This is a genomic window from Parasphingopyxis sp. CP4, assembly GCF_013378055.1.
Taxonomy (GTDB): domain Bacteria; phylum Pseudomonadota; class Alphaproteobacteria; order Sphingomonadales; family Sphingomonadaceae; genus Parasphingopyxis.
In genome coordinates this window covers 850,562-965,904 of the sequence record NZ_CP051130.1, presented here as the reverse complement: position 1 = coordinate 965,904, position 115,343 = coordinate 850,562, and the positions used below count along the sequence as shown (strand labels likewise).

Genomic DNA, 115,343 nt, shown 5'->3' with positions numbered 1-115,343 from the left:
GCCGGCAATTTCCGCCGCTACAGCTTCTTCGGCTGCATCTTCGGGGCCTTCTTCCTCATCGATCAAGGCCACGCCGACAACTTTCTCGCCCTTCGCAACATCAAGCAGCGTCACACCGGCCGTACTGCGGCCCATCACGCGGACATCGCTGACATTCATCCGGATCAGTTTGCCCTGATCGGTGATCAGCATCGCCTGGCTGTCATTGCTGGCGGGGAAGCTTGCGACCACCCGTCCGTTTCGCTTGATATTGTCGATATTCACAACGCCCTGTCCGCCGCGCTTGGTAAGGCGATACTCATAAGCGCTCGATCGCTTGCCATAGCCGTTCGAACACACGGTCAGGATAAACTGTTCCGCAGCAATCATCTTGGACATGGTTTCAGGCGCGAGCTCAGGCTCGTTGTCATTATCCTTCCACGGTGCCGCCTTCAGATAGGCGTCGCGTTCCTCGATATCTGTGCCGGTCGCACCCATCACGGACAGCGAGATCACTTCGTCATCATCCTTGAGCGTCACGCCGCGAACGCCGGTTGCCGTCCGACTGGCAAAGGCGCGCACATCGGTGGCCGAGAACCGTATCGCCTTGCCGTTGCGCGTTGCGAGCAGGACATCATCGCTTTCCTGTAACAGTGCGACCCCGATCAGTTTGTCGTCACTATCCTCGGCAAAGCGCATGGCGATCTTGCCGTTGGACGGGATATTCTCAAACGCATCCATCGAATTGCGTCGGACGCTGCCTTTTGCCGTGGCAAACATGACGTGCAGCTTTTCCCATTCCGCTTCGTCTTCGGGCAGGGGCAGGACAGTGCGGATATATTCGTCTTCGGACAGCGGTAGCAGGTTCTGCATCGGCCGACCTTTAGTTTGCGGACTGCCTTCAGGCAGTTTCCACACCTTCATCCGATAGACCTGACCCTTGTTTGAGAAGAATAGCACGGGCGTGTGGGTCGAAGTCACAAATAGGCGCGTGACAACATCCTCTTCCTTGGTCGCCATGCCGGCGCGGCCTTTGCCGCCACGTCGCTGAGCGCGGAATGTCGCCAATGGGGTGCGCTTGATATAGCCCGAATGGGTCACCGTAACGACCATCTCTTCGCGCGCGATCAGGTCTTCGTCTTCGATATCGAAATCACCCGCGGTGATCTCTGACACCCGCGGTGTCGCATATTGCTCGCTGACCTCATCGAACTCGGCGCGCATGACAGCATATAGTTTTGCGCGATCGCCAAGAATGTCGAGGAGCTCGGTGATTTTCTCCGCCAATTCTTTCAGCTCTGCACCGATCTCATCGCGACCAAGTGCGGTCAGGCGGTGCAGGCGGAGTTCAAGGATTGCCCGAACCTGCGCTTCGGATAGCTGGTACGTATCGCCTTCAATCGCGGATTCGACCGCTTCGACCAGCTGGATATAGGATTTGATCTCCGCGATTGGCCATTCGCGCGCCAGCAATGCTGCGCGGGCCTCGGCGGGGTTCGCTGAACCGCGAATGATCCGAACAACTTCATCCAGATTGGTCACGGCGACGACCAGACCGAGCAACAGATGCGCGCGCTCGCGTGCCTTGAACAGTTCGAACTTGGCCCGGCGTGTGATTACTTCTTCGCGGAACTGAATGAACGCCTGGATGATATCGACAAGCTTCAGCGTTTCGGGACGTCCGCCGCGGATCGCGAGCATATTGGCCGGGAAGCTGGATTGCGCTGGCGTGTGGCGCCAAAGCTGGTTCAGCGTTACATCCGGAGTTGCATTCTTCTTGAGCTCAATGACGACGCGGACACCGTCTCGGTTGGATTCATCCCGGATATCGGAAACGCCTTCAATCCGATCCTCCTTTGCGGCATCGGCAATTTTCTCGACCAATCCTGACTTGCCAACCTGGAAGGGTATCGATGTCAGGATGATCGCGCGCTTGTCGCCTGCTTTTTCCTCGATCACATGGCGCGACCGCATCAGAACCGAACCACGGCCGGTCTCATAGGCTGAACGCGCGCCGGAGCGACCCAAGATGAGCGGGGCCGTCGGGAAATCAGGTGCGGGGACGATCTCCATCAGTTCGGCATTGGTGATCGCCGGATTGTCGATAAACGCGCGACAAGCGTCGAGTACTTCACCCAGGTTATGGGGTGGGATGTTCGTCGCCATGCCAACCGCGATACCACCGGCGCCATTGACAAGAATATTAGGGAAGCGCGCCGGAAGCACCTGTGGCTCCTGCGTCGATCCATCATAATTGGGCGTGAAATCGACGGTATCCTTGTCCAGATCGTCGAGCAGGGTCATCGCGACCTTGTTGAGCCGCGCTTCGGTGTATCGCATCGAGGCAGGCGGATCGGGATCCATCGACCCAAAATTACCCTGGCCGTCGACGAGCGGTACACGCAGCGACCAATCCTGGGTCATGCGCGCGAGCGCGTCATAAATCGCGCTGTCGCCGTGCGGATGGTAATTGCCCATGACGTCGCCGACGATTTTCGCCGATTTGCGATAGGGGCGGCCAGCGACAAATCCGCCTTCCTGACAAGCGTAGAGAATGCGGCGATGCACTGGTTTAAGGCCATCGCGGACGTCAGGCAGCGCCCGCGCAACAATCACCGACATCGCATAGTCGAGATAGCTCGACTTCATCTCGTCGACGATATTGATCGGGCTGATATCCGATGGACTCGCGGTGGTAGTTTCGTCGTCGCTCAAAGCGTCACTTTCCGATTTGAAATATCGATGGAAACCCTAGCAAAACTGGCGGAAATTAGCGAGCCGAAAGGCCGATTTATCCACAGTTGCGATAGGCGCGTTCATCGCGAAAAATGAACGCGATATCTGGCGATTTATGCTGTTATCGGCGCACGAAGCGCCAGCGATCCTGGTCTGAGCCGTCCGCGACGTATTGATAGCCATCGCTGTCGAATGATTTGAGCGCTTCAGGGTCGTCGAGCCGATGTTCGCAGATGTAGCGGGCCATCATTCCGCGTGCGCGTTTTGCTTCAAAGCTATTGAAGCGGAGACCATTCGGGCCATTCTCTTTGAAATCAATTGTTATCACCCGTGCGCCGGCAACTGCTTTCGATCCGGCGATCACCGCCCAATATTCATTGCTGGCGAGATTGATGATCGTGCCTGAACCATCCGTTTCGAGATCGTCCGCGAGAAGCCCGGCAATTTTGTCACCCCAAAAGTCGGTCAGCTTCTTGTATCGCGGGGCCCATTTCGTCCCCATTTCAAGGCGATAGGGTCGGATCGCGTCCAGCGGCCGCAAAAGGCCATAAAGGCCGGATAGAATGCGCACATGGTCCTGGGCAAACCAGATATCATCTTCATCGAGCGATTTGGCTTCGAAACCGGTGTAGACATCGCCAGAAAAAGCAAAGATGGCTTGGCGCTCTGGTTGATCCCAAAAATCCTTATAGCGGCTGTAATTTAGCTCAATCAGCTTGTCGGACACCGGCATGATAGCCTGGAGACGTTTCTTCGACAGATTCGATGCGGCGGAAACCAATCGCTCTGTTTCTGCTGAAAGGCGCACATCTGTGCGATCAAGCGATCCGAGTTCACTATCGAAATCGAGGGACTTGGCGGGGGAAATAATTGCTAGCATCGGGGTCGGTTAGCCGTTGATTTTCCTACGGTCAAAGTGGGTTTTTCGATGGCAAACCATCGGTTCAACCGCTGTTCAGTGGGCAGCCGCTAGGATTCGCGCTATTCAACGCAACTTGTTCTTGGCGTCATCCGTTAGTAGCAGGCTATTGAACGGTCGTTCTGGGACCGCGCGAACAATTTTTGGGAGATTAGGGTACATGAAACGGGTTTCCACCATGGGGCTGGCCGCAGCTATGGTTTTTGGCGGTTCAGCCGTCATCGCAACTGCACCGGCAATGGCCGTCCAGGCAGCCGAAGAAGCAGAAGAATTTGATCCGGGCGAGATTTCGGAAGGCGTCCGGGCGGTTGTGGTCGGCGCTCAGACCGCGCTTGATGCCGAAGAGGGGCCAGTCGATACGGCTGCTATTTTGGCACAACTTCAGGCCGCAGTGCCCACAGTTCAGAATCAGGATGATCGCTTCATCCTCGGTAGCTTACTGCTGCAGACGGCTGCGAAGATTCAGGAGCAGGGCGGAACCGCCGAACAGATCCAGGCAGTCCAGATTCCAGGCCTTCGCCTTTCCCTGGACAGTAACCGGGTAGCTATAGAACGTCGGCCAGTCTTCTGGCTGGCCGTGGGCAACGCCGCCAATGCGGCGGAGGACTCTGCCGCTGCAATCGAAGCCTATCAGAATGTGTTGCGCTATGATCCGACCAATGGCGACGCATTGATACAGTCCGCACTGGCACATTTCCGCACGAACAACAGTGCGGCAGGCTATGATTCGGCTAGCCGCGCCTTCGCGGCCCTTCGTGCAGCCGGGCAGGTAGTTCCACAGAGCTGGCACACGGTTCCGTTCCGTCAGGCCTATCAGACAAATGATGTCGCCCGGGTTGTCGAATTCGGCACATCGTTGCTGCAGTCTCACCCGACGCCGCAAAACTGGAACGAAGTGCTTCGGGTACTTCAGACGGCAGGGCGGTTGGAAGATCAGCCAAATCTTGATCTGTTGCGCCTAATGCGCGCCACTGGTGGGCTCGATCCGAACAGCATCAACGAATATATCCGCTTGGCGGATCAACGCGGATTGCCGCGTGAGGCACAGGCAATTTATGATGGCAGTGTTGCCGGTGGTGCGATTGTCGCGAACCAGGAAGTCGCTGGCGAACTTGCGACCAATGTTGCGTCTGATCAGTCCGGCCTTGCGGAATCGGCAGCAGCTGCACGCAGCTCTGCTAATGGTCGCGTCGCGTTGAACACAGCCGATGCCTATGCATCCTATGGCGAGAATTCGACGGCGATGGAGCTGTATAATCTCGCGCTCGAAAAGGGTGGTGTCGATGCTGGGGTCGTAAATCTCCGCAAAGGTGCGCTCTACTATTCGATGGGCCAGATGGCGGAAGCCCGTTCATCCTTCGAAGCTGTCACCGGCGATCGTCAGCCACATGCCGCCTTCTGGCTGCGCTGGATGGACCAACAAGCCGCTCCGGCCCCGGCTGCAGAGCCTGCAAGCGCCGAATAGAGAGGCAGACAGGACAAGCGGATGATTTATGGGGACGGCGAGATGGTATCGCCGTCCCCATTTTACTATGCGCATGAAAAGGCTGTGAAAGAGTAGGGAACATAATGGTGCAAAAGCTTGCCGCGTTGGCGATTTGGGGAAGCGTATTGGCCGTCAGTTCTGGTGCGGCCCCGCTGGCTGCGCAAACGCAACCATTGCAGTATAGTATTAGTCCCGACGTCCGCGCGGCTGCTGAACAGGCGCAGACAGCGATTGCACAGGGTAGCTATCCGACGGCCTCGGCATATCTCAGTCAGGCATCGGCTTCGCTTCAAACCGATGGAGATCGATATCTGCTCGCTACCATGCAGCTTGATATTGCGAACCGCACATTCAACACCGCCGCCCAAGTGGCTGCCATCAATACTCTGCTGGCCAGTCCGCTGATTACAGCGGAACAAAGTGCCGAATATTATTATCATCGAGCCCGAATTTCTTATCATGCGCAGAATCTTGATGCTGCACGCGCAGATCTTCAGGCAGCAATCACCCGCGGTACCGCCAATCCGCGCGTTTTTATTGCGTTGGCCAGCATCACCACTGGTCCGAACCAGGATACCGAAGCGTTGGCGCTTATCGAGCGAGCAATGGCCATCCATCAAACTGCCGGAATTACTGTCCCGGTCGATTGGTATCGGCGCGCTATTCATTTTGCGCAGGAGATTGGGGACAACGCGAAGGTAGCAGGATTTGGCCAGGCCATGCTGGCCGAGCATCCCAGCCAGCGAAACTGGCGTGACGTGCTGATCCAGCATCGCGATATCTACACTGCCGATCCAGAAGCTGCGCTTGATCTATGGCGCCTCCAGGATGCTGCGAACGCATTAACGGGTGAATTTGACTATCGCGACTATGCACGGGTTGCCCATGGCCGCACGTTGCCAGTCGAAATTGAGCGCATCGTTCAGGCGGGCCGGGCTGCCAATATGCTCGATGGTTCGAACTCGGAAATCGCCACCCTGGACCGGGGCACGACACGAGCAGCGCAAAGCTTGCGCACGGCGCTCCCTGGCCGGGCACAATCAGCCGCTTCGGCCGCAACGGGGGCGAACGCGTTGGCGGCTGCCAACGACTATCTGGCGCTTGGCGATTATGCTGCGGCGGTACCGTTATATCAGATGGCGATTGAAAAGGGGTCTGTGGACACAGAACTGGCTAATCTCAGGCTGGGAATGGCTTTGGCACGTACCGGTGATGCGGCAAGCGCTGCAGCTGCGCTAAACCAGGTTATTGGACCACGCGCCAGCATTGCTCGGTTGTGGGGCGTTTATGCGGGCCAAATTCGCCCGGTTGTGCCGCCGGCTATGATCGCTCCGACGACCGATACGCAATAGCTCCCGGGCGTTCTATTCTTCGATATCGACGGGTACACCCGGTAGAGATTTAGCTGTCCGTATGGTCAGCGATGTCTTTACGCTTTCGACATTGGGAATCGTCGTTAGGCTCGAGGTCAGAAAATCCTGAAAATGCTGAAGGTCCCGAGCGACAATTTTGAGAATGAAATCAATCTCACCGTTCAACATATGGCATTCGCGAACCAACGACAGCGAAGCGATATGATGCTCGAATGCGCGAAGATCTTCTTCCGCCTGACTCTTGAGGCTCACCATCGCAAACACTGTGATCCCATAGCCCAGAGTGCGTGGATCGAGTTTTGCATGATAGCTTTCAATCGCCCCGCTATCTTCGAGCGCCCGGACTCGCCTCAGACAGGGGGGGGCAGTCAGCCCGGCGCGCCGCGCCAATTCGACATTGGTGATTCGCCCTTCGTCCTGGAGAGTCGCCAAAATCAGTCGATCAATTGTGTCGAGCGATGGAGGGGCGGCCGTCATAGTCAAATCCTTCACAAAAGCTCTCCCAGTTATAATTATATGTCACGGAAAAGCAATTGTCCCAGTATCGCACGGATCAAAATGGTAGCTTTCGTTAACCATTGTCGGCGGCTATCTCGAGACCGCTATCCGCATTGGTGACGGAGAAGCGGGATGAGGACCTTTGATGCGATTTGACGACATGCTGGCAACGGTGATGGCGCAGCCGCGTAACTCGGCTGACGCGCGCGTGTCACTATGGCGTCAGCTGGTCGATCTATTCGCCCAACGTGAAGATATCGCGCTCGATCCCGAACATATCCAAGCCTTTGCTTTACTTGACGAATGGCAAGCCGATGTCCCGCCCGATACTCGATTGAAAGCGGCTCAATCGCTTTCCGGTAGACGGATTCCCGCCTGGTTGTGCGCGCATTTTGCAGAAGATGCTCCGGAAATTGCGCGGCCTGTGTTGTTGGGGGTCGACCTTGATCCGGATGACTGGATTGATCTCTTGCCGCAGATGAGAGGCAGCTCGAGGGCCTTACTGCGCCACCGCGACGATCTTGATCCCGAAGTTGCTGAGGCGTTGTCCCAGTTTGGAGCTGCGGACATGGTCTTGGAGCGGCCGGTGGGCGCTGCGATTGAGCCTGAGGCGGATATCCTGGAACTTGATGCGGCATCGGCATTGCCAGATTTGCCAAAGACCGAATCGCCAACCGGAAATATGGAGCAGATTCGCACTCTGGTTGATCGGATCGAAGCATTTCGCAAATCTCGTGACGGCGAGGCGTCGACCCGTGATGAGCAACGTGTGCACGAGTTCCGCTTTGAGGCTGGCCCCGACGGAGTGATCCGCTGGGTCGAGGGTGCACCACGTGGTCCTCTGATCGGCCAGACCATAGGTTTCAGCGCTGACGCACTGGATTTTGGTGTTGATGGCCATGCCGCAGGCGCGTTCCGCCAGCGGGCGCCATTTCGTGACGCACGTCTTGTGGTTGCTGGGGAAGGCTCTGCTTCAGGCGACTGGCGCATCTCGGCCGTGCCATTTTTCGGAGAGAATGATGGCCGCTTCGCGGGGTATCGCGGGATGGCGCGGAGACCGCGCCGAGATGAGGACGCTGCAACTTCAGCGACAGCATCGGATGGATTATTCGGATCAAATCTTGCGCCCGACTCATTGCGTCAGTTGATCCATGAACTGCGAACGCCATTGAATGCGATAATTGGCTTTTCTGAAATGATAGATGGCCAACTGCTCGGCCCGGTCTCGACGATCTATCGCGAGCGCGCTGCGGGTATAGCTGCAGAGGCGGTTCGGCTGCTTCAGTCGATTGACGATATCGATACCGCCGCGCGGGCACAGACCGATCGGTTGAACTTTGAAAGCCAGACGGTCGACCTGCCGGTCCTGCTAGAGCGGCTGCACGATGAGTATGTCGAACAGGCCAAGACCCGCGGCGTGATCCTCGCAGTAAGGATTGCACAAGACCTGTTGCCCCTAGCGGCTGATCCGATCGCGATCGAGCGGATGGTTGAGCGAATGCTCTCATCAACGGTCGGCCTTGCCGGTGCCGGTGAAACCATCACCGTTACATGCGAAAATCGCCGCCTGAGCAATGCCGTCGCTATCAACTTTGATCGCCCTAAGCTTTTAGAAGGAAAAGAAGAAACGTCATTGTTGGATCCAGGCTATTCACCTGATGGTGATTGGCCGGACGCTCCTGCTCTGGGTCTCGGCTTCGCATTGCGCCTCGTGCGCAACATCGCTGAAGAGGTAGATGGCCGGCTCGATATTGAACCACGCAAATTTGTCCTGCACGTGCCCGCAAAAGATGCTAGCGCCTTGCCGGGTGAGCGGGGGAGTTAATAACACCAGCCGTGCCGATGGCGCAGGCGACCGACCGGAACGCCGAGTTGGTCGGATTGATCGTCCGGCCGATAAGCGTGCTTATGCGAAACTTCCGGAAGATTTCGGCCCGCACTATGTGATTTTCGTCGATACCGAAGAAGAATTCGACTGGGATGAACCGCTGAGCCGAGACAATGTCTCAGTTGAGGCAATGGAAGGCCTGCCCCAAGCGCAGCGTTTCTTTCGCGAGGCCGGGGCGCTGCCAGCCTATATGGTTGACTATCCAATCGTCGATAATGATCGCAGTGCCGCTATAATAGCCGAGATGCATGCCCAGGACGGATGCGAGATCGGTACGCAACTCCATCCATGGGTAAATCCGCCTCATGATGAGGAGGTTTCGAGCCTGACCAGCTTTACCGGTAATCTTCCGGTTGAGCTGCAACAGGCAAAGCTTGCAAATCTTACCGAACGGATAGCTGAGCGGATCGGGGTTCGCCCAACGCTGTATCGTGCAGGCCGTTACGGTATCGGCGAACAAACCGCGCGACTGCTCGAGGAAGCTGGGTATCGCATGGATACTTCGGGCCGGGCGCTGTTCGATTATTCCGACGAAGGCGGGCCGGATTTTTCGCGATACACTACAAATCCCTTCTGGGCGGGCCCGGGACGTACGCTTCTCGAACTGCCGCTCACCTCAACCTTTATTGGGCCACTGCGCGGGATGGGCGCTCCGCTATTTGCCTGGGGCAAAAAAATCCCGTTGTGGCGGTCGGTGTTGGCACGGTCGCGGCTTTTGCAACGTGTCTCGATCACGCCCGAAGAAAATCCCATCCATGTCGCGCTCAAGGCGGCCGAGCGGCTGATCAAGGATGGCCAGCCAATTATCGGCCTTTCCTATCATTCCCCAACGGTCGTACCCGGCTACACGCCCTATGTGCGTGACGCCGCAGAGCTCAAAACATTCTACGACTGGTGGGATGCGATGTTCGAACTGTTCGCCAAATATGGCGTTACAGCCGTCCGCGCAGCCGATATTGTCGCGGCAGCCGATCGCGCGCGTGGATAAGCTTTGGTGATGAAATAGCGGCTTGCCACGGCAGGCGACCTTTGGCAGGGCGAGGCCCGTGAAAGGGTGGGGCCTGTAGCTCAATGGTAGAGCCGGCCGCTCATAACGGCTTGGTTGGGGGTTCGAGTCCCTCCGGGCCCACCAATTCTTTCATTGCCCTTCTCGGCTACACAGACTAAGGGCCCTTTTCCGGTCGGGGAGTGGCGCAGCCTGGTAGCGCATCTGTTTTGGGAACAGAGGGTCGCAGGTTCGAATCCTGTCTCCCCGACCATTTTTCAATATCACCGGAATTTGGGTTCGCGCATTCCGTGTCGCGCGGGCCAGCCGTTACTGCTGGACCATGTCCACCGCCCAATCGAGCGTATCGAAATAGAAGCGGTGCCGATCTTCAAGATAGCCGTCTGCCTCGCGCATATGGACCCAACTGTTGAGGAAGTGGAGCAGGCGCTCTTCGTCATTGCGGAGCACAAAGCCTGCCACACTGGAAACCATAGGCTCATCAAGGGGCAGGGCGACAGTTCCGCCGCTTCGTAGTGCGAATATCCGGAGTTCTGGTACGCTGGCGACATAGGCATCGGCCCGGCCTGTCATAACGGCGCCTTCCGCTCCGCTGGCGGTCGAGAAGCGGCTGATATTGGCATCGGCAAGTTGTTCGGCGGCAACCCGAGCGGCCAAAGTATCTTCAACCACGGCAATGGTGAGTTCGGGCGAATTGAAGTCGGCAATACCGGTGAGCTCTCCGGTTGCGGATGGGCCCGTGGCAATTGTCACGCCGGTGGAGAAATAGGGAATTGAGAAATGGAACCGTCGAGCTCGCTCGGCCGTCATCGCGACACCCGCAGCAATCATATCGATTTCGTCATTGGCGAGCGCGTCGAAAACCTCTTCGAAATTATACAGCTCGAATCGCACTCCTACACCAAGATCTTCTGCGATCCGGCGCGCAATATCGATTTCATGGCCTGCCAACTCGCCATTTCGGTCCGTGTAGGTCCAGGGCGCGAATACGGAAACACCCACAATTAGCTGCTCGCGTTCCTGAATATCGTCATAAACGTCTGCCGATGCCATTACAGGAGCCGCAAACCAGATCGCCAACAGCAGTTTCATGAGCAGTTTCACGGATTTTCTCCCCTAGGTTTCAAAGGTCAGATTGGCGGATGTTGTCCGGGACATCAAGCATTTGGGGGACAGGTCGCAGCTACGAGCTGTTACCCGCGCCGAGATCCGTATAACGCACATAAAAAAAGGGCGCCTCCCAACGGGAAGCGCCCTTCTTTTCGTTGGCTGGCCTAATCGGCCAACCGCTGAATTACATAGCGTCTTCAGCGGCTTCTTCGCCTTCAGCCATTGCATCTTCAACAGCTTCTTCGCCTTCAGCCATGGCATCTTCAGCCATTGCTTCGCCTTCAGCCATGGCGTCTTCAGCCATTTCTTCGCCTTCGGCCATTGCTTCTTCAGCAACTTCTTCCGTTGCTTCTTCAACGGCTTCAGCGCCTTCATCGGCGGTTTCAGTGGCGGTTTCGCCGCATGCGGCCAACGCAAAAAGGCTGGCGGACGCAAGCGCAAAGCTAAGTTTCTTCATTATTAAGTGCTCCCATAGCAATAAATCAGGGCCTGGCTCTGCGCCAATCCCAGCGGGGTGCAATAGCGTGCATTCACGGAACGTCAACTTGTAATTGAACACCCGTATCGAATTGGGGCGTTCGGATTACTGCGTCTCGGCACGGATTTCTGCGGATTATTCAGCGATTTCAGTGGGTGAGAGCGCCGCCTCGCTATTCGCCATAACGGCCAACATGACGATCCAGGCTGCCACATTCTGCCGCATTTGCGCAGGATCGATTTTGTCGAGTGTATCGTTGCGCGTGTGATGCAGATCGAAATAGCGGGTGCCATCCTGCTGAAGATCAATGGCTGGAGCGCCATTTGTCGCGAGGATCCGCACATCAGGGCCGCCCGAGGCGGGCAGGGTGCTGCGTGGAATGCGCAGTGGAGCCAGCAGGCGGGTTACGCGATCGGCATCGGCGCTGGCGCCGTCTGGAAGTGCGAATTCGACACGCCAGATTCGATCTGCCCCGAAATCAGATTCGGAGACCAGCGCATGATTGTCGGCACCATGGCGTTGGAAATAGGCGGTCGAACCGAGCAGGCCGACTTCCTCGGCACCCGCCCAAAACAGGCGGATCGTGCGGCGCGGCTGTATTCCGCTTTCAAGGATCGCATGGGCTGCGGCGGTCACAATCCCGCAACCCGAGGCATCGTCGAAGGCGCCGGGAGATAAATCCCAGCTATCGACATGACAGGCCCCAACAACGATTCCCGCATCCGGATCGGCGCCCGGGATTTCGGCGATGACATTTCCCGATTCCTGATCACCGATCCACCGCGGCGTCAGCGTGAGATGCATGGACACCGGTTGGCCGAGGGCGATCATCCGCTCAAGATTGTCTGCGTCGGGGTTGGAGAGTGCACCCGCGGCAATTGGCGTGACACTGTCTGCCCAGTTGGTACCACCGGTATGCGGGCTGCGGTGGTTGGCCGTTCCAACCGAGCGGATGACAATTGCTGCGGCACCGCGTTCGGATGCGAGCGAAGGTGCGATCCAGCGGGTTGGTCCAGCAAATCCGTAGCCGGAGCCATCCTGCGCAGCTTCCATATGATGGCCGACATAGACGATCTTTCCCTCAAGGCTGCCCATCGGTGCGGCGCGCAAAGCTTCGACATCTTCAAAGGCGACAATCTCAGCACGAATGCCATTAGCGCCAGTCGATCCGCTGCGGCCGAGTGCGGTCACATGCATCTCTTGCGGATAGGGCGAGACAATCTCTGCCGTCTCCACGCCGCGTACCCAGGTTGGCATCTGGAACGGTTCATTGCGGACATTGGAGAATCCAAGCTCGGTGAGCCGGGTGATTGCCCAATCCCGGGCCCGTGCTTCGGCTTCTGTGCCAGCGAGGCGCGGGCCGATCTCGGTCGTCAGGCCTTCGGTGATTGCATAGGCCAGCGTGTCGCCCTCCATCGCGGCATCGCGCATCGCGGCGATGTCAGCGTCAGAGGGCTGGGCAGCCAGGGTGGAGGGCAGGGCGGCGGCGCATAGCGCGAGGGGGAGGATGATTTTTTGCATCCAAGTCGCTTACCGCGCGTTTCAGCGTTTGCCAATTCGGCTTCGGACCCCTACATCGCGGCGAAATTCCCACATTCCCATTTCGGAGCGTAATCGACCCATGGCCGCGCAATATTCATATGTCATGAAGGGCATGACCAAGAGCTTTCCCGGCGCTCGCAAACCGATCCTCGACCAGGTTCATCTGCAATTCTATCCGGATGCCAAGATCGGCATCGTCGGCCCCAATGGTTCGGGAAAATCGACGCTGATGAAGATCATGGCCGGTATCGATACCGAATTTCAGGGCGAAGCGTGGCCGGGCGAGGGAATTCGGGTTGGCTATCTGGCTCAGGAGCCGGACCTTGATGACAGTAAAACCGTCAAAGAGAATGTCATGGATGGCGTTCGCCCGGTGGCCGATCTGGTCGATCGTTTCAACGAAATCTCCGGCATGATGGCCGACCCGCCCGAAGATGCCGATTTCGACAAGCTGATGGAAGAAATGGGCGAACTTCAGGAGAAGATCGACGCGGTTGATGGCTGGACGCTCGACAACCAGCTGGAAATCGCGATGGACGCGCTCCGCTGCCCACCCGGCGATAGCAGCGTAGAAAGCCTGTCCGGTGGTGAACGGCGGCGCGTCGCGCTATGCCGCTTGCTGCTCGACAAGCCCGATATCTTGCTGCTTGACGAACCGACCAACCATTTGGACGCGGAAAGCGTTGCCTGGCTCGAGAAACATCTCGTCGACTATCCGGGCAATGTGATCCTGGTGACCCATGATCGCTACTTCCTCGACAATGTCGTCAACTGGATCCTCGAGCTCGATCGCGGTCGCTACTTTGTCTATGAAGGTAATTACTCGACCTATCTCGACAAGAAATCCAAGCGCCTCGAACAGGAAGAGCGCGAGGATAAGGGCAAGCAAAAGGCGATCTCGGACGAGCTGGCCTGGATCCGGCAGAGCCCGAAGGCGCGCCAGACTAAATCGAAAGCGCGTATCAAGGCCTTTGATGAGCTGGTTGAAGCCCAGGAAAACCGTTCACCCGGCAAGGCGCAGATCCTCATCCAGACACCCGAACGGCTTGGCGGCAAGGTGATCGAAGCCAATGGGCTGACCAAAGCGTATGGCGACAAATTGCTCTTCGACGATCTGACCTTCAGCCTTCCACCTGGCGGTATCGTCGGCGTGATCGGTGCGAACGGTGCGGGTAAGACTACGCTCTTCAAGCTCATCACCGGACAGGAAGAGCCCGATGCGGGCGATATCTCGATCGGCGAAACGGTGAAGCTCGGCTATGTTGACCAGAGCCGCGATGCGCTCGATCCGAACCATAATGTCTGGGAAGAAGTGTCAGACGGGCTCGATATCTTCACCTTCGGCAAGCATGAAGTGCAGACGCGCGCTTATGTCGGCGCCTTCAACTTCAAGGGCACCGACCAGCAGAAAAAGGTCGGCCAGCTATCGGGCGGTGAACGCAACCGTGTGCATATGGCGAAGATGCTCAAAGAGGGCGGCAATGTGCTGCTGTTGGATGAACCGACCAACGATCTCGACGTGGAAACCCTGCGTGCGCTTGAAGAGGCGCTGGAAAGCTTTGCCGGCTGCGCTGTGGTCATCTCGCATGACCGCTTCTTCCTCGATCGCCTCGCGACCCATATCCTTGCTTTTGAAGGCAATAGCCATGTCGAATGGTTCGAAGGCAATTTCGAAAGCTATGAAGAAGACAAGCTCCGCCGCCTGGGCGACGAGGCGGATCGCCCGCACCGGATGAGTTACAAGAAACTGACGCGCTAGTCTAAAGAAGCTGCGGTGAAACCAACCGTCATGCCGGACTTGATCCGGCATCCAGAGCCGCAAATAAGGGTGCCTGGCGCACTGGACCCCGGATCAAGTCCGGGGTGACGATGCGGGGAGGGGATCGAATCCGAGGTCTTCCGCTCAATCGCCAGCGGCGATCACCGCACCCTCTTTACCCACACCTGTCCACGCTCGCGTTTTTCGGTGGCGAAATTGGGAATGTCTTCGATCAAATCGCTGAGCCGGGTATAGCCATAGTTGCGAACGTCAAAGCTGGAGCGGTTGCCGGCGCGTTGGCCGACGGCTGACAGGGCGGCAAAGCCGTTCTCATCGCGCTTGGCGGCGTCATAGGCATCGATGAGCAGCGCAACGACATCATCGTCCACTTCGCTCCTTTCGCCATTCGCACCGTCATTCTTTTCCTTCTCGGCGCGGATCAGCGCTTCGACGTCAATAAAACGCGTACAGGCCTGGCGAAACGCTTCGGGTGTCTTGCCGCTGCCAAAGCCATAAACGGGTATGCCATCCTGGCGAATGCGCATCGCCATCGGCATGAAATCGCTGTCCGAGCTCATGATCCCGAAGCCATCGACCCGGCCGCCGAACAGCAAATCCATCGCGTCGATGGTCATCTTCATGTCGGTGGCATTCTTGCCCTTGGTGAGATCGAATTGCTGCTGCGGTTCGATGCCATAGCGATGCAGCTTGTCGACCCAGTTTTTGAGCGCCTGTTTGCGCCAATTTCCATAGGCCCGCCGGATATTCACATTGCCGAGCTCGGCAAGCACGGTGAGGACCGGATCGATGCCGTGATGCGAGGCGTTATCCGCGTCGATCAGCAACGCGATATTGGCATGATCGGTATTGCGGATGTCGGACATTTCGATCTCCTCACTCAACCAGTACGCACTGCGCGGGCCCGTTCAAAGGTATCCGCGATGGCCTGGTCCGGTTCGCTGCCGAACAGGCTGACCGCGATCGCCACGATCCCGCATACCGCAAAGCCCGGGACGATCTCATAGATCAGCGAGGAAAGGGTAGCACCGTCGGCTAGGATTGGAACATAGATCCAGGCAAGCACCGTCACCGCGCCAGCAATCATGCCCGCCAAGGCACCGTTGCGGGTCATCCGGTTCCAGGTGAGGCTGAGCAGGATGATCGGGCCAAATGCGGCGCCAAAGCCCGCCCATGCGTTGCTCACCAGTCCCAGCACATTGTTGTTGGGGTTATAGGCAAGCATGATCGCCACCAGGCTGACGGCGATCACGGAAAGGCGCCCGATCAGCACCAGTTCCCCCTGGCTCGCATCGCGGCGGAGATAAATGCGATAGAAATCTTCGGTCAGCGAGCTCGACGACACCAAAAGCTGCGATGAGATGGTGCTCATAATCGCGGCCAAGATCGCGGCGAGCAGGAAACCGGCGATCAGCGGATGGAAAAGAACCTGGCTGAGCAGGATGAATATCGTTTCGGGATCATCGACCGCCAAGCCATTCTGCGTCGCCCAGGCAAGGCCAATAAGCCCGGTCGAGAGCGCGCCGATCAGGGTGACACCCATCCAGGTCATGCCGATATTGCGGGCCCGCGGCATATCCTTGACGCTGCGGATCGCCATGAAGCGGACAATGATATGGGGCTGCCCGAAATAGCCCAGGCCCCAGGCCATGGCGGATATCACGCCGATCAACGTCACGCCGCCAAACAGGTTGAGCATTTCGGGGTTGATGCCCGATATCGTTGTGCGCAGGCCTTCCATGCCGCCAATGTCTGTGAGCGCGACAACCGGTACGAGGACGAGCGCAACGAACATGATGCAGCCTTGCACGAAATCGGTGAGGCTGGCCGCGAGGAACCCGCCGAACAATGTGTAGACGACCACTACGCCCGCCGTGATCCAGAGGCCAAGTGCATAGTCGGCACCAAAGGCGCTTTCGAACAATTTGCCACCCGCTACGACGCCGCTCGATGTGTACAGCGTGAAGAATATGATGATGACGATCGAAGAAATGACCCGCAGCATGTGCGAATTGTCTGCGAAGCGTTTTTCGAAATAGTCGGGGATGGTGATGGCATCGTCCGCCACTTCGGTATGGACCCGCAACCGCGGTGCGACGACGATCCAGTTGGCCAGAGCGCCGATAAACAAGCCGATTGCGATCCAGCTTGCGCTGAGACCGGAAACATAGATGGCGCCCGGCAGGCCAAGCAGCATCCAGCCGGACATGTCCGATGCGCCGGCGCTCAGTGACCCGACGGCCGGGCTGAGTTTGCGGCCACCCAGCATATAGCCGGAGACATCGTCGGTGGAGGTTCGCCAGGCATATAGCCCGATGCCGAGCATCAGGACGAAATAAAGGGCGAGGGATATGAGTTGGCCGGTTTCCATGCGGCAGCCTTAGCAGCCGGAAAGAAGTTGGCTAGGGGAGGGGTGGCCCTCAGGCGGGGGCAAATTCGCCAGTCTCATCATCCATGACATGCAGTTCGCCTTCGGAAATTGCGAACCATGCACCATGGAGTTTGAGTGTTCCCGCTTCGACACGTTCGGCAACATAGGGGAAGGTGAGCAAGTTGCGGAGGCTGGTTCGAATACCTTCCAGCTCCAACTCGCGTTGGGCATCAAGGGAGGGGTCGGCAGCCACGCGTTCGACAACCCGGTTGCGACCGTCCTCGATGATCGTCATCCAGTCATCGATAAAACTCTCGCCTGGTACGCCGCGACCCTCCCCATGGAGCGAGGCCGAGATGCCGCCGCATTTGCCATGGCCCATCACGACCAGATGGCGCACCTCCAAATGGACCACCGCAAACTCGATAGCCGCCGAAGCACCGTGCAGGCCGTCATCGGGTTGATAGGGCGGAACCAGATTGGCCACATTGCGCAGGGCAAACATCTGACCTGGAACGGTATCAAAGATCGTAGCGGGATCGACGCGGCTATCGCAACAGCCGATGATCATCACGGGCGGGTGCTGTCCCTCATCTGCGAGATTGTCATAACGACGCTTTTGGGCGGCGTAGTCGCCAGCGCGGAAGCGGTAGTATCCATCAAGCAGCGCACCAAATTCAGGCATTAGAAACGGTCTCCTCTGACAACCTGTACATCGGCAACCGTGAGCAGCAGGCTGTGGCTATCAAGTTTGGGCGCGAGTGCTTCAACCAATGCATCGGCTTTGTCTTCAGATGCGATGGTCAGGAATAGGACTTTATTCTCTGCGCCAGAGATACGGTCATTGCGCCAGCTGCCATGCCGGCCGGATCCCGACTGGACGGGCACGAGCGAATATCCGGCAATGCCGACATCCGCTGCCGCCTGGATCGGGACTTGCGCGAGCGGCTTGTCCACCAGGATCTCGATGCGTTTGCGGGTTACGGTTTCAACCATGGTTATCCTATCGCCTGCGCAAGGGCTGCGAACAGCGGAATGCCAAAAATGATGTTGAATGGGAAGGTGACGCCAAGTGACATGGAAAGATAGAGGCCAGGGTCCGCTTCGGGCAGCGCCATACGCATGGCTGCCGGAACCGCGATATAGGAGGCGCTGGCACCAAGCACGCCCAGCGCGGCCGCAGAGCCGACATCAAGGCCGATAGCGGTGCCCAACACGGTTCCGATCACGCCATTGGCAATCGGAAACAGGATGCCGAGGATGGTCAGCCGCACTGTCATCGCCCGGGATTCGACCAGCCGGCGCGCTGCAACTAGGCCCATATCGAGCAGGAAGAAGCACAAGACGCCGGTGAATGGGATCTGGAACAAGGGCGCAATCGCTTCGAACCCGGATGGGCCCGCGACAAGGCCGATCAGGAAGCTACCCATCAAGAGGACCACCGAGGCGTTGAGGAGGACTTCGTGCATCAATCCGCCGCCCGCGCTGTCTGCGCGTTTTTCGCCGCGCCGGGCGAGCATCAGACCGCTGATAATCGCTGGCGTTTCCATCAGTGCGAGCACCGCGACCATATAGCCAGCAGGGCCGATTGATTGGCCGGTGTAAATCTCCGTAGCCGTGACGAAGGTGACAACACTGACCGAGCCATAATGGGCCGAAACAGCGCCGGCATTCACCTGGTCGAGCCGACCGAAGCTCCGCAATAAAGCGAACGCAAAATAGGGAATAAGGAAGGAGAGGGCGACACCGGCGGCGGCTGCAAGTGCCAAATCCGGCGTGAAACCGGATTCCGAAACGGCAACGCCGCCTTTCAACCCGATCGCGGCCATCAGGTAGAGTGAAAGGCCCTTGGCGATCGCTTCGGGTATCGCAAGATCGGACCGAGCAAAGGCCGCCAACATGCCAAGAATGAAGAAGAGGATGACCGGCGAGGTCAGCGTGGCGATCACGATGTCCATGATTGTGCGCTAAATGATCCCTTGCAGCTTGCCAACTATGGTTGGATTCACCCCTGTGCATTGCTATTTGGGCCGCATGACCGACGCAATTGCCATCGAAACTGTTGAAAAATCACCCAAGCGCCAGCGCAAGCCAGATTGGATCCGCGTAAAGGCGCCGATGGGCGATACGTTCAACGAGACGCGCAAGCTGATGCGCGAATTGAACCTCAACACCGTATGCGAAGAGGCGGCGTGCCCGAATATCGGCGAATGCTGGTCGAAAAAGCATGCGACGGTGATGATCTTGGGCGATGTCTGCACCCGGGCCTGCGCCTTTTGTAATGTGAAAACCGGTATGCCGTCTGCGGTGGATGCCCTGGAACCTCAGCACACGGCGGACGCGGCTGCAAAGCTGGGGCTTGAGCATATCGTGGTGACGTCGGTGGATCGGGATGATTTGGCCGATGGCGGTGCCAGCCAGTTCGTTAAAGTGATTGAAGCCTTGCGGGCCACGACACCAAACACCACAATCGAGATCCTCACACCCGATTTCCGCAACAAGTCCGAAGCGGCGGTCGAAGCAATCGTTGCCGCGCGGCCGGACGTCTATAACCATAATCTCGAAACGGTGCCGCGTCTGTATCCGACCATTCGTCCGGGCGCGCGTTATTATGCGTCGCTCCGCTTGCTCGAGCAGGTAAAGCGCCTCGATCCGTCAATCTTCACGAAATCTGGCGTCATGCTGGGCCTCGGAGAAGAGCGGATGGAAGTGCATCAGGTGATGGACGATATGCGATCCGCCGGGGTCGACTTCCTGACCATGGGCCAATATCTCCAACCAACACCAAAGCACGCCAAGGTTGCCGACTTTGTCAGTCCGCAGGCATTTGACGCCTATGCCGGAATTGCTCGCGCGAAGGGCTTCCTTTTGGTGGCTTCCAGCCCACTGACGCGCTCCAGCTATCATGCTGGTGATGATTTCGAAAAGCTGCGGGCCGCGCGCGAAGCCAAGTTGGCGAAGGACTAAGCCACCAATCGATGCCCCGTCATAGCGAATCCCGCCACATAGCCTATAGCGCTGAACAGATGTTTGAACTGGTGGCTGATGTCGGTCGCTATGGAGAATTTCTTCCCTGGGTGGTCGCAACACGGATCCGGTCTGACAGTGAGACGGAAATGGTGGCCGATCTTGTGGTGGGATTCAAATCCCTGCGCGAAACCTTTACCTCAAAAGTGCACAAGGAACGGCCCGGGCGGATATCTGTCGATTATCTCGATGGGCCGTTAAAATATCTGCACAATGAATGGGGCTTTGAACCCGATCCGAACGGCGGATGTACGATCGAGTTTCTGGTCGATTTCGCGTTCAGGAACAAGATGTTCGAAAGCCTTGCGGGGCAGGTATTCGATCGCGCCTTGCGGAAGATGACCGACAGTTTCGAAGCGCGTGCCGACGAACTCTACGGCTCCTCCGGCTATTCGGGAAGCAGCAGCTCCAACGCCCATAGCCCTGCCTGAAGGCGCACACCGGCTCGGCCATTATCCTCAAATGTTTTCTGATAGGCTTCGATTTTTTCCGGATCGGTGCCTCGAAGCGCGCGACCGAATACAACCGTGCCCACAGGCTTCTTGTCGGTTCCACCGCCAGGACCCGCGATACCGGTAATCGAAACGGCAATATCGGCGCGCGTTCGTTCGAGCGCACCAAGTGCCATCGCCCAAGCGACAGCTTCTGACACCGCGCCGAAAGTTTCGAGGACATCCGCATTAACCCCGAGCAGGCCGATCTTCGCTTCATTGGCATAGGTTACGAAACCGCCGTCAAACACGTCCGATGAGCCGGCTATCTCGGTGAGGGCGGCGCCGACGAGCCCGCCTGTGCAGCTTTCTGCGACCACGATTCGACGGCCAGTAGCGCGGTTGCGATCGACGACCTCGCGGGCTTTTTCGACAAGTGCGTCGGGAAGAAGGTTCACCGGTTCATCCTTGGTCAGCCGGTTGCGGTCTGGCAGATTGCAAATGGACCAGGGCTTTCACCCTCTTCCTCATCATCGGCGCTGCCGATCTCGATCAAGAGCGTAAGCAGTCCCGCGAAATTTCGGGAGGGAAGGGGTTCCAGGGCCGTGAAGACACGATCCGCCGTGGGGCAGCTTTCTGCATTGAGCATTTCAGCCAGCGCAACTCCGATACCCATTTCGAACAAGCCGATAATCAATTCGCCCCCAGATTCAGCATCAAGGCCTGGTGAATCTTCACCGTTGTCAAGCACCCGCAAGGCGAGGCCCGCAGCTTCATCGCGTGCCATGTCGGCGGCAGGCGTATAACGCTGGCTCAGGGCATCTCCGCGCGCAACGATTGCGCTGTTGGCTGGAAGATACGACGCGCATTGTTCGCTGGCATTATCGATCAAACTCGGCAGCATCGCCTGGACGAGTGTTTCTGCCTCGGCGGTTGTCAGGCAGGCCGGTTGCGCAGCCACCTGAACGGACATGCCTATCAATGCCGCTCCTGCGGCCAGTTTTCTCAATCTCATGGTTCCCCTCCCAGTTATCCGATCGTTGCAATCGCCTGTGCGGCAATCCCTTCGCCTCTGCCTGTAAAGCCGAGCCGCTCAGTTGTCGTCGCCTTCACGCTAACCGAACTCTCCGGAATGGCGAGTATCTCAGCAATTCGCGTGCGCATGGCGGACCGATGCGGCCCGACCTTAGGTGCTTCGCAGATTAGAGTCAGGTCGACATGATGAATCGCCATGCCACGGCCAGTGGTCAGATCACGCGCATGTTCGAGGAAGCGGTAAGAAGCGGCGCCTTTCCATTGCGGATCACTGGGTGGAAAATGATCACCAATATCGCCTTCTCCAAGGGCGCCCAGGATTGCATCTGTAAGTGCATGGAGTCCGACATCGGCATCGGAATGACCGGCCAGGCTTTTTGAATGCGGGATTTGGATACCGCACAGCCAAACATGGTCGCCATCCTCAAAAGCGTGGACATCATAGCCAAGGCCAGTGCGTGTGATGGTGGGAGAGGGCATTGCAAAATCCTCTGCGAAAGTAATCTTTTTGAGCGCCGGATCACCCTCAACCAGCGCAACTTCATGCCCCGCACTGCGGGCAATTGCCGCATCGTCGGTTGCCGAGCTATCCGCAGCCCAGGCCCGATGCGCTGCTAGGATGGCATCGAAATGAAATGCCTGCGGAGTCTGGATGGTAACAAAGTCTGCTCGATCGACGGTGCTGCCGTCTGTTCGGGCCAAGCTATCAACAACCGGTAGGGCAGGAATTGCGGCGGTCTCACTATCCAGTGCGCCAACGAGACGATCGACGACCGCTATCGGGGTAAATGGTCGCGCTGCATCATGAATCAGCACACGGTCCGGTCGAGTGCTTGCCGCCAATGCTTCTAGGCCATTGCGAACGGATTCTTGCCGCGTGGTGCCCCCGATGATTGGATCGCCGAGCTCCTTTGTTTCGATTGTTTCGCGATACAGTTCTTCCTGGCCAGATCCGATCACAACGCGAATTTCATCGATTGCAGGGTGGACGGCCAGCGCATCGATCGCATGTGTGAGAACCGGCTTTCCTCGAAATCGCCGAAACTGTTTGGGGATTTCGCCGCCCGCGCGTTCGCCTTTTCCGGCGGCCACAATCAGAGCAGTGGTTCGGGGTTTTGCGTCGGCCATTGCGACCCCTTAGCCGAGCGTCAGCTTGCTCGCCAACGGCTTTGTCACTAGATGCGCCCCATCACGAGAGCAGACAGATACGCAAGATGATGAAACTCGATCCTATTTCTATCGGTCCGTTGACGATCGACATGCCGGTAATCCTGGCGCCGATGACCGGCGTCACCGATCGACCGTTCCGTCGTCTCGTCCGGCGATATGGGTCGGGACTGAATGTGACCGAGATGATCGCCAGTCATGCGATGATCCGCGAAACCCGACAGTCTCTCCAGAAAGCGTCCTGGGATCCGACTGAAGAGCCGGTATCGATGCAGCTTGCAGGTTGTGAACCCAAGGTGATGGCGGAAGCGGCGCGCTTGAACGAAGATCGTGGCGCTGCGATTATCGACATCAACATGGGGTGTCCGGTCAAAAAGGTCGTCAATGGCGATGCCGGGTCTGCCTTGATGCGGGATCTTCCGCTTGCTGCCTCGCTGATCGAAGCAACGGTAAAGGCCGTGAATGTGCCGGTGACTGTGAAGATGCGCACCGGATGGGACGATAACAGCCGGAACGCCGCCGAGCTCGCCCATATCGCCGAGGATCTTGGCGCGCAGATGATTACGGTCCACGGTCGCACGCGTTGCCAGATGTATAAAGGGCATGCGGATTGGGAATTTGTTTCGAACGTAAAACAGGCCGTGTCTCTCCCGGTGATCGTCAACGGCGACATCTGCTCAATTGAAGATGCTGAGGAAGCGCTGCGATTATCTGGTGCGGATGGCGTGATGATCGGCCGTGGTGCCTATGGCAAACCTTGGCTGCTCAGCCAGGTAATGCACTGGTTCAACCATGGCGAGCGTCGCCCTGATCCTTCGCTTGGCGAACAGTATCATGTGATTGCCGGCCACTATCGCGACATGCTGGAACTGTACGGCCCAGACGTCGGCGTCAAAGTCGCTCGCAAGCATATTGGCTGGTATACTAAGGGACTGCCGGGTTCGGCTGAGTTTCGCAATCGCGCAAACCAGGAAATCGATCCTGAGCAGGTGCTGCAAATGCTGGCCGATTTCTTTGGACCTGCAGTTGATCGCGCCGCGGCCTGATGCGGAATTGAGACTAGTTGCGGCAGAGCGCCCTTCCTAATCGGCAGAATATCGCGGGTGCCATGGAAAACTGTGTTTTCTATGCAACGCGCCTGTGTTAGCCGTGCAACGATGGCAAGCGACGCAGCTACCAATGATGTGACCAGCGAAGAGAGGGGGCTCGAGGGCCTCCGTCGTGCGAGCTGGTTTATGCCGTCTATTGAGCTGATCACGCTCGGTATTTCGCTCTCTATGGTCGCGCTCACTTACTTCATCTTGTCGCGCCAGGAATCGGACGAGCTGTTCCTAACGCCATTTCTGACTGCCTTGTTACTGGTCTCATTGCTGGTTCCAGCGATGTTTTTGATGGTGCTGATGGCAAGACGGATTGCCCAACGGCGAGCGGCGCGTTCACCGATCGGCGGCAAAGGGCGATTGCACGTACGATTGGTGGCCTTGTTCTCCGGAATTGCGGCTGTTCCGACATTGCTCGTCGTGATCTTTGCTTCCCTGTTGTTCCAATATGGCGTCGAATTTTGGTTCTCCGAGCGCGCGCGCGATACGCTGGAGAATGCCGGTAGTCTTGCGCAGGATTTCTATGTCCAAAGCCTCGAAGAGGTTGAGGCGGAAACGCGAACGATGGCCGCTGACCTCGCGCCATTGGTAGAGGGGCGATCTTTCGAGACGCCAGAATTTGTCGAGAACTTCGCCTTCCAAGTCTATGCGCGCGAGCTGTCGGATGCCGCCATTTTCACGGTGGGTGAGGGGGGCGAAGTCCGCACTGTCGCGCTCGTCAATCCAGACGATGAATCGATGGAATCACGATTGACGGCGTCGCTGCTCGCCACCTTGGATGCCGAAAGCCAGTCTGCCGTGAATGACGCCGGTGATCGGTTCGAGGCGCTTGCGCGTTTTGCTGAGGATTCGCCTTTCCTAATCTACGCCTCCCGGGCTTCTGATCCGCAGATGCAACTGCAAACCGAACGCGCAACCGCTATCCTAAATGATTATGATGAGCTGATCGATCGCGGTCAGGTTATGCAGTTGCGGTTTAACGCAGCACTGCTCGTCATTTCTCTGTTGATCGTTGCAGCTGCGATCTGGATTGCTTTGACCGTCGCGGATCGTCTGGTCCGGCCGGTAGGATTCCTTGTCGAGGCGGCACGTAAAGTGGCTGACGGCGATTTGACCACGCGGGTTCCCGAACCAGATTCGCGGGATGAGATCGGGATATTGGCGAGCGCTTTTAATGGCATGACGGGAAGGCTCGAAGAACAAACCGGTGCGCTGGTCCTGGCCAACGACCAGCTCGATAGTCGGCGAGCCTTTACCGAGGCGGTGTTGTCGAGTGTGACGGCAGGTGTTGTATCCGTAGATGGCGAGCGCCGGATCCGCTTGATCAACCGCTTTGCGGCTGAACTCATGGAAGCAGACCAGCAGGCTGTGATGGGTGAATGTCTCGATTCAATCGGTCCGGAGCTCGATCGCTTGCTGGAAGGTGGGGAAAGCGAAAAGACCATCCAGATGACAAGTGGCGGCGAACTGAAAACACTGGCCGTGAAGATCGTCGAGGACCAGGGCGGCCATGTGCTTACCTTTGACGACATCACACAGCAGCTACTCGATCAACGACGCGCAGCTTGGTCTGACGTGGCGCGCCGCATCGCACATGAGATCAAAAATCCGCTGACACCCATTCAGCTTGCTGCCGAGCGGCTGCAACGGCGCTTTGGTGACGCGGCCGATCCGGATAGCGGCGTGTTTTCCAAACTGACCGGCACAATTGTCCGTCAGGTTGGCGACCTGCGCCGGATGGTCGATGAATTCTCTTCATTTGCGCGGATGCCGAAGCCGGTGTTTCGCGAAGAATCGATTGTCGATATCGCTCGACAGGCGGTGTTCCTGCACGAAGTGGCTCATCCTGAGATCACGTTCGATCAGCAGGTCGCAGGCGATGTCCCATCTCTCGTCTGCGATCGACGCCAGCTTGGACAAGCATTGACCAATGTGGTCAAAAATGCCGTCGAGGCTGTCGAGCAACGCCATGGTGAGGGTGAGCCTGGCGGCGCAGTATATCTGGGCGTCATCCTCGAAGATGATCGAACAGTCATAACGGTAGAAGATAATGGCGTCGGATTGCCCGCCGAGCGTGAGCGATTGACCGAACCCTATATGACAACTCGAGAAAGTGGCACTGGCTTGGGGTTGGCGATTGTCAAAAAGATTGTCGAAGAGCATTTTGGCACGGTTGCTTTTTCCGACCGGGATGGCGGCGGAACGCGGGTACGGATAGCGCTCGATCATGCCGCGCTGAGACCGCTTCAGGATATGGCCGAGGCCGATGCAGAGGGCGACGATCGCCTGTTTCAGTTAACGCGTAACGAAGAGGAGACATCCTAGTGTCGCTCGATATTCTCGTAGTCGATGATGAAGCAGATATCTGCGAACTTGTCGCTGGCGTACTGGAAGATGAAGGCTATGAGGCGCGCACCGCACGAAGCAGCGATGAAGCGATCGCCGCGCTGGAGGACCGCCGGCCATCTTTGGTCTTGCTCGACGTCTGGCTACAGGGATCCAAACTTGACGGCCTGGATCTGCTGGACGAGATCAAGCAGCGCGATCCTAGCTTGCCGGTGCTGATGATTTCTGGCCATGGCAATCTGGATACGGCCGTTGCCGCGATCCGCCGGGGTGCGGCTGACTTCATCGAAAAACCATTTGAGGCGGCTCGCCTGCTCCATCTGGTATCACGGGCGACGGAGACCGATCGACTGCGCCGCGAAAATGAATCGCTCAAGGCGCGGATTGGCGAAGAAGACGAGCTCACCGGCAATTCGAGCGCCATCAATGGGGTTCGCGCGACGTTGAAACGCGTTGCAGGAACCGGCAGCCGGGTGCTGATCACCGGACCTGCTGGCGTTGGCAAGGAAGTGGCCGCGCGCTTGCTGCATAGCTGGAGCGGAAGGTCCAATGCACCGTTCGTCGTCGTAAGTGCGGCGCGCATGACGGCTGAGCGAGTTGAGGAAGAACTGTTCGGTACGGAAGAAGACGAAAAAGCACGGCCGGGCCTGCTTGAACAGGCCCATGGCGGGACGCTTTTTCTTGACGAGATTGGCGACATGCCGCTTGCGGCGCAAGGTCGTATTTTGCGCGTCCTTACCGATCAACGCTTCAACCGCATCGGCGGACAGCGTCTCGTAAATGTCGACGTCCGTGTGATTTCTTCGACAGCCCGCGATCTGGAAACGGAAATTGCCGAAGGTCGATTCCGCGAAGATCTGTTTTACCGGCTCAATGTTGTGCCGGTTCATCTTCCACCACTCGCCGAGCGTCGCGAGGATATTCCCGCATTGGTCGAGCATTTTGCCGCGCGCTACGCGTCGGAGCGTCGGGTGCCAAATCCGGAGATATCGGACGAAGCAATCGCCGCAATGCAAGCCTATGAATGGCCGGGCAATGTTCGCCAGCTTCGCAACATTGTCGAACGCACTATCATTCTCGCGCCAGGCGACAGAATTGCCCGGATCGATGCCGATATGTTGCCGGCGGAAATTCTCGAAGATCAGCTGCAGATTACGCCGGACAAGGGCGCGCGCGCAATTATGGGCACACCGCTTCGCGAAGCACGCGAAACATTCGAACGCGAATATCTGCGCGTTCAGATTCGTCGCTTCTCAGGCAATATCTCCAGGACGGCGACTTTCATCGGGATGGAACGCTCGGCCTTGCACCGCAAGCTCAAGACATTGGGCCTCAACGAAAACAAGAAGAACAACAACTGATTGAAGTCAGGCGCTGTTAGACCTACATTTCAGGGTGAGGCGGGTCGCCGCCTCGTCGTGAGACGTCGATTAACGATGCCCAGCGGGCTACGACCCGCCAAGAACCGGAGGCCATAATGGCTGAAAAGGTCAACATACTTCAGGATTTGTTTCTCAACACGCTGCGCAAATCGAAAACACCAGTTACGATGTTCCTCGTAAAAGGCGTGAAATTGCAGGGCGTAATCACCTGGTTTGATAATTTCTCTGTGCTGCTGCGCCGTGATGGCCAGTCGCAGTTGGTGTACAAGCATGCAATCTCAACGATTATGCCGGGTGGCCCGGTTGATCTGTCGGAGATCGAAGAGACATTTGCAGAGGAAAAACGCGGCAAGCTGCTGCAGGAAATCTTTCTCAACGCTGTGAAGCGCGATCGCGATCCAGTGACGATGTTCCTTGTGAACGGCGTGATGCTGCAGGGTGAAGTCGCGGCTTTCGACCTGTTCTGCCTGCTTTTGAACCGGGATGGACAATCTCAGCTCGTATACAAACACGCAATTTCGACCGTCCAGCCCAGCAATCCGGTCGATCTTGGCAGCGCAGATCCCGATAACCAGCCTTGAGCGTTTTTGATCGCGATGAATTGGACGGACTGAGGCGCGGCGATCGCGCGCTCGTCATCTTCCCCGATTTCGGCCGGGAAGAGAGCCGTGACAGCGATGCGCGGCTTGAAGAGGCTGCAGGCCTGGCTGAAGCTATCGGCATCGATGTAGTAGAGAAAAAAGCGCTCCGGCTCCGCCAGATGCGTCCCGCTACGCTGTTTGGCAAAGGGCAGGTTGATCGACTGGCGGTTGATGTCCGTCTGGCGGAGGCCAGTATCGCGATAGTCGATGCCGCTTTGACGCCCGTTCAGCAAAAGAACCTTGAAGATGAACTAAAGGTCAAGGTCATCGACCGAACTGGCCTTATTCTTGAAATATTCGGGGAACGTGCAGCAACCGCAGAAGGTCGATTGCAGGTCGAACTCGCGCATCTTGATTATCAGGCCGGCCGGCTCGTCCGGAGCTGGACTCACTTGGAACGGCAGCGGGGTGGTTTCGGCTTCCTCGGCGGCCCAGGTGAAACGCAGATCGAGGCCGATCGGCGGATGATCCGGGATCGCATGGCCAAGCTGCGCAAAGAGCTTGAGCAAGTCCGCAGAACCCGCACGCTGCATCGCTCTCGACGGCAAAAGGCACCCTGGCCGGTTATCGCACTGGTCGGCTATACAAATGCCGGAAAATCTACACTTTTCAATCAGATGACCGGCGGTGACGTCATGGCGGCAGACCTGCTATTTGCCACCCTTGATCCAACGATGCGAGAGATCGCATTGCCAGGCCTCGATAAGGCTATACTGTCAGACACCGTTGGATTTGTATCGGATTTGCCCACCCAGCTGGTTGCCGCGTTCCGGGCAACGCTTGAAGAGGTGAATGCGGCTGATTTGATCGTCCATGTTCGCGATATCGCGCACCCGGATAGCGATGCGCAGCGGTTGGACGTTGAGCAGGTTTTGGCGGAAATCGGCGCCGGCGGGGAAGGGGATGTCCCCATGATTGAGGCATGGAACAAGATCGATGCTTTACCGCAGGATACGCATGACCAGATATGCACTGCCGCTGACCGGCGAGACGATGTAGTTGCGGTTTCAGCATTAACCGGGGAGGGGGTCGAGGCGCTTCGCTCCCTGATGGTCGAGCAGTTGGACCGGGGCAGTGCAGTGCATGATGTCAGTCTGGCGGTGTCTGACGGCGAGAATCTTGCCTGGCTCCATCGTAACGGAAAAGTTATCAAACAGGATGTTGAAGGCGATACTTTAGAAGTATCGGTAAGTCTTTCCGCTATCGATTGGGCGCGATTCCAGGGTCGGGTGGCCAGTCAATAGGATTCCTGCGATTTGGTAGAATTCCAGAGGCGGTCTTGATCCTCGGGTGAAGCCTTTTCAGATTTGGCAATCACCCATAATTCTTCCATTTTCTCGAGGCTTAGCTTGGTGAAACCATCTCCAGCTTGTGTTTCCATAGATCGAAAACGCCGTTCAAATTTGGAATTTGCATGGCGGAGGGCGGCTTCGGGATCGATTTTGTGAAACCTGGCCCAATTGACCACAGCAAAGAGCAAGTCTCCAATTTCTTCGGCGCGTTGCGCATCGGTCTCGGCCGTCTCAACTTCGCGGATTTCCTCATCAATCTTGCCGCGCGGGCCACTTTCATCAGGCCAATCAAAGCCCGTGCGGGCCGCGCGTTTTTGCAGTTTTTCAGCGCGTAGCAATGCGGGGAGGGCGGTCGCCACTCCGTCCAGGGCGCTCTCCCGGCCCTTCTCCGCCCTTTCCGCCTCCTTGATCGCTTCCCAGCCTGGTCCTGATTCACCATTTTCTGCTTCTGTGCCAAAGACATGCGGATGCCGGCGGACCATTTTATCCGAGATTCCATCGATTACGGCTGACAAGTCGAAATCGCCATTTTCCTCGGCCATGCGGGCGTGAAAGACGACCTGGAGCTGGAGATCGCCGAGCTCGTCTTTCAGCGCCGCCATATCGCCATGCTCGATCGCGTCAGCGACCTCATAGGCTTCCTCGATGGTATATGGTGCTATTGAAGCGAAATCCTGGTCGACATCCCATGGACAGCCGGTGTCGGGATTTCGGAGGCGCTCCATGATCGTGGCGAGGCGTGAAATGCGATCGCCGAGACTGTCATTTGGCTGAGAGGGGCGCGTCACGTCCATCGATCTTATATCCCGATAATATACATTATGTTAAATTATTCATGGATCCAGGGAAATAGCCCTTCTCACCGGTTCTAAAAGCAAAAAGCGCCCCGGCCAAGCGCCGGAGCGCTTATCAGAGCCAATAACTCTGCGATTGCTATTCGACGCGCCGCAATATGGCATCGCCATCGCGTGAATCCTCCAGTCGGATGACTTCATCGCGAAGCCCACTATCGCGGCCAAATCCGCGTGTTCCGTAGAATCTGGTGCCAAACGCGCCCCAGATGGCGGCACGTTGTGCATCCGATACCGCTGCCGGAAGATTGGTTGGCCCGGCGTTCGGTCCGCCATAGGACCAATGGCCGGTATAGCCGTCTGGCCCGCCATGGCTGATATGGTCACCCGGAAGTCCGCCTGGATAGATCCCTACCTGGGCTGACGCAGCGCTACCGACAAGGCCGGCCGCCGCGACAAGGGCTAATGTTGCAATCATCTTCTTCATGATCTTACTCCTTCAAACGCGACAAAAGCACTATGGGGTATCAACGTCGGACGGTCCGTGATGGCGATCACTGGAAATGAAAACGGCCCGGTCGTGATGACCGAGCCGTTTCTTTTCAGTAGTTTGCCGGTTTAGTCTTGGCCGTCGCCGTTCACATCGCCAGTCGCGACCCGGACACCGCCACGGAAGGACGATGATGGCGGCTGTGTGTTAAAGTCGCTGCCATCGCCATTATTCACGATCAGCAGATCGTTGCCGTCCTGGCCCAGTCGTGGCGAGCGATTGCTGGGTTGACGCGTATAGCCGCGCGGAAGTCCGCCTGGTGCGGCCCGCTGCGAATTGCGGCGTGCAGCTTCTCGCGCAGACTGGACAGCCGGCAGTAACAGTCCGACTTGGCTGGTTTGTCCTGGGCCGGTAAAATTCCCGGGATTTCGCGGCGCATGAGCGCTTCCACCGGGCTGGTAGATCGGCTGTGAAATTGATTGTATTTCAACCCATTGGGCATGGGAATCGCGAGCCGTTGCTGCGGTTGCGGACAGACCGAGCGCTGCGGTAAGGGCGAGTATTGCAAAAGTGTTTTTCATGATTTCCTCCGTTCAATGTGACGAAGGCTATTTCGCAAGATTTCCGCTACGCTGATGTGATCGCCATCACCGCCCGGCGCTTTTTACGGCTCGAGCAGTAGCCACTCCCCTTCAACGCTCCAGCTCGACAGCGATGAAAGGAAATTCATGCCGAGCACATTAGTACCGCCAAATTCCTCGGCGATGACTACCGGCATGTTTTCACGCCGGATCGTACCAACGATAAGCGTCGCGGCCTCAGCGCGATCTGCGGCGATGGCGCCATTGGCTGTATTGAGAATCATCGGATAGCCGCCGCTCGGTTGGATACCCGAGCGCTGCGCAGCGCCGACTGAGAGTGCGGTCACGGTTGCGCCACTATCGACAAGGAACCGCTCAACATTCCCATTAAGCTGCACATCCACCCAGAAATGGCCGTCCGGCGATTTCCGAATTTGGAGCGCGTCTCCTTGGGCAACGGTTTCCGGCGGACTGATTTCATACCAGACACGTTGCGCCACCGATGCGATATCATTGCGAAACGCATAGATTGTCAGCCCGACGGCAAATATGGCGATCCAGGCCAGTGCCATCTTGGCCGCCTGGCCAATGGGAATTCTGCGGCTGATCAGCGCGCTGCCGACGATCACCAGCATTACGATCGCCCATATTAGGCTTTGGCCCTGCCCGTCTGTCATTACAGCTCGACCTCCAATCCATCATAGCCAGGTTCGACACCCGACGGCAGCTCCTCACACAGAGTGCGATAATCCATGCTGTGATCCATATGCGTCAAGATAGCGCGACCAGGCTTGGCTTTTTCGATCCATGCGAGCGTTTGGGCGAGATGTGGGTGTGTCGGATGCTCTCGGCGCCGCAACGCATCCACGACCCAGACGTCCACACCCTCGACACATTCGAAAGCCTTGGCCGGCAGGCCGGTGAAATCGGTCGTATAGGCAATGCTCTTGCCGCCATGCTCGAACCGCAATGCGGCCGATGTAATTGTTCCATGCGGCATGTCCGCCGCACTTACAGTCATGCTTCCGAGCATTACACGATCCGTAAGCGCCATGCCTTGCGCATAGGATGGATAGGGACCGTTGCCGCGAAAGGCGAAGTCGAACCGTTGTTGCAGCTCGCGCAGCGTCCTGGGTCGCGCCAGGCACGGAATGGGTCCGCCCAGGGCAAAATAAAGCTGCCGCAACTCATCAATGCCATGGCAGTGATCGGCATGTTCGTGGGTCCAGACCACATGATCGATGCGCTTGGTGCCCGCGTCCAGCAGCTGCTGCCTCAGGTCAGGCCCGGTATCCACAAGGATGGTGTGATTGTCGGCAGACACCATGATTGAAGAGCGCATGCGCCGATTGCGCGGCTCTTCGGGATCGCATGCGCCCCAATCATCGCCGATCCTCGGAACCCCGGCCGATGTGCCGCAACCGAGAATGCGCAGCTTCACGCGACCGTCTTGTCGAACAGCGAATGAAAATTGCTGGTCGTAAAGGAGGCCAGCTCTTCAACCGGCTCACCGCGCAGCTCAGCAAGGAAATTGGCGGTATCAGCGACAAATGCAGGTTCACACGTCTTGCCACGGTTGGGAACCGGGGCGAGAAACGGAGAATCTGTCTCGATCAGCAATCGATCCCGTGGGAGCTTGGCTGCCGTGGCTTGAAGATCCTTGGCGTTCTTGAACGTTACGATACCCGAAATCGAGATATAGAAACCAAGGTCGAGCGCGATATCGGCAAAGTCCTGGCTTGCGGTGAAACAGTGGATGACGCCGCGATACGGCCCCTTCCCCATCTCGTCCGCCAGAATTTCCGCCGTATCCTCTTCAGCATCGCGCGTATGGACGATTAGTGGCAGGTCCGTGTCGCGGGACGCTGCAATATGCGCACGGAAGCTGCGTTTCTGCTGCTCGCGATCGGAATGCTCATAATAATAGTCCAGTCCGGTTTCGCCGATTGCCACCACACGTGGATGATCAGATTTGGCGACCAGTTTGGCGGTATCGATATCCGGATGCCCATCAGCTTCGTGCGGATGGATGCCGATAGAGGCCCAGATATTCTCACTCTTACCGGCAGTCGCGATGATCGCATCCCATTCGCGTTCGCGCGTGGAGATGTTGAGCATCGTTGAGACACCGCGCGCCTGTGCAGCGGCGATCACGTCATCCTGACGCTCGACCAAGCCTTCATAATTGAGATGGCAATGACTATCGACGAACATATCGCCGAGATAAGGGCTCAAACCCTAGCTGTCACCCTGCTCCTCCGGGATTTCGAGCCGCGGGAATACGCCCTGCGGTGCGGGTAGCTCCAGCCCGACTTCCAGAGGCGTACCGAGTGCGGCGAAATCGCGTGCGTCGGCGGCTTGCCCCAACTGATCGAGCAAGGCGTCCGCAGATGCCGGAATCGCCCAGCGTGCGAGGATCGCGAGTTGGCGCACAGCTTCAGCGCAGCGATACAGGATTGCCCCGGCGCGTTCCGGATCGGTTTTGCGCACCGACCATGGCTGTTGCTCGGATATATAGAGATTGGCTTCCCCGGCACCCTTCCAGATTGCCTCGAGCGCCTGATGGATGGCAAATTCATCCATCGCCGCCTCTGCTTTTCCTGGAATTGCATCGAAAAGGGCCATCAGTGCGGCATCATCGTCGGTGGGGTCACCCGGATCCGGCACTGTTCCATCAAAATTCTTGGCGATCATCGACAGCGTGCGTTGTGCAAGGTTGCCGAGGTCATTTGCTAGGTCCGCATTGCATCGATTGACGATCGCTTCGGCTGAATAGCTGCCATCATTGCCAAAACTCACTTCCCGCAGCAGGAAATAACGAACGGAATCAACGCCGAATGTCTCAGCCAGGGCCATTGGATCGGTGACATTGCCGAGCGATTTAGACTCTTTCTGCCCGCGATTGAGCAGGAATCCATGGCCGAATACGCGATCCGGCAACGCCAGGTCAGCACTCATCAAGAATGCCGGCCAATAGACCGTATGGAAACGGACAATATCCTTGCCGATGATATGGACGCTTTCCGCGCCCTCCCCCCAATAGTGCGCGTAGAGCCCCTCTTCGTCAGGAAAATCAAGACCCGTCAGATAGTTGGTGAGTGCATCGAGCCAAACATACATGACGTGTGTATCGTCACCCGGTACCTTCACGCCCCAGTCAAAGCTGGTGCGCGAAATGCTGAGGTCGCGCAGCCCGCCGCTGACGAAGTTTGCAATCTCGTTGCGACGACTATCGGGTTTCAGGAATTCTGGGTGATTTTTGTATAATTCGAGAAGCTTATCCTGATAGTTGGACAGCTTGAAGAACCAGCTTTCTTCGACGGTCCACTCAACCGGTGTGCTCTGGGGAGACAGTTTTTCGTCCCCTTCCCCGTCGATTAGCTCTTTTTCATCATAATAGGCTTCGTCGCGAACCGAATACCAACCCTCATAGCGATCGAGGTAAAGATCGCCCTTTTCTTCCATTCTTTTCCAGATAGCCTGGGCCGCGCGATGATTGGCCTCTTCAGTCGTTCGAATGAAGCGCTCATATTTGATATTAAAAACATCACACATATCAATGAAATAGCTGGTCATTTCATCAGCAAAATCACGGATTTCGACACCGCGCTCGCGTGCTGTTTTGACCATCTTCAAGCCATGTTCGTCGACTCCGGTCTGAAACCGTACATCGCGGCCCATAAGTCGATAAAACCGCGCAATTGCGTCGGTTGTGATAGCCTCATAGGCATGACCGATATGTGGCCGCCCATTTGGGTAGCTGATGGCCGTGGTAATGTAGAATGGCTTGGAATCAGGCGTCATGCCGGGGTTCATGCAGCGAAGCGAGCAGTCCGGCAAGCGTGAAAACGGTGGTTTGCGGATCGAGTGACAATCTTTGCGCTCCACCCGCCAGCGAACGGGCTTCTTCCCACGCTGAAACCGCTTGTTCCAGTGCCCTTCCCTCCTGCTGACGCGCATAGGATGCGATTGCGGCCGGAGCGCGCTCGAGAAACGCCTCATAGCGCGGTTGCGCCTTTTTGAGGGCCAAAGACTGGGCAAGGGCAGCACGAGCGTCATTTCCCGCATCGCCCTTGGCGATCAGTGAACGGATCGCCGCATCCAGGCCGGCAATATCAAGGCCGGCATATTGGAGTGCCTGGCCAGGGGCGCCATTGCCAATCTGCACGAGCGCCGCACGCTCCGCTTCATCGAGCTCGGGTTCCGCTTGGGCAATGGCTGATGTCATGGCGTCATCTGAAAGTCTTGAAAACTTTAGCATTCTGCAGCGGGATCTGATCGTGGGCAGGATCCGACCCGGGCTATGGCACACCAACAGAAACACGCATTTTGCCGGCGGTTCTTCTAGATTTTTAAGCAATGCATTCGCCGCAGAACGTTCAAGATCGTCAATTGCGTCTATCACCACGGCTCGCCAGTCGGACATGGATGGCGTTGTCGCAAATAGCGATTGAATCGCGCGAACCTGGTTTACGGAAATATTGCGGGCCAACTCGTCAGGTTTGCGATCTCGCGGCAGGCGCTGGAGGCGTCGCAGGTCGGGATGGCTGCCTGCCGCGATCAATTGCGCCGTTGGATGGCTCTCAGGCACGGACAGGCCCTCACCAAGCCCTTCGGGAGCCGCTGCCTGTGCGAGCACCCGGCGCGCGGCCATATCGGCGAACAGGGCCTTGCCGATCCCCTTCGGACCGCCAAGCAGCCACGCATGATGGAGCTTTTCGCTGTCCAGCGCATCGCGGAAGGCGGTTACTGCATCATCTTGACCAAAGAGCTTCACTTCAACCTCTCGGTGACAATCGAACGAATTTCCTGTGCCACTGTCTCAATATCGTTTCGGCCATCGATCACAGCAAAGCGGTCGGGTTCCGTCGCTGCGAATTCGTCAAACGCCTCGGCCACCGCGCGATGAAAGGCGAATTCGCGATTGGTAAAGCGATCGATCTCGGCTCCATCTCGTGCGATTGCCCTCCGTGTTCCAGTGTCACCATCAGTTCGCAGCAACAGGGTCAAGTCGGGCCAGGTGTCGCCAATCGCGCTCGCATTGATCGCCCGCACGGTATCAACACCCATTTTTCCGGCTGCCCCCTGATAGGCGAGCGTTGAGTCGATGAAGCGATCGCAAATGACCCATTTGCCCTCGGCGAGTGCCGGACGGATCAGATTTTCGACATGATCGGCGCGCGCTGCAGCGAAAAGATGCGCTTCGGCAGTGGCGGTAAGCGGGACGTCGTCTTCCAGCAGCAGTGCACGAATGGCGTCGGCACCCGGTGTGCCTCCCGGTTCGCGGGTTTCGACCACTTCGGTCCCCTGTTCTCTCAGCCAAGCGGCTAGCAAGCCCGCCTGTGTAGATTTGCCGGCGCCTTCGCCGCCCTCCAGGGTTATGAAGTTTCCGCGCACCCTGCCCTATCCGAAGCCGAGCAGCGACATCAGGCCGGCCCATACGCGTCCGAAGAACCCGCTTTCCTCGACAGCTTGCTCGGCAACCAGCGGCAAGCGCTGGGGCGGCATGTCTGGGGTCTCGACGACAAGGTCTGCGATATGTTGGCCCTCGGCAATCGGTGCCCGAATTGGCCCTTGATATGCGATTTTGACCTCGCGGTCCGCCGCCAACCCGGCCGGAATTGTCACCGCGAGATCGCGTGGTGCCACCAGGCCAACTTCGCTCTCGCTGCCGCCCTGGACCTGAGCCGTGCCGACACGATTGCCGCTCGAAAGCAGCGTGAGAGCCTGCCAGGCATTGAATCCCCATTGCATGAAACGGGTCGATTCACTGACGCGCAGGCCATAGGAATCCAGGCCAGCGAGTACCATGACCAGCCTGCGTCCATCTTGGGCTGCCGATCCGGTAAAGCCAAAGCCGGCTTCCTCGGTATGGCCGGTTTTCAGGCCATCTGCGCCATCCACACGGCCCATGATCGGGTTGCGATTGGGCTGCGTGATAGGTTGTCCGCTCATGGTTTCACCCCAGGTGAACTCACGGCGCCCGTAGAATTGACTATAATATTCCGGATATCGTTCGATGGTCGCAATCGCGAGATTTGCGAGATCTTCCGCGCTCACATAGCTGCGGCCTTCATCGGGCCAGCCCGTGCTGTTGCCGAAATTGCTGTTTTCGAGGCCAAGCTCTTCCGCCTTGCGGTTCATCAGGGCAGCGAAAGCGTCTTCGGTGCCAGACAGGCATTCGGCAAGTACAACACTCGCGTCATTTCCCGAGACGGTAACGATTCCATAGAGCAGGTTTTCGATGCTGACCTGTTCGCCTGGTGAAAGGAACATCGTCGAACCGGCACTCGGCCCGTGCCACTGTCGCCAAGTATCCGGCTGCACCGTGCATTCCTGATCGAGTGTGATCTCTTCTTCCGCCAAAAGATCGAATGCGACATGGGCGGTCATCATCTTGGCCATCGATGCAGGTGGAATACGACGCTGGGCATTGCGCTCGAACAGCACGGCGCCCGAGCTGATGTCGACGAGATAGGCAATCTGCGCTTCGCCGTCATAGGTCGGGCGCTCTGCCTGGGTCGGAAAGGCGACTGCCGCCAGCGCCAGTGCAAGTAGGGCGGGTGCCTTTTTCATCTCTGTCATTCTTCCCATCTTATCGACTGGTGTCGCGAAGTACGCGGGCGTCGCCGAATCCTGCTGAACGGGCCCTGGATAATGCCTGTCGCGCAATTGCCTGAGTTGCATAGGGTCCAAGGCGGACGCGGCGGATATCACCGGCTGTCATGATACGGACCGCACCGAGGCTCCGGGCACGATTGGCGAGGCGCTGAGCGTTGTTTGCATTCGAAAACGCGCCGAGCTGGACATAATATTCGCCGCTTGGCGCTGCGGTCGGCGGCGGTGTGCCAATCGGTGTAGTCGTTGCTGTCGCCGACGGCGGTGAGTTGGCATTTTCCCAACTGACGCCTGGGCCCGACGGATTGCCGTTGGTGGGCGCAGATGGCGGCGCGTTGACGGTGCGTGTAGTGGCTGGCGCATCTGGCGATGGCACCGCTTGCGGGATTATCCCGCCGCCGCGCTCATATTGCGCGCGCAGGGCCGTTAACAGCTGCGGCGATGCATCCAATCGTGGACGTGCCGCTTGCCCTCCACGTAAGCGAGTCCGATCCCCTTCATTCGGCTGTACGCGGCGAACACGCACTGGCGCTGTACCTTGCTCGACAAAACCGAGCAGGCGCGCCGCGCCAATCGACAGATCGATAATCCGGTTACCGGCAAACGGGCCCCGGTCATTTACCCGAACGAGGATCGAGCGCCCTGTTTGGAGCGATGTCACTTCTACATAGGATGGCAGCGGAAGCGTGCGGTGTGCGGCGCTGATGCCCGCCGGCCGAAAGATCTCGCCATTGGCCGTCGGACGACCGCCCAACTCCTCACCGTAAAAGGAAGCAAGGCCTACTTCATCATAATGGGACGGGTCGGACGGCGTATAGGTTCGGCCGTCTATCGTATACGGCGCGCCAATGCGGACCGGCGTATCGGAGACAAGCTCTCCGGTAATCGGGCCCTGCCCGCCAGCCGATGCTGGTGGTAGCTCGCGGCTACCACCCCCGCATCCCGCTAAAGCCAGTACCGCTAAGCCGGCCAGCCATTTATGTCTGCTATCGAACAATCTCATCAGCCAATAACCCCACCGATAGTGCATAGAAATTCGAGCAATTATAGTCGAGTATCACGCGATAATTGTTGGTGAGAAGATAGGCCGTATTTCCTGGGCCATCGGGTTCGAGAAGCGTGGCCATGATCCGGTCATCGGGCCATACACCATTGCGCGGGCGGATACCCAGTTCGCGCCATTCGGCCATTGAGAGCCAGCGGCTATGGCGTTCCATAACCCGGGGGCATCGCGTAGCGTCTGTCCGATTGGCAATCGCAGTGCGATCTAGCGATGACGGTACTCTTACGGCCACACCCCATGGCTGGCCGCGGCGCCAACCTGCATTCTCAAGATAATTGCCAATCGACGCCAATGCGTCTGCTTCGCTACGCCAGATTTCTGCCCGACCGTCACCATCGCCGTCGATTGCCAGTCGTAAATAGACACTCGGCAGGAATTGCGGATAGCCAAAAGCCCCGGCCCAACTCCCGATCAGTCGATCCCGCGGAACACCCCGATCGATCATCTTCATGGCCGCGATGAATTCACCTGCGAACAACTCACGCCGCCGCCCTTCATAGGCGAGTGTCGCCAACGACCGCGGCAAATCGAAATCGCCTGTAATCCGGCCATAACCCGTTTCATGACCGTAGATCGCAATGGCGATCTTTCCGGGAACGCCGGTACGCGCTTCTATATCACGCAGTTGGCTGCGGACCCGCCGATAGGTAGCGACACCGCCATTGATGCGAGTCGGATTTACATGGCGTGCCTGATAGGGCGCAAATGGCGGTATCGGCGCATCGAAGCTGCCACCCGGTTGATTGCGATCGAGCCTGATCACGCGGGGATTGTAGCTGAGCGTTGGAATTATCCGGTCCAGGGTTTCTGGCCGGACGCCTTCGGCAATCGCCTGCGCCCGCAATTCCTGCATATAGTTGCGAAAGCCTGCATCAGTCTGGGCGGCTGCAGGAATGGCGACAAACAGGCCGGAGACCGCGATAATGAGAGTGAGAAAAATCTTGCGCATCAGGATACCTTTCTTCTCACTCCTGCCATAGCGGCATGATCAAGGGAAAGGCTTTTCGTCGTAAGACTTGCACGTTGGGGCGTTTGCAGGATAAGCGCCCTGATACGCGGACAGGTGGCCGAGTGGTTTAAGGCACTGGTCTTGAAAACCAGCGTGGGTTCACGCTCACCGTGGGTTCGAATCCCACCCTGTCCGCCACCATCACCTGATAAAATAAAGGGCCCGCCAATTTCTTGGCGAGCCCTTCATTTTTTTGGAGGCTAGGTCTCTTAGAAACCGACCCGGGCGCCGAGCCGGAAGACCCTGCCCAACGTGTTGCCGATGAACGGGTTGTACCCCAGCGGCAGTCTTGCTTCTGACGCTTCTTCGTTCGTGAAGTTTTCAATCGAGAACTGCAGCTGTGTATCAAATGCGGTGAACGGCAAGTCATAGGTCACATGGAAATCATGCTGCGTATAGCTTGAGATGTTCCGGCCAAAATTCGTGCCGCCGAAATTCGTGGTCGCACAGAATTGAAGACCATCGCACCGCTCATCGCGAACACCGTCAATATATGTCACGCCATAACGAAGGTTCAGCCCAGACACGTTATAATTGACGTAGCCATTGCCTCTCCACTGAGCGATTGTGCCCGGAAGCCGATCCAGATTGGCCAAACCAACAGCGCTGAAACCAGGCCGCAGCAGGTTCCCGTTCAAATTGAAATCGCCAATGTCATAATCCAGAATGTGGCTGCCATTGATTCCAACTGAAAAGACACCGGGTCCGATATCGGTGGTGTAGCTGGCCGAGAAGTCGATCCCTGACGTTGTTGTCTTGGGACCATTTACCCACTGGGTCAGGATCCGCGAGATGTTCGTACCAAGCGTTGTGCCTTGCACACATGCGCCGCCATCAAAGGTGATCAATGGGGCAAAGGGACTTGCGCAATTGGCCAGGCCACCGGCTACCGGAACAACGGAGCTGGCAATTGCCTGACCGTCAGTCGTGGTAATCTCGTCTTCAAATTCGAAACTCCAATAATCAATGGAGAACACGAACCCGCCATAATCAACGACTGCGCCGATATTGTAGCTAAAGGCCGTTTCAGGACCGAGATCGGTTGGATTGCCAGCAATATCAACCGCTTTAAAGTTGCCATTTGCGGCGTTGATAGCCGCAAGAGACGTCACCGCGTTGTTAGACACCTGAGCAGCCAATGGTCCGCGGAAGGTGGTTCCGAGCGAACCGCGCAGCACCAACCAATCAGTTGGTTCCCAACGAACGGCGGCCTTGGGATTGAAGGTCGATCCGATTGATCCGCCATAATCTTCGTACCGCGCAGCTGCCGTCACTTCCAAAGTATCAGTGATCGGAATCGCCAGCTCGGCAAAAATGGCCTGCACATCCTGGTTCAAGGATTCTGGCCGTGAACCGCCCAGGAAGATGAACGAGCCTGCGCCGTCCAAAGCACCGCCAAGACAACTTTGATCCCCCAGGATAACGCATGGGTTTTCATTGAGGTTGGATTCCTGCCTCAGCGGAGTCGTGGTGTAGGAGAGATCGCGATATTGTGCGCCCACGGCCCAACCAATCGGACCAGCGCCGAGATCGATACCAAGCTCACCGGAGAAAATGAGATCGATGACAAACGTATCTTCGATTTCTTCAACACCGTTGGTAACCTGGAGAAACTCAATCAGCTCGATCGAGTTTTCGTTACCAGGAACGTAGAAAGGATTGGTCAGTCCCAATGCTGGGTTACCAGGACCGGCGTTGACGAATGGGTTGAACCACTGACATGGCCCTACGCCAGGCGTTCCACCAACCGTGTCACAATTCGCTCCGCCCAAGCCGTTCAACGCATTCTGCAGACGCGAACCGACAAAGCCAGGCGAACTGCGCGAACGTTGATAGTTGGACCGTGTCAGTGACAGCTGACCACGGAAGGTGTCGGAGAAGTCTTTTTCCAACGTACCGGATACCCGCCAGGCCTCGTTATTTGCCGTCTGCCGACCTGAGCCCCGACCGGGATCAGTTGGGTTGCCGAGATTGCCAAACGGACGCCACAAGAAAATACCAATGGGCCCCACTGGCGCTGGAATGCCGGCTTGCTGGGCAAAGATTTGCGCGCCCGGGTTATTGGGAGAAATGGTGAAACCGCCGCCAAGTCTGGCACCACCAGGTCCCTGGAGTGGAGGATAGCCAGGCGACGTCCCGATGCTGTCCAAATCCGTCCGGGCATAGGTTGCTTCACCGTGGAAACGGAAAGTGTCCGACAAATCGACATCGGCTTGGAGATAGGCCTGATAGCGATCTTCTTCTTCGACTAGATTATCAAAGGGAATGAAGCTGAACCGGCAAATTCCGTCTGGAGTGCCGCCCAGTTCTGCGCAGCCTACATCGTTGGTAAAGCCCGGCGCAAAGAAAGAACCCGGCGTTGCCAATGCAGACCAAGCCGATGGGTTAACGGCATAGGGTTGGAAACCATATGACCGTTCCGTTGACGGAAGCTCTGAACGATGCTGCCAGCCAAAGCCTGCCATGATATTGAGATCGCCGAAGTTGCGACCAACCAAAATGGAGGCGGTATAGTTATCGTCCGAGCCATCGATAAAGTCGTAGTCACCCACGAGCTCGACGCCTTCAAATCCTGACCGCGTTACAAAGTTGGCAACACCGGCAATAGCATCAGAACCGTAGGTTGCCGCGGCGCCATCCTTGAGGATTTCGATACGGTCCAGGGCGAAAAGTGGAATGGAGTTGGTATCGCCAAAACCGCCGCCGACTGCGCCAGGTGCGGTTAATGTGCGCCGACCGTTGAACAACACCAAGGTACGCGTCGGTCCCAGGTTGCGTAAGTTAATCGAGCCAAAGCCCTGATTGCCCTGTGCAGCGGTGGAAAACTGGTTGGAATCACCAAGAACGCTACCGACTTCGGGCAAGTCCTTGATAAACTCCAGAGGCGAAGAAACCCCGTTAGCCGTGAGATCAGCGGCGGTATAGACATCGACCGGAACCGCTGCATCTTCTGGTGTGCCGCGAATGTAAGAGCCGGTAACAACAATGATATTGTCGTCCGCACTCGCGCCGTCATCAGCCTGAGCCTGACCAACGCTTGGAACAGCGGCTAATGATAGGGCCAAGGCACCAAGGGCGCACTTGTCGCGTAAAATGGATTTTTTCATGAATATTCCTCCCAAGTTGCAGCTGCTATTATTTTTATGAGAGACGCGCCCCTGCGTGCACCCTTTTAGTTGCTGCTAGAAACTGGTTTGGCGCAGCTCAGCGGACGGGGCAACCCTTTGATTGAATTGTTTGAGGGTAGTGGCATTTCTGTCATTCCCGCCGCGAAACACTATTCGGTGCGCGATTGGACGATATTGGCGTCTTGGCCGCGATGCAATTTGATGGCCCGCCGTCCGCCGCAAATCATTCGCTTTGTAGAATGCCTTGGCTGATCAACGCCTCGATTTCCGCCCCATCCATATCCAGCCAGTCAGTCAGGGCTTGAGCATTATGTTCGCCGCGTTTCGACACATGCGCGTCACTGCCGATACCGCTTTGCGATTCCGAGAATCGATATGGTGATTGGACCGTTCGACGTGATTCTCCGATATCATCTTTTACGTCGACAAAGATGCCGCGCGGCTCAACGCTGGGTTCAGAAAAACTGTCATCGCCAAACTCCCGCACCAGACCCCAAGCCAGGTTCAATTCGTCCAATTTGGCAATCAGCGCGTCGAAGCTCTCGAAGGAGCCAACCCGCTCGATTAGGGCTTCACGGCGCATTTGAATCTTGGTTTCGATATCGGCACCGTCCGGCGTCGGATCGACCAGCCCGTCGCGGGTTGAGAATACTCGCCAGATCCATTTCAGATCGGCGGTGATCAAGATTCGTTTTCCCTCTGGCGCGTCCCAGACGATATTCTCATCCGGCTTGGGCCAGACCCCGTCCAATGCCCAATGGGCATAATCGTCCACCGAATGCATGACATTGATCATCGCAATATCGATATGCTGACCCTGACCGGTTTGCTCGGCAAGCCGCAGGGCGGCAAAGATCCCGACAAGGCCGTGGAGCGAGCTGTACGTGTCGGCGAGCGACATTTGTACATCTCCAGCGGGACCGCCGATCATTTGGGCCTGGCGCGCGACCAAGCCGGTTTCTGCATGCAAGACCGGCGCATAAGCCGCCCGGCCGCGTTCCGGGCCTTCCTGGCCGAAGCCTGAAATGGACAGCATCACCAATTTGGGATTCACTGGCTTCAGGTCCTCCCAGCCCAGGCCGAACCGGTGCATGACGCCCGGTCGATAATTTTCCACGATAATGTCTGCTTCGGCTGCCAGTCTCAGTACCAGGGCACGGGCCCCGTCTGATTTGAGATCGAGGCTGATGTTCCGCTTGCCGATATTCTGCTGCAGATAAAATCCAGCGACGCCTCCGTCCTGCTTGCCGAAATGGCGCGTTACATCGCCTTCCGGTGGCTCGACTTTGAGCACGTCTGCGCCGAGGTCTGAGAGCATGCGCGTGGCATAGGGGCCCGCGAGAACACGCGAAAAATCAAGAACCTTCACGCCCTCAAGGGGATAACCGGAAATCATGAATGCAGGCTCCCTTTATCCGCGATAGCTACGATTGAGTTTGCGCATGCCGCCGATCCAGCGATCATAGTCACCGGTCTTGTTGCGCATATATTCGAGCACTTCGGGATGCGGTAGTACGAGGAAGCTCTCTTCTTCGATCGTGCGGACGCAGGCTTCGGCGACTTCGGGCGGCTCCATCATACCATCGATGCTAGCCACACCGTCTTCGTTACCGGCGGTCATCGCGGTTCGCACGGCCTGGGGGCAAAGAACCGACACCTTGATGCCATCATCGCGATGGGTCAGCGCAAGCCATTCGGCCAGGCCAACGGCTGCATGTTTGGTAACCGCATAGGGAGCCGAACCGATTTGCGACAGCAATCCGGCAGCCGAGGCGGTATTAAGCAAATAGCCCCCTCCCCGTTCCACCATCTTCGGGATCAAATGACGTGCCGCCCAGACATGGGCCATTACATTGATATCCCAGATATCTTGCCAGCCTTTGTTGCTGACCTCGGCACCACCAGCGATGCCAATTCCCGCGTTTGAGCAGAATAGGTCAATCGGACCATGCTCGCCTTCGACCGTTTCTATCAGGCGCTGGATATCTTCTTCCTTGCTGACGTCGGTCGGAATGGAGATGCCGCCGACGGCAGTTGCCACCCGCTCTGCGCCGTCGGCATCGCGATCGGCACAGACGATGAGCTTGGCACCCTCCGCCTGGAAGCGATGGGCCAGCGCTTCGCCAATGCCGCTTGCGGCGCCGGTCACAACGATGATTCGGTCTGCCAATTTCAAATTCGATCTCCTCAGGGTGACGTATGAGAGCGGATCGCCTCCGTCTCGTCGGATAGTGTCTCGGAGATCATCCTATAACCGCATTGGCCTGTGGTCTATCGCGCCGTTTGATGGGCGCAACCGCCGATCGGCAGGACAAGTGCGATTAGCTGTTGTCGGCCTGCTCTGCGGCTGCAACCACATCGGCGGCGAATTTGCGGGCCATGTCTGGTGTCATTACGAACTGAACACCATCCGGCACATTGGCCATTTCTGGGTTTTCCGTGAAATAGAGCATCCGCAGGAGTACATTTCCGGGCGAAGTTGCCGATTCATAGCCGTGAAATCGCAGCATCTTAAAGTTGCCGTCGTCGTCGGTTTCCCAGTCTTCCACGTGTCTCTCCTGTTATGCGCAACAGCAATCGGCCCCTTCTCGGTACGAAAAGAGGCGATGCCAGATAATTCGAACGGCTAAGCCGCCTAGTCTTTTTTGAGCGTGAGTCCGCCGAAGCGCTTGTTAAAGCGGTCGATACGGCCACCGGAATCAATCAGATTACGGCTGCCACCGGTCCATGCCGGGTGCGATTTCGGATCCACATCAAGGCTCATCGTATCGCCTTCAGCGCCCCAGGTGGAGCGTGTCTGGAATTCGGTGCCATCGGTCATCTTGACCGTGATCATGTGGTAATCAGGGTGAATTTCGGATTTCATCATTCTAGCTTTCAAAATGGCTGGTTACCGACCAGCCGATACAAGCGAAGGCGCGCATCTAGCGATTAGCGCGCCAATTGACAAGAGTTTCTGCGCTCTGTGAGCTATGCGGTTTAATCTTCAGGCGGATCCGCAATCATTGCCGTAAAATCTGCTTCAGCAGCCAGCGTGTCGCCGATATAGGCCCTACCGCTAAATTTGCAGACCGGAAAGCGCTTGCGCGCATATTCGACCTTCAGCGTGAGCAGGCAGCCCGGTTCCACGGGTGCGCGAAACTTGGCGCCGTCAATGGCCATGAAATAGACGAGCTTTCCACTTTCAAGCAGATTGAGCTCTTCAACGGCCATGATCGCGGCGGCCTGAGCCAGCGCTTCAATGATCAGGACGCCGGGCATAATCGGACGGCCGGGGAAATGGCCCTGGAAAAACTCTTCGTTCATCGACACAGCCTTGATGGCCGTTATCGATTCACCCGGGACGATCTTTTCAACCCGGTCAACGAGTAAAAATGGATAGCGATGCGGAATGGCCGCCATGACCCGTTTGGTATCAAACGGGCCGATGGCGGTCATGTCCTCAGAAGCGGTGTCGCTCACCGGCCTTCGGGCTGCGCAGCGGGTTGCTGAGCGGCGCGCAGCGTATCACCCGGGTTCCAGCCTGCAGGCGGAATAGCCTGAACGCTTGGCACCCGCGCGTTAAGCTGTGTCGTCACGGCCGGCGTGATGTTGGCTGTCGACGTTGGCGACAATGCAGCAATTGCACTTGGCTCGAGCACGAGATCGACATTCGAAGATGTCATCGCAGCCTGCAGAGCTTCATTGAAGTGCACGCCGATCTGTTCGCGGACATAGGCACGAGCCAGATTTACCGGTCGGCCGAGGGCAGCGAGTTCCTGCTCAGCGGCCTGGCGGCGCTGCGCAAAGGTTGTAACAGCAGCCGGTGGTGTCTGAGCGTTCGGATTTGCAGCCTGTGCAGCCTGCGCGGCCTGTTGGAGCGGCAGAAGTTCGTTCTGCAGAGCCTGGGCCCGGGTCTGGGACTGCTGGATCTGCGCCGCATATGTCGACTGGATCTGGGCTTCAGCGGCCTGGAAAGCCGCAGTCTGCTGAATAGCTCCATCAACACTCACGACACCAACGCCGCGTGCTTGGGCATGAGCGGGAGTTGCAGCAACCAAAGGAAGCGCAAGCAATAGCCCTGCGAAGAAGGTTTTTGTTTTTGAAAACATCAGAATTGAGTTCCTATATTGAATGAGAATATCTTGTCCTCGTCGCCTTCTTCCTGAAGAAGAGCGTAAGCGAGGTCGATACGGAACGGCCCGAAAGGCGAGTTCCAAGATACGCCGGCGCCGATTGTGACGCGTGGCGAAGGCGAGTCCCCAACGAACCGCTCCAGGAACGGAGCGATTGTACGATTCGCTTCTGTAAGCGGATCGCCATTGCCATCGATAGCGTCCGTGGTCAAAGTCCCGTCCGGCGCGATGAACAAAGGTGCCCCATTCTGATCCAGCAAGCGGGTGATCTCCGGACCCGGGATATTATCTCCGGTGCACGGCGTGCGTCCGACTTCATTGCCATTGGCATCAAGACAGGGGAAAGTTTGCAGCTCGGGGTCCGTCACACCGAATACCGCACCGGCATCGATAAAGATTGACGGACGGAAGCCCAGTTCGCGAGCTCCTGAACCAAGCGGAATTTCCAGCTCTGCACGAGCCAGGTAATATGCCCGGCCGCCGATGGCATCGTCGGTGACGAATTGTTCGTCGGTGACAAGATCATTGGTCCCCGGCAGATATGAGAAGCGTTGTACGCGCGGACCCACACCGCGAATATCAAAGCCGCGAATCTGGGGCTCGCCCAGGAAGAAGCGGTCCGTCAGGCGAACATCGTCGATACCAACGCCACCGCGATTTTCGAACGACAACACATAACCAGCTTCTGCACTCAGACCGAGAATGAAGCCAGAACCGATATTGAAGAATTGATCGGCATCAATCCGCGTTCTCAGGTAACGAACGTCGCCGAACACACCGGCAAAATCCTGACTCAGGATGATCCGGCGGCCGCGTGATGGCCGCACATTATTGTCGAGATTATTGTAAACCAGCGAGTAGCCGACACTCGAAATGATCCGATTGCCGATCGTATCGCACAGGAAACGACCCGCCAGCAGTGGACTACATTCGCCGTTGATGAAGAAGGTGTTCTCGTTGAGCGTAACATCTTCCTGGCTCAACCCATAGCGCAGGGCGAGCGTCCAATATTCCGTGAGCGGTACACCCGCACGGACTTGGAAGCCGGTGCTGACCTGCTCATAGGTTGTGTTTCGGTCATTGCCGATAAAGTTGAATGAATTGAAATCACGCCGGAACAAATCAACACCGATCGCGATGTTCCGATCGAAAAGATATGGCTCGGTGAAGCCGAGTTCGATCGAATTCGAGAAACTTGAATAGTTGATGCCGGCCCGTAGTTCCTGACCACGGCCAAGGAAGTTGCGTTGGCGAACCGAGAAGTTGAGGATGAACCGCTCAAGGCTCGAAAAGCCAGCCGAGAGCTGCAATTCGCCGGTCGCGTTTTCTTCCACATTGGCGGTCAGGACAATCCGATCCGGTGCTGAGCCCGGGGTTTGCTCAATCTCGAAATTTTCCTGGAAAAAGCCCAGTGAGTTAACGCGGCTCTGCGATCGCCGAACTAGGAAGCTGTTAAAGGCGTCCCCTTCCTGCAGGCGAAACTCGCGGCGAATGACCTTGTCACGAGTTAGCGTGTTACCGTTGACCTCAATTCGCTCAACATAAACGCGCGGTGCCTGTTCGATCCGGAAACGGACCGACATGGTGCGATCTTCGCGGTTGATGTTAAATTCAGGACGCGCCTCAGCAAAGGCATAGCCGAGCAGGCCTGCCGTCTGGTTGAGGCTGTCGATCGTATCCTCAATCTGCTGGGCGTTATACCAGTCGCCCGTTTGCATCGGGATGAAGCTGCTGAACTGGTCGGAACTGAAGTCGCGCAGATCGCTGTCGAGTTCGAGATCACCAAAGCGATACCGCTCACCTTCTTCGACCACATAGGTGATGATAAAATCACGCCGGTCCGGGGTCAGTTCGGCGACCGCCGATACGACGCGGAAATCGGCATAGCCTTCGGTCAGATAGAACTGACGAAGTCGCTGCTGGTCAAATGCCAGGCGGTCGGGATCGAAAGTATCGCTAGAGGAGAAGAAGCGGAAGAAGCGCGATTGCTTTGTCGCCATCTCCGAGCGCAAATCGCTGTCCGAGAAAACATCATTGCCGATTACGTTGATCTGCTGGACCCGCGATCGCGGACCTTCGTTGACTTCGAAGACGATATCGACGCGGTTCTGGTCCAGCTCGACCATCTGCGGCTCAACCGATGCCGCAAACCGACCACGACGCCGATAGAGCTCAATGATACGTGCAACGTCTGCACGGGCACGTGAGCGCGTAAAAATTTGCCGCGGTGCAAGGCGGATCTCACCGCGGATGTCATCATCATCAAGTCGACGATTGCCTTCGAGCAGGATGCGATTGATCACCGGGTTCTCTTGAACAACGATAGTCAACTCACCGGCATTGTCGCGGATCTCTACATCTCTGAACAATTCAGTCTCGAAAAGATCGCGCAGCGCCTCGTCAAGATCTTCGCGGGAATATGTGGCCCCGGGACGTAGCTCGATATAGGATCGGACCGTATCCGGCTCGATACGCTGCGAGCCTTCGACCAGTACAGCCCGAATTATCTGACCTTCTGGCAGCGCTTCGTCAGTTGTGACGACATCGGCCTCGGTGTTGAACTGCGCAGCCGGCTGCGCGATCACGGGAGCGGCAAAGCCGCCCAGGAACGTGCCGAGCATCAGCATGGATAGCCGCGCCTGTTTCGATTTTCTTGGGTTACTCAGATGCACGCAAATCGCCCTTATAATCTTATTCCGTTAGGAAAAACTCGCCCTGCCCCATCACAGTCAGCCGATCAACCCGCTCAGTCTTTCCCACAGACCAAACGAACCCAAATCGATGACAGTCACCATCAACATGAAACTCAGCAAGACGGCAAGACCCATACGAAAAGCCCATTCTTGTGCCTCTGGCTTTACTGGCCTCCTGCGGACGGCTTCCGCCGCATAGAACACCAAGTGACCCCCGTCGAGCATGGGGATTGGCAACAGGTTGATGAATCCGAGATTAATCGAAATGGCTGCCATGAAGAAAAGAAAAGCATAAAGGCCGAGACTAGCCGTCTGACCGGAATATTGCGCGATCCGCAGCGGGCCGCCCAACTCCTCAACTGAGCGCCGCCCAGAAATAATCTGGCCAAGGCCAACGGTGATCATTTCAAGGCTCGAAATAGTCTGTGCGACTGCGGCAGAGGGAAGCTCAGTTGCGCCCAGCTGTTCCATCTCCAGCACATCTGACTGGATACCGAGACGACCGATCCGTGCTTCGTTGCCAAATCGGTCTTCGACCGTGATGTCGGCGGTTTCCGCTATCAGCGAAATATTGGAGCCATCACGATCAATGGTGAACTCCATCTCCTGCCCGGGGCGCAGGCGCACATAATCAGCGAGCTCGTCAAAACGATCAATTGATCGCCCATCGACTGCGGTAATCTCATCACCCAGTTCAAAACCTGCCTCTTCGGCAACCGAATCTTCAAAAATCATTGAGACGATCGGCGCGTTCTGGGCCTGCCCATATGTCGCGAATATGCCCATGAACAGTACGATTGCGAAAAGGAAGTTGATCATCGGCCCGGCGAGGATAATCAGAAAGCGTTGCCCAACCGGTTTGAACTGGAACAGTTCAGCGCGTTGGTCGGATGGAATTTTTTCTGCGTCAGGATCTGGCTGACTGGCCGCATTGAGATCGCCAGCGAACTGGACATACCCTCCCAGCGGAAGCCAGCCGATTTTCCAGCGGGTATCATTCTTGTCGGTCCAACCGGCGATCTCCCGACCAAATCCGATCGAAAATTTCTCGACTTTGGTGTTGAACCAACGGGCAACGAGATAATGCCCCATCTCGTGAACAAATACGAGCGGGCCGATGACCAGCAAAAACGCGCCGATGGAATAAAGAATACCGGGTGTTTCAATCATGCAGAAATGCGGTCCATTTGCTGTTGGGCCTGTGTCCTGGCTTCAGCGTCGATAGCAAAAACGTCATCGATGCTGTGCGGCGCGTCGGGTGCATAGCGGTCCAGCACGTCCGCGACAATCGTCGCAATCTCAAGGAAACCGATCCGCTTGGCCAGAAATGCCGCGACGGCCTCTTCATTGGCCGCGTTCAGAATTGCTGGCCGAGCCCCTCCTGCCTCCATTGCAGCGCGCGCCAGGGCGATTGCCGGAAAGCGAACGGGATCAGGATCTTCAAAGTCGAGACGGGCGATTTCGGCAAGATTTAGGCGTTCGCAGGGCGTATCCATCCGGTTTGGCCAGGCCAGGGTATGTGCGATCGGAATTCGCATGTCCGGCGCACCCAATTGAGCCAGCACAGATCCATCGCGATATTCAACCAATGAATGGATAACTGATTGAGGATGAACGACTATTCGGCATTTATCGGGCGGCAGATCAAACAGGTAACGCGCCTCAATCAGTTCAAGGCCTTTGTTCATTAGTGTGGCGGAATCAATTGAGATCTTGGCGCCCATTGACCAGTTGGGATGCTGGACGGCGCGTTCAGGCGTAACGTCGCGCATCTCATCGCGGGTCCAGGTCCGAAACGGTCCGCCACTTGCGGTCAGGATGATGCTCTCAATGCCGTCGGGTCGATCGTGATCGAAGCATTGGAAGATTGCATTATGCTCGGAATCCACGGGTAAAATCGTCACGCCTTTTTTTCGCGCGGCGTCGAGCATTAGCGATCCGGCCGAGACAAGTGATTCTTTATTGGCCAGGCCAACAGTGATTCCCGCCTCGATCGCGGCCATAACCGGGCGGACCCCAGCTGCACCAACAATTGACGCCATTACGAAGTCGGCATCCATCGCCGCAGCCTCGCATATCGCCTCCGGGCCGGCGGCCGTTTCAATGCCGCTGCCGGATAGTGTGTCGGCAAGTTCTGCCGCGAGTGACGCATCACCGATCACGGCAATCTTGGCATTATGCATCCGAGCGGTTTTCGCGAGTCCATCGACATCGCGATAGGCAGTCAGCGCGATGACATCATACTTCTCAGGTTCCCGCGCAACCAGATCGAGAGTTGATTGGCCGACCGATCCGGTCGCTCCCAAAATGCTGATGCGCTTCACGCTCATGACACCAACCATCCGGTTGCCGTCAGGCCGGCGACGCAAATCGCGACGGGTAAAATTCCATCCAGCCTGTCGAGCGCTCCGCCATGTCCGGGAAAGATGTTGGAACTGTCTTTCACATCGGCCTTTCGTTTCAGCCAGCTCTCGAGCAAGTCGCCCAGCTGAGCGAGAACGGCCAGGGCCGGCGCCAGTGCGATGATCACGGGGCTGAGCTCTGTCGTCTGGACGAATACGAGGCTGACAATCGTGGCGATCGCAATGCCACCGATCAGGCCGGCCCATGTTTTGTTGGGACTGACCCGGGGGGCAAGTTTCGGGCCGCCGATCATCTTGCCCGCGAAATAAGCGCCCATATCGGTTCCCCAGACAACCGCGAGTGTCCAGAGTGTGAGGATCAACCCGCCTTGCTCGCGCAGGAAGATGATCGCGACACATGCGAAGGAGATATAGAGATATCCGATGCCAAGCCGGATGCTCCAAAGCCCAAGGCCAACCGTAGCCGCGATGATTGCCGTGGCGAGGACATCAGATTGATCGACCGGCGCATAGGTCGGGCTGAACAGCATCATCAGGCCGACCATTAAAACAGTAGCGGTCAGTTTTTTCCGGCCCGGCTCCTTCATCAGGCCGCACCATTCATACATCATTGCACCAGCGAGCAGTGTCACGAGCAGAAAGAAGCTCCACTCACCAAACCAAAGCGCACCGGTGGCAACGACAACGAGCACGATGCCAGTGATCGCGCGCGTCCATAGATTGCGGAATCTGCCGGGCGCAGCGGGCTCGGTCATAGACCGCCGTACCGCCGTTCGCGCTGGCTGAAATCGGATACCGCATCGCGCAGCGACTGCTCATCAAAGTCCGGCCAGAGCGTGTCGGTGAAATAGAGCTCGGCATAGGCGGATTGCCACAACAGGAAATTGGATAACCGGCATTCGCCTGACGTGCGGATGAGAAGGTCGAGTGGCGGCAGGCCGTCCGTGCTCAGATGACGTTCAATGGTGCTGCTGGTGACCTCGTCGGCTTTCAGCGTGCCAGCCGCTACATCGGCAGCGATTTTGCGGACTGATTGGGTGATTTCCGACTGCGAACCATAGTTGAGCGCAACAACGAGTGTGGCTTTGCTGTTGGTCTCGGTTCGCGCAATAGCCCGATCGATCAGCTCAACGACATCGGGTTCGAAGGCTTGATAGTCCCCGATCACGCGGATGCGTATCCCCTCCTCCGCCAGCGCTTCCAACTCCTTGCGGATGAAGCGGCGGAGCAAATCCATCAGATCCGATATTTCCGACGCCGGTCGGCTCCAATTTTCTGACGAAAACGCATAGAGCGTAAGGACTTCGATACCCAAGGCGCCGGCCGTTTTGACGACCGTTCGCGCGGCTTCGATACCTTTGCGATGCCCGGCAATGCGCGGCAGGCCGCGGCGTTGCGCCCAGCGGCCATTCCCATCCATGATGATGGCGATATGGCGAGGGCTCCCCTCGCTGCTGCCGGTGCCGGCCGCCGCGTCATCCACGGATCGAGCCGGTTCAGCCGTCACAGTTCGAGAATTTCCGATTCTTTCTCGCCGGAAATTGTGTCGATCTCGGCAATTTTGTCATCGGTCAGCTTCTGGACATCGGCTTCGGAGCGCTTCTTCTCGTCTTCGCCAATTTCCTTCTTATTCTCGTCAGCCTTCAGCGCATCCATGCCATCACGCCGGACGTTGCGCACCGCGATCTTGGCTTTTTCGGCATATTGGCCTGCGAGTTTGGCAAGCTCCTTGCGGCGCTCTTCAGTGAGATCGGGGATTGGCAGGCGGATCATCTGGCCATCAAGCTGCGGATTAAGGCCGAGGCCCGCCGCGCGGATCGCTTTTTCAACCGGCTGCACATTGGAGCCATCCCAAACCTGCACCGTCAGCATCCGTGGTTCCGGAGCACTGACAGTGGCCACCTGGTTGAGCGGCATATTGCTGCCATAGACTTCGACCTGAACCGGATCGAGCAGCGAAATATTGGCCCGGCCCGTCCGCAGGCCGCCAAGATCGCCACGCAGCGATTCAATCGCGCCATTCATGCGACGCTCAAGATCGCCCTTGTCATATTGCGCCATCAGGCGTCTCCTTCTTGTTGCACGGTCGTTGCCGTTCCATCACCTTTGAGAACATTGGCCAGATTGCCGGTCTCGCGGATGTTGAACACAACGATCGGAATGTCATTGTCGCGACATAGTGCGACAGCCGCCGCATCCATGACCTTCAAATTGTCGGACAGGACACGATTATAGCTGAGCGTTTCGTAGCGCGTCGCATCGGCAACCTGCTTCGGATCGGCATCATAGACGCCATCGACGCTGGTACCCTTGAGCAGCGCATCGCAGCCCATTTCGGCCGCCCGCAAGGCAGCCGCAGTATCGGTTGTGAAGTAGGGATTGCCCGTACCGGCTGCAAAAATCACGATGCGCCCGCGTTCCATATGGCGCATCGCACGGCGCCGAATATAGGGCTCGCAGACCGTATCCATCGGGATCGCTGAAAGAACGCGGGTGTCTTGACCTATCTGCTCGAGCGCATTTTGGACCGCGAGCGCGTTCATGACCGTGGCCAGCATGCCCATATAATCGGCGCTGGTCCGATCAAAACCCTTGGCCGCAGCCGCTAAGCCACGGAAAATATTGCCACCACCGACGACGAGGCACATTTCGTGGCCCGCTTCTTTCGCTGCGGCTACCTCTTGCGCCATGCGGGCTGTTGTTTCGGGATCGATACCGAATTGGCCGTCGCCCATCAGGGCTTCGCCAGACAGTTTGAGGAGGATGCGGTTATAATGCGGGCGGGACATTGCCAGTCCGGTCTTTCAAAAGGGTAATAAAGGAACGGCGCGCACCCTAGTGGGGGTGCGCGCCGCTGCCAAGCATTTGATTGCTTCGATGTGGATTAGCGAACCAGCTATGCGCCGACTGCAGCCGCCACTTCCTCAGCAAAATTCTCTTCCTTCTTCTCGATGCCTTCACCGAGCTGGAAGCGGATAAAGTCTTTGAGGACGATCTCCGAACCGGCTTCCTTGCCGGCCTGGGCGACTACGTCTTCGATCTTCGTCTTGTTATCCATGACGAAAACCTGGCTCATCAGCGCGTTTTCCTTGCGGTATTTCGCGATCGAACCTTCGACCATCTTCTCGACGATATTGTCAGGCTTGCCGGACTCAGCAGCCTTTTCCTGGGCGATTGCGCGCTCACGCTCAATCATGTCCGCGTCGAGATCGTCACCGGTCAACGCCATTGGCGAAGCCGCAGCGATGTGCATCGCAAGCTGTTTGCCGAGCGGTTCGAGCACATCAGCGGCGGCGGCACTTTCCAATGCCACGAGCACGCCGATCTTGCCCATGCCCGGTGCCGCAGCATTATGGACATAGGAAACGACAACACCCTGATCGACCGATGTCTTCGCCACACGGCGCAGACTCTGATTTTCGCCGATCGTGGCGATGTTAGCAGTCAGTTTCTCTTCGACATTCTCGCCACCAGCATAATCAGCCGCTTTGAGCGCTTCGAGATCTGCATCAACGCCAAGTGCAATATTAGTAACCGTGCCGACGAAATCCTGGAACTGATCGTTCTTCGCAACGAAATCGGTTTCCGAATTGACTTCGACTGCCGCGCCGGTCGTGCCGTCGACAGAAACGCCAACCAGGCCTTCAGCGGCCGTGCGGCCAGCTTTCTTGGCGGCCGCGGCAAGGCCCTTGGTGCGCAGCCAATCAACTGCTGCTTCGATATCGCCGCCATTTTCCTGGAGCGCTTTCTTCGAATCCATCATGCCTGCGCCGGTACGATCGCGCAGTTCTTTTACGTCCTTGGCTGAAAAATCGGCCATTTGTCCGTCCTCATATTTGCAATGTTGGTCAATCGACGCGCCGGGCTGCGGACCCGGCGCGCGATGTACGTCGTGTTTCGGTTTCGCTTACGCTTCAGCGATGGCCGGTTCGGCAGGCGGTTCAGCCGCAGCGCCGATATCTTCGCCGGAAGCGGCGGCCGCTGCCTGCGAACCGGCGCCAGCTGCTGCAGCAACGGCTTCGCAGTAAAGGCGAATGGCGCGGGCTGCGTCATCATTGGCCGGAACCGGGAATGCGATGCCATCCGGGCTCACATTGGAATCAAGGATCGCAACTACCGGAATACCAAGAACATTGGCTTCCTTGATGGCGAGCTCTTCCTTGTTCGCGTCAATGATGAACATCACGTCCGGAAGACCGCCCATGTCGCGAATACCGCCGAGCGAAAGCTCAAGCTTGTCGCGTTCGCGGGTAAGCTGCAGGACTTCTTTTTTCGTGAAGCCCGAAGCGTCGCCGCCCAGCTGCTCTTCCAGATTCTTGAAGCGCTTGATCGAGTTCGAAATCGTCTTCCAGTTGGTGAGCATGCCGCCCAGCCAGCGATGGTTGACGAAATGCTGGCCGCACGAACGCGCTGCATCAGCGATTGGCTGCTGCGCCTGGCGCTTGGTGCCAACGAACAGGATCTTGCCGCCGCTTGCAACGGACTGGCCAATAAAATCGAGCGCGCGCTGGAACAGCGGAACGCTCTGCGACAGATCAATGATATGAATCCCGTTGCGATCGCCGAATATATACGGCTTCATCTTCGGGTTCCAACGATGGGTCTGGTGGCCGAAATGCGCCCCGACCTCGAGCAATTGCTGCATGCTGACGGAAATGTCCGCCATAGTCTTTCTCCTTCCGGTTATACCTCTGGAAAGCAAGAATCAGAACCTTCGGCTCCGACACCGGTATGTGCGCCTTCCATGTGGAATGGCGCGCAGATAGGCGGTCTGTCAGAAAAATGCAAGCCCGGACTTGACCGGAACATTTATGGAACATAGAAAGTGGAACACAAGGCGAACATAAATCGCCAACACCGAGTGAGCATGGGGCCACCTGGTGCGACGAAGGAGAATAATATGTTTCAGCTACTGGCCACCACTTTTTTCGCTCTTGCTCTGATTGCGCCGCTGGCTGTCATCATTCTCACGCTGCATAGCCATTGGGACAAGGTCATCAGGGCGCTGTTAGGAACACAATCCCCCGGTGCAACCTATTCCGGAAACCACAACCGAATTCGCCGCCGCCCTCAATTGAGTTCGGTCGGGACAACGATGACTATTCGTCGAGTGCCGCCGGTTCGGATGCCGCTGCGCGTCGCCGCCTGACCTTTGCATAGCTGGCGATGCTGATCGGAATACTGCCAATATAGGCGATCGCCAGCAGCGAGAAGGTCACCCAAGGGATATTGACGAGCAATACGATCATTGCCGCGATTCCGACAATCGCGCCAAAGCGCATACCCCGGCGCAACCGGATCGAAGACCAGCTGAATGTGGCAATGTCCGATACCATGAGAAAGGCGATCAGCGCGGTCCATGGGGCCACAACATAGAATTCTCGGAAAATCGGTTGATCGGTGACGAGTGTCAGGAAGATTGGCAGCATCAACAGCCCTGCCCCGGTCGGCGACGGCACACCGGTCAGGAATCCTGCGGATTTATGGGGCTGTTCATCGACATCGATGCTGGCATTGAAACGGGCGAGGCGCAGGGCGCAGCAGGCTGCATAGGCGAGCGCGAATATCCAGCCATAGCGTGGCACATCCTGCAGCGCCCAGAGATACACGACAAAGGCCGGTGCTACCCCGAAGGCGATAACGTCTGACAAGGAATCAAGTTCTGCGCCAAAACGCGTTTGACCGTTCAGCAATCGCGCGATCCGCCCATCGAACCCGTCAAGCACACCGGCTATCACGATAAAGGTGAGCGCGGTTTCCCATTTGGCGTCGAGTGCAAAGCGGACGCTGCTCAGGCCCATGCACAGCGCCAGCACGGTAATCCCATTGGGAATAATCGCGCGCAGGGGAATTTCGCGCATCGCACCACCGAGCTTGGGTTTCACTGTGTCACCCCGAATGCGCGGCGATCGTCACCAATCTCGGCGATGATCGTTTCGCCGGCAATTGTCTTTTGACCAAGTGCAATCTGCGGCGCTGTGCCGACCGGAAGATAGACGTCGACCCGACTGCCAAAGCGGATAAGGCCAATGCGTTGTCCGGCAACGACCATGTCGCCGGGTTTAACAAAAGGTACGATGCGGCGTGCCACTAGCCCGGCGATCTGCGTGAAACCGATCCGTTGGCCATCGCGGGTTTCCATCAGGATGTGCTGACGCTCATTGTCTTCGCTCGCTTTATCGAGATCGGCGTTCACGAATTTCCCGGAAATGTAGATTACATCCTTGATGGTGCCGCCCATCGGCGCCCGGTTGATATGCACGTCGAACACGCTCATGAAAATCGATACCCGGCACACCACATCATTGCCGAGCGCGTCTGGACCAGCCATTTCGGGCGGTGGCGCGACATCGCGGATCAACGTAACCAATCCGTCAGCCGGTGCGATGATGAGGCCGTCTCCGCTTGGCGTAACACGGGTCGGATCACGGAAAAAACTGGCGATCCAGATGGTCAGGCCGATCAGCGGCCAGGCGATGATATCCCAGTCAAACCACAGGAAAAAGATCGCTGCGGCAGAGGAGATGGCGAGATAAACATAGGCCTCGGGATGAATGGGCGGCCATTGCCAGCGCACATTGCGATCATCTTCCGGGGGCTTTTGAAGCTCTGTCATGCGCGCTTACTACAGTTGGCTGTCCGGGGTGACAATCACTGCATTTTCCCTCTCAAAGCCGGTTGATTGCGCAGCCGATGGGCCCTAGACCATCGGCAAATTCTCGAAACTCCCCATCTGGAAAGCGAAACAGCGCATGGCAACCAAGATCAAGGTGAAGAATCCAGTCATCGAAATTGACGGTGACGAAATGACCCGGATTATTTGGGAATGGATCCGCGAGCGGCTCATCCGTCCCTATCTGGACGTCGATCTCCATTATTATGATCTTTCCATCCAGAAACGCGATGAAACCGATGACCGGATTACGGTCGATGCGGCGAATGCAATCCGCGAACATGGTGTTGGTGTAAAATGCGCAACCATCACACCTGACGAAGCTCGCGTCGAAGAGTTTGATCTCAAGCGTATGTGGAAATCGCCGAACGGCACGATCCGCAACATTCTCGGCGGTGTCGTGTTCCGTGAACCGATCGTGATCGACAATGTGCCGCGTCTCGTGCCGGGCTGGACGGATCCGATCGTGATCGGCCGTCATGCATTTGGTGATCAATATCGCGCCACCGATATGCTGGTTCCGGGCCCTGGCAAGCTGCGGCTTGTTTTCGAAGGCGATGATGGCACGGTGATGGACGAGGAAGTGTTCAATTTCCCCTCCCCTGGCGTCGCCATGGCGATGTATAATCTTGACGACAGTATCCGCGATTTTGCGCGCGCCAGCATGAATTATGGCCTGCAGCGCGAATGGCCGGTCTATCTCTCGACCAAGAACACCATCATGAAGAAATATGATGGCCGATTCAAAGATCTGTTCGAGGAAGTGTTCGAAGCCGAGTTCAAGGACGAGTTCGAAAAGCACGGCATCGAGTATGAGCATCGCCTGATCGACGACATGGTCGCGAGCGCTCTCAAATGGAACGGCAAGTTCGTTTGGGCCTGTAAGAATTATGACGGCGATGTGCAGTCTGACACGGTGGCGCAGGGATTTGGCTCGCTGGGCCTGATGACGTCTGTGCTGATGACGCCGGACGGCAAGACTGTCGAAGCGGAAGCCGCCCATGGCACTGTAACCCGCCACTATCGGATGCATGAACAGGGTAAGGCGACCTCGACCAACCCGATCGCGTCAATTTTCGCCTGGACGCGCGGTTTGATTTACCGCGGCAAATTTGACGAAACTCCGGATGTCTCGCGCTTTGCCGAAACACTGGAACGTGTCTGCATCGAAACTGTCGAAAAAGGCCAGATGACCAAGGATCTAGCGATCCTGATCGGGCCTGATCAAAGCTGGATGACCAGTGAGCAGTTCTTTGAGGCGGTTCGCGTCAATCTCGAAGCGGCGATGGACGACTGGTAGGATCCGGCGCAAGGCCTTTCATTCGCGGGTGCTCAGCCCAAATCATGAATGTCCGGTGCCTCAATTCGCTCACGTGCGAAGCCCAATCCGATAATCTGTGCCGGAAACCGGCGCAGGCTTGGAATGGCGTTCAACAGCCGCAATGGTAGAGGCGGTTTGCGCATCGCCGCGCGCCCTGACACCATCGGTTCGATCATCCGATCCTGCACCAGCTTTTGCAGCTTCTGGGTCTTGACCACAGCTTTCCAACGCCGTTCTTGCACCTTGTGCAGTAATGGATCCGGATCGTCCCCATTGGCGATCGGAGCGGCGAGAATATTGGCGGCCGCAACCGCATCCTGAATAGCCAGGTTAATCCCAACGCCTCCGATTGGTGACATGGCATGGGCAGCATCGCCAATCGCAAGCAGGCCAGGCTTGTGCCAGGTTGAGAGACGATCAAGTGACACCGAAAGCAGGTTGGCACTGTCCCATCCAGACAGCGTTTCAACGCCCTTCGCCAAAACCGGCGCAGTCTCGATGAGCATAGCCTGAAACTCCGCAAATGGGCGCTGTTTGATGCGCTCGCCCTCGCCCTTGGCAAACACAAAGCCGCATTGCCAATAGGTTCCACGATCGATGAGGATCAAAATTCGGTTGTTTTCGAACACGCCAAATGCTGTCCCCTTGCCGGACTTTGGTATCTCGAGCCAGAAGACATCCATTGGGGCGCCGAGGCGCTCAAGCGGCAGTTGAGCGGATTGTCGCAGGACTGATCCACGGCCATCGGCAGCGATAACGAGATCGGCATCGATGCGGGAACCATCCGCCAGCTTCACGCCGCGCACTTGGTCCGTGTCATCCGTGATTGTTCCGACTGCTTCCGCCTGGGTTCTCAGCGTAAAACTGGGATATCGTTGGGCGTTCGCTGATATGAAATTGAGGAGATCCCATTGCGGCATCATGGCAATGAACGGGGCGACGGTTTTGAGTCGACGGAAATCGGCTATCTCAACCAGCTGGCCTGCGATCTGAGCGGAAATACTCTCCACTCGGTCGTGCGGAAGGGCGAGAAGCTCATCGAGCAGGCCGAGTTGGTCGAACAGTTCCAGCGTCGAGGGATGGACGGTGTCTCCTCTGAAATCGCGCAGGAAGTCGGCATGTTTTTCAAGGACCAGTGTTTCGACGCCTGCCCGCGCAAACAGCAATCCAGCCATCAGCCCCGCGGGGCCGCCGCCAACAATGCATATTTGTGTGCGCTTGGGCTCGGTCACCCCCTGCCCAATACCAATTTAGCGCCCTAGAAGCGACACATGATCCACGCAATCGAATCGGAAGCATTCAGCAACGCGCTCGTCATACTCGGCGCGGCGGGTATTGTGATTCCGCTATTCGCACGGTTCCGGATCACGCCGATCATCGGTTTCATCATGGTCGGCGTGTTGGTCGGCCCATCCGGCCTCGGCTCGCTGACCGAGCGAATTCCCTGGCTCGTCCATGTGACGATCTCGGACCGTGAAGCGATCGAGCCTTTCGCGGAGTTCGGCATCGTCCTGCTGCTCTTCTCGATCGGGCTGGAGCTTTCTATAAAGCGCTTATGGCAGATGCGCGGGACTGTATTTGGGGTCGGTGCGGCTGAACTCATCGGTTGCGGCCTGCTGATCGGTGGGGCGCTCGTGGCGCTGGGGCAAAACCCGATCGGCGCGCTTGGCCTCGGCTTGGCGCTTGCGCTTTCCTCGACAGCGCTGGTGCTGCCGATGTCCGGCACCAAAACGCCGGTCGGCAAGGCGGCGCTCGGCATCTTGCTGTTCCAGGATGTCGCGATTGTGCCGATCATCTTCTTCCTCGGCGCAATGGGCCCGATGGCGCAGGATGCCGGGCTCGCAGCACTGGGATGGACGTTGCTCTTGAGCTTCGTGACAGTGGGCCTGATGTTGGTCGGCGGACGGCTGATCCTGCCGCGCCTTTTTGCCCAGGCGGCACGTACCAAGAACCCGGAAATCTTCCTCGCGGCCTGCTTACTGGTCATCATTTTGGCGAGCCTTGCGACCACCGCGGTCGGTCTTTCACCCATTGTCGGTGCGTTGGTCGCGGGCTTGGTGATCGCCGAGACGGAGTATCATCGCGAAGTCGAAGTCATTACCGAGCCGTTCAAAGGCCTGGCGCTTGGCGTGTTCCTGATCACCGTCGGAATGAGCCTCGATCTGGCGGCAATCTTTGGTAACTGGGGATCGCTTCTCATCGCGGTAGTCAGTGTCGTTGTCGTCAAGACGATTGTGATCGGTTTGCTCTTGCGGTTCGCGGGCGCGCGCCGCGCCACATCGGCTGAAGCCGGCTTGCTGATGGCCTCCCCCTCGGAAACCACCCTCATCGTTCTCGCCGCTGCGCTGCAGGCAGAGCTGATCCAGCCTTCGACCGCAGCATTCTGGCAAACCGTAGCGGCGATCGGCCTGACGATCACCCCATTGCTTGCTCGGTTCGGACGGATGGCGGCGCGACGTGTCGAGATGCGCGAACATCAGGTCGATATTCCCGGGGATACTGACGAGGCAGAAGAACGGGCGATAATTGTTGGCTTTGGCCGCGTCGGCCGCCTCGTCGCAGATATGCTGCGCGAGCATGATAAGCTATTCGTAGCCGTCGATTCCAATATCGATACCGTCGCCCATGGCCGGCGGGATGGCTATCCGACGATCTTCGGCGATGTCGCGCGACCGCAACTTCTGGAAAATCTCGATCTCGAACGCGCCAGCGCTCTGATTTTGACAATGGACGATCCGGTCAGCCTGGTTCAGCTCACCAAGCGGGTCCGCGAATGGCATCCGGAGCTGACAATCGTGGCGCGCGCCCGGGATCCGGATCATGCCGCTGAACTCTATCGCGCCGGGGCAACCGATGCCGTTCCGGAAACCGTAGAATCATCGCTACAGCTGTCCGAGGCAGTGCTTGTCGATATCGGCGTTCCCATGGGACCCGTCATCGCGTCCGTACATGAAAAACGGGCGCAACTGCGTGAAGCCATCATGGAACTGGGTGAGTTGGACGCGCCGCCCGAATTGCCGCGTGAGAAGCTCAGGAAACCGTAACGATCTAGTCGTTTGCGGATAGCGCTTCGCGAATGGAGTTCAGGGCAGCCTCTGCCTTGTCGCCATCAGGGCCGCCGCCTTGGGCCATATCCGGCCGACCGCCACCACCTTTGCCGCCAAGTGTTTCGACGGCGGTACGCACCAGCGCGACTGAATCCCGCTCGCCAACTAGATCGTCGGTGACGCCAACGGCAACGCTCGCGCGACCGTCATTCACGGCGATGACAGCGGCAATGCCGGAACCCAAACTCGTTTTGGCTTCGTCAATCAGTCCGCGGAGCGATTTTGGATCGAGGCCCTCGGCAACCTGGCCGCGGAAACTATGTCCGCCAATCGTCTCGGTATCCGGACCCGAGCCGCCTCCGCCGCCCATAGCCAGCGATTTCTTCGCTTCCGCCAGCTCTTTTTCGAGCCGTTTGCGATCTTCGATCAGCGCCGCAACCCGATCCGGCAGTTCGTCCGTACCGGTTTTCAGCGCGCTGGCGGCCTCAAGCAACTTTGCCTCGCGATCGCGATACCATAGCCGCGCAGCCTCTCCGGTTAGCGCTTCGATACGCCGGACACCGGCAGAAACTGCGCTTTCCGAAATAATCACAAAGAGTCCGATGTCGCCCAATGCTTCGACATGGGTGCCGCCGCAAAGCTCAACGGAATAATTCGCCCCATTCTCCAATCCCATGGAGAGCACGCGCACTTCATCGCCATATTTCTCGCCAAACAGCGCCAATGCGCCCGCTTCGACGGCTTCGTCTGGCGTCATCAAGCGGGTGATTACATCATCATTGCCGCGAATCTGGGCATTCACGTCTGTTTCAATCTGCGCGATATCGGCAGCGTCGACCGCCTTGGGATGGGAAAAGTCAAACCGAAGGCGATCTTCGGCCACGAGACTGCCCTTCTGTGTCACATGGTCACCGAGGCGGTTGCGAAGTGCAGCGTGCATGAGGTGTGTAGCGCTGTGATTTGCGCGGAGGCGTGTGCGCCGTTCCGCATCAATGGCCAACGACACGATCTGGTCGACAGTGATTTCTCCGCTATCGATATGGGCATTATGGGCATGCAGACGGCCAAGTGGTTTGGCCGTATCGGCGACCGATGCCGACAATCCTGCATCGTCGCTGATCGTCCCGGTATCACCCATTTGGCCGCCACTTTCCGCATAGAAAGGCGTTTGGTTCGTGATGATGATAACATCGTCCCCGGCGCCGACCCGATCGACGGTTTCACCGTCTTTAACGAGGGCAATGACCTGCCCCTCCCCCACATCGGCGGCATAACCGGTAAACTCCGTGCCGCCATGCTCTTCGGCAATGTCGAACCAGATAGTTTCTGAGGCCGCTTCGCCGGATCCTTTCCAGGCCGCGCGAGCTGCAGCTTTTTGTTCTGCCATTGCGGCATCAAATCCGGCGCGATCAATTTCAAGGCCACGACTGCGCAGCGCATCTTCAGTCAGATCATAGGGAAAGCCAAATGTGTCATAAAGTTTGAAAGCAGTGGCGCCTTCCAGCACGTCACCTTCTTTCATGTCGGCTGACGCTTCGTCGAGCAGCTTGAGACCGTTGGCGAGGGTACGGCGGAACCGTTGTTCTTCGTGATTGAGCGTTTCTTCGACCAGCGGTTGAGCGCGGACAAGTTCGGGAAACGCACCGCCCATTTCGGCGACTAGACTTGGCACCATTCGGTGCATCAGTGGCTCCTTGGCGCCGAGAATATGGGCATGGCGCATCGCGCGACGCATGATCCGCCGTAACACATAGCCACGCCCTTCATTGGCTGGCAGGACGCCATCGGCAATCAGGAAGCTCGCGCTGCGCAGGTGATCGGCGATCACACGGTGCGAAGCAGCCGTATAGCCGTCCGGAGCGGTATGTGTCAGTTCAGCGCTCTCTTCGATCAGTGCCTTGAAGAGATCAATTTCGTAATTGTCATGGGTCCCCTGCAGAACGGCCGCGACGCGCTCTAGCCCCATGCCTGTGTCGATTGACGGTTTCGGGAGATCGGTCCGGCCACCTTCTTGCTGGTCATATTGCATGAAGACCAAATTCCAGATCTCGACGAAACGATCTCCGTCTTCATCGGGGGATCCTGGAGGGCCGCCCGGGATATGGGCACCATGGTCGTAGAAAATTTCGCTACTTGGACCACAGGGCCCCGTGTCGCCCATCGACCAGAAATTGTCGGCGGTCGCGATACGGATAATGCGCTCTTCCGGCAGGCCGGAAATCTTGCGCCACAGGTCGAAAGCTTCATCGTCGTCATGATAGACAGTCGCCGTCAGTCGATCGGGATCGATCCCCCATTCCTTGGTGATCAGTTTCCAGGCGAGCTCGATTGCCTCATCCTTGAAATAATCGCCAAAGGAAAAATTGCCGAGCATCTCGAAGAATGTGTGATGCCGCGCGGTATATCCGACATTGTCGAGGTCATTATGCTTGCCGCCGGCCCGAACACATTTCTGTGAACTTGTGGCGGTTGCGTAATCGCGCGTTTCCAGACCTGTGAATACGTTCTTGAACGGCACCATGCCGGCATTGACGAACATCAGCGTTGGGTCATTATGCGGCACGAGCGGCGAGGATGGGACGAGCGCATGCCCCTGATCCGCAAAGAATTCGAGAAAAGAACGGCGTATGTCGTTAGTCGATGTCATGCGCGGCATGTAAGCAAGCAGAGCGGTGCGGGCAAGCAGCCTGTGGGCGCTCAGCTGCTATGCATAGGCATAGTCGCCGCCACGCTCGAGCGCACGGACATAGGCGGGCCGCGCATGGACAGTGTCGAGCCAGGCAAGGAGGTTTGGATAGCGATCATCCAGACCGGCTCGCTGTTTCGCGGCTTCAAGCGGGAAGCTCATCATTACATCTGCTGCGGTAAAGCTATTGCCGGCAAACCAAGGGCGCTCGAAAAGCTCATCGTTGAGCCAACGTAAATGGCTGGCAAACATAGCAAGGATCGGCTTGCGTGCAGGGCGGCCCAATATCCCCAAACGATCGATTACCAGAATCGAAAGCAGCGGCGGCATCATCGAGCCCTCAGCATAATGGAGAAACTGCCGATAGCGGAGCGCCTCGTCGACATGGGACGGTGCGCCTAGCGTACCCCCGGCCTTGGCAACCAGATATTCAACGATCGCGCCGGTCTCTATCAACGTGCGGCCATCATCGGTGATGGCAGGCGATTTTCCCAATGGATGCACTTTTTTGAGTTCTGGTGGTGCGAGCATCGTCTTCTTGTCGCGATCATAGCGTTCGACGGAATAATCCAGCTCCAGTTCCTCGAGCAGCCACAAGATCCGCTGTGAACGGGAATTTTCGAGATGATGGACGGTGATGGTCATAATGCGATGGCCCCCTCGATCGCGCTGATAGCCGGTTGCTATGCATGAGCGGGCCAAAAAGCAAAAGGGCACGCCCTTACCGGACGAGCCCTTTAATGCAGCGCCATGGAGCTACCGTCTATTCGTCCGATCCGCTGTCTGCGTCCGGACCGCTCATCATTTCCTCGGCAACTTCTTCTTCCTTGCCGCGAATCTGACTTTCGATCTTCTCGCAGATTTCGGGGTTTTCGAGCAGGAAGGCTTTCGAATTTTCACGCCCCTGCCCGATCCGGGTCGAATCATAGGAGAACCAGGATCCGGATTTCTCGACAATGCCGGCTTTGACCCCGAGATCGAGTATCTCGCCCATCTTTGAGATGCCCTGGCCATACATGATGTCGAACTCGACCTGTTTGAACGGCGGCGCGACCTTGTTCTTCACCACCTTAACACGGGTCGCGTTGCCAACAATCTCATCGCGATCCTTGATCTGGCCAATTCGGCGAATGTCGAGCCGGACGCTGGCATAGAATTTCAGTGCATTGCCGCCCGATGTGGTTTCCGGGCTGCCATACATGACACCGATTTTCATGCGAATCTGGTTGATAAAGATCACCATGCATTTCGACCGATTGATCGAGCCGGTGAGCTTGCGCAGTGCCTGGCTCATCAGCCGCGCCTGCAGGCCGACATGGCTGTCGCCCATCTCACCTTCAATTTCTGCGCGCGGTACCAGTGCTGCAACTGAATCGATAACGAGAATGTCGACCGCGTTCGACCGCACCAGCGTATCAGCGATTTCCAGGGCCTGTTCGCCCGTATCGGGTTGGGAAATAATCAGCTCGTCGATATCGACGCCCAGCTTCTTCGCATAACCTGGATCAAGCGCATGCTCGGCATCGATAAAGGCTGCCGTGCCCCCAATCTTTTGCGCCTCGGCAATCGTGTGCAGTGCCAGGGTCGTCTTGCCTGAGCTTTCCGGCCCGTAAATCTCGATGATCCGGCCTTTGGGCAAACCGCCAATGCCGAGCGCAATGTCGAGACCCAGCGATCCGGTTGATACCGAATCGATTTCGATCGCTTCGCGCGATCCCAATTTCATCGCTGATCCCTTGCCAAAGGCCCGGTCAATCTGCGCGAGTGCGGCGTCGAGCGCCTTTTGCCTGTCCATATCGTCCTTTTTTCCGTTGGAATCGATGACTTTGAGATGGGCTGCCATTGTCTATGTCCCTCCTAGAAGCTCCGCGCCGCTCGTTCAACGCCGGATCTTTGTATATGCTTTGTTCTCAAAGAACAAGTAGGGAACATAAATTAGTTTGCAAGCGTGATATGAAGTGCTTTTTCTAGCTTTTCCAATGAGAAAGGTTTGGTGAGGAATAGCTTTTTTCGGTGCTTCTGTGGGGGTTGGTCACGATCTCCACCACTCGTGAAGACAAAGGGAATCCCTGCTGCGTCAAGCGCATCGGCTATCGGCCAGCTCGGCTCGCCATCTTTGAGGTTCACATCAAGGATCGCCGCGTCAAATGCAGATGGAGAAATCATCTCAAGCGCGGCGTCTACCGTATCGACAGTTGCGGAGACTTCGCAGTCGAGCGCGTCGACAAAGTCTTCCAGCATCATTGCGATCAGGGCCTCGTCTTCGGCAATCAGGATGCGGGCTTTGCTCATTGCGCGAGCATATCACAGGTGACCAGCCATGCTGGTATCTGCGATATCCGCATCTAGCTGCCCCCATTCCTGTCCTGCAAAATCCCTGCGACTGCGTCGCCAAGTTGCTGGACGGAAAATGGTTTGGGCAGGAAATGCACTTGCTCGATATCGATCGATTTGCGCAGCTGCTCCTCGGCATAGCCGGACATGAAAAGGATCGGAATATCGGGAAGGTCCTTGCGCACTTCCTTGGCCATTGCCGGGCCATCCATGCCCGGCATCACCACATCGGAGAGGATCATGTCGAAATCCCGGCGTTCCGCGATGATCTCGAGCGCAATCTCCCCGTCCTCGGCCGTCACGACCGTATAGCCCTGTCGGCTCAGCGCACGCTCGGCAACCGCGCGCACCATGTCTTCGTCTTCCACGACAAGGATCGTGCCACTGCCCCAGCTTTCCTGGGTTGGCGGCGCGGCTTCTGGTTCGGCGGTTGGCGGAGGTGCTTCAGCGGGTGCGGTAGAGGCTGTTGCGCCTGGTTGGCTATCGGTTTCGCCGCGATGGACGGGCAGATAGATGGTGAAGGCTGTCCCCTGCCCCACTTCGGAGTCGGCGAAGATATAGCCGCCCGATTGCTTGACGATCCCATAGACTGTTGAAAGGCCCAGCCCGGTGCCCTTGCCGACTTCCTTGGTCGTGTAGAAAGGCTCAAAGATCTTGCCCAAAGTGTCCGGCGGAATGCCGATGCCGGTGTCGGTGAGCCGAAACGCCGTATAATCGCTGGATGGCATGATATCATGGCCGAGCGCGTCTACTTCTGCCGGTGAGACCGAGAATGTCTCCAAAGTGAGCGTACCGCGTCCGTCACTATCGGTGCGGGACTGGATCGCGTCCCGCGCATTCACCGCGAGATTGACGATCACCTGCTCCAGCTGGCCCGGATCGGCGCGCACCGCGCCAAGATTGCGGCCATGCCGGATTTCAAGCGAAACGGTTTCGCCGAGCAGCCGCTTCATCAGATTGGACACTTCCGAGACCACGTCCGGCAGCTGCAGGATCTGCGGCCGCAAGGTTTGTTGGCGCGAGAATGCGAGCAACTGCCGCGTGAGTCCGGCCGCGCGATTGGAGTTCGATTTGACCTGCTGGATATCGTCATAGTCGCTATCTCCAGGCGTGTGCCGGAGCAGCATCAGGTCGCAATGGCCAATAATAGCCGTCAGGATATTGTTGAAATCATGGGCAACGCCACCCGCGAGCTGCCCCACAGCCTGCATCTTGGTGGCCTGGGCGACCTGGCGTTTGAGCTTTTCGTCTTCGCTATTGTCCTTGAGGCTGAGCAGCACAGCGGCTTCTCCCAGTCCCGGTGCCCCGGCCACGGTCATGGCAACAGTCTCATCCGGCTGATGCCGCAGCCGCAACGCAATATCCGCCGATATCGACGCGCTGTTTGAAAAACGTCGCACGGCGTTCGCGACAGCCGTCTTGTCTTCATCAACAACGAGATCACCCGGATATACCGGTTGCGCTCCGTCATCGAGGCCAGCCGCTCGTCGGAATGCATCATTCATATAGAGGAACCGGCCGTCGCGCTCTGCCAGTGCCAGTCCGAGAGGCAACAGGCCAAGCAACGCATGAATATCCGAACTGTTCGTAGCCCGTCCGGCGCCCGCTATTTCGTCGAGGAAGAAAAATACAATTGGTCCACCGGTTTCCGCGCCAGCTGTCAGTGGCACTTGGATGATCCGGAGAGGCCCGCCACTTTCCCCTTCCCGGGTCAGGCGCAGTGCATCATCTTCATCGGCATCTAGGAGTTCGGTCAGTTGTTGGCCGCGCAGCTTTTCCTGTTGAGAGCCTAATGCGCGATGGCGAAACACTGGATTGGCCGCGATCATTCGGCCTTTGCCGTCAACAAGCACGCCCATGACACCCGCCATGCCAAGCGCGGAGCCCGATTGCCCTTCGAGCAACCGCCGCGCTTCGCCGACCATATCAACGCCCTGTGTGGGTAGAAATCTCCAGATGAGAAAATCGCCCTGTTCGCCGCCGCGCTCAACAAGAGCATCATAATGGCCTTGGGGTGTCTTCAACGCGGCAGCGTTGCCCCGCCCGTCACGCCACGCCGTTCGACCGGCATTGGTCAGTCGATCGATGCCTTCATCGGAAAATGGCATGGCTGGCGGTGTCGGGATTTGACGAAAGTCTTTCTCGAACGCGGAATTGGCTACCACGAGGGTGCCGTCCCGATCGGTAACGGCGACCGGTTCGCTTGCTCCGTCAATTGCCACCCGCAGCAGCGCCCGATCCGGGCCGGTTTTGGCTGTCGCGGGCAACGCGCGGCGCCGCGAAGCAATAAAGGCGATGCCTAGACCGCAGGCGAAGAATGTCGCGAAACCTGCCGCAAATAACGGGCTTTCCAAAAGCACCATCAGCAGAATTGCTGAGGCGATGCCGAGCGCAATTACAGCGATGATCACGGCGCGATCGGCAAAGTGGTAGATGGCCGGGTTCCGGTCTCGGCTTTCTGGAACGATGCTTGCCATTATTCTCCGCTGTCATCCTGGTCGGCCATTGCCAACCGACGCTTCTTCCACTTGCGCGATACGCGATAGCGCCAGAACCAATCGGCCAACAGATAGGCAATCGCTGCACTTACTACCGCCATTACCATGAGCCCGCCAAGGAGTGCAGGCGCTGCATCTGTGGCAAACCAGGCGAGCCATTCAGTAATGCCTGCCTGTCTGTCGACGAGCGTCTGGAAATGCCCGGGATCAGCCTCAAGGCCGAACACACCGTTGCCGACAAACACGGCACCGATCAGAATAAAGGGCGTCGTCAATGGGTTGCTGGTGAAAGTTGTAGCGGCTGCAACCGGGATGTTGGCGCGAAATGGCAGTGCGAGAAGCGCAGATGCGATAATCTGGAATCCGGGAATCATGACAATGATACCAACAATCATCCCCAATGCCGCGCCCCGCGGAACAGATCGCCGGTTAAACTTCCACAGATAGCTATGCATCACCCGTCCGGCGAACGGCTTGATGAAGCGATTCTTCACAAGCTCGTCCCGGCTTGGCGAATGTTTGCGGATCCACCGCATCATGCGGCCGGTTTCTCGTTCCGATCTAGCCACGGTCACGCAGCAGGCGGCCCTGTTCCCTTTTCCAGTCGCGCGCTTTTTCAGTTGCGCGCTTGTCATGTTGCTTTTTGCCCTTAGCGAGTGCCAGCTCGACTTTCGCCTTGCCGCGGGAGTTAAAATAGATGGATAGCGGCACAAGTGTCATGCCCTTGCGCTCCACGGCACCGCGCACCTTGTTGATCTCATGCGCATGCAGCAACAGCTTGCGCGGTCGCTTGGCTTCGTGATTGAAGCGATTACCGTGGCTGAATTCGGGAATATTCGCATTGATCAGCCAGACTTCTCCATCCATCAAATCGGCATAGCTTTCGGCAATGGCGCCTTCGCCAAAGCGGAGCGACTTAACCTCGGTGCCGGTCAAGGCGATTCCGGCTTCGAACTTCTCGTCAATAGCATAATCAAAACGCGCGCGCCGGTTTTCGGCGACGGTCTTAACCTTGTCGAACGTATTGGGTTGCGGGCGGGCCATGTTTAGTCCTCTAACAGGCCTGCATGAGTGAGCGCTGAATCAACTGCCGCTTGCGCGGATTCCGAGGGCCATGTCATCGGCAGCCGCAACTCCCCAGGAAAGCCTGACCGGATCTTGGTCAGGGCGTATTTCGCTGGTCCTGGAGATGCGTCAGCAAACATCGCACCGTGTAACGGATGGAGCGTATCATTTATCTTGAGCGCTTCGTCAGCATCTCCGCGCGACCATGCGGCTTGAAACTCGGCACAGAGACGCGGAGCGACATTCGCGGTGACCGAAATACACCCGGTGCCACCCATCGCGAGATATCCCAGTGTAAGATAATCGTTGCCCGATAGCTGACAGAAATCTGCGCCGCACGCAGCGCGCTGGGCACTTACCCGGTCCATATCGGCAGTCGCATCCTTGGCCCCGACTATCGAGGGAAATTTGCGCAAGCGCGCCATCGTGTCGACCGAGATATCGGAGGCTGTTCGGCTCGGAACATTATAAAGCAGGATCGGCAAGTCGCAGGCCGAAATGATCGCTTCAAAATGCCGGTAGATGCCTTCCTGGTTCGGCTTGTTGTAATAGGGCGGCACAACCAACCCAGCAGTGACGCCGAGTTCCTGGGCCTTGTGCATATTCTTGATCGCAATCTGTGTGTCATTCGAACCGCAACCGGCAATGACCGGTACGCGTCCTGAAGCCTGATCGACACAGGCACCAACCACCTCGAAATGCTCTTCGAAAGATAACGTGGCCGCCTCTCCGGTGGTTCCACACGGGACAAGGGCGCTGCTGCCTTCCGCAATTTGCCAGTCAATAAAGCTCCGATAGGTGGCTTCATCAAACGATCCGTCGCGAAAGGGCGTCACCAGAGCCGGAATCGACCCGCTGAACATAAGTTTCTCCTTCACCTCCACATCTTTGCGCGGCATATCACCGTCACATCATTGGGGCTTATTCATCGTCAGATAAGGATTGTGCGCGCACTATGGCAAGCATGTTGAAGAAGACCGTTGCGTTTATAGCAATTGGCGTGGCCGCTTTGTCCGGCTCCGTAGCCGCCTCGGCACAGAATCTTACGTCCGAACAGCGGGCCTGGTATGCCAGCCGGCTTGGTGTTTCTGGCGCTGGCTCGGTAGGTTCGGTGCCACGCTCTCATCCGATTGGTGAAGCTATCCTCCGCTGGAACCGATTGCAGCAGAGCGACGCCCTGCCGTTTAATGATTATGCGAGCTTTCTCGTGTCGCATCCTGACTGGCCGGGTGAGACGCGGATGCAGCGCGTCGCCGAGAACCAGATTCCGGCTAACGGCGCGTCGCCAGCAGCGCTGATCAGCTTCTTCCAACGCTATGAGCCGATAACGGCCAGTGGTTCGTTGCGCTACGCCGAAGCGCTCGCTTCGATGGGACGCAATGATGAGGCAAATAGATATGCGCGCCAGGCTTGGCGGCTGGGTTCGTTCAATCGTAGCTCAGCGTCAGCTGACGAAGCCGTTGTTCTTCGGCGTTTTGCCGGTGCTCTATCAGCCGAAGATCATGACTATCGCTTCGATTATTTGCTGTGGCAGGATGACACATCGGGTGCTGCCCGCGTTTTATCGCTGACCTCTACGTCACGCCGTGATGCACATTCTGCGCGCCTTCGCCTCTCAACCGGTGCCGGTGCTGAAGCGGGTGGATCGGCGATGGGTGATCCCGGCTATGTCGCGGAACGGGCCATGTGGCTGCGCAATAATGGCCGCTCGATTGAAGCCAGGCGCTTGCTCGCCAATCGCCCTGCCCTGCAACATCGTCCAACCGATGCTGAGGAATGGTATGAAGTGCTACTCCTTAATGCGCGCGCCGCCGCCAATGACCGGCAATGGTCAACAGCCTATTCGATTGCCAGCAAAGTAGACGATGCATTCGATCCCGGCACTGATGTCAGCGGCGAAGAGTTAGGCGTTCGAGACGATTATACGAGCTTGACCTGGCTCGCTGGAACAACCGCTTTATGGCACCGCAGCCGACCTGCCGACGCGGTTGGCATGTTCGAACGCTATGGCCGCGCCGCGCGAACGCCCCAAACACGATCAAAAGGCTTTTACTGGGCCGGGCGGGCTGCTGAGGCCGCTGGCCAACGGGATCGCGCTACGGCTCTCTATGAGGAAGCAGCTGCCTATTATGACTATTTCTATGGTCAGCTAGCCACCGAGCGGCTGGGTCGTGAGCTTCGCCTGCCAAGTGCACAACGCGCATCCATTGATCCGTCCGTCCAGCGTGAATTTATGGACCGAGAAATCGTTCAGGCAATTCGCATGCTCGGCGAATTGGGCGCGTGGAACACGCAATCGACCTTCCTGCGTGGTCTTACCCGCCAGATCAGCACCGAATCCGAGCATCAGCTGTCCGCGATGTTGTCAAGCCAGATTGGCCGGCAGGACCTTGCTGTGATGACCCATCGGAGCGCCCGGGTGAACGGGTTTAACGCCGTTGCCTATGGATATCCGACCGTCCCGATGCCGCGCGGGGCCGAGCGTTTCTTTACGCCGGTTCACGCAATCGCGCGCCAGGAAAGTCAGTTTGATCCGCGCGCAGTAAGCCATGCGGGCGCCCGCGGCCTGATGCAGTTTATGCCGGGCACGGCGCGTGAAGTTTCGCGTTGGATTGGGCGCAGCTATAGCCGCTCCGGCCTGACCAATGATCCGCAATATTCGATCCTGTTGGCGCGAGCCTATTATGAAAGCCTTTATGAGCGGTGGAGCAATCATGCGCTTGCCGCTGCGAGCTATAACGCTGGGCCAGGCAATGCGAACCGCTGGATCCGCGCCAATGGCGATCCGCGCCTCGGGAGCGTCGATATTGTGCGCTGGATCGAAGAAATTCCGATCTACGAGACGAAGAATTACGTCCAGCGCGTGATGGAGAATGCGGTGATGTACGATCTGCTGCATCCTGATCGCGCTTTTATGCCGCGCAACAATGCGCCGCTGTCTCGCTATCTGGGCAAATCCACGCCGGGCTAATGGCCGATCGGGTCAATTACATCACACCGGCAGGTTATGCGGCGTTGAAGGCCGAATATGAAATGCTGTTCGGGACGGAGCGGCCAGAGTTGGTCGAAGTGATTAGCTGGGCGGCGGGCAATGGCGATCGCAGCGAAAATGGCGACTATATCTATGGCCGCAAGAAGCTGCGCGAAATCGATCGCCGGATCAGCTTTCTGTCGCGCCGGATTAAGGCGGCGCAAATCGTTGACCCCTCGGATCAGCCGGACAAGAGCCGGGTTTTCTTCGGAGCGACGGTACAGCTAGTCGATGAAGATGATTGCGAGCGAACGGTAACGCTGGTCGGTGAGGATGAGGCGGATGCTTCGGCTGGCCGGATAAGCTGGCTGTCTCCGATGGCCAATGCTTTGAAGCGCGCTGCAGTTGGAGATAGCCGGACCGTTCGGCTACCTGGCGGGCCGAAGGATTATGAAATCCTCGCGATTACCTATCCTGAGAGTGTTGCCTAGTGGGAGCGTGATCCGTAGTTGCGCCCCGCATGGACGAGCGCAGTGCGGATCTCTTCATCGGTTAGGCGATAATTGCCGTCGGTATCCGCCCAGCGCCGGAAAAAGGCGTTGGCGCTCTCCGCGTCGTCGCGGCTGAGCTCATAGCCCGGGCCAAGTCGATAATGGTCCATCACAAACTGATGCCCCTGGCGGGTTTCGGCCAACCATGGATCAAGCCGACGCGCGCCGGAGCCACTGAACGGATTGGCATAGCGCGGCGCATAGCCGTGCGAGCCGTTATAGCCGTATCCCCGGTCAGAATAGCCATCATGCGCACACCCCGTTGCCAGCAATGCTGCTGCCAGTGCCGTGCCAATTCCCCGATACATGCCCGCCATTTTCGTCTCCTGTTGCGCAGGATATCGCACAGGGACCCAAATCACCGCAAATGTGCTGAACTCAGTCTTTGCCCGGTGTCCCCAAATGGGACGCCGCCAAGTCCATGATTTCCGGATCGGCTTCGGGTGGTTCCATCGACACATGCGCCGAGAGTTGCTCGGCAATATGGGTGAGTGCAGTGATCCGCGCCGTTTTCTTGTTGTTGGCATCAACCACAGTCCAGGGCGCCCAGCGCGTGTCCGTCCGGGCAAACATATCGCGCAGCGCCTCCAGATAGGGTTCGCGCTTCTCGCGGTTGCGGAAATCATCTGCGGTCAGCTTCCAGCGCTTCCAGGGATTGTCGAGCCGCTTGCGGAAGCGCTCGTCCTGTTCTTCCTGCGTAACATGCAGGAAAAGCTTGATAATCGGCGTTCCGCTATCGCGCTGCTGGGCTTCAAATTCATTGATTTCATCATAGCCGCGGCGCCATTCGACTTCCGAACAATAGCCCTCGACCCGTTCGACAAGCACCCGGCCATACCAGGTGCGATCGAAGATATTGATTTCCTTGTTTCCCGGCAATTTGTTCCAGAACCGCCATAGAAAGTGCCGAGCCTTGGCTTCCTTCGTCGGTGCGCCAATCGGCCAGACCTGGAAAAATCGCGGGTCCCAGCGCCCTGTCAGGCGACGGATCATGCCGCCTTTGCCAGCCGCATCCCAGCCTTCTACCGCGATAACAGCGCGCTTGCGATTGGCGATATAGGCGGCCTGAATCTGGCCAAGCCGCTCCTGCAGCTCCGCTAGGTCATCATCATAATCGCCGTCATATTTCGCACCGGCTTCAAAATCGGCAAGGTCGATTGCCATGAAAGATCCCCGCTAAAGTTCCCGAACGATATAGCCCGAAATAGCTTACACAGGGTTATGCGTCGGGCGAAAGCCCTGCAATATATCGCGCGATCCGCTTGGGATCCTGCATTGGCAAGAAATGCGTGAGCTCCGGCATGAAAACATCCGTGCCATTGGCAAATCGATCGGCCAGCCCCGGCCAGGTGGGCGAGCGTGTAAAATCGACGGCAGCGCCCCGTTCGCCGCGTGGCGCCCGTAATATTGTCACCGGCACGCTGATCTGATCAACCATTGGATAAGGATTGATTGAGCGCGAGCCGGTATAGATGGACGCCTCGAGAAAGGGCGGACAAGCAAGGTCAAACCCGTCCCCGTCATCCCGCGGCAGCAAGCCATAGCGGCAATAATCTTCGAGAACGTCTGGATCCCATACCGAATAGGAGGGATGATCCCTGAGTCGGTTGATCATCTGTTCCGGCGAATCCCAACGCGCTCGCCGCCGTGATACGGGATTTTCGGATGGATCCAGCTCGTCAAGCGGTGGCACGCCTTCATACAGCGAAGGCTCTATGATCACGGGGTCGATCAGCACCAGGCGTTTGAAGCGATCGCCCATTTGTCCCGCCAACTGGACCAGGCAATGTCCGCCCATCGAATGGCCGGCACCCACAATATCGCGCAAGTCCAGCCCTTCGATCAGGTCGCCAAGTGCCCGCGCATTCTCGCTCCAATCGATAATCATTTCCGGCTTGGCGCTGCGCCCATGCCCGCGATGATCGACTGCAATGATACGGTGATCGGATGGCAGCTCTGTCACCACCTGGTCCCAGCATCGCGCGTGAAAGCCGGTGGCGTGGAGCAGCAAGATCACCGGTCCGTCCGGGTTGCCCCATTCGAAATAGCAGAGGCGATTGTCTCCATCGCCGAAATAGGCCTCGGCTGGCGCGCTCATCCCTCTTTCGGCGGCTCCACGATACGCAAGCTGAGTTCGCGAAGCTGGCGCTGGCTGACATCGCTCGGCGCGTCCATCATCAGGTCTTCGGCCTTCTGGTTCATCGGGAACAGCACGACTTCGCGCAGATTGGGTTCGCCTGCAATGAGCATGACGATACGATCGATGCCCGGTGCCGAGCCACCATGCGGTGGGGCGCCGAACTTGAACGCATTGATCATACCCGAGAAATTCTCGTCGACTTCCTCGTTGGAATAGCCGGCAATCTCGAACGCCTTGTACATTATGTCAGGGCGATGGTTTCGAATGGCCCCGGATGAGAGCTCTACGCCGTTGCAGACGATATCATATTGCCAGGCGAGGATTTCGAGCGGATCTTTGTGTTCCAGTGCGTCCATCTCGCCTTGCGGCATTGAGAATGGGTTATGGCTGAAATCGATCTTCTTCAGTTCCTCGTCATATTCATACATTGGGAAATCGACGATCCAGCAGAATTTGAAGACATTCTCGTCGATCAGGCCAAGCTCTTCACCCAAACGTGTCCGCGCACCGCCAGCGAGGCGAACAGCTTCATTTTCCTTGCCGGCCGCGAAGAATACGCTGTCGGCTTCACCCAGGCCGAGTTCTTCGAGCAGCTTGGCGGTCTTTTCTTCACCATGATTCTTGGCGATCGGGCCTGAGGGAGCGCCCTCTTTGCGATTTATGTAACCGAGACCGGCAAACCCTTCGCCGCGTGCCCATTCGTTCAGCCCGTCGAACCAACGGCGACCGCGATCGCCGGTATTCGGTGCAGGAATGGCGCGAACCACGCCACCTGAACCGACTATGTTGGCGAACAGGCCAAAATCTGAGCCTTCGAAATGGCTGCTGACGTCCCGGATTTCGAGCGGGTTGCGCAGGTCCGGCTTGTCCGATCCATATTTGAGCATGGCTTCGGCAAAGGGAATGCGGACAAATTCAGGATCGACGGTGCGTCCCTTCCCGTCCCAATCGGCAAATTCTTCGAACACGCCGCGCAGCACAGGCTCGATCGCCTGGAAAACATCTTCCTGGGTGACGAAGCTCATTTCGAAATCGAGCTGGTAGAATTCACCCGGCGAACGATCGGCGCGCGCATCTTCGTCGCGGAAGCAGGGCGCGATCTGGAAATAGCGATCGAACCCCGCCACCATGATCAGCTGTTTGAACATCTGCGGTGCCTGGGGCAGCGCATAGAATTTCCCAGGATGCACCCGGCTAGGAACCAGATAGTCGCGTGCACCTTCGGGAGAAGATGCGGTGAGAATCGGAGTCTGGAACTCGGTGAAATTCTGATCGATCATCCGTTTGCGGATCGAAGAAATCACTTCCGAGCGCAGCAGGATATTCTTGTGCATGCTCTCCCGGCGCAGATCGAGATAGCGATATTTTAAACGGATATCCTCCGGGTAATCCGCTTCGCCGGCAACCGGCATAGGCAGTTCTTCCGCCGCGGACTGAACCTCGACGGATTCGGCGCGGATCTCGATTTCGCCGGTGTTGAGCTTTGCATTGATCAAATCATCGGACCGAGCGACGACCTTGCCGGTTACGGTGATTACTGATTCCGAGCGGAGACGCTCAAGGGTTGCAAAAGCCGGGCCATCTACCTCGGTGACAATCTGGGTGATACCGAAATTATCGCGCAGGTCGACAAAGACGAGATCGCCATGATCTCGCTTGCGATGGACCCAGCCTGACAGGCGGACATTTTCGCCGACATCCTGGCTACGAAGTTCGGAACAATTATGGGTGCGGTATGTGTGCATGGTCATGCGCGGCTCCATAGCGGAATCGGCTGACCGGGCAAGCTGTGAATTGTATTTGATCCGGCGCTCGTTTGACTCTGAATGTCGAACCCGTCTCTAATCAGCCCGGGTGGCATTCGCAGCCAAATGGGGGATTATCGATGAAGAAGATTGCGGCACAGGGCAGGTATCAGCGCATGCGCACCGTGAGACTGAGCGTTATCGGCGTTAGCTTAGCGGCGTCTGCGGCACTTGCTGCTTGTTCTGACAATTTGACTGCCGAGGAAGAAATCGCACAGATTGAAGCTGGGCGTGCTGCGACCGCAGAGGCTGAAGCGCGAGAGGCGGCAGAAGCCCTCGCTGCAGCTGGGCCAATGACATATGATCGTGCTGTCGAATGCGCAGCTACGGCGATGAATGTCTCAAATGTTTTCGATATCATCGCGCAAACCGACGCGGACAGCGATCCCGATCGTGCCGCTGATGCGCGGCAGAGCGCCGAGACGAATATCCAGCAGGCGCGCGAATTTGTCCGTCTGGCCGAGAGTCTCGGATCGGAGCCCGGAAAAGGACGAGATAATGAGGCGGTGATGGCAGATGTTGGCCGGATGGATTCTCAGATCCGCCAACGGGGCCGCGATGCGGAAGATTTCTTCGAATTTGCACGGCAGATCGCCCAAGAATCTGATCAGTGCGACAGGGAGTTTGCCGTTAACGAGTAGTGTTGCTGCACGGCTTTCCACAAGTTCCCGTGCGGTGACGGTGGCTCATTGCGCTGCTGCGCCTATGGTTCTCCCATGCAGATCCACCCGCTGATTACCGATAGCGATGCGCTTGCTGATCTTTGCGCACGGCTGTCCGCCGGAGACTTTGTCGCGGTCGATACTGAGTTTATGCGCGAAAGCACCTATTGGCCGGACTTGTGCCTGATCCAGATCGGAAATGCCGAGGAAGCAGCGGCCGTCGACCCCAAGGCCGATGATATCGATCTGGCGCCGCTTCTCGATATGCTGGTCGACAATGAAGATGTCCTCAAGGTTTTTCATGCCGGCGGGCAGGATGTGGAGATCGTCTACAATCTCACCAACAAGACACCGCACCCGATCTTCGATACCCAGATCGCCGCCATGGCGCTCGGGTTGGGAGAACAGATTGGTTATTCGAACCTGGTCGATGCATTGCTCGGCCATAGCCTCGATAAGGGCGCGCGCTTTACCGATTGGGCGCGCCGACCGCTCGATAAACGCCAGCTCGATTACGCGATTGGCGACGTCACTCATTTGGCAGAATTGTTTCCCAAGATGCTCGATCGCCTGAGAGAAACTGGGCGCGGTGCATGGATCAATGCCGAGATGGAACGACTGGCCGACCCGGCAAATTATGCAAATGAGCCCAGCGATAGTTGGAAGCGCGTTCGCATACAGAGCCGGAAAGCCGACGTGCTGGGCCGGCTGAAAGCAATTGCAGCCTGGCGTGAATGTGAAGCGCAGGACAAGAATTTACCGAGGGGTCGGCTCTTACGCGATGAGGCGTTGGCCGATATCGCATCGCATCCACCGAAAAATCAGAAGGCACTCGCCAAGATTCGTGGTTTGCCATCGAGCTGGGCTTCCAACGATATCGGCGCGCGCCTGATGCAGGTTGTTCAGCACGCCGAACCGTTGCCGGAAGATGAACTGCCGTCGCGGCGAAATCGTAAGCCCGGTCTTGGCAAGGAAGGGGCGTTGGTCGCAGATTTGCTTAAGCTGCTCTTGAAGATCAGATCGCGGGAAATCGGCGTGGCTTCGCGGTTGATTGCAAAGGCTGACGAGCTTGAGCAGCTGGCTGCTGGCGTGCGTGAAGACATACGATTGCTGGATGGATGGCGCTTTGAAGAATTCGGCCGTGACGCGTTAGACCTTGTCGAAGGCCGCGTTGCATTTGCCGTCCGCGACGGAAAATTGAAGGTAACGCATACGGAGGAAGAAGATGCGGAATAGGTTCGCAATTATGGCTGCAGGCAGCTTGCTGACTATGGCTTCTGGTTGCGCGACCTCAGGAGACAGTGAGCCTGTGGCGCCGCCGTTTGGAGCCACAACATGCAACGCAGATCCGGTCCAGGATCTTTTGGGACAGACTGCCAATCAGGAACTGGCTGCATCGGCCATGGTACGGAGCGGCGCGGAAACACTGCGCTGGATTCCACCCAATAGCGCTGTGACCATGGATTTTCGGCCAGAGCGCTTGAATATTTCCTTTGATGAGAACTCGATCGTTACGGACATCAACTGCGGCTAGGCATTAGCCCAGTAGCTGCATTTTCGATTCTCTGTCGAATGCATCAGCAAGTTGTCGATGCCGCTTGGCGACGGGCTGGCTGTAGAGCGCAGCATCTGAACGATCCAGGGACAGAACCAGAATATCATCGTCCAGGCTCACCCGGCTCTTTTCGAGTGGACCGGCGACACCGCCGCTCAGCCGCTGGCCAAAGCGCATGGCAAGCCCCCAACGGGCGGCTTGGGCCAGTTCTTTCTTGCTGCACAGATTGGCCAACTCCGGAACGACCCCAACTCCGCCGCCGAAATTCGTGAATAGCGCCTGTGCCAGTTTGCCACGTCCGTTGCTTTCTATACCGACCCAGTTGCCGTGCAGTGCCATTTCCAGTCCCCGTTCAGCGCGAAACTCTGGATGGGCGCGCCAGCCGGTATCCGCGAGGAGGCATGCTGCAAGGCGAATCCGCTGATCGGTTTCCGATTCATGGTCGAATAGCGGCGCAATCCAGCGATTCAACAAGTCTCCATGTTCCGGGAATCGGCCTTGCCGTTCCCCTTCTTCGCGGGTTGCCGCGATGAGCGGATCGATCTGGCGAGCATGGTTGTCGAGCCGCTCATAGAGCAAACCCTCGCGCAGGCCGTAAGCGGAGACGATCAGTTCTCCAATGCCGATCTGCTTGACCAGCTGGGATAGCATTGCCGCGCCATTGGGAAGATGCGGAATGCGTTGCGAAGCCATGGACGGGACGCAACTGAGCTTGTCTTTGTCGATCCGTGCGAGCAGTCGCACCAGCTTCGAAGCGCGTTCAGCTTGCATGGTATAATGATGAACGATCGGGAGCGGGAATTTGGTCCGCTGCATGTCAACGCGCGCCAGTGCACGCCATGACCCGCCGACCAGAAACAAGGGCTGCCCTTCGCACTTCTTGACCCAATCCGCGGATTTCAGTGCTTTCGATACGGTGCTTTTGAGCGCGCCCTTCTTGCCCGAGGCCCGCAGTTCGGCGACCCGCAGCACGCCCAACGGGAATGACGCGCATTCATGAACCTCGCCACCTTCGATCCGCGCAAGTTCCAGGCTGCCGCCGCCAAGATCACCGACCAGCCCTTCGGCATCCGGGATGGCCGATAAAACACCCATGGCCGCGAGGCGCGCTTCGTCTTGCCCAGACAGAAGCCGGACGTTCAGGCCGATACCCGCCAGTTGAGCAATGAAATCCTGGCCATTGCCTGCCTCACGCACTGCAGCTGTCGCGACGGCGCGCATATCGGTTACATTCATGGCCTTGGCGAGCGATTGGAACCGCCGCAAGATACCGAGCGCATCAGCGATAGCGTCATCCTTGAGAGCACCATTTTCGTCACGACGCGCACCGAGGCCGACCATCACCTTTTCGTTGAACAGAAAGGCTGGCAGCCGCCCATGGCCGTCAAACACGACCAGGCGGATGGAGTTCGAGCCGATATCGATAACCGCTGTACGTCCATCAACGGACGCGCTCGGGGTCTCCTCCGAACGGAAAAGGGATAGAACGGACATCGGGATTGGACTCTAGTCGGTGGGTTTGGCCCTGCAAACTGGCTTATCCACGCCGTTTGACGTGCAGCTTCTTCGGCATCGACCCCTGCTCGCTCAACGCCGCGCCACGCCCCGAAAGCGATGGGTTGGTCATAAAGTAGCGATGCAGGTTAAACGGCCGCTCGCCGGGGTCGATACGTTCATAGCTACCATCGGACTTGAGCTGCCAGCTCTGTTCATTGTCGATCAGATTTGCGACCATCACCTGATCGAGAATTTGGGCGTGCACCGTCGGATTCTCGATCGGCATCATATATTCGACCCGGCGATCGAAGTTACGCGGCATCCAGTCTGCGGAACTGATGAGTACATGCGCATTCTTGTTGGGTAGAGCAGCGCCATTACCGAAACAGGCAATGCGGCTATGCTCCAGAAACCGGCCAATTACCGAACGTACACGGATATTCTCCGACATGCCCGGAACGCCTGGTTTGAGGCAGCAAATCCCTCGAATGATAAGATCGACTTCGACACCTTCATTGCTAGCTTCATAGAGTTTTTCGATAATCGCCGGATCCACAAGAGAATTCATCTTGGCCCAGACCGCACCATCTTTGCCGGCACGGACATTTGCAATTTCAACATCGATCAACTTCATCAGGTCGTCCCGCATATCGCGCGGTGACATGGAGATAAGCTCGAGGCCTTCAGGCTGCACATAGCCGGTGATATAGTTGAACAGCTGCGCGGCATCGCGTCCTGCCCGTGGATCGGCGGTGAAAAAGCTCAGGTCGGTGTATATCTTGGCCGTAACCGGATGATAATTGCCTGTCCCAAAATGACAGTAGGTGCGATAGCCATCCTCTTCCTTGCGGACGACCATGGTAACCTTGGCGTGCGTTTTCCATTCGATGAAGCCATAGACAACCTGGACGCCGGCGCGCTCCAACGCGTTTGCCCAAAGAAGATTCTGTTCTTCATCGAAGCGCGCTTTTAGCTCGACGACCGCCGTTACCGATTTACCTGCTTCGGCTGCATCGATCAGTGCGCGTATTACCGCGGATTGTTTGCCCGCTCGATACAGTGTTTGTTTGATGGCGACGACGTCAGGATCTTCTGCCGCCTGCTTCAACAGCGCGACGACGACATCGAATGTTTCATAGGGGTGATGGACGACAATATCTTTGGTCTTGATTGCCGCAAAGCAGTCTCCGCCATGTTCCCGGATGCGTTCCGGAAATCGTGGATTGAAGGGTGGAAATTTCAAATCCGGGCGATCTTCGTCGACAAGTTGTTCGAGATCCGCCACGCCAAGGAATCCGCTCGATTCTGCTACTATCGCATCGTCGCCTCCCATTTCCCGCCGGATCAGATCTTCCATATCGCTGGGAATATCGGAATCCAGCTTGAGGCGGATTACGCGCCCGCGGCGGCGGCGTTTGATAGCGCTGCGGAAGTAGCGGACTAAATCTTCAGCTTCCTCTTCCACTTCGATGTCACTGTCGCGGATTATCCGGAATGCGCCCTGCCCAATCAGATCATAGCCGGGGAACAGGATATCGGTGAACCTTCTGATGATGGTTTCGATAGCGACGTAGCGGGCGGTTTCACCGGGAAGTCGCACAAAACGGGGGAGTGTCGTCGGGACCATCAGCAATTCGCGGATCGGTTCTCCATCCGCCTTGCGCTGGAGATCGAAGACCAGGCTGAAGCCCTTGTTGGGAATGAAGGGAAATGGATGCGCCGGGTCCAGCGCCTGCGGTGTCAGCACCGGAAAAATATGCTGTTGGAAATGGCTCGCCAGCCAGTTTTCCGTTTCGCCGACAATTTCCTCATCGGTCAGGACATGGATATCGGTGTCTGCCAGCGCAGCGCGTAATTCGGTCCAGACCAGCTGCTGCTCGTCCATCAATGCATTGGCGCGCGCGGATACTGCCGTCAGCTGTTGCCCGGGCGTCATTCCGTCCGCCGATCGCATTTCGACGCCCTGCAGCTGCTGCCCTTTCAATCCGGCAACCCGCACCATGAAAAACTCATCGAGATTATTGCCGGAGATCGACAGGAAGCGCAGCCGCTCAAGCAGTGGATGCGCTGTATTGCGCGCCTCTTCCAACACCCGTTCGTTGAAGCCGAGCCAACTCAGCTCGCGATTGAAATAGCGATCTTCTGTTCCCGGCTCCGCTTCGGTCTCGCGCGAGAAATCCTCGGTAATATGTTCCGGATTATAGTCGTCCACGCGGACCTTCTAGCCTGTCGAACGTTACAGGTCGATGAAACCGAGCTCCGCCATCACTTCGCGCGCCAGATTGACGGTGATCCTGCGGCCCTGCTCATAGGCGTGACGATCCAACAACTGGATGGTGTGCGCCAATGCCGCATGGCTGCGATCCATCCGTTTCAGAAGATAATCGATCACATTTTGAGGCATTGCGAGGCCCCGCTCCGAGAAATGATGCTGGAAACGCGCTTCGATTAGCCGATCACTGGGCTCTTCAATCCTAATCTTGGGCGTTGCCGCGATCCGGGTCTGGAGATCGGGAAGCGCTATTTCCCAGCGCGGCGGCGGCTCATCGGCAACGATCAGCAAGGGTTTTTGCGTTGCTTGCGCCGCATTCCAGGCATGGAACAAGGCTTCTTCGTCGCTCAGATCCGCATCATCGATTACCTGCCCGCCGCTTTTTCGCGCGAACAGCTTTGCCAGCGTGGATCGCCCGGATTTGCGCGGCCCGGTCAGCAGGCTGATATGGACCGGCCAGAGCGTCCAGCTGTCGAGATGACGGACGGCATCCGCATTGCTTTCATCAACAATGAATCCAGTCGGATCGCCTGTTTCAGGCCAATCCAGTGGCAATGTAATTTGGCTCATTCGCCGTCTGGGGTGGCCGCAGGCTGGGATCCACCCTGGCTGATACGCAAAGTCCCTGCCCCACGCTGAACCTGGAAACCACGGGCAGACAGGGCGGACGCGAGCGTATCGAGATCGCCGATATAGTTGATTTCCATCAGCGACACGCCGCCAATTGCAAGGCTCGAAGTTGTTGCACCGCGCACGCCCGGTGTTCCGCGGACCGTCGCTTCACTGGACCGGACCGCATTGGCGTCCGGCGTAACCACCTGGATGGTGTAGCGACCGGTCGCTGTATTTTCGACAGTATTGGTTGGCACTTCGACGGGACGATTAACCGAAACGGCTACGCTGCCCTCCAGTTCATCAAGCGCCTCTTCAAGCGCCTCTTCATCAAGCCCAAACTCAAAGTTTAGCGATGGATCGGGCCGCAGGCGCCCGTCTTCCAATGCAGCCGCATACGCCGCATCAATCCTCCGCACACCTTCATCGAGCAATTGATCGAGACTGTTCGGGCTGCGGACTCGGAGCGAGAATTGGGCGATCTTTGTCCGGTCGGGGCCATGATAGGCAACAAAGCGGCCATAAACGGGGCCACCGGGATAGGCATATTGCAGATGGACCACCGGAACCACGACATCGGCTGCGCCATAGGAATCGAGCAAGAAGCGCCACCAGCCACGGCCCGGCCGATTGGTTTGTCCTACGGTCAGCAGCAGCGGCGTCGGACCAGTGCCACTCGCACGGACATAGTCGATCGGGCTCTCGCCGGATCGATAGCGAAGCCATGCGCGCTCCCAAGGTGTACGATCTTCAAAGCTGAGCGGAGTATTTCCGACCCACTGTACGGGCAGGACCAGCATTGGCGGTGATCGACGGATGATACCGGATACACCCAGATAGCGACTCACCCGAGCGCGATCGAACATCACACCCAGTCGTGCAACATAGCGGCGCGGGCCGATCTGTTCTTCTTCGACGATGATTCCCGTAACGACCGCGCTCAATGACGAATCGCTGAGATTCGGAGCGCGCGATGCAGGACCTCCATTGACCCGCGCATAGAGCATCCGCCAGCCTTCGCGCTGGGCCTGCTCCCATGCATTACGGCGGGCATCCTCGGCATTTTCACCCGATGCATCGACAAGAATCCCCGTAACTTCGTAGCTTGCGCGTGCATCAAAGCCGAAATCGCGCGCATTTTCGCGGGTCGGTTGCTGCTGCGCCAACACGACGCCTGCGGCGCCCATAACGAGCAGCGCGATGGCCAAAGCGACAATAAGATTTCGGGTTATGAACTGCATTGTGGGCCTTTTGACGTCTTGGACGTGGAAATCCAAGAGCGATGTGGCTAGTCGCTATAAATATGAACGCCAAGCGAAATTCACCTGAGCCCTATAGCTACGACAAAGCCGGCGTGTCGATCGCCGCCGGCAATGCACTGGTCAAGGCCATTGCTCCCCTGGCGAGAGCGACTGCGCGTCCCGGCGCGGATGCCGATCTAGGCGGTTTTGGCGGGTTCTTTGATCCCAAGGCGGCCGGCTATTCCGATCCGTTGCTTGTGGCGGCCAATGACGGGGTCGGCACGAAGGTGAAACTGGCCATCGATTTTGATCGCCATGACCGGATCGGCATCGATCTTGTCGCAATGTGCGTCAATGATCTGATTGTTCAGGGTGCTGAACCACTTTTCTTTCTCGATTATTTTGCAACTGGAAAACTGGACAATGGCGTTGCCGAGCGGGTCGTTGCCGGGATTGCCGATGGCTGCACAGAATCGGGCTGTGCGCTAATCGGAGGTGAAACCGCCGAGATGCCGGGAATGTATGCCGATGGCGATTATGATTTAGCCGGGTTTTGTGTTGGTGCGGTTGAACGCGGAGAAGCGCTTACTGGCACGGACGTGGAGGCTGGCGATCTGATCCTGGGTCTTGGGTCTTCCGGAGTGCATTCGAACGGATTTTCGTTGGTACGCAGATTGGCAGCTGACAAGGAGTGGAAGCTCGACCGTCCTGCTCCGTTCGATCAAGAACATTTGCTCGTCGATACGCTGATCGAGCCGACGCGAATCTATGTAAAATCCCTGTTACCGCTGGTCCGCGCCGGCAAGATTAAGGCGCTCGCTCATATTACGGGCGGCGGATTGCTCGAAAATATTCCGCGGGTCCTGGGTGATGCGCATCATGCGCATGTCGATGCATCCGCATGGCCACAACCGGCTTTGATGGGGTTCTTGCAAGGCCAGGGAAATATCGAGCCGGAAGAAATGGCGCGCACATTCAATTGCGGAATCGGCATGATTTTGATCGTTCATCCTGATCTCGCTGCTTCTGTCACAGACGCGCTAATAGCTGCCGGTGAAACAGTGCATCAGATTGGTCGGATCGAAAATGGCGAGAAAGGCTGCACCGTGTCGGGTACAGCAGCCGATTGGTCGGCACTCGCCGACTGGAGCGCAACGCATAATGGCTAAGCGCGCCCGCGTTGCCATTCTCATTTCCGGACGCGGAAGCAATATGGCTGCATTACTCTATGCGGCGAAACGCCAAGGCTGTCCTTATAAGGTGGTTCTTGTCGCGTCCAATGATCCAGATGCGCGGGGATTGGCCGTGGCTGCGGCCGAAAACATTCCGACATTTTCCCACAGCCATAAGGGTATGGAACGCGAGGAATTCGATGCCCTGATCCATGACGCCTTGCGCGAAGCGGACGCGGATTATGTCGTGCTCGCCGGATATATGCGGATATTATCGTCAGGATTTGTCGAAAAATGGGAAGGTCGGATGCTCAATATCCACCCCTCGCTGCTCCCAAAATATAAGGGGCTTGATACCTATCAGCGGGCGATCGATGCGGGCGATACGGTGTCGGGTTGTTCGGTGCATCTTGTAACGCCGACGCTGGATGATGGCCCGGTTCTTGGGCAGACAGAAGTTGCGATCCTGGCCGATGATACGCCGGAAAAACTGGCGACCCGGATCCGGATTGCCGAGCACCAGCTCTATGTTCGCGTGCTGGAAGATCTGGTCAGTCGCGAACTCGATCCGGATTGGCTGGTTGGCAAAGTGAATCAGCTGGCGCTCGAGTTACCACAAACCCATGCCAAAACATCGCACGGGTCACCCGGGTGGCGCGTCGGAACCGAAAAGAGCGGGAAATTCTTCGCCTATGTCTCGGTCCATCATCATGGCGAGGATGCCGTGGCACTGCTGGTCAAGACCAGCGGAACAGACGAACAGGCTGCACTTATCGAGGCTGAACCCGATATCTATTATCGCCCGGCCTATTATGGCGCGTCAGGTTGGATCGCGGTTCGCCTGGATACGGGCGCCGTCGATTGGGATCATATTGCCAGTTGGCTAAGAAAGAGCTGGAGCTTCGTCGCGCCGAAAAAGCTCCAGCCTCTCGTTGAATTTTTGGGCGACTAGTTTAGCCGACAAGCTCATCTTCATTGAAGAAAAAGGCGATTTCGATCGCGGCATTTTCATCGCTGTCAGAACCATGCACCGAATTGGCTTCGATCGATTCCGCATAGGTCTTGCGGATCGTGCCTTCGTCGGCGTCGGCCGGGTTGGTAGCGCCCATGATTTTGCGATTGCGAATGACAGCGTCTTCGCCTTCAAGAACCTGCACGACAACCGGACCGGACGTCATGAAAGCAACGAGATCACCGAAAAAGGGGCGTTCCTTGTGGACTGCGTAAAAACCTTCTGCCTGTTCCTGGGTCATCTGAATGCGCTTGGAAGCAACAACGCGAAGGTCGGCCTCTTCCAGCATTTTAGTGACGGCGCCGGTCAGATTGCGGCGAGTGGCGTCGGGTTTGATGATTGAGAATGTGCGTGTCGCGGCCATGATGGGCTGAACTCCGATAGATTGGTTGGGGAATTTGCCGCCCGCTTAGTGCCTCGGTGCGAGTGGCGCAAGTATTTGCGGGCTGTTTAGGGCCCCTGCCGCCAGCGCCCGCCTTCCTGTTTCCAGTAGCGCGGTTCGACATCGTCTTGTTGGCTTAGCACTTTCCAGGCTTGGCGCGCCTCGTCGATTTGATCATCATCGAATAAGTAGAAAACCCGCTCGAAGGAGAGTGTTTCGTCCCGCCACTTACCGTCTGCAATCAGCGCAAATTTCGCGCCGTTTGCGGCAGACGGAGTATTCGATAACAGCACGGGTTGGCCTTCTGACCCCGGATCGCTTGCCTTGCCATGCGGCAGAAATGCGGTGGAGTCATAGGCCCAAAGCGCTTCGTTCAGCTTTGAAATCAGCATATCCTCGTCTGCGACGATCAGCATTTTTTCATTATTTTCGAGCGTCTTGGCTGCCAGCAATGGAACAGTTTTTTCGATCGGCGTGCCGGCCAGTTGATAGAAGTCGACCTGCACGCTGAACGATTACCCTTCGAAATTGTCGGCGATGAACCGATCGAGCAGCCGCACGCCATAGCCGGTCGCGCCCTTCGCCCAGAGCTGTGAATTGGTCTTCATCCAGACCGTCCCGGCAATATCGAGATGCGCCCATTTGACGCCGTCCTGGACAAACCGTTGCAGATATTGGGCCGCAGTAATCGATCCGGCTTCGCGCGGGCCGACATTCTTGATGTCTGCAATCGGCGAATCGATGAGCTTGTCATACGCTTTGCCGAGCGGCAGTCGCCACAGCTTGTCTCCGCTGGCGCTGCCCGCGTCGAGAAGCTGGTTGGCGAGTCCATCGTCATTGGAGAAGCAGCCGGCATGGTCATGGCCGAGCGCAATGATCATCGCGCCCGTGAGCGTGGCGAGATCGACCATCACCTCAGGCGAATAATTTTCCTGCACCCAGTGCATCGCATCGCACAGGACGAGACGGCCTTCCGCGTCCGTGTTCAGGACTTCGACTGTCTGGCCCGACATTGTCGTCACGATATCGCTTGGGCGCTGGGCATTGCTTGACGGCATGTTTTCAACCAGCCCGCATACGCCGACAACATGCGCGTTGGCTTTGCGGCCTGCCAGCGCGCGCATGGCGCCAGCAACGGCTGCTGCGCCACCCATGTCGAACTTCATGTCTTCCATACCGGGACCCGGTTTCAGCGAGATACCGCCGGTATCGAAGGTTACGCCCTTGCCAACAAAAGCGACCGGTTTTTCCTGGGTGCCATCGGTGCCGTCCCATCGCATGACCAGCAATTTGGGAGGCTGGGCCGAGCCTTGGGACACGCCGAGCAGCGCGCCCATGCCGAGTTCCGCCATTTCATCGCCATCGAGGACCTCGATCGACACGCCGAGATCAGCAAGCGGCCGGCAGCGTTCGACAAATCCTTGGGGGTGGATGACATTGGGCGGTTCTGTCACCAGTTCACGGGCCAGTGCGATACCGGCATAAACTGCCTGGAAGCGATCCCAGCCCTGCGCTTCATCGTCACCGCCAACCACGGAAAGCCCGGAAACTGTCGGTTTCGACTTCGCCGGCTGTTTTGTCCGGTACGTGCCGAGCGTCCAGCCGCGTTGGAGTGCGCCAAAGGCCATTCGCGATCCGGCGGTGTCGTCATCGCTCGTGCGCGCATCAAAGGTCAGGCTGGTTTCGCCGGACGCCTGGAGTTTGGCCATTGCCGTGCCGCCCGCTTTTTCAAGGGACTCGCCATCATCGCCATTGCCGGTTCCGACCAGCACATAGCGCCGGGCGGATTCTCCGTTGTCACCGAAAACTTCGACTATCCCGCCAAGATCGCCTTCGAAACGGCTTGCTTCGGCGGCCCGCGCGAGGGCCGTGCCGACGCTTCCATCAAGATTTGCTGTGGCAGCGCTGATCGCCTGGCCCTTGCTGATCGGCAGGACCACCGCAGACGAGTCTTCAGGAACGGATGAAACGAATGTGACGGGAATGGAAATCGTTATTCTCCTGCCGCTATGAGGGTGGAATGAGTTTCTTATCCGATAGACGAGCGTTCATGCTCTGGCAAAGGCGATTGCAGCATTGCACACAGAGTGCGATAGGCCGCGCGGAAGGTCCGCATACTGACCGGTGATGAATTTGAAGCGTAATCCCATTCTCAGCCTTGGCGTGCTGCCTGTCCTCCTGTCCGTTACGGGCACGGCTGCCTATGCACAGGGCGACGCTCCGAATGCATTTGAAGCGATGATACCGGCGGTTGAGTTTACCGACCTGGAACTGCCGCCTCTCGCCTCCCCGCAAAATCCCGAAGAGATCGCGTTCAGCGCGCAGACCGTCGAATATGACGGCGAGGCCGATACCGTCATCGCCATCGGCGACGTGCAGATGGTTCGCGAAGGCGCGCGCTTGCGTGCAGATCGCGTCGTTTGGGACCGCCGAACCGGAGCAATTGAGGCGAGCGGAAATGTCGCCATTCGATCGGCCCGCGGTGAAACAGCCTATGCCGACACCGCTTCCCTGACCGACACTTTGCGCGATGCGATGGTCGAAAATCTGCTGATTGTCCTTGAAAATGGCGGCAGATTGGCAGCCCGTGAAGGCAATCGGGTGAATGGCGTCTCAACACTCAACGCGGCGGCCTACACGCCCTATCGAGCTGTCGATTATGATGGCGAGCCCCGCGATCCGAGCTGGCGGATCACTGCCGCACGCATTGTCCACGATCCGGCAACCAACCGGATACGCTACAGCAACGCCAGGTTTGAGTTATTCGGCGTCACGATAATGGCGCTGCCCGCATTTTCGCATCCCGATGGTTCTGCCGGTGGCGCGAGTGGTTTCCTGGTGCCCGATTTCCGGCTCAGTCGCAGCAATGGCCTGGAAATCGGCGTACCCTATTATCTGCAGATCGCCCGCAATCGCGATCTCACCATCACGCCACGTTTCTATACCGAAGTCTTGCCGTCTGTTTCTGCCAATTACCGCAATCTAGCAGCCGAAGGCGCGTTCCAGATTGGCGGTATGGTGACCTATGGCACGCGCCGTGACCCGCTGCCTGGCGGCGGTTTCACTAACAACGGGAACAAGGACGTCCGTGGCTATATTGAGGGTAATGGTCGATTCCAATTTACCCCCAATTGGAGCATTAGTGGCTCCGGTCGTCTCACCACGGATGACACATTTCTGCGCCGCTATGACATTTCTCGCGACGATCGCCTGCGGTCCACGATTGCTGCTGAGCGCGTCGGCGAAAACAGCTATTTCTCACTCGCCGGTTGGGCCGTTCAGGACCTTCGCGTTACCTCCGATGCTGGTCAGCAACCGCTGGTCCTGCCCGTGGTCGATTATCGTTTGCGGATGAATGAAGACATTGTCGGCGGCACCATTCGCCTACAGGCGAATACACTCGGCATTATCCGAACTGACGGTCAGGATACGCAACGTGCCTTTGCCAGCGCGGAATGGAGCCTCAGCCGCATTACAACAATGGGCCAGCAGGTTACGCTAACCGCGCTTGTTCGAGGCGACGCTTATCATTCGGACGAGAATATCGACACGGTTACCAGCATCTATCGCGGCGAAGACGGATGGCAGTTTCGCGGTATCGGCGCTGTCGCGGCTGACTTTGCATGGCCATTTGTCGGGGAAATGTTTGGCGGTGTGCAGCGTTTTACTCCCCGCGTTCAGTTTGTTGCGACCCCGCCGTTATCCAATCTTGAGGTCCCGAACGAAGATTCGCGATCGATAGAATTGGAAAACGCAAATGTATTCTCGATCAACCGTTTTCCGGGATATGACCGATTCGAGGATGGGGCGCGGATCACCTATGGCGGTGAATATGCACTCGATTTGCCCGGTTTTTCACTTCGCACCAGTCTTGCCCAGAGCTATCGACTGAACCGAGAACCAACTTTGTTTCCCAGCGGCACCGGGCTGGCATCGCGTTTCTCCGACTTTGTGGGTCGAACCGAGATCCGATACGGGAGATTCTTGGCCCTCACTCACAGATTTCGGATCGACAAGGACAATGCGGAGTTGCGACGCAATGAAATCGATTTCACCATCGGTTCGCGCACAACCTACGCGGAAATTGGGTATTTGCGGCTCAATCGCGACATCACTTTCAATGTTGAAGATCTCCGCGATCGCGAGGAATTGCGAAGTTCTGCACGCGTCGCAATTGGCAATTATTGGTCCCTATTCGGGTCTGCGGTCATCGATTTAACGAGCGCGGAGGAAGATCCGGTCTCGCAATCAGACGGCTTCGAGCCGGTCCGAACCCGCCTTGGTTTTGGATATTCGGATGAGGGTCTGGAGTTCGGCTTCACCTGGCGGCGCGACTATGATGATACCGGTGATGCGCGCCGCGGGAACACATTTCTCGTACGCTTTGCCTTAACCAATTTGGGCCGCTAAGCTGTGGTTAACGGACAATCGTTCTTAAAGAGGCCGATTCATGGTCGCCATGAGCCTCTGCAGATATAGGATTCTTTACTCTAATGCGTGAAAAAATTTGGGGGCGTGGAATGCGCCGATCCTTCAAGATATTCGCAGCCGCAAGCATCGTCGCGCTTTCGCCGTCAGCCGCTTTTGCGCAGACTGCGGACGATATCATGGCGAATACGGCTGCACAGCTTGATTTGCCGACTGATATCACTGTTTTCGGAGAGCGGGATCCGAATATCCGCACGCCAACCGCAATTGTGAATGGCGAAATCGTGACACGGACGGATGTCGAACATCGCATCAACCTGTTCCTCGCCGCGAACAATGCTGCGCAGATTAGTGCAGAAGAACGACAGCGCTTGCGGATGCAGATTGTTCGCAATCTGATCGACGAAACGCTTCAAATCCAGGAAGCGCGTGCGAATGATATTTTGATTCCGAGGGCCGATATAGATCAAACCTTTGCGTCAGTTGCGCAACGCTCCGCAGCAACGCCGGAAGAATTTGGCGCCTTTCTGCGCACGCAGGGAAGCTCTGATCGATCGATGAGGCGCCAGATTGAAGGTGAATTGGCCTGGCGACGGGTCTTGAGCCGCTATGTAAATCCCTTTGTCGGCGTCAGCGAATCCGAAGTGCAGGAAATTGTCGAGCGGTTGGAATCGAATCGCGGGCAGACCGAATATCGGATTGCCGAAATCTATCTCCCAGCTCGCCCTGACAATCAGGCTGATGTCCAAGCAGGTGCAATGCGGATCTTGCAGCAAATCAGCAGCGGCGGATCGTTCCAAGCTTATGCGCGTCAATTCTCGCAGGCATCAACCGCCGCGGTTGGCGGGGATCTTGGGTGGTTGCGGCCGGGCCAACTCCCGCCGGAACTGGCAGCGGTTGTAACGCAGATGCCCGTCGGTGGTGTCAGTCAGCCAATCCCCATTCCTGGTGGATTTTCGATCATCGCGCTCATTGACCAGCGTCAGATTCTCGTCGGCAATCCGCGTGATGCCATATTGAGTCTCACTCAAATCACGCTCAGTTTCCCGCCAGGTACCGTTCGGGAAACGGCAGAACCGCGCATTGAGGCTCTTGCATCGGCAACGCAGGCCGGCGGTGGTTGCGGCGTTGCACCGTCAATCGCCGAGGAACTTGGCGGTGATATTGTTCAGAATGACGGCGTTCGCCTGGGCGATCTTCCAGAAGTTCTCCAACAGAATCTTACAAATCTGCAAGTAGGCCAGTCGACGCCACCATTTGGTTCGTTGCAAGATGGCGTACGAGTCCTCGTGCTGTGCGGTCGCGATGATCCGCCAGCCAGTGCCGAGCCGGACGCCGAAGTCATACTCAACCGCCTTGAGCAAGAACGGGCCGATCGCCGTGCTCGACGCTATTTGCGCGATCTCAGGCGTGACGCTGTGATCGAGTATCGCTGAGTTTGGCCGGCAAATGACCCCAATAGCCGTATCTCTAGGTGATCCTGCAGGTATCGGCCCGGAAATCACGGGAAAGAGTTGGGACGCGCGGGCAACTTATGGCCTTAGTCCCTTCTTTGCGGTGGGCGATCCAGGCGCGCTGCGTGCCGTTTGGGAAGGCCCATTTGAAATAATTGATTCGCCGGACCAGGCCACTGAAATATTTGATCGCGCGTTGCCGCTGTTTCCGGTTGAAAGCAGCGAGACGGCCAAGCCCGGCTTTCCCACCGCTGATAGCGCTCGCTGTGCGCTCGATTCATTGGAACTGGCCGTTGGACTTGCGCGATCGGGCACGGCGTTGGCGGTCGTAACTGGGCCGGTATCCAAGGCACGGCTTTATGATATCGGCTTCTCTCACGCCGGTCAGACCGAATTTGTGGCTGAGCGATGCGGCGTCTCTCGTGAAAATGCAGCAATGATGTTGGCCGGGCCGAGCCTCAAGGTTGTGCCGATTACCACCCATATTCCTTTGCGCGATGTTCCAGAGGTGGTTTCAATTGACCTGATCGTGACCAAGGGCCGTGCGGCAGCGCGTGGCATGACTCGCAATTTCGGAATCGAGAATCCGCGCCTCGCATTTGCAGGACTCAATCCGCATGCTGGCGAATTTGGTGCTTTGGGTCGGGAAGAAATCGACTTCCTCGAACCCGCACTCGAGCTATTGCGCGACGAAGGAATTGACGCACAAGGTCCGTTTGCCGCCGACACGATGTTCCACGAAGCGGCGCGCAAGACCTATGATGTCGCGCTTTGCCTTTATCATGACCAGGCTCTTATTCCCCTCAAAACACTGCATTTTGATGAAGGTGTAAACCTGACACTCGGCTTGCCAATCGTGCGCACGTCACCCGATCACGGCACGGCTTTTGAGATTGCCGGCAAGGCGAAAGCCCATCCGGGCGCGACGATCGCTGCGATTAGCCTGGCTGCATTTTGTGCCAATCAAAGAATGCAGCGCGAAGGCAGCGTGGCTGCGTGACGGCTTTGCCCCCGTTGCGCGATGTGATTGCGCGCCATGGCCTGAGTGCCAACAAGGCGCTCGGCCAAAACTTCCTTCTCGATAGCCAGTTGCTCGACAAGATTGCGCGCGTGCCTGGATTGTCGCCCGGTGACACCGTTTATGAAGTGGGACCGGGCCCTGGCGGCCTAACCCGCGCTCTGCTGGGGGCTGGCGCCAAAGTAGTAGCTGTCGAGCGCGACGAACGTTGCATTGCGGCGCTTGATGAGTTGGACCCGCTATTCCCAAACATGCTTACCGTCATCGAAGGCGATGCAATCAAGGTAGACGAGCGTGAAATTGGTGCGGATGACGGGCACATCGTCGCAAATCTGCCGTACAATGTGGGAACCGCCCTATTGGTTCGATGGCTAACCCTCGAAAGCTGGCCGCCATGGTGGCGATCACTGACCTTGATGTTTCAAGAAGAAGTGGCCCAGCGGATTGTCGCCAAGCCGTCCACGCCTGCTTATGGCCGTTTGTCCGTGCTCGCTCAGTGGCGATCAGCGGCTGAAATTGCCGTCAAAGTGCACCGATCGGCGTTTGTACCGCCACCAAAGGTTATGTCGGCAGTTGTCCATATCAAACCGAGCGCTGCACCAGCCAATGTCAGCGCAGCTACTATTGGCGCGCTCACCCAAGCTGCATTTGGAAAGCGCCGAAAAATGCTGAGACAAAGTCTGAAAACCCTGCCGCATGCAATTGATGCTCTGGAAGAAACGCAGATAGATCCGACCCGGCGGGCGGAAACGCTGTCGGTGGCGGATTTTGTGGCTCTGGCGGCCGTTATTGAGGCCCGTTCCTAGGGTGTTACGGCGTCTTCAGCCTCTGGAACGGCTTCCTGTGCGGCCATTTGCGCCGCTGGAGGACCCGCCGCAATGGCCGCTGAAAGTTCGGTAGCAGGGGCACATTCGGTTTCGCAGAGAGCTTCGATCCGTACCAGATTGCGCCGGGCCCGTTCGACAGCGCCACGGCGTACCAGAACCTGGCCCTGGCCAGACAAGGCGTTGAGATCATTAGGATCAATAGTCAACGCTTCACGATAATAGCGGATGGCTTTCCCTGGAAGCTCCTGGGCAACAGCAATTTCCGCAAGGGCAATGAAACCGTCCCGATTGCGCGGATCGACCGCGAGACCGCTCTCAACCAGCTGCGATGCGCGAGCGCTATCGCCCTCAGCTAGGGCGGCGCGGCCTTCAGCCACCAGAGAAATCGAGCGCGGATTGATGTCATCGTCGGTCCGTTGGCCGTGAACACTGCTTGAAACTGTCGCAAGTGTCAGTGAGATGGCAATGGCAAGCGGCGATAGGCGCATGATAAGCTCCGTTACAGTTTCTTCGCGGTCCTCTAGCATGACCTTTGCAGCCTTGCGAAGAAAAACCCGTCTGTGTCGTTTCGCGCTGGCGTGAGCAGAAATCCATCACCAGCGGCAGTCCCAACAGTGTTAGCAGGGGCAACCTTGCTGAATTCGGAACAAGTTTGCAGGAATTTGCGAATTTGCCCGTCTCCTTCTTGCGCCAGCAACGAACAGACGATGTAGACCAGATAACCACCCGGTTTTACAAGGGGAGCGGCTATTTCCAGCAGCTTGGCTTGCGTATCGGCATATCGCTCCAGTGCCTTTTCCGACATCCGCCAGCGTGCCTCCGGGTTGCGCCGCCATGTGCCAGTCCCGCTACACGGTGCATCGACAAGGAGCAGATCAGCGTTGCCATCAAGATCTGCGAGCATAGCGGCTTCTTTGCCAGGATTGAGCAAGCGTGGTTCGATATTGGTCTTGCCGCTGCGTTGGGCGCGAGGTTCGAGCCGCGAGAGGCGTTTGCGATCGATATCGCACGCGATGAGGCGCCCTTCGCCGTCCATATGCTCATGCAGGGCGAGCGTCTTGCCGCCGGCACCTGCGCACAGATCGATGATCGTCATGCCCGGCTCGGCCTCGCAACAATCAACGATATGCTGGCTGCCCTCATCCTGAATGTCGACTGATCCGTCCTGCCACAGCGCGTGTTGCTCGATCGGATAGCCTTGCGGCAGGCGGACGGCGGAGCGACTTATTTTCCCCGGCTCCGCGCCATCAATGGCCTGCACCACGCTCTTTCGGTCTGTTCGGGATAGATTGACGCGAATGTCGAGCGGCGCGCGCCCGGACAGGCTCTCAACGTCTGCATCGTCGACAGTGTCAGAGAATTTGTCCCGCAACCATGGCGGAATTTCAGTGGGCAGCGAGCCAACTTCGTTACTCGCCAACCGCGCGGGGCCATGCTGCGAACCATCGAAATGCTCCCGCAACTCCGGTTCATCCTGGGTCAGTCCAACCAGTGCTGCCCGACCATTGTGCGGCGCGCTGCCATAGCGGCGGATCGCGCGATAGACGAGATCGCGCACCGCCCGCCGATCCTTAGAGCCCGCATAGCGGCGTTCCCGAAAATAGCGTTTGATGAGCGTGTCCGCCGCTGCCCCATTATTATGGGACGCCGCAATGATCGCATCGAGCAACTCAATTGCCGCCTGGATGCGCGCGGCCGGAGTCATTGGCTAGCGGGTCGGATAGTTGGGGGCTTCGCGCGTGATCGACACGTCATGGACATGGCTTTCGCGCAGGCCCGCATTGGTGATCCGCAGGAAGGACGCGCGCTTCTGCAACGCATCAATCGTCGGAGAACCAGTATAGCCCATCGCCGCTTTCACGCCGCCGACAAGCTGATGGATCACATCCTTGGCCGGGCCCTTGAACGGCACCTGGCCCTCAATACCCTCGGGAACCAGTTTGAGCTGTTCGGTGACATCCTGTTGGAAGTAGCGATCGGCGGAGCCACGCGCCATTGCGCCGACAGAGCCCATGCCGCGATAGCTTTTGTATGAGCGACCTTGATACAGGAACGTCTCACCTGGTGCCTCGGCAGTACCGGCCAAGAGCGATCCGATCATCACCGTCGACGCGCCTGCAGCCAGTGCTTTCGCGACATCGCCAGAGGTCCGCAAACCCCCATCGGCGATCACCGGAACGCCCGATTTTGCCGCCTCTTCCGACGATTCCATAACGGCAGTCAGTTGCGGCACACCAACACCAGCCACCACCCGCGTCGTGCAGATCGAGCCCGGACCGATCCCAATCTTGATCCCGTCCGCGCCAGCATCGACCAGCGCGCGGGCGCCCTCGGCTGTCGCGACATTGCCAGCCACGACCTGGACAGAATTGGAAAGCTTCTTCACCCGCTCAACGGCCTCACCGACAGATCGGTTATGACCATGTGCGGTATCGATTATGATCAGATCGCATTCCGCATCGATGAGAGCTTCTGTTCGCTCAAAACCCTTGTCACCAACCGTCGTCGCACCCGCCACACGCAGCCGCGCGGAATCATCCTTGGTTGCGTCCGGATAGGTAACGGCTTTCTCGATATCCTTCACCGTAATCAGGCCAACACAGCGATAATCGTCATCGACGACAATCAGCTTTTCGATCCGCCGCTGGTGCAGCAGGCGTCGTGCTTCTTCCTGGGTAACCCCCTGCCCGACCGTCGCAAGATTGTCCTTCGTCATCAGCTCGGAGACCGGCTGATCCGGATTCTCTGCAAAGCGGACATCTCGGTTCGTCAGGATGCCGACAAGCTTTCCGCTGCTTTCGGTAATCGGAATCCCGGATATCTTGTTGCGCTCCATCAGATCGAGCGCTTCTGCGAGCCGCTGGTCAGGCGCCATGGTGATCGGATTGACAACCATCCCGCTCTCAAAGCGTTTCACGGCGCGGACCGCAGCGGCTTGCTCCTCAACCGAAAGGTTGCGGTGGAGCACGCCGATGCCACCCAACTGGGCCATGACAATTGCCATGTCGGCCTCGGTGACCGTGTCCATCGCAGCAGAAAGAATGGGAATATTCAGCCCGATATCGCGGGTTAGCCGCGTTGTTGTATCTGCTGCGCTGGGCAGAATTTCGGACTCTGCCGGGCGCAAAAGGACATCGTCAAATGTGAGTCCTTCACTGATTTCCATGACCGCGTTCACCTTGCTCGAGATTCGCTGTCGCGTTCCTATAGGAGGGAAGCGCGCCGGTTGCTAGCGCTCAGGTGTCGGATATCGTTGAGGATCGGAAAATGCCCGGCCCAATCCGATGTGGAGGAGTGTATCTTCATGCGCTCCACCGAGCTCAATACCGTCTATCTCATCCGTGTTGCGATGATAGCGCCCGCTCAGGAACCCGTTCAGCAGTTCCGGATCGGTAAAAGACCCACCCACCATCACGGCGGCAACGCCGCGTTCCATAAAGGCCCAAGCATCATTGCGCCGAACGAAGCTGTTCATTTCCAATCCCGTATCGACAGTTCTGCCATATTCGATCGCCACCTGATCAATCAGCGTATCCAGCGGCGTCATGCCCCGTCCGATGATGCCCACCGCCGCGCCGCGTGGCGCAATTGCGATAGTGTCTAGGTTGAAGACGGCCAGGATGTTCTCAAGCGGCAGAGGCGGTGCCTCGGCAAAGGCAATTGCACCCAGCAACCCGCTTTCTTCCGCGGTTGTTGTCACGAAATAAATGTCCCGCTCCGCTTGTTCATCAGCGGCCAGTGCTCGGGCGACTTCGATAACGGCAGCGGTGCCACTGGCATTATCTACTGCGCCATTACAGGTTTGATTATCGGGATCTTCCGGGCGACAAATCCCAAAATGATCGTGATGGGCCGAGAATAAAACGGCTTCACCACTGGCCCCCGACCCGGGGATAAATCCCACGACATTGATGCCGTCATACCGATCCACACGAGTTGTGACCCGAAGACTGATCTGCAGATCGAACAACTGTCTGGTGAATTCTTGCGCCTGTGCGGACCTAGTAAGTTCCGCATAGGCACCGAGGCTCCCCGCTAAATGCCGGTCATATGCTGCAGCAGATATGATGGCCTCGACTGGCGAACGCGCATCGGATGCGAAATAGGTTTGCCTGAAGCGTAAACTGTTCAGCGATGCATCCCATGGCGTGTCCGGCAATGCGATACCGATAATCGCGGTTGCACCGCGCTCGCGATAAAAGGCGAGCCGAGTTCGAAATGATGGTGGATTGTCTATGCCCTCAGGCGCCCCGCGGAGAAGCAGGACAGCCTGTCCATCAAAACGAACATCTGTGGTGCTGCTAGTGTCAGTTTCGCCAGCTTCCAGGCCGTAACCCACAAAGGTGACGGGCAGGCCATCGATCGACACATCTTCCTGATTGCCAAGCGCGATGATCTCCCCATCCACGCTGTCGAGATCGTCATTGTTCGATCCGATCAGTATCGCTCTGGCGTCGGATCTATCAACGAGAGCGACTGCTTGCAGGTAATTGCCATGATACCCCGGCAATATGCCTGCTGCGGAAAACTCTGATGCAATATAGCTTGCTGTCAGCGCTTCACCTGCGGTTCCGGGTTGGCGACCTTCAAATTCTTCACTGGCAAGAATTTCGATATGCCGACGCAAGTCACCTTCATTCGGAAGTCGTTGCGCAGAAGCCGGTAGGGCGAGGAAAATGGCCAAGATCAGGCCGAAAAATCGAAGAAACATCGGATTTCATTGGCAGCTCACTATCCGGCAAGCAAGTTGGGTGCCCATCCGCTTCGACAAACCGCAACTCATCTCGCCCAATGACTTTTCGGTAACGGCGTGGATCGTGGGTAAGGGCATAGGTTTATGCGCGATTTGCGGCTATATTAGCGGAAACGCGGAAGGAGCATTGTGATGGAAGGCTTTTTTGGGCTGGTTTTATTCATTGCCGTATTGGCAATTATTTTTGTGGTTCTGGGCATCAAGATTGTTCGTCAGGGGTACAATTATACGATTGAGTACTTCGGTCGATTTACGACCGTAGCGCAACCCGGCTTCAACTTCTTCATGCCGTTCTTCTATCGGGTTGGCCGCAAGGTAAACATGATGGAACAGGTGCTCGATATCCCGGGCCAGGAAATCATCACCAAAGACAATGCGATGATCTCCACCGATGGCGTTGTGTTCTTCCAGGTGCTCGATGCCGCCAAGGCCGCTTATGAGGTGTCCGATCTCTACAATGCGATTTTGAACCTTGTGACGACCAACCTTCGCACGGTGATGGGCTCTATGGACCTCGATGAGACCTTGTCGAAACGTGATGAGATCAATGCGCGCTTGCTGTCGGTTGTCGACGATGCGACCACGCCTTGGGGTATCAAGATTACGCGCGTCGAGGTGAAAGATATCCGTCCACCGCATGACATTGTTGATGCAATGGCGCGGCAGATGAAAGCGGAGCGTGAAAAGCGCGCTACCATCCTAGAAGCAGAGGGTGAAAAAACGGCAGAGATCCTCAAGGCCGAAGGTGAAAAGCAGGGCAATATTCTTGAGGCCGAAGGACGCCGCGAGGCTGCCTTCCGCGATGCCGAAGCTCGCGAACGCGAGGCCGAAGCCGAGGCGAAGGCAACGCAAATGGTGTCAGACGCCATTGCGGGCGGAAATGCCCAGGCAATCAACTATTTCATTGCGCAGGACTATGTGAAGACAGTGTCAGAGTTTGCCAATTCGCCCAATGCAAAGACGATCCTGTTCCCGATAGAGGCGACGCAGCTGATCGGTACTCTGGGAGGCATTGGTGAACTGGCCAAGGAAGCGCTCGGCGGTTCCAAGGATAATGTCACAGTACCAGGCCGGCCGCCGCGGTCGGGACAGTAATTTGGGGATTGGCAGATGAATATTGGCGGCATGGAGATTTCGGGCGACGCGATCTGGCTGATTTTCGGCGTGTTGCTGCTGATCACCGAAATGATAGCTCCGGGAGCCTATCTTATGTTCCTGGGAGGGGCTGCCATTCTTACCGGCCTGCTCAGCTTTGCATTGCCGATTCCGATTATCTTGCAGTTCCTGTTATTTGCCGCTGCGTCAGTCGCCTCAGTCTATGTCGCCAAGCGCTGGTTTGACGTCTATCCGATTCTCTCAAGCGCTCCCCTCCTCAATGCTCGCGTCGCGCAGATGATTGGGCAGACGGTCGAGGTGGTCGAACCTATCGATGGCGGATCAGGCAGAGTGAAAGTCGGCGACAGTGTCTGGTCTGCCAATGGCCCGGATGCGGAAATTGGCACCCGGATGAAAATTGTCGGCGCGGAAGGCAACCGATTGGCGGTTGAACCGATTGACGCCCTGCCGAAAAGCGATACGACCTAATTCAAACCAATACGGAACGAAGATTATCCGCGTCCGTTATCAAGAATAGCAACACAGTAGAGGGGAAAGTGGCATGGGTATGTTCGATATGATCAAGGATGGAATCGATAAAACGGTTCAGGAAGTGAATGAAACGGCAAGCGATGCTGGCCTTGTAGATACGGGTGGTTTTTGGGGCGGCAATGGAGATCTCGACGCTGTGCTATCGGCGCGCGCAGCCTCCAAGCCGGGTGATTACAACTGGAAAACTTCGGTCGCCGACCTTTTCCGGCTGCTCGATCTCGATCCGAGCTACGGCAATCGCAAGGAACTTGCGCAAGAAATCGGCCGGGAAGATTATTCCGGCACTGCCGAAGACAATATCTGGCTGCACAAGGAAGTGATGAAAAAGCTGGCAGCCAATGGTGCGCGAGTGCCTGATGAGCTGAAATGATAGCCGTGTAAGATCGTAAGAAAAAAGGGCGCTACCGACATATCGGCAGCGCCCTTTTTCGTATGTGACGTTCTGCGTCCCGAATTTATCGGTTGAACAGCCCTTTCGCCATATCGGCGACATCATCGAGCGGGCTTCCATCACCATCTTGGTCGAGGAAACCCTTGGCCTGTTCCAGTAAGCCGCCAAGGCCGCCTTCTTCGGAATCGCTGCCATCTCCCAGTCCCAGCTGCTGGGTGAGCTGTGGCAGGAGTTGCTCAAGGCGATCGAGCGGTAGGCCAGTCTGATTAGCCGCTTCTGCCGCCGCTTCTTGCGGGTCATCAGTGCCATCTCCAGCCAGTTGGCCAAGGATTGAATCGGCGCCAGACCGCAGTTGCTCGGACGAAAGGCCAACTTGGGATGCCAGGTCGTCGAGATTGAGACTGTCACCAGCTTGCGAAAGGATTCCGTCTAGAATGCCCATGATATTTCCCCCTTTGGGATATGTGAGACCGTTCAGGCTGCGGTAGGTGCCGCTTCGCGAACACCCTGATCGACATGTTCTTCGAACTGGCTGAAATTCTCGATAAACAGGCCGACCAACTTGGCTGCCATCTCATCATACGCTTCAGCATCGGCCCAGGTTCCACGCGGATCGAGAATGGCGTCATCGACACCCGGCACTGAGACCGGGACATCAAAGCCGAAATTGCCGTCATTGCGGAATTCGACATGATTCAAGCTGCCGTCGAGCGCAGCATTGAGCAGCGCGCGGGTCGCCTTGATCGGCATGCGATGGCCTTCACCATATTTTCCGCCGGTCCAGCCCGTATTGACGAGCCAGCAATTCACGCCTCCCTTGGCGATGCGCTCTTTCAGCAGATTGCCGTAAATGCTCGGATGACGTGGCATGAACGGGGCGCCGAAACAGGTGGAGAAAGTCGCCTGCGGCTCGGTCACACCGATTTCGGTGCCGGCGACCTTGGCAGTGTATCCGGACAGGAAGTGATACATGGCCTGATCCGGCGTTAGTCGCGCAATTGGAGGCAGAACACCAAAGGCATCGGCGGTCAGCATGATCACATTTTTCGGGACCGGCCCCAAATTTTCTTCCGAGCTGTTCGGGATGAAGTCGATTGGATAGGCGCCGCGGCTATTTTCCGCGAGGCTGGCATCGTCAAAGTCGAGTTCGCGCGTGTCAGGGTCCATCACCACATTTTCGAGCACCGTGCCGAAACGCCTGGTGGTCGCGTAGATTTCCGGTTCCGCTTCTTCGGACAGCCGGATCATCTTCGCATAGCAGCCCCCTTCAAAGTTGAAGACGGCGGTATCTGACCAGCCATGCTCATCGTCGCCAATCAAGGTGCGGCTTGCATCGGCCGACAGGGTTGTCTTGCCGGTGCCGGACAGGCCGAAGAAGATCGCGGTATCGCCTTCCGGGCTGATATTGGCCGAGCAATGCATCGGCATGATGCCGTCTACTGGCAGCTTGTAGTTCAGGATACCGAATACCGATTTCTTCATTTCGCCGGCATATTTGGTGCCGCCGATCAGGATCAGTTTTTCCGAGAGGTTTACCGCGACAACCGTCTCCGATCGCGTTCCGTGGCGCTCGGGATCGGCCTGGAAACTTGGCAGGTCGATGATCGTATATTCAGGCTCAAAACCTGGAAGTTCATTGGCTTCCGGACGGCAGAGCAGCGTTCGGATGAAAAGATTATGCCATGCAAGCTCATTGATAACTCGCACCCGGACGCGGTGATCCGGCTGCGATCCGCCGTAAAGATCCTGGACAAACAGCGTGTCCTTCTTCGCGACTTCGGCCATGAAGTCTTCCTTCAGGGCGGCGAAATGCTCAGGCGTCATCGGGACGTTGACCTTGCCCCACCAGACGCTGTCTTCGGTTTCGCCATCGCGGACGATGAATTTGTCATTCGCCGAGCGGCCGGTGTGCTTGCCCGTTTCAACGACCAATGGGCCGTGCTTGGCAAGCCGGCCTTCGCCGCGCTGAACCGATGTTTCGATCAACGGCGAGGTCATGAGATTCCAGTGTAAATCAGCGGATCCGGTATCGACGCCCTGTTTGGCCAAATCGAAAGCGGGGATGCGAGAGGACAAGTTAGGTCTCCTAAGAAAATCCGGAAGGGATCTGGCAGCCGGGGAAGCGCCGCGATCACTTGATCACGGCCTAAGCAGTTGGCAGCGAAAAAATCAACGCGCTCTATCCAATTCTCGGGTAAAAGCGCCCATTGCCGCGACGTCCCGAGGCCGCTAGGCAGGCCCAAGAACCCTAGATTACGGTATTTGAATGACCGCAACGATTGCCCTTGTCGATGACGACAAGAATATTTTGACATCCGTTTCGATCGCCCTTCAATCCGAAGGTTTTGCGACCCGAATCTATTCGGATGGCGAGACCGCATTGAAGGCCCTGATCGAGAACCCGCCGGACCTGGCCGTGCTCGATATCAAAATGCCGCAAATGGACGGTATGGAATTGTTGCGCCGACTGCGCGAGAAAAGCGCTATTCCAGTGATTTTCCTGACATCAAAGGATGATGAGCTGGATGAGGCTCTGGGCCTCGCAATGGGCGCCGATGACTATATCGCAAAACCCTTTTCTCAACGGCTGTTGATTGCACGCATTCGTGCGATTCTTCGACGCTCGGAACTGGCATCGCAGGGCAATGGCGCTGACGAACAGACCGAAGAGATGCTTGAGCCTATCGTGCGCGGTCGGTTGGAGATGGATCCGGCGCGTCACAGGGTCAGCTGGGCGGGCCAGAATGTGACCCTGACCGTTACCGAGTTCATGATCCTGGAATCGCTTGCCGCCCGTCCCGGTATCGTCAAATCGCGCGATCAACTGATGGACGCAGCCTATACCGATGATGTCTATGTCGACGATCGCACAATCGACAGTCACATCAAGCGCCTGCGGCGCAAATTTCGTCAGGTCGATGGAGAATTTGATGCCATCGAGACACTCTATGGCGTCGGCTATCGCTTCGCCGAAGAATAAGTGAGCCGGAACGAAGATCTTGACCTGCGATGGTCAGCGCGATGGTCGCTGACCAGCCGGATTCTGGCCGTCAACATCTTTGCAATCGCATTGCTTGCTGGCAGTTTTTTCTGGCTCGACAATTATCGTGTGCGCTTGCTGGACGAACGAACCCGGCAAACCGAGACCCAGGCCGAACTGATTGCCAATGTCATCAATCGCGCAACGCCCGACGAACGTGCTTCTGTTATCGCGGCACTCGGAACCCGCAGCGGCCATCGGATCAGGATCTATGGCGATGATGGTATGCTGACCCTCGATAGCTGGCAGGAAGCCGAACCGACTTATATCAACCGAGACCCGGCGACCGAACCCTGGCGCCGCAGCGTGGCCCGTTGGATGGACCGCAGTATCGAAGCAGTTGTTAATGCAGAGCCCCTACCCCGCTTTCGCGAGCCCGAGGTTGATCAATTTTCGGTTTGGGACTTTGCCGTTGAAGTTCCGGATTCTCGGGTCAGCGCGTCACAATTGGCGCTGGCGCCGGATAGAACGCCGATGGTTTCGGTAGCGGTGCCGCTTGATGCTGACGCCGGGTCGGTGGCGCTCATAACAGCGAATGCAAGGGATATCCGGGGTGACGTGCGCAACGAGCGGCTTCGGCTCGGCATAATCATCTTTGTCGCTGCCATTGTATCTGTCTTGTTGTCGCTGTTCCTTGCGCGCACGATTGTCCGTCCTTTGCGGCGCCTCTCTCTTGCGGCAAAAAGGGTGCGGCTCGGCCGAGCCCGAGAAGTGGTACTCCCAAGGTTGCCAGATCGGCGCGATGAAATTGGCATGCTCGCCCGCGCTTTGTCGGACATGAGCCAGGCGCTTCGCGAACGAATTGATGCGACTGAAGCTTTTGCGGCTGACGTTGCCCATGAGCTGAAAAACCCACTCGCGTCACTGAGCTCTGCTGTCGATACACTTCATAAGATTCAGGACCCGGAGCTTCAGGCGCAGTTGCTCGATGTGGTCAAAGACGATGTTCGTCGACTCGATCGGCTGATCACTGATATCTCGAGCGCCTCGCGTATCGACGCCGAACTCTCCCGGACCAATTTCGAGCGGGTTGATATCGGCGATCTGATTGGCGGGATTGTTCAGGGCCGAAGCGAAAGAGGGCGTGACAGTGGCGTTCGGATTGCCTTCGGCCGACCCCGGACAGGCAGCGCGATTATCATGGGTGAAGCCTCTCAACTGGCGCGCGTGTTTGAAAATCTACTCGACAATGCGGTCTCTTTTTCACCGCAAGGCGGGACCGTCAGGATCGCCGCGACGGGCGATGGCGATGACGTATTTATCAACGTCGAAGATGAAGGCCCAGGCATTGCTGAAGAACAGCGCGAAGAAATTTTTCGGCGTTTTCATAGCATCCGCCCCTCGGACGAAGATTTCGGTAAGCATTCGGGATTGGGTCTGGCGATCGCAAAGGCTATTGTCGAAGGCCATGATGGAACGATCAGGGCTGAAAACCGTGACAATTCTGCACAAGGCGCCCGATTTACAATTTCCTTTCCCATGGCGCGCCCATGAGTGAGGCCACACCGTCCGATCGCCGCATATTGTTGGTTACGGGGATGTCAGGTGCCGGTAAATCGACCGCACTGCGGACATTTGAGGATATGGGTTGGGAAACGGTCGACAATCTTCCGCTCAGCCTGTTCGACAAGCTGTTCGAGATCAGCGTGCCGCTTGATCCATCGAAAACGGAACGGTCCATAGCGATCGGAATCGACAGCCGGACACGCGGATTCAACGCCGCAGCCATTGTCGAACGCATCAAAGCCATTTCCGAGAGCCACAGCTTGGAGATCGAAACGGTCTTCCTGGATTGCAGTGGATCGGAACTCCAGCGCCGCTTTTCCGAAACGCGGCGACGCCATCCATTGGCACTTGATCGTCCAGCTGAAGAAGGAATCGGGCTTGAGCGGGAGATGATGACGCCGCTTCGACGCTGGGCAAACTATGTAATTGACACAACTGACTGTTCGCCAAGTGACCTGCAAAAAGACCTGAGAACCCGCTTTGGGGCTGGCAGCACGGATGAACTGGTCATCACGGTTGCCTCATTTGGCTTTGCGCGCGGCATATTGCGCAATTCAGATTTGGTTTTCGATATGCGTTTCTTGCGCAATCCGCACTGGGATCCAAACTTGCGGACCCAGACCGGACTCGATGATGCGGTCGGTGCCTATATCGCCGATGATCCGGCTTATGAGGAGGCGGTTAGCCGTATCGAAGAGCTCATTGAAATCCTGCTGCCGCGTTATCAGGCAGAAGGAAAATCATACATTACCTTGGGATTTGGCTGTACAGGCGGCCGCCATCGATCGGTCCATGTTGCCGAACGGGTCGGCAAACGGTTGCGTGAAGCCGGATTTTCGCCCACGGTCTCGCACCGTGATTTGGCCTTCCCGTCGACTGATTCCGTCGAAAGGGTCGCAGCGGCCAAAAATGATATTGCAGGTGATTGAATGATCGGACTGGTTCTGGTGACGCACGGCAATCTAGCCCGTGAATTTGTCGTCGCGATGGAACATGTTGTTGGTTCGCAAGAGCTGATCGAGGCCATTTGTATCGGCCCCGATGATGATATGGAGGAACGGCGACAAGAAATCGCCGAAGCCGTTGAAAAGGTTGAAGATGGTGAGGGCGTGATCGTCCTGACTGACCTTTTTGGTGGAACTCCATCAAACCTCTCCATTTCACTGATGCGACCCGAAAAGGTAGAAGTAATCGCCGGCATGAATCTGCCGATGTTGATCCGGCTTGCAAGCGCGCGTCAGTCCATGTCGGTTACCGATGCGGTTGCCGCTGCGCGTGATGCCGGTAAGAAATATATTTCCGTAGCGTCTGAAATACTGGGGCAAGCGGCTTGAGCAGCACGGAACGGACGGTCACCATCTGTAATCAGCGCGGCCTGCACGCCCGAGCCAGCAGCAAGTTTGTTACGATGGTCAGCGAATTGGATGCGGACATTCAAGTCTCCCGCGAAAGCCAGACTGTTGCCGGATCTTCGATCCTTGACCTGATGATGCTTGGTGCGGCCATGGGCGATACGATCACAATCAGTGCAAGCGGCGATGGTGCCGAGGAGGCTGTGGCGCAATTGGCTGAGCTGGTTGAGTCCAAATTTGGGGAGGATTGACCCCTGCCCCGAGAGATTTCCGCATATTCCAACCCGTTGGTAAAATGGGCGCGATCGCTGCGCGACAAGAAAAATCGTCGGGCCGAAGGTCGTTTCCTTGCCGAGGGCTTGCGGATACTTTCTGAGGCTCAGCAAAGCGGCCACATGCCGGAATATATCTTCTACGCCGATGATAGCGCCAGGCATCCGCGCGCGCAGGCATTGATCCAAGCGACTGAAAATGCTGGCGGCATGGCAGTAAACACCACTCGGCAGATCCTCACCAAGCTTTCGGGAAAGGATAATCCTCAAGCCGTTGTTGGGATATATCCTGAATTCGACACCAGTCTTGCCAAGATCGACCGATCGACGGCTGACATTTGGCTGGTCGCCCAAGCCCTTCGAGATCCGGGCAATCTTGGCACAATGCTCCGCACGGGAGATGCTGTGGGAGCGGGCGGGCTGATCTTGATCGATGACTGCGTTGATCCTTTTTCCGTGGAGGCAATTCGCGCGTCGATGGGTGCGGTTTTTACACAAGCGCTCGCAACCGCGAGTTGGGGTGAATTCCTGGTCTGGTTGAGAGCCGGCGAAGGACAACTGGTCGGCACTAGCCTTGATGCCGAGCTGGACTATCAAGAACCCGATTATGCACGTCCTTGCTTCGTGCTTACTGGCAATGAATCAGCGGGATTGCCTGCAGACTATACAGAGGCATGCGATCTTCTTGTCAAAATGCCGATGCATGGAAAAGCTGACAGCTTGAACGCGGCGGTCGCGACGGCCGTTATGGCCTATGAAGTCGTGAACCAATTTCGGCGATGAGTAGCGTCCGTCGTCGCCTCGTCCTCTATCTGAGCGGTTTCGATCCGCGAGGGATACGTCACTATCACCAGCTCTATCGGTCGGAAGCGGAAAAACAATCTTCTGTGTCAGGTTATAAAATTGATGTTGGAAAACGGTCCCGCCAGAGCGACCATGTTTATCGCTGGGATGTCCACTATGGCGGCGAGGAAGAATCTGTCGAAACCGAATATCTCTATTGCGAATGGGATGATATCGTTCGCCAATTCTGGGTAAAACGCCCGATCAGACTGGCCTGGGTAACATTGACCGCATCCTGGAGGGCGTTGCGCTCTGGCGTGTTTGCGAAGACCTTCCAATGGAGCTGGCCCGCCGGTGTAACGGCCACGATGCCAGCGATTGCGATCCTGATTCTGTTGATCTTCGGCATTGGTCTGGGTGTTGCAGGCTATCTCTTGATCGGGATTCTGGGCCTGTTGGGCGGTCTCGCGATCGGTGTGGCTTTGCTGTGGCTGGCCTATCAGCTCGAACAGAAATTCAACCTGACTTGGGTTGGGCGGATATTGAGTTTTCACGAACGCGAAGAGCAAAGCCGGACGCACGTGCTGGACCGTCGACGCGATGCATTTGGGGATCTGCTGAAAGCACGGATTGCAGATGGGGGTGTCGACGAGATCATGGTCGTCGGACATAGCTATGGCGCGGCGCTTGCTATCGCGGTGATGAGCCGAGCGCTGGACGATCTTCCAGATGATGCGCCGACGCTGTCCCTGCTCACGGTTGGACAAACGGTGATGTGGCTCGCTTGGTTACCCGAAGCAGGCGCGATGCGCGATGAAATCGCGGCTGTAGCCGAGAGCGATTCTGTAGATTGGGTCGATATTTCAGCGCCGCCCGACGGCGCCTGCTTTGCACTGGTCGATCCGTACACAGCGATTGGCGATCGCAACACAGAGCGCCACAATCCGAAGCTGCTCAATGCAAAGTTTCACGAGATTATGCCTGAGGAAGAATTTGCAAAACCCTCGCGTAACTGGATGCGATTGCACTTTCAGTACATCATGGCGGGTGCGCGAACCGGCGATTATGATTATTTCGCAATCACCGCCGGACCGCAGACACTGGCCGATCGCTTCGCCCACCGCCCCACTGTGCGAGACTTTACCCGGTTGCGCCGTGGGCGCATGAAAGCGGTGAGATGACCGATCTCATCCCTCCAAAGCCCGCAGGCAATCCTAAGAAACTGGGGCCCTTGGCGCGCTTCATAAAGAGTTTTCATTCCTCGACCGCGCCACTCTATGCGAACAGCTATTCAATGAAGCTTGGCGAAGTACGGCTGCCCCGGCGGACCATGTATTTCGTGAACCAGCCCGATCTCGTCCAGAATATCCTGCTGGGCGATGTCGATCGCTATCCAAAATCCGATCTCATGGCGACGATGCTCGAACTGCTGCTGGGCGAGAGCATATTCGTGTCGAACGGGGATTTGTGGAAGCAGCAACGCCGGATGATGGATCCGGCGTTTGAAGGCACGCGGATCAAGGCGATCTTCCCGCTAATGCTGGCCGCTGCCGATGCAATGGCCGAGCGTTTTGATGCCGGAGCTGTCGGCGAGAATAGCGAAGCTGATCTCGAGATGACGCATGTGACCGCGGACGTCATTTTCCGCACCATCTATTCCCGCGCTTTCACGCGCGAAGAAGCAAAGATCATTTTCGAGAATTTCGAGCGGTTTCAGCATCTCGCGTGGCAGCATGGTGTCTGGACGCTGGCCGGTGTGCCGCAATGGCTGTCCGTCGGTCGTCTCCGCGCGCGGAAATCGGCCGGAACGATTCGAGAATTGCTGCATGCGCCTGTTCGCGAGCGGCTTGCGGCCATAGATCGTGGGGACGATGTGCCGGATCGCGATATGCTGGCGAGCTTTATCAATGCTGTCGATCCTGAGACTGGCAAGCGTTTCAATGAACGCGAACTGGTTGACCAGATCGGCATCATGTTCCTGGCCGGGCACGAGACATCTGCTTCGGCACTCGCCTGGGCGCTGTACCTGATCGCGCAATGCCCCGATGTTCAGGCGCGCTTGCAGGCGGAGGCCGATGCGGTGTTTGCAGACGGCCCGCTCGAATTCTCCAAGATGCGCATGCTGCCTTTCACCCGCGATGTGTTTCGCGAAACGCTGCGCCTCTACCCGCCGGTTGCCTTCATTCCGCGCGATGCGACGGAAGAACAGGAGATGCGCGGCAAGCAGATCATGCCGGGTGCGATCCTGTTCATCTCGCCACTCCTCGAGCATCGCCACACTGAACATTGGGATGATCCGGACCGGTTTGACCCCGATCGCTTTGGCCGCGCCGAGACCAAGGCGTCGGAACAAAAAGCCTATTTCCCCTTCTCCAAAGGCCCGCGGGTTTGCCTGGGCGCGGCCTTCGCGCTGCAGGAAGCGGTCATCATTTTGGCGACGATCATGCGGGACTGGACAGTCTCCCCGGTTGAGGGCCATGTCCCCGAACCAATTGCGCGGCTGACGTTGCGGTCGGAAAATGGTATCAGGCTGAACCTTGAACGACGGCGGAAGGACAGATGATGCGGCTATTTGGATTTGCCCTGTTGCTGGCCCTTGCTGCCTGCGCGACAACCTATGCGGGCGGTGAGCCCGTTTATGATGACACGGTGTATTGATGGATATGAGACTGAGCCTTGTGGCAGCCGCCGCGATCGCCCTCCCCCTTTCGGCCTGCGAGGATTTTAGTGATCCTGCGATCACCGATTCCCCGAGCATCGTGACCGATGATGAGACGGCCACCGCCGAGCCTGAACCCTTTTTCCGCGGCGTCGGCCAGGAGCCGGGCTGGTTCCTGCGCATCTATGACGATGTGATTGTTTATGAAGCCGATTATGGCGAACGCCGGGTGACGGCGCGCACGCCGGAGCTCGAAACCTTCGAGGGCGGGCGTCGGTTCGAGAATGACTCGATCACCGTCGAAATCCTCGACGAGCCCTGCACCGATGCGATGAGCGGCGCAGGCTATCCCGCCATCGTGACGATCACGGAACGCGGCAGCGCCCCTGTCCAGGGCTGTGGCGGCGACGTTTAGCGGTTATTCGGCAGCGTCTGGAGTATCTTCGTCATTATCCGAAGATGGTAGCGCACCGGCCGTGGATTCGCGTGCAATCGCTTCGATCGGCGCCAAATCGCCGATTTCATTCTTGCCCGGCTCGATATTGAGTTCGGCAAAGCGGCGACCCGTAGACAGGACGTTGCGCTCAAAACTGCCGACGAATTTGTTGTAATTATTGACCGCCGTAGTGAGCCCGCTGCCGACTGTGCGCATATGCCCCGCGGCAACTGCCAGGCGATCATACATTTCCTTGCCAAGTTGACCGATCTGCTGCGCTTCCTGGGCAAGGCCTTCCTGGCGCCAAACCGCAGCAACAGTGCGCGCAATCGCTATCAGATTGGTCGGCGTCGCCAGCAACACCTTCTTGTCGAACGCATGATCCCATAAGGACGGCTCATGCTCGAGCGCGGCCGTGAGGAAATGCTCGCCCGGTACAAACATGATCACATAGTCCGGCGCGTCGTCGAACTGGCTCCAATAGGCCTTGCGAGACAGGCCTTCGATATGCGTTTTCATTGATGTGCAATGCCGGGCCAGCGCCACTTCACGCGCCTCTTCTTCGTCCGCATTAAAGGCATCTTGATAATCGTTGAGCGACACTTTCGCATCGATCACCAATGCGCGCCCGCCCGGAACGCGGATGATCGCATCGGGCCGCATCCGGCCATCCTCGCTATCGACGCTCACTTCGGTCTGGAAATCGGTATGTTCTGAGAGGCCTGCAGTTTCGAGCACATTCTTAAGCTGTTGTTCGCCCCAACGCCCGCGCGCCTTCGGCGCATTGCGCAGCGAATTTACCAATTTCTCGGTTTCGCTGCGGACGCCCTCCTGCCCGGCCCGCAT

Annotated in this window: 109 protein-coding genes and 3 tRNA genes (2 of these 112 running past the window's edge); 41 read left to right on the top strand and 71 right to left on the bottom strand. The window is 57.3% G+C overall.

The features are described 5' to 3' along the window. On the bottom strand, positions 1–2,628 hold the 5' portion of the coding sequence (gene gyrA, locus HFP51_RS04585; RefSeq protein WP_176876543.1) for a DNA gyrase subunit A. It extends 27 nt beyond the left edge of the window; 2,628 of the gene's 2,655 nt are visible here — the first part of the coding sequence; the start codon lies at positions 2,626–2,628; the stop codon falls past the left edge of the window. Positions 2,629–2,836: 208 nt separating this feature from the next. Next, positions 2,837–3,595 carry a peroxide stress protein YaaA gene (gene yaaA / locus HFP51_RS04580; protein WP_176874575.1) on the bottom strand — a complete coding sequence of 253 codons (759 nt, stop codon included), beginning with the start codon at positions 3,593–3,595 and terminating at the stop codon, positions 2,837–2,839. Positions 3,596–3,794: 199 nt separating this feature from the next. Between yaaA and HFP51_RS04575 the strand changes: the two genes are divergently transcribed. Both HFP51_RS04575 and HFP51_RS04570 read left to right on the top strand, forming a co-directional pair. Then, complete coding sequence (locus HFP51_RS04575) at positions 3,795–5,099, top strand: hypothetical protein (RefSeq protein WP_176874574.1); 1,305 nt, start codon at positions 3,795–3,797, stop codon at positions 5,097–5,099. 104 nt (positions 5,100–5,203) lie between these two features. Then, on the top strand, positions 5,204–6,472 hold the full coding sequence (locus tag HFP51_RS04570; protein ID WP_176874573.1) for a lipopolysaccharide assembly protein LapB: 1,269 nt from the start codon (positions 5,204–5,206) through the stop codon (positions 6,470–6,472). A 12-nt stretch (positions 6,473–6,484) separates the two neighbouring features. Here the strand turns inward: HFP51_RS04570 and HFP51_RS04565 are convergent, their stop codons facing one another. After that, entirely contained in the window at positions 6,485–6,970 is a 486-nt protein-coding gene (locus tag HFP51_RS04565; protein ID WP_176876542.1) for an Lrp/AsnC family transcriptional regulator, read from the bottom strand. A gap of 166 nt (positions 6,971–7,136) precedes the next feature. On the opposite strand from HFP51_RS04565, the gene HFP51_RS04560 reads away from it, so the two are divergent. The 4 genes from HFP51_RS04560 (at position 7,137) to HFP51_RS04545 (ending at position 10,138) form a co-directional block, all read left to right on the top strand. Further along, on the top strand, positions 7,137–8,816 hold the full coding sequence (locus tag HFP51_RS04560) for a HAMP domain-containing sensor histidine kinase (RefSeq protein ID WP_176874572.1): 1,680 nt from the start codon (positions 7,137–7,139) through the stop codon (positions 8,814–8,816). Further along, positions 8,800–9,867: a polysaccharide deacetylase family protein gene (locus tag HFP51_RS04555; protein WP_255454858.1), complete on the top strand. Its 1,068-nt coding sequence runs from the start codon at positions 8,800–8,802 to the stop codon at positions 9,865–9,867. Before HFP51_RS04560 ends, HFP51_RS04555 begins: the two co-directional genes overlap by 17 nt. A gap of 69 nt (positions 9,868–9,936) precedes the next feature. Then, positions 9,937–10,011 (top strand) — tRNA-Ile (locus tag HFP51_RS04550). A 50-nt stretch (positions 10,012–10,061) separates the two neighbouring features. Further along, a tRNA-Pro gene (locus HFP51_RS04545) sits at positions 10,062–10,138 on the top strand. Between the two features lie 56 nt (positions 10,139–10,194). On the opposite strand, the gene HFP51_RS04540 is transcribed toward HFP51_RS04545, so the two are convergent. The 3 genes from HFP51_RS04540 to HFP51_RS04530 all read right to left on the bottom strand — a co-directional run bounded on the left by HFP51_RS04540 (position 10,195) and on the right by HFP51_RS04530 (position 12,994). Next, the gene (locus tag HFP51_RS04540) at positions 10,195–10,989 is read right to left on the bottom strand and encodes a transporter substrate-binding domain-containing protein (RefSeq protein WP_176874571.1); all 795 of its coding nucleotides are present in this window, start codon (positions 10,987–10,989) and stop codon (positions 10,195–10,197) included. A gap of 190 nt (positions 10,990–11,179) precedes the next feature. Next, positions 11,180–11,452: a hypothetical protein gene (locus HFP51_RS04535; RefSeq protein ID WP_176874570.1), complete on the bottom strand. Its 273-nt coding sequence runs from the start codon at positions 11,450–11,452 to the stop codon at positions 11,180–11,182. A gap of 156 nt (positions 11,453–11,608) precedes the next feature. Continuing rightward, complete coding sequence (locus tag HFP51_RS04530) at positions 11,609–12,994, bottom strand: M28 family peptidase (RefSeq protein ID WP_176874569.1); 1,386 nt, start codon at positions 12,992–12,994, stop codon at positions 11,609–11,611. Between the two features lie 100 nt (positions 12,995–13,094). Between HFP51_RS04530 and ettA the strand changes: the two genes are divergently transcribed. Beyond that, positions 13,095–14,774, top strand: coding sequence for an energy-dependent translational throttle protein EttA (ettA, locus tag HFP51_RS04525; protein WP_176874568.1), 1,680 nt, complete (start codon positions 13,095–13,097; stop codon positions 14,772–14,774). A 161-nt stretch (positions 14,775–14,935) separates the two neighbouring features. On the opposite strand, the gene HFP51_RS04520 is transcribed toward ettA, so the two are convergent. From HFP51_RS04520 to HFP51_RS04500, 5 genes are read right to left on the bottom strand one after another with little or no spacing between them, the layout of a single operon-like run. Next, positions 14,936–15,658: an NYN domain-containing protein gene (locus HFP51_RS04520; protein WP_176874567.1), complete on the bottom strand. Its 723-nt coding sequence runs from the start codon at positions 15,656–15,658 to the stop codon at positions 14,936–14,938. Positions 15,659–15,672: 14 nt separating this feature from the next. Further along, a complete protein-coding gene (putP, locus tag HFP51_RS04515; protein ID WP_176874566.1) occupies positions 15,673–17,163 on the bottom strand; it encodes a sodium/proline symporter PutP in 1,491 nt (496 codons plus the stop codon). A 49-nt stretch (positions 17,164–17,212) separates the two neighbouring features. After that, positions 17,213–17,848, bottom strand: a complete 636-nt coding sequence (locus HFP51_RS04510; RefSeq protein WP_176874565.1) for a carbonic anhydrase — start codon at positions 17,846–17,848, stop codon at positions 17,213–17,215. After that, complete coding sequence (locus tag HFP51_RS04505; RefSeq protein WP_176874564.1) at positions 17,848–18,159, bottom strand: hypothetical protein; 312 nt, start codon at positions 18,157–18,159, stop codon at positions 17,848–17,850. The genes HFP51_RS04510 and HFP51_RS04505 overlap by 1 nt, the downstream gene beginning before the upstream one ends. 2 nt (positions 18,160–18,161) lie before the next feature. Then, complete coding sequence (locus tag HFP51_RS04500; protein WP_176874563.1) at positions 18,162–19,121, bottom strand: sodium-dependent bicarbonate transport family permease; 960 nt, start codon at positions 19,119–19,121, stop codon at positions 18,162–18,164. A 76-nt stretch (positions 19,122–19,197) separates the two neighbouring features. Here HFP51_RS04500 and lipA point away from each other — a divergent pair, with 76 nt between their 5' ends. Then, complete coding sequence (gene lipA / locus HFP51_RS04495) at positions 19,198–20,130, top strand: lipoyl synthase (RefSeq protein WP_255454855.1); 933 nt, start codon at positions 19,198–19,200, stop codon at positions 20,128–20,130. 11 nt (positions 20,131–20,141) lie between these two features. Continuing rightward, positions 20,142–20,621: a type II toxin-antitoxin system RatA family toxin gene (locus HFP51_RS04490; RefSeq protein ID WP_176874561.1), complete on the top strand. Its 480-nt coding sequence runs from the start codon at positions 20,142–20,144 to the stop codon at positions 20,619–20,621. Here the strand turns inward: HFP51_RS04490 and HFP51_RS04485 are convergent. The 3 genes from HFP51_RS04485 to HFP51_RS04475 are packed head-to-tail and all read right to left on the bottom strand — an operon-like array spanning position 20,579 to position 22,784. After that, positions 20,579–21,079: a CinA family protein gene (locus HFP51_RS04485; protein ID WP_255454854.1), complete on the bottom strand. Its 501-nt coding sequence runs from the start codon at positions 21,077–21,079 to the stop codon at positions 20,579–20,581. The two genes, HFP51_RS04490 and HFP51_RS04485, sit on opposite strands and share 43 nt — an antisense overlap. Positions 21,080–21,093: 14 nt before the next feature. Then, positions 21,094–21,636, bottom strand: coding sequence for a hypothetical protein (locus HFP51_RS04480; protein ID WP_176874560.1), 543 nt, complete (start codon positions 21,634–21,636; stop codon positions 21,094–21,096). Positions 21,637–21,650: 14 nt separating this feature from the next. Next, the gene (locus HFP51_RS04475) at positions 21,651–22,784 is read right to left on the bottom strand and encodes a bifunctional 2-C-methyl-D-erythritol 4-phosphate cytidylyltransferase/2-C-methyl-D-erythritol 2,4-cyclodiphosphate synthase (protein WP_176874559.1); all 1,134 of its coding nucleotides are present in this window, start codon (positions 22,782–22,784) and stop codon (positions 21,651–21,653) included. Between the two features lie 86 nt (positions 22,785–22,870). Here HFP51_RS04475 and dusB point away from each other — a divergent pair, with 86 nt between their 5' ends. The 5 genes from dusB (at position 22,871) to hflX (ending at position 29,536) form a co-directional block, all read left to right on the top strand. Beyond that, complete coding sequence (dusB, locus tag HFP51_RS04470; protein WP_176874558.1) at positions 22,871–23,869, top strand: tRNA dihydrouridine synthase DusB; 999 nt, start codon at positions 22,871–22,873, stop codon at positions 23,867–23,869. A 111-nt stretch (positions 23,870–23,980) separates the two neighbouring features. Next, positions 23,981–26,248, top strand: a complete 2,268-nt coding sequence (locus HFP51_RS04465) for an ATP-binding protein (RefSeq protein WP_255454853.1) — start codon at positions 23,981–23,983, stop codon at positions 26,246–26,248. Beyond that, complete coding sequence (locus HFP51_RS04460; RefSeq protein WP_176874557.1) at positions 26,248–27,630, top strand: sigma-54 dependent transcriptional regulator; 1,383 nt, start codon at positions 26,248–26,250, stop codon at positions 27,628–27,630. The genes HFP51_RS04465 and HFP51_RS04460 overlap by 1 nt, the downstream gene beginning before the upstream one ends. 116 nt (positions 27,631–27,746) lie before the next feature. Beyond that, positions 27,747–28,232, top strand: coding sequence for an RNA chaperone Hfq (gene hfq, locus HFP51_RS04455; protein ID WP_176874556.1), 486 nt, complete (start codon positions 27,747–27,749; stop codon positions 28,230–28,232). Next, the gene (gene hflX / locus HFP51_RS04450; protein WP_176874555.1) at positions 28,229–29,536 is read left to right on the top strand and encodes a GTPase HflX; all 1,308 of its coding nucleotides are present in this window, start codon (positions 28,229–28,231) and stop codon (positions 29,534–29,536) included. The genes hfq and hflX overlap by 4 nt, the downstream gene beginning before the upstream one ends. Here the strand turns inward: hflX and mazG are convergent. From mazG to HFP51_RS04390, 12 genes are all read right to left on the bottom strand, one after another. Then, positions 29,530–30,378 carry a nucleoside triphosphate pyrophosphohydrolase gene (gene mazG, locus HFP51_RS04445; protein ID WP_176874554.1) on the bottom strand — a complete coding sequence of 283 codons (849 nt, stop codon included), beginning with the start codon at positions 30,376–30,378 and terminating at the stop codon, positions 29,530–29,532. The two genes, hflX and mazG, sit on opposite strands and share 7 nt — an antisense overlap. A gap of 139 nt (positions 30,379–30,517) precedes the next feature. Further along, a complete protein-coding gene (locus tag HFP51_RS04440; protein ID WP_176874553.1) occupies positions 30,518–30,862 on the bottom strand; it encodes a hypothetical protein in 345 nt (114 codons plus the stop codon). Between the two features lie 131 nt (positions 30,863–30,993). Then, positions 30,994–31,446, bottom strand: a complete 453-nt coding sequence (locus HFP51_RS04435; protein ID WP_176874552.1) for a VCBS repeat-containing protein — start codon at positions 31,444–31,446, stop codon at positions 30,994–30,996. Between the two features lie 83 nt (positions 31,447–31,529). Continuing rightward, positions 31,530–32,123 carry a TIGR02281 family clan AA aspartic protease gene (locus HFP51_RS04430; protein ID WP_176874551.1) on the bottom strand — a complete coding sequence of 198 codons (594 nt, stop codon included), beginning with the start codon at positions 32,121–32,123 and terminating at the stop codon, positions 31,530–31,532. Next, positions 32,123–32,887, bottom strand: a complete 765-nt coding sequence (locus HFP51_RS04425; protein WP_176874550.1) for an MBL fold metallo-hydrolase — start codon at positions 32,885–32,887, stop codon at positions 32,123–32,125. Before HFP51_RS04425 ends, HFP51_RS04430 begins: the two co-directional genes overlap by 1 nt. Next, on the bottom strand, positions 32,884–33,660 hold the full coding sequence (locus HFP51_RS04420) for a TatD family hydrolase (protein WP_176874549.1): 777 nt from the start codon (positions 33,658–33,660) through the stop codon (positions 32,884–32,886). The genes HFP51_RS04425 and HFP51_RS04420 overlap by 4 nt, the downstream gene beginning before the upstream one ends. Positions 33,661–33,684: 24 nt before the next feature. Beyond that, the gene (gene metG, locus HFP51_RS04415; RefSeq protein WP_176874548.1) at positions 33,685–35,250 is read right to left on the bottom strand and encodes a methionine--tRNA ligase; all 1,566 of its coding nucleotides are present in this window, start codon (positions 35,248–35,250) and stop codon (positions 33,685–33,687) included. Beyond that, positions 35,240–36,223, bottom strand: coding sequence for a DNA polymerase III subunit delta' (locus HFP51_RS04410; protein WP_176874547.1), 984 nt, complete (start codon positions 36,221–36,223; stop codon positions 35,240–35,242). Before HFP51_RS04410 ends, metG begins: the two co-directional genes overlap by 11 nt. Then, positions 36,220–36,843 carry a dTMP kinase gene (tmk, locus tag HFP51_RS04405; RefSeq protein ID WP_176874546.1) on the bottom strand — a complete coding sequence of 208 codons (624 nt, stop codon included), beginning with the start codon at positions 36,841–36,843 and terminating at the stop codon, positions 36,220–36,222. The genes HFP51_RS04410 and tmk overlap by 4 nt, the downstream gene beginning before the upstream one ends. Before the next feature lie 6 nt (positions 36,844–36,849). Continuing rightward, positions 36,850–38,022: a D-alanyl-D-alanine carboxypeptidase family protein gene (locus tag HFP51_RS04400; protein WP_176876538.1), complete on the bottom strand. Its 1,173-nt coding sequence runs from the start codon at positions 38,020–38,022 to the stop codon at positions 36,850–36,852. Positions 38,023–38,041: 19 nt separating this feature from the next. After that, the gene (locus tag HFP51_RS04395) at positions 38,042–39,067 is read right to left on the bottom strand and encodes a septal ring lytic transglycosylase RlpA family protein (protein WP_176874545.1); all 1,026 of its coding nucleotides are present in this window, start codon (positions 39,065–39,067) and stop codon (positions 38,042–38,044) included. Beyond that, positions 39,051–40,076: a lytic transglycosylase domain-containing protein gene (locus HFP51_RS04390; RefSeq protein ID WP_176874544.1), complete on the bottom strand. Its 1,026-nt coding sequence runs from the start codon at positions 40,074–40,076 to the stop codon at positions 39,051–39,053. Before HFP51_RS04390 ends, HFP51_RS04395 begins: the two co-directional genes overlap by 17 nt. Before the next feature lie 108 nt (positions 40,077–40,184). Between HFP51_RS04390 and HFP51_RS04385 the strand changes: the two genes are divergently transcribed. Next, positions 40,185–40,274 (top strand) — tRNA-Ser (locus HFP51_RS04385). Between the two features lie 71 nt (positions 40,275–40,345). Here the strand turns inward: HFP51_RS04385 and HFP51_RS04380 are convergent. The 16 genes from HFP51_RS04380 to rpsB all read right to left on the bottom strand — a co-directional run bounded on the left by HFP51_RS04380 (position 40,346) and on the right by rpsB (position 57,101). Continuing rightward, positions 40,346–43,243: a TonB-dependent receptor domain-containing protein gene (locus tag HFP51_RS04380; protein ID WP_176874543.1), complete on the bottom strand. Its 2,898-nt coding sequence runs from the start codon at positions 43,241–43,243 to the stop codon at positions 40,346–40,348. 244 nt (positions 43,244–43,487) lie between these two features. After that, the gene (locus HFP51_RS04375; protein ID WP_370462938.1) at positions 43,488–44,582 is read right to left on the bottom strand and encodes a CaiB/BaiF CoA transferase family protein; all 1,095 of its coding nucleotides are present in this window, start codon (positions 44,580–44,582) and stop codon (positions 43,488–43,490) included. Between the two features lie 93 nt (positions 44,583–44,675). Continuing rightward, entirely contained in the window at positions 44,676–45,440 is a 765-nt protein-coding gene (locus HFP51_RS04370) for an SDR family oxidoreductase (protein ID WP_176874541.1), read from the bottom strand. Between the two features lie 145 nt (positions 45,441–45,585). Beyond that, entirely contained in the window at positions 45,586–45,813 is a 228-nt protein-coding gene (locus HFP51_RS04365; RefSeq protein ID WP_176874540.1) for a hypothetical protein, read from the bottom strand. A gap of 86 nt (positions 45,814–45,899) precedes the next feature. After that, positions 45,900–46,130, bottom strand: a complete 231-nt coding sequence (gene rpmE / locus HFP51_RS04360; RefSeq protein WP_176876537.1) for a 50S ribosomal protein L31 — start codon at positions 46,128–46,130, stop codon at positions 45,900–45,902. A 113-nt stretch (positions 46,131–46,243) separates the two neighbouring features. Further along, positions 46,244–46,702 (bottom strand): 3-hydroxyacyl-ACP dehydratase FabZ, encoded by a 459-nt coding sequence (gene fabZ, locus HFP51_RS04355; RefSeq protein ID WP_176876536.1) that lies wholly within the window; start codon positions 46,700–46,702, stop codon positions 46,244–46,246. 20 nt (positions 46,703–46,722) lie between these two features. Beyond that, a complete protein-coding gene (locus HFP51_RS04350; protein WP_176874539.1) occupies positions 46,723–47,355 on the bottom strand; it encodes an OmpH family outer membrane protein in 633 nt (210 codons plus the stop codon). Further along, positions 47,355–50,006 (bottom strand): outer membrane protein assembly factor BamA, encoded by a 2,652-nt coding sequence (gene bamA / locus HFP51_RS04345; protein WP_176876535.1) that lies wholly within the window; start codon positions 50,004–50,006, stop codon positions 47,355–47,357. The genes HFP51_RS04350 and bamA overlap by 1 nt, the downstream gene beginning before the upstream one ends. Before the next feature lie 102 nt (positions 50,007–50,108). After that, positions 50,109–51,242 carry an RIP metalloprotease RseP gene (gene rseP / locus HFP51_RS04340; protein ID WP_176874538.1) on the bottom strand — a complete coding sequence of 378 codons (1,134 nt, stop codon included), beginning with the start codon at positions 51,240–51,242 and terminating at the stop codon, positions 50,109–50,111. Next, entirely contained in the window at positions 51,239–52,402 is a 1,164-nt protein-coding gene (locus HFP51_RS04335) for a 1-deoxy-D-xylulose-5-phosphate reductoisomerase (protein WP_176874537.1), read from the bottom strand. Before HFP51_RS04335 ends, rseP begins: the two co-directional genes overlap by 4 nt. Continuing rightward, on the bottom strand, positions 52,399–53,190 hold the full coding sequence (locus HFP51_RS04330; RefSeq protein ID WP_176874536.1) for a phosphatidate cytidylyltransferase: 792 nt from the start codon (positions 53,188–53,190) through the stop codon (positions 52,399–52,401). The genes HFP51_RS04335 and HFP51_RS04330 overlap by 4 nt, the downstream gene beginning before the upstream one ends. Beyond that, positions 53,187–53,942 carry an isoprenyl transferase gene (locus tag HFP51_RS04325; RefSeq protein ID WP_370462937.1) on the bottom strand — a complete coding sequence of 252 codons (756 nt, stop codon included), beginning with the start codon at positions 53,940–53,942 and terminating at the stop codon, positions 53,187–53,189. The genes HFP51_RS04330 and HFP51_RS04325 overlap by 4 nt, the downstream gene beginning before the upstream one ends. Next, positions 53,939–54,496: a ribosome recycling factor gene (gene frr, locus HFP51_RS04320; protein ID WP_176874535.1), complete on the bottom strand. Its 558-nt coding sequence runs from the start codon at positions 54,494–54,496 to the stop codon at positions 53,939–53,941. Before frr ends, HFP51_RS04325 begins: the two co-directional genes overlap by 4 nt. Further along, the gene (gene pyrH / locus HFP51_RS04315) at positions 54,496–55,224 is read right to left on the bottom strand and encodes a UMP kinase (protein ID WP_176874534.1); all 729 of its coding nucleotides are present in this window, start codon (positions 55,222–55,224) and stop codon (positions 54,496–54,498) included. Before pyrH ends, frr begins: the two co-directional genes overlap by 1 nt. A 107-nt stretch (positions 55,225–55,331) precedes the next feature. After that, positions 55,332–56,255, bottom strand: a complete 924-nt coding sequence (tsf, locus tag HFP51_RS04310) for a translation elongation factor Ts (RefSeq protein WP_176874533.1) — start codon at positions 56,253–56,255, stop codon at positions 55,332–55,334. Between the two features lie 87 nt (positions 56,256–56,342). Further along, on the bottom strand, positions 56,343–57,101 hold the full coding sequence (rpsB, locus tag HFP51_RS04305) for a 30S ribosomal protein S2 (protein WP_176874532.1): 759 nt from the start codon (positions 57,099–57,101) through the stop codon (positions 56,343–56,345). A gap of 234 nt (positions 57,102–57,335) precedes the next feature. Here rpsB and HFP51_RS04300 point away from each other — a divergent pair, with 234 nt between their 5' ends. Beyond that, entirely contained in the window at positions 57,336–57,584 is a 249-nt protein-coding gene (locus tag HFP51_RS04300) for a hypothetical protein (RefSeq protein ID WP_176874531.1), read from the top strand. On the opposite strand, the gene pssA is transcribed toward HFP51_RS04300, so the two are convergent. Both pssA and HFP51_RS04290 read right to left on the bottom strand, forming a co-directional pair. Next, on the bottom strand, positions 57,535–58,296 hold the full coding sequence (gene pssA, locus HFP51_RS04295; protein WP_176876533.1) for a CDP-diacylglycerol--serine O-phosphatidyltransferase: 762 nt from the start codon (positions 58,294–58,296) through the stop codon (positions 57,535–57,537). The genes HFP51_RS04300 and pssA overlap by 50 nt on opposite strands. Positions 58,297–58,316: 20 nt before the next feature. After that, positions 58,317–59,051: a phosphatidylserine decarboxylase gene (locus tag HFP51_RS04290; protein WP_176874530.1), complete on the bottom strand. Its 735-nt coding sequence runs from the start codon at positions 59,049–59,051 to the stop codon at positions 58,317–58,319. A gap of 136 nt (positions 59,052–59,187) precedes the next feature. Between HFP51_RS04290 and HFP51_RS04285 the strand changes: the two genes are divergently transcribed. Beyond that, the gene (locus tag HFP51_RS04285; protein WP_176874529.1) at positions 59,188–60,408 is read left to right on the top strand and encodes an NADP-dependent isocitrate dehydrogenase; all 1,221 of its coding nucleotides are present in this window, start codon (positions 59,188–59,190) and stop codon (positions 60,406–60,408) included. Positions 60,409–60,440: 32 nt separating this feature from the next. On the opposite strand, the gene HFP51_RS04280 is transcribed toward HFP51_RS04285, so the two are convergent. Then, positions 60,441–61,604, bottom strand: coding sequence for an FAD-dependent oxidoreductase (locus HFP51_RS04280; protein WP_176874528.1), 1,164 nt, complete (start codon positions 61,602–61,604; stop codon positions 60,441–60,443). A 96-nt stretch (positions 61,605–61,700) separates the two neighbouring features. On the opposite strand from HFP51_RS04280, the gene HFP51_RS04275 reads away from it, so the two are divergent. Next, complete coding sequence (locus HFP51_RS04275) at positions 61,701–63,473, top strand: cation:proton antiporter (protein WP_176874527.1); 1,773 nt, start codon at positions 61,701–61,703, stop codon at positions 63,471–63,473. 4 nt (positions 63,474–63,477) lie between these two features. On the opposite strand, the gene alaS is transcribed toward HFP51_RS04275, so the two are convergent. From alaS to dapA, 8 genes are all read right to left on the bottom strand, one after another. After that, positions 63,478–66,123 (bottom strand): alanine--tRNA ligase, encoded by a 2,646-nt coding sequence (alaS, locus tag HFP51_RS04270; protein ID WP_176874526.1) that lies wholly within the window; start codon positions 66,121–66,123, stop codon positions 63,478–63,480. Between the two features lie 57 nt (positions 66,124–66,180). Then, complete coding sequence (locus HFP51_RS04265; RefSeq protein ID WP_176874525.1) at positions 66,181–66,807, bottom strand: glutathione S-transferase family protein; 627 nt, start codon at positions 66,805–66,807, stop codon at positions 66,181–66,183. 118 nt (positions 66,808–66,925) lie between these two features. After that, positions 66,926–68,005, bottom strand: a complete 1,080-nt coding sequence (gene recA, locus HFP51_RS04260; RefSeq protein ID WP_176874524.1) for a recombinase RecA — start codon at positions 68,003–68,005, stop codon at positions 66,926–66,928. A gap of 92 nt (positions 68,006–68,097) precedes the next feature. Beyond that, entirely contained in the window at positions 68,098–68,454 is a 357-nt protein-coding gene (locus HFP51_RS04255; RefSeq protein ID WP_176874523.1) for a response regulator, read from the bottom strand. A 53-nt stretch (positions 68,455–68,507) separates the two neighbouring features. After that, positions 68,508–70,973, bottom strand: a complete 2,466-nt coding sequence (locus tag HFP51_RS04250) for a response regulator (protein ID WP_255454852.1) — start codon at positions 70,971–70,973, stop codon at positions 68,508–68,510. Beyond that, entirely contained in the window at positions 70,973–71,533 is a 561-nt protein-coding gene (locus tag HFP51_RS04245) for a DUF2062 domain-containing protein (protein WP_176874522.1), read from the bottom strand. The genes HFP51_RS04250 and HFP51_RS04245 overlap by 1 nt, the downstream gene beginning before the upstream one ends. 22 nt (positions 71,534–71,555) lie before the next feature. Further along, a complete protein-coding gene (smpB, locus tag HFP51_RS04240) occupies positions 71,556–72,038 on the bottom strand; it encodes an SsrA-binding protein SmpB (RefSeq protein ID WP_176874521.1) in 483 nt (160 codons plus the stop codon). A gap of 2 nt (positions 72,039–72,040) precedes the next feature. After that, positions 72,041–72,922, bottom strand: a complete 882-nt coding sequence (dapA, locus tag HFP51_RS04235) for a 4-hydroxy-tetrahydrodipicolinate synthase (protein ID WP_176874520.1) — start codon at positions 72,920–72,922, stop codon at positions 72,041–72,043. A gap of 92 nt (positions 72,923–73,014) precedes the next feature. On the opposite strand from dapA, the gene HFP51_RS04230 reads away from it, so the two are divergent. After that, on the top strand, positions 73,015–75,030 hold the full coding sequence (locus HFP51_RS04230) for a lytic transglycosylase domain-containing protein (RefSeq protein ID WP_176874519.1): 2,016 nt from the start codon (positions 73,015–73,017) through the stop codon (positions 75,028–75,030). After that, a complete protein-coding gene (greB, locus tag HFP51_RS04225) occupies positions 75,030–75,521 on the top strand; it encodes a transcription elongation factor GreB (protein WP_176874518.1) in 492 nt (163 codons plus the stop codon). Before HFP51_RS04230 ends, greB begins: the two co-directional genes overlap by 1 nt. Here greB and HFP51_RS04220 read toward each other — a convergent pair. The 4 genes from HFP51_RS04220 to aspS form a co-directional block, all read right to left on the bottom strand. After that, the gene (locus HFP51_RS04220) at positions 75,518–75,898 is read right to left on the bottom strand and encodes a hypothetical protein (protein ID WP_176874517.1); all 381 of its coding nucleotides are present in this window, start codon (positions 75,896–75,898) and stop codon (positions 75,518–75,520) included. The two genes, greB and HFP51_RS04220, sit on opposite strands and share 4 nt — an antisense overlap. Positions 75,899–75,959: 61 nt before the next feature. After that, positions 75,960–76,745 carry a polyphosphate kinase 2 family protein gene (locus HFP51_RS04215; protein WP_176874516.1) on the bottom strand — a complete coding sequence of 262 codons (786 nt, stop codon included), beginning with the start codon at positions 76,743–76,745 and terminating at the stop codon, positions 75,960–75,962. A gap of 55 nt (positions 76,746–76,800) precedes the next feature. Beyond that, the gene (locus tag HFP51_RS04210; protein WP_176874515.1) at positions 76,801–77,679 is read right to left on the bottom strand and encodes an alpha/beta fold hydrolase; all 879 of its coding nucleotides are present in this window, start codon (positions 77,677–77,679) and stop codon (positions 76,801–76,803) included. Then, positions 77,676–79,466 (bottom strand): aspartate--tRNA ligase, encoded by a 1,791-nt coding sequence (gene aspS / locus HFP51_RS04205; RefSeq protein ID WP_176876531.1) that lies wholly within the window; start codon positions 79,464–79,466, stop codon positions 77,676–77,678. Before aspS ends, HFP51_RS04210 begins: the two co-directional genes overlap by 4 nt. Positions 79,467–79,606: 140 nt before the next feature. Between aspS and HFP51_RS04200 the strand changes: the two genes are divergently transcribed. From HFP51_RS04200 to HFP51_RS04190, 3 genes are all read left to right on the top strand, one after another. Continuing rightward, complete coding sequence (locus tag HFP51_RS04200; RefSeq protein WP_176874514.1) at positions 79,607–80,167, top strand: hypothetical protein; 561 nt, start codon at positions 79,607–79,609, stop codon at positions 80,165–80,167. A gap of 75 nt (positions 80,168–80,242) precedes the next feature. After that, positions 80,243–81,424: a ribonuclease D gene (gene rnd, locus HFP51_RS04195; protein WP_176874513.1), complete on the top strand. Its 1,182-nt coding sequence runs from the start codon at positions 80,243–80,245 to the stop codon at positions 81,422–81,424. Between the two features lie 73 nt (positions 81,425–81,497). Next, entirely contained in the window at positions 81,498–81,722 is a 225-nt protein-coding gene (locus tag HFP51_RS04190; protein ID WP_255454846.1) for an I78 family peptidase inhibitor, read from the top strand. A gap of 3 nt (positions 81,723–81,725) precedes the next feature. Here the strand turns inward: HFP51_RS04190 and HFP51_RS04185 are convergent, their stop codons facing one another. From HFP51_RS04185 to HFP51_RS04170, 4 genes are read right to left on the bottom strand one after another with little or no spacing between them, the layout of a single operon-like run. After that, positions 81,726–83,237 carry a Ppx/GppA family phosphatase gene (locus tag HFP51_RS04185; RefSeq protein WP_176874511.1) on the bottom strand — a complete coding sequence of 504 codons (1,512 nt, stop codon included), beginning with the start codon at positions 83,235–83,237 and terminating at the stop codon, positions 81,726–81,728. Positions 83,238–83,280: 43 nt separating this feature from the next. After that, complete coding sequence (locus tag HFP51_RS04180; protein ID WP_370462936.1) at positions 83,281–85,452, bottom strand: RNA degradosome polyphosphate kinase; 2,172 nt, start codon at positions 85,450–85,452, stop codon at positions 83,281–83,283. A 24-nt stretch (positions 85,453–85,476) separates the two neighbouring features. Further along, entirely contained in the window at positions 85,477–86,082 is a 606-nt protein-coding gene (locus tag HFP51_RS04175; protein WP_176874510.1) for a DnaA/Hda family protein, read from the bottom strand. Beyond that, positions 86,079–87,365 carry a heavy-metal-associated domain-containing protein gene (locus HFP51_RS04170; RefSeq protein ID WP_176874509.1) on the bottom strand — a complete coding sequence of 429 codons (1,287 nt, stop codon included), beginning with the start codon at positions 87,363–87,365 and terminating at the stop codon, positions 86,079–86,081. Before HFP51_RS04170 ends, HFP51_RS04175 begins: the two co-directional genes overlap by 4 nt. Before the next feature lie 62 nt (positions 87,366–87,427). Here HFP51_RS04170 and purM point away from each other — a divergent pair, with 62 nt between their 5' ends. Together purM and purN are read left to right on the top strand one after the other, a co-directional pair. Next, a complete protein-coding gene (gene purM / locus HFP51_RS04165; protein ID WP_176874508.1) occupies positions 87,428–88,534 on the top strand; it encodes a phosphoribosylformylglycinamidine cyclo-ligase in 1,107 nt (368 codons plus the stop codon). Beyond that, complete coding sequence (purN, locus tag HFP51_RS04160; protein ID WP_176874507.1) at positions 88,527–89,489, top strand: phosphoribosylglycinamide formyltransferase; 963 nt, start codon at positions 88,527–88,529, stop codon at positions 89,487–89,489. Before purM ends, purN begins: the two co-directional genes overlap by 8 nt. A gap of 1 nt (position 89,490) precedes the next feature. Here purN and ndk read toward each other — a convergent pair whose 3' ends face one another. The 3 genes from ndk to HFP51_RS04145 form a co-directional block, all read right to left on the bottom strand. Continuing rightward, positions 89,491–89,913 carry a nucleoside-diphosphate kinase gene (ndk, locus tag HFP51_RS04155; RefSeq protein ID WP_176874506.1) on the bottom strand — a complete coding sequence of 141 codons (423 nt, stop codon included), beginning with the start codon at positions 89,911–89,913 and terminating at the stop codon, positions 89,491–89,493. A gap of 86 nt (positions 89,914–89,999) precedes the next feature. Next, positions 90,000–90,437: a DNA polymerase III subunit chi gene (locus HFP51_RS04150; RefSeq protein ID WP_176874505.1), complete on the bottom strand. Its 438-nt coding sequence runs from the start codon at positions 90,435–90,437 to the stop codon at positions 90,000–90,002. Positions 90,438–90,446: 9 nt separating this feature from the next. Beyond that, positions 90,447–91,916 (bottom strand): leucyl aminopeptidase, encoded by a 1,470-nt coding sequence (locus tag HFP51_RS04145; RefSeq protein WP_176876529.1) that lies wholly within the window; start codon positions 91,914–91,916, stop codon positions 90,447–90,449. A 142-nt stretch (positions 91,917–92,058) separates the two neighbouring features. On the opposite strand from HFP51_RS04145, the gene HFP51_RS04140 reads away from it, so the two are divergent. The 4 genes from HFP51_RS04140 (at position 92,059) to rsmA (ending at position 97,637) form a co-directional block, all read left to right on the top strand. Then, a complete protein-coding gene (locus HFP51_RS04140; protein WP_176874504.1) occupies positions 92,059–94,341 on the top strand; it encodes an LPS-assembly protein LptD in 2,283 nt (760 codons plus the stop codon). An 83-nt stretch (positions 94,342–94,424) separates the two neighbouring features. Beyond that, positions 94,425–95,795, top strand: a complete 1,371-nt coding sequence (locus tag HFP51_RS04135; RefSeq protein ID WP_176874503.1) for a peptidylprolyl isomerase — start codon at positions 94,425–94,427, stop codon at positions 95,793–95,795. A gap of 13 nt (positions 95,796–95,808) precedes the next feature. Beyond that, complete coding sequence (gene pdxA / locus HFP51_RS04130) at positions 95,809–96,813, top strand: 4-hydroxythreonine-4-phosphate dehydrogenase PdxA (protein ID WP_176874502.1); 1,005 nt, start codon at positions 95,809–95,811, stop codon at positions 96,811–96,813. Further along, on the top strand, positions 96,810–97,637 hold the full coding sequence (gene rsmA, locus HFP51_RS04125) for a 16S rRNA (adenine(1518)-N(6)/adenine(1519)-N(6))-dimethyltransferase RsmA (RefSeq protein ID WP_176874501.1): 828 nt from the start codon (positions 96,810–96,812) through the stop codon (positions 97,635–97,637). Before pdxA ends, rsmA begins: the two co-directional genes overlap by 4 nt. Here rsmA and HFP51_RS04120 read toward each other — a convergent pair. The 4 genes from HFP51_RS04120 to HFP51_RS04105 all read right to left on the bottom strand — a co-directional run bounded on the left by HFP51_RS04120 (position 97,634) and on the right by HFP51_RS04105 (position 102,369). Continuing rightward, the gene (locus HFP51_RS04120; protein WP_176874500.1) at positions 97,634–98,146 is read right to left on the bottom strand and encodes a tetratricopeptide repeat protein; all 513 of its coding nucleotides are present in this window, start codon (positions 98,144–98,146) and stop codon (positions 97,634–97,636) included. The genes rsmA and HFP51_RS04120 overlap by 4 nt on opposite strands. 32 nt (positions 98,147–98,178) lie before the next feature. Next, positions 98,179–99,363: an RsmB/NOP family class I SAM-dependent RNA methyltransferase gene (locus tag HFP51_RS04115; RefSeq protein WP_176874499.1), complete on the bottom strand. Its 1,185-nt coding sequence runs from the start codon at positions 99,361–99,363 to the stop codon at positions 98,179–98,181. Between the two features lie 3 nt (positions 99,364–99,366). Then, a complete protein-coding gene (gene guaB, locus HFP51_RS04110; RefSeq protein ID WP_176874498.1) occupies positions 99,367–100,824 on the bottom strand; it encodes an IMP dehydrogenase in 1,458 nt (485 codons plus the stop codon). A gap of 63 nt (positions 100,825–100,887) precedes the next feature. Then, the gene (locus tag HFP51_RS04105) at positions 100,888–102,369 is read right to left on the bottom strand and encodes a M28 family peptidase (protein ID WP_176874497.1); all 1,482 of its coding nucleotides are present in this window, start codon (positions 102,367–102,369) and stop codon (positions 100,888–100,890) included. Between the two features lie 174 nt (positions 102,370–102,543). On the opposite strand from HFP51_RS04105, the gene HFP51_RS04100 reads away from it, so the two are divergent. From HFP51_RS04100 to HFP51_RS04090, 3 genes are all read left to right on the top strand, one after another. Then, positions 102,544–103,506 carry an SPFH domain-containing protein gene (locus HFP51_RS04100; protein ID WP_176874496.1) on the top strand — a complete coding sequence of 321 codons (963 nt, stop codon included), beginning with the start codon at positions 102,544–102,546 and terminating at the stop codon, positions 103,504–103,506. Between the two features lie 15 nt (positions 103,507–103,521). Continuing rightward, complete coding sequence (locus HFP51_RS04095; protein WP_176874495.1) at positions 103,522–103,995, top strand: NfeD family protein; 474 nt, start codon at positions 103,522–103,524, stop codon at positions 103,993–103,995. A 73-nt stretch (positions 103,996–104,068) separates the two neighbouring features. Then, entirely contained in the window at positions 104,069–104,428 is a 360-nt protein-coding gene (locus tag HFP51_RS04090) for a DUF3597 domain-containing protein (RefSeq protein ID WP_176874494.1), read from the top strand. A gap of 85 nt (positions 104,429–104,513) precedes the next feature. Here the strand turns inward: HFP51_RS04090 and HFP51_RS04085 are convergent, their stop codons facing one another. Beyond that, the gene (locus tag HFP51_RS04085) at positions 104,514–104,891 is read right to left on the bottom strand and encodes a hypothetical protein (RefSeq protein WP_176874493.1); all 378 of its coding nucleotides are present in this window, start codon (positions 104,889–104,891) and stop codon (positions 104,514–104,516) included. A 32-nt stretch (positions 104,892–104,923) separates the two neighbouring features. Further along, positions 104,924–106,525 carry a phosphoenolpyruvate carboxykinase gene (locus tag HFP51_RS04080; protein ID WP_176874492.1) on the bottom strand — a complete coding sequence of 534 codons (1,602 nt, stop codon included), beginning with the start codon at positions 106,523–106,525 and terminating at the stop codon, positions 104,924–104,926. Positions 106,526–106,715: 190 nt separating this feature from the next. Here HFP51_RS04080 and HFP51_RS04075 point away from each other — a divergent pair, with 190 nt between their 5' ends. The 9 genes from HFP51_RS04075 (at position 106,716) to HFP51_RS04035 (ending at position 114,476) form a co-directional block, all read left to right on the top strand. Continuing rightward, on the top strand, positions 106,716–107,429 hold the full coding sequence (locus HFP51_RS04075; RefSeq protein WP_176874491.1) for a response regulator transcription factor: 714 nt from the start codon (positions 106,716–106,718) through the stop codon (positions 107,427–107,429). Continuing rightward, the gene (locus tag HFP51_RS04070) at positions 107,430–108,983 is read left to right on the top strand and encodes an ATP-binding protein (protein WP_176874490.1); all 1,554 of its coding nucleotides are present in this window, start codon (positions 107,430–107,432) and stop codon (positions 108,981–108,983) included. Then, positions 108,980–109,924 (top strand): RNase adapter RapZ, encoded by a 945-nt coding sequence (gene rapZ, locus HFP51_RS04065; RefSeq protein WP_176874489.1) that lies wholly within the window; start codon positions 108,980–108,982, stop codon positions 109,922–109,924. Before HFP51_RS04070 ends, rapZ begins: the two co-directional genes overlap by 4 nt. Beyond that, positions 109,925–110,329, top strand: coding sequence for a PTS sugar transporter subunit IIA (locus tag HFP51_RS04060; RefSeq protein ID WP_176874488.1), 405 nt, complete (start codon positions 109,925–109,927; stop codon positions 110,327–110,329). After that, complete coding sequence (locus HFP51_RS04055; protein ID WP_176874487.1) at positions 110,326–110,598, top strand: HPr family phosphocarrier protein; 273 nt, start codon at positions 110,326–110,328, stop codon at positions 110,596–110,598. The genes HFP51_RS04060 and HFP51_RS04055 overlap by 4 nt, the downstream gene beginning before the upstream one ends. A 3-nt stretch (positions 110,599–110,601) precedes the next feature. Next, complete coding sequence (locus HFP51_RS04050) at positions 110,602–111,402, top strand: RNA methyltransferase (protein ID WP_176876528.1); 801 nt, start codon at positions 110,602–110,604, stop codon at positions 111,400–111,402. 104 nt (positions 111,403–111,506) lie between these two features. Then, entirely contained in the window at positions 111,507–112,583 is a 1,077-nt protein-coding gene (locus HFP51_RS04045; protein ID WP_176874486.1) for a hypothetical protein, read from the top strand. Continuing rightward, complete coding sequence (locus tag HFP51_RS04040) at positions 112,580–113,965, top strand: cytochrome P450 (RefSeq protein WP_176874485.1); 1,386 nt, start codon at positions 112,580–112,582, stop codon at positions 113,963–113,965. The genes HFP51_RS04045 and HFP51_RS04040 overlap by 4 nt, the downstream gene beginning before the upstream one ends. 100 nt (positions 113,966–114,065) lie before the next feature. Further along, entirely contained in the window at positions 114,066–114,476 is a 411-nt protein-coding gene (locus tag HFP51_RS04035) for a hypothetical protein (protein ID WP_176874484.1), read from the top strand. A 3-nt stretch (positions 114,477–114,479) separates the two neighbouring features. Here HFP51_RS04035 and rmuC read toward each other — a convergent pair whose 3' ends face one another. Further along, on the bottom strand, positions 114,480–115,343 hold the 3' portion of the coding sequence (rmuC, locus tag HFP51_RS04030) for a DNA recombination protein RmuC (RefSeq protein ID WP_176874483.1). Its footprint extends 516 nt past the window's final position; the window shows 864 of its 1,380 coding nt (coding positions 517–1,380); its start codon lies off the right edge, out of view; its stop codon occupies positions 114,480–114,482.

Coding starts and splice junctions, on each gene's coding strand:
- HFP51_RS04250 (WP_255454852.1), bottom strand. CDS start 70,973: ATGGCAAGCATCGTTCCAGAAAGCCGAGACCGGAACCCGGCCATCTAC.
- rpmE (WP_176876537.1), bottom strand. CDS start 46,130: ATGAAATCCGAAATTCACCCTGATTACCACATGATCACGGTCAAGATG.
- HFP51_RS04435 (WP_176874552.1), bottom strand. CDS start 31,446: ATGAAAAACACTTTTGCAATACTCGCCCTTACCGCAGCGCTCGGTCTG.
- HFP51_RS04185 (WP_176874511.1), bottom strand. CDS start 83,237: ATGTCCGTTCTATCCCTTTTCCGTTCGGAGGAGACCCCGAGCGCGTCC.
- HFP51_RS04215 (WP_176874516.1), bottom strand. CDS start 76,745: ATGGCAATCGACCTTGCCGATTTTGAAGCCGGTGCGAAATATGACGGC.
- HFP51_RS04095 (WP_176874495.1), top strand. CDS start 103,522: ATGAATATTGGCGGCATGGAGATTTCGGGCGACGCGATCTGGCTGATT.
- HFP51_RS04245 (WP_176874522.1), bottom strand. CDS start 71,533: ATGATGCGGTGGATCCGCAAACATTCGCCAAGCCGGGACGAGCTTGTG.
- HFP51_RS04475 (WP_176874559.1), bottom strand. CDS start 22,784: ATGGCCGACGCAAAACCCCGAACCACTGCTCTGATTGTGGCCGCCGGA.
- HFP51_RS04135 (WP_176874503.1), top strand. CDS start 94,425: ATGCGTGAAAAAATTTGGGGGCGTGGAATGCGCCGATCCTTCAAGATA.
- alaS (WP_176874526.1), bottom strand. CDS start 66,123: ATGACATCGACTAACGACATACGCCGTTCTTTTCTCGAATTCTTTGCG.
- HFP51_RS04085 (WP_176874493.1), bottom strand. CDS start 104,891: ATGGGCATTCTAGACGGAATCCTTTCGCAAGCTGGTGACAGTCTCAAT.
- HFP51_RS04140 (WP_176874504.1), top strand. CDS start 92,059: ATGAATTTGAAGCGTAATCCCATTCTCAGCCTTGGCGTGCTGCCTGTC.
- HFP51_RS04500 (WP_176874563.1), bottom strand. CDS start 19,121: ATGGACATCGTGATCGCCACGCTGACCTCGCCGGTCATCCTCTTCTTC.
- guaB (WP_176874498.1), bottom strand. CDS start 100,824: ATGGAAATCAGTGAAGGACTCACATTTGACGATGTCCTTTTGCGCCCG.
- HFP51_RS04465 (WP_255454853.1), top strand. CDS start 23,981: ATGGCAAGCGACGCAGCTACCAATGATGTGACCAGCGAAGAGAGGGGG.
- HFP51_RS04200 (WP_176874514.1), top strand. CDS start 79,607: ATGAAGAAGATTGCGGCACAGGGCAGGTATCAGCGCATGCGCACCGTG.
- HFP51_RS04430 (WP_176874551.1), bottom strand. CDS start 32,123: ATGACAGACGGGCAGGGCCAAAGCCTAATATGGGCGATCGTAATGCTG.
- HFP51_RS04440 (WP_176874553.1), bottom strand. CDS start 30,862: ATGAAGAAGATGATTGCAACATTAGCCCTTGTCGCGGCGGCCGGCCTT.
- mazG (WP_176874554.1), bottom strand. CDS start 30,378: ATGGACGTGACGCGCCCCTCTCAGCCAAATGACAGTCTCGGCGATCGC.
- HFP51_RS04170 (WP_176874509.1), bottom strand. CDS start 87,365: ATGCAGTTCATAACCCGAAATCTTATTGTCGCTTTGGCCATCGCGCTG.
- pyrH (WP_176874534.1), bottom strand. CDS start 55,224: ATGTCCCGCCCGCATTATAACCGCATCCTCCTCAAACTGTCTGGCGAA.
- HFP51_RS04565 (WP_176876542.1), bottom strand. CDS start 6,970: ATGACGGCCGCCCCTCCATCGCTCGACACAATTGATCGACTGATTTTG.
- HFP51_RS04380 (WP_176874543.1), bottom strand. CDS start 43,243: ATGAAAAAATCCATTTTACGCGACAAGTGCGCCCTTGGTGCCTTGGCC.
- HFP51_RS04375 (WP_370462938.1), bottom strand. CDS start 44,582: ATGCTCTCAGACCTCGGCGCAGACGTGCTCAAAGTCGAGCCACCGGAA.
- pdxA (WP_176874502.1), top strand. CDS start 95,809: ATGACCCCAATAGCCGTATCTCTAGGTGATCCTGCAGGTATCGGCCCG.
- HFP51_RS04535 (WP_176874570.1), bottom strand. CDS start 11,452: ATGAAGAAACTTAGCTTTGCGCTTGCGTCCGCCAGCCTTTTTGCGTTG.
- HFP51_RS04480 (WP_176874560.1), bottom strand. CDS start 21,636: ATGAGATTGAGAAAACTGGCCGCAGGAGCGGCATTGATAGGCATGTCC.
- frr (WP_176874535.1), bottom strand. CDS start 54,496: ATGGCGCAATATGACAAGGGCGATCTTGAGCGTCGCATGAATGGCGCG.
- hfq (WP_176874556.1), top strand. CDS start 27,747: ATGGCTGAAAAGGTCAACATACTTCAGGATTTGTTTCTCAACACGCTG.
- HFP51_RS04230 (WP_176874519.1), top strand. CDS start 73,015: ATGGCAAGCATGTTGAAGAAGACCGTTGCGTTTATAGCAATTGGCGTG.
- metG (WP_176874548.1), bottom strand. CDS start 35,250: ATGACGCCTGATTCCAAGCCATTCTACATTACCACGGCCATCAGCTAC.
- recA (WP_176874524.1), bottom strand. CDS start 68,005: ATGGCAGCCCATCTCAAAGTCATCGATTCCAACGGAAAAAAGGACGAT.
- HFP51_RS04115 (WP_176874499.1), bottom strand. CDS start 99,363: ATGACTCCGGCCGCGCGCATCCAGGCGGCAATTGAGTTGCTCGATGCG.
- HFP51_RS04075 (WP_176874491.1), top strand. CDS start 106,716: ATGACCGCAACGATTGCCCTTGTCGATGACGACAAGAATATTTTGACA.
- dusB (WP_176874558.1), top strand. CDS start 22,871: ATGATGAAACTCGATCCTATTTCTATCGGTCCGTTGACGATCGACATG.
- HFP51_RS04350 (WP_176874539.1), bottom strand. CDS start 47,355: ATGTTTTCAAAAACAAAAACCTTCTTCGCAGGGCTATTGCTTGCGCTT.
- HFP51_RS04530 (WP_176874569.1), bottom strand. CDS start 12,994: ATGCAAAAAATCATCCTCCCCCTCGCGCTATGCGCCGCCGCCCTGCCC.
- HFP51_RS04120 (WP_176874500.1), bottom strand. CDS start 98,146: ATGCGCCTATCGCCGCTTGCCATTGCCATCTCACTGACACTTGCGACA.
- HFP51_RS04090 (WP_176874494.1), top strand. CDS start 104,069: ATGGGTATGTTCGATATGATCAAGGATGGAATCGATAAAACGGTTCAG.
- HFP51_RS04575 (WP_176874574.1), top strand. CDS start 3,795: ATGAAACGGGTTTCCACCATGGGGCTGGCCGCAGCTATGGTTTTTGGC.
- ettA (WP_176874568.1), top strand. CDS start 13,095: ATGGCCGCGCAATATTCATATGTCATGAAGGGCATGACCAAGAGCTTT.
- HFP51_RS04395 (WP_176874545.1), bottom strand. CDS start 39,067: ATGAGATTGTTCGATAGCAGACATAAATGGCTGGCCGGCTTAGCGGTA.
- HFP51_RS04175 (WP_176874510.1), bottom strand. CDS start 86,082: ATGAGCCAAATTACATTGCCACTGGATTGGCCTGAAACAGGCGATCCG.
- lipA (WP_255454855.1), top strand. CDS start 19,198: ATGACCGACGCAATTGCCATCGAAACTGTTGAAAAATCACCCAAGCGC.
- purM (WP_176874508.1), top strand. CDS start 87,428: ATGAACGCCAAGCGAAATTCACCTGAGCCCTATAGCTACGACAAAGCC.
- HFP51_RS04100 (WP_176874496.1), top strand. CDS start 102,544: ATGGAAGGCTTTTTTGGGCTGGTTTTATTCATTGCCGTATTGGCAATT.
- HFP51_RS04060 (WP_176874488.1), top strand. CDS start 109,925: ATGATCGGACTGGTTCTGGTGACGCACGGCAATCTAGCCCGTGAATTT.
- aspS (WP_176876531.1), bottom strand. CDS start 79,466: ATGCACACATACCGCACCCATAATTGTTCCGAACTTCGTAGCCAGGAT.
- HFP51_RS04400 (WP_176876538.1), bottom strand. CDS start 38,022: ATGAAAAAGGCACCCGCCCTACTTGCACTGGCGCTGGCGGCAGTCGCC.
- rapZ (WP_176874489.1), top strand. CDS start 108,980: ATGAGTGAGGCCACACCGTCCGATCGCCGCATATTGTTGGTTACGGGG.
- smpB (WP_176874521.1), bottom strand. CDS start 72,038: ATGGCCCGCCCGCAACCCAATACGTTCGACAAGGTTAAGACCGTCGCC.
- HFP51_RS04570 (WP_176874573.1), top strand. CDS start 5,204: ATGGTGCAAAAGCTTGCCGCGTTGGCGATTTGGGGAAGCGTATTGGCC.
- HFP51_RS04035 (WP_176874484.1), top strand. CDS start 114,066: ATGAGACTGAGCCTTGTGGCAGCCGCCGCGATCGCCCTCCCCCTTTCG.
- HFP51_RS04255 (WP_176874523.1), bottom strand. CDS start 68,454: ATGAGCAAAGCCCGCATCCTGATTGCCGAAGACGAGGCCCTGATCGCA.
- fabZ (WP_176876536.1), bottom strand. CDS start 46,702: ATGACCGCCATCGGCCCGTTTGATACCAAACGGGTCATGGCGGCCATT.
- purN (WP_176874507.1), top strand. CDS start 88,527: ATGGCTAAGCGCGCCCGCGTTGCCATTCTCATTTCCGGACGCGGAAGC.
- pssA (WP_176876533.1), bottom strand. CDS start 58,296: ATGCGCGAAATTCCCCTGCGCGCGATTATTCCCAATGGGATTACCGTG.
- HFP51_RS04265 (WP_176874525.1), bottom strand. CDS start 66,807: ATGACCATCACCGTCCATCATCTCGAAAATTCCCGTTCACAGCGGATC.
- putP (WP_176874566.1), bottom strand. CDS start 17,163: ATGGAAACCGGCCAACTCATATCCCTCGCCCTTTATTTCGTCCTGATG.
- rseP (WP_176874538.1), bottom strand. CDS start 51,242: ATGATTGAAACACCCGGTATTCTTTATTCCATCGGCGCGTTTTTGCTG.
- HFP51_RS04490 (WP_176874561.1), top strand. CDS start 20,142: ATGCCCCGTCATAGCGAATCCCGCCACATAGCCTATAGCGCTGAACAG.
- HFP51_RS04510 (WP_176874565.1), bottom strand. CDS start 17,848: ATGCCTGAATTTGGTGCGCTGCTTGATGGATACTACCGCTTCCGCGCT.
- HFP51_RS04040 (WP_176874485.1), top strand. CDS start 112,580: ATGACCGATCTCATCCCTCCAAAGCCCGCAGGCAATCCTAAGAAACTG.
- HFP51_RS04290 (WP_176874530.1), bottom strand. CDS start 59,051: ATGACAGAGCTTCAAAAGCCCCCGGAAGATGATCGCAATGTGCGCTGG.
- yaaA (WP_176874575.1), bottom strand. CDS start 3,595: ATGCTAGCAATTATTTCCCCCGCCAAGTCCCTCGATTTCGATAGTGAA.
- rpsB (WP_176874532.1), bottom strand. CDS start 57,101: ATGGCGGACATTTCCGTCAGCATGCAGCAATTGCTCGAGGTCGGGGCG.
- HFP51_RS04280 (WP_176874528.1), bottom strand. CDS start 61,604: ATGGCTGGATTGCTGTTTGCGCGGGCAGGCGTCGAAACACTGGTCCTT.
- dapA (WP_176874520.1), bottom strand. CDS start 72,922: ATGTTCAGCGGGTCGATTCCGGCTCTGGTGACGCCCTTTCGCGACGGA.
- HFP51_RS04335 (WP_176874537.1), bottom strand. CDS start 52,402: ATGAGCGTGAAGCGCATCAGCATTTTGGGAGCGACCGGATCGGTCGGC.
- HFP51_RS04300 (WP_176874531.1), top strand. CDS start 57,336: ATGTTTCAGCTACTGGCCACCACTTTTTTCGCTCTTGCTCTGATTGCG.
- tsf (WP_176874533.1), bottom strand. CDS start 56,255: ATGGCCGATTTTTCAGCCAAGGACGTAAAAGAACTGCGCGATCGTACC.
- HFP51_RS04210 (WP_176874515.1), bottom strand. CDS start 77,679: ATGAGCGCGCCAGCCGAGGCCTATTTCGGCGATGGAGACAATCGCCTC.
- bamA (WP_176876535.1), bottom strand. CDS start 50,006: ATGCTGATGCTCGGCACGTTCCTGGGCGGCTTTGCCGCTCCCGTGATC.
- ndk (WP_176874506.1), bottom strand. CDS start 89,913: ATGGCCGCGACACGCACATTCTCAATCATCAAACCCGACGCCACTCGC.
- HFP51_RS04560 (WP_176874572.1), top strand. CDS start 7,137: ATGCGATTTGACGACATGCTGGCAACGGTGATGGCGCAGCCGCGTAAC.
- greB (WP_176874518.1), top strand. CDS start 75,030: ATGGCCGATCGGGTCAATTACATCACACCGGCAGGTTATGCGGCGTTG.
- HFP51_RS04285 (WP_176874529.1), top strand. CDS start 59,188: ATGGCAACCAAGATCAAGGTGAAGAATCCAGTCATCGAAATTGACGGT.
- HFP51_RS04390 (WP_176874544.1), bottom strand. CDS start 40,076: ATGCGCAAGATTTTTCTCACTCTCATTATCGCGGTCTCCGGCCTGTTT.
- HFP51_RS04520 (WP_176874567.1), bottom strand. CDS start 15,658: ATGTCCGACATCCGCAATACCGATCATGCCAATATCGCGTTGCTGATC.
- rnd (WP_176874513.1), top strand. CDS start 80,243: ATGCAGATCCACCCGCTGATTACCGATAGCGATGCGCTTGCTGATCTT.
- HFP51_RS04330 (WP_176874536.1), bottom strand. CDS start 53,190: ATGACCGAGCCCGCTGCGCCCGGCAGATTCCGCAATCTATGGACGCGC.
- HFP51_RS04420 (WP_176874549.1), bottom strand. CDS start 33,660: ATGTTCGTCGATAGTCATTGCCATCTCAATTATGAAGGCTTGGTCGAG.
- HFP51_RS04220 (WP_176874517.1), bottom strand. CDS start 75,898: ATGGCGGGCATGTATCGGGGAATTGGCACGGCACTGGCAGCAGCATTG.
- HFP51_RS04275 (WP_176874527.1), top strand. CDS start 61,701: ATGATCCACGCAATCGAATCGGAAGCATTCAGCAACGCGCTCGTCATA.
- HFP51_RS04505 (WP_176874564.1), bottom strand. CDS start 18,159: ATGGTTGAAACCGTAACCCGCAAACGCATCGAGATCCTGGTGGACAAG.
- HFP51_RS04105 (WP_176874497.1), bottom strand. CDS start 102,369: ATGTTTCTTCGATTTTTCGGCCTGATCTTGGCCATTTTCCTCGCCCTA.